This window comes from Sphingomonas sp. RIT328 (genome assembly GCF_000632225.1).
Classification (GTDB): domain Bacteria; phylum Pseudomonadota; class Alphaproteobacteria; order Sphingomonadales; family Sphingomonadaceae; genus Sphingomonas; species Sphingomonas kyungheensis.
Genome location: NZ_JFYV01000013.1, coordinates 1 through 91152, shown reverse-complemented (window position 1 = coordinate 91152; position 91152 = coordinate 1). Strand labels below are relative to the sequence as shown.

Sequence of the window (91152 nt, the reverse complement as noted above, 5' to 3'; positions counted from 1 at the left end):
CGCGACACCGTCTTGGTCGACACGCCGGCGTGGCGGGCGACGTCGACGATCGTGGTGCGATGCGGAGCCTGGACCATCCCCCGGTGTACGGATCACCATCGCATCGGTCCACTCTGGTTGCACCGTAAAGGCGATTGACAACGTTAGACAATTTGTATCGAAGTGTCTCTGCCGTCGGGAGAGCGGCATGAGGGGGGACTGGATGGATCGTCGCGGCGTGCCTGGCAGCGGACTGACCGGACGCCGAACGCGGCCCGGCATAAGCCCGTGATCCGCCACACCGCCATCGCATGAGCCGCGCCATGGCCTTTGCCATCGCCGGCGACGCCCGGCTGACCGCGACGGAGATCGGGACGGAGCGCGCGCCGCTGCTCACGGCCGCCGGGCTGCTCGCCGATCCGGCCGAGCTGGTCGACGTCGCCGCGGCGAGTCGCTTCACCCCGGCCTATGGTCCGGCCGGCGGCTATCCCGGGCTGCGCGTTGCGCTGCCCAACGCCTATATCCAGTCCGTCGTCAACGTATTGGTCGGCCCGATCGGCGAGGCGTTCGGGCTGGGGGCGGTGCGTCCGAGCCGCGCGCAGGGCGCATTCTCTCTGGTGACGCTGGCGCCGGACGCCCTTGCCCCGCCGCAGCGCGCGCCGCATGTCGATTCGGTCGACCCGGCGCAATTCGCCATCCTCCATTATCTGTGCGACGCCCGCGCCGGCGGCACCGCTTTCTACCGCCACAAAGCGACCGGGTTCGAACGGCTCGACGAGTCACGGCTCGCCGCCTATCGCGCCGCCCGCGCGCCTGAGGCCGCGCCGGACGGCTATGTCGACGATGGCGCGCCGTGGTTCGAACGGACGGCGCAGGTCGACGCGGCGTTCAACCGGATGATCGTCTATCGCAGCTGCATCCTCCATTCGGGGACGGTCCCCTCTCCCGCGCAACTGACCGCCGATCCCCGCCGCGGCCGGCTTACCGCCAACATCTTTTTGACTCTGACCCCCGCCTAGCCTGCACGGCAATCGATTTCATCGAATGTTGTTTTGTCGCACATAATAAAGCGACAGCAGGAACCGATGATCCGTATACTTTTATTGCCATTGACAACGTAGGACAGGACAGTAGGTCTTGGCGCCGAGGCAAGCGATGGCCACCGACGACAGGCGGCTGCTTGACCGTAAGGGGAGGAAGCATGAGGGGATTTTCGCCATTGAGGGCGCTCGTCTGCACGACATCGGTCGGCGCGATCGCATTGTGTCTCGCGACGCCTGCCGCGGCGCAGGTCGTCGGCGGCGGTGACGACAGCAACGCGCCTGCCACCAATGCGCAGCCGGGTTCCGAAGACGCGCCGCGCGCCGCGCAGGACGGCGCCACCACCGCCACCGCGGAAGGATCGAGCGAAGACATCGTCGTCACCGGCATCCGCGCCTCGCTCAACCGCGCGATCGACATCAAGCGCAACTCGAACGGCATCGTCGACGCGATCTCGGCCGAGGATATCGGCAAGTTCCCGGACACCAACCTCGCCGAATCGCTCCAGCGGGTCAGCGGCGTGTCGATCAACCGGGTCAACGGCGAGGGCGCCGAGGTGACCGCGCGCGGCTTCGGCGGCGGCTTCAACCTGGTGACGCTCAACGGCCGGCAGCTGCCCGCGACCAATCTGCAAGGCGTCGGCGGCGACCAGAGCGTCGATTTCGCGACCGCGACCGGCCGTTCGTTCGACTTCGGCAATCTCGCGTCGGAAGGCGTCAGCACGCTCGAGGTCTACAAGACCGGGCGCGCCGCGATCCCGACCGGCGGCATCGGCGCGACGATCAACGTCATCACCCGCAAGCCGCTCGATTCCCGCCAGTCGGGCCTGTCCGGCTCGATCGGTGCCAAGGCGTCCTACGACACCAGCATCGCCAAGGACGAAGACGGCCTGGCCAAGGTCACGCCGGAAGTGTCGGGCCTTTTGAACTGGAAAAATGATAGCGATACCTTCGGTGTCGCGCTGTTCGGCAGCTATCAGAAGCGCAATTCGGCCGCCGCCAGCTCGACGTCGAACGCCTGGAACATCCGCACGATCGACAATCCCGGCGACATCTTCGGCGCCAATACGGTGATCAACAACCGCCCGGCCGCGGGCAGCCTGATCGCCTTCCCGAACGACGCCCGCTACCATTTCTCCGAATCGACCCGCGAGCGGATCAACGCTTCGGGCGTCCTGCAATTCCGCCCGGTCGACAACCTGCTGCTGACCGCCGACGTCCTGTGGGCGCAGAACCGGCAGAACGAGGCGCGGCAGGATCAGACCAACTGGCTCAACCGGCCGTTCGGCACCGTCACCTTCGACAACAGCCCGGTGCCGACCGCGACGGTCATCTCGCAGGCGGTCCCCGATCCCAAGGACACCGGCTACGAGCAGCAGTTCCGCGCCACCAAGGACAAGCTCGAGGAATATGGCCTCAACGCCGCCTGGGACGTCACCGACAAGTTCAAGCTCGTCGCCGACATCCAGCATTCCAAGTCGCAGGCGCTGCCGGACGCGTCGAACGGCGCGAGCTCGACGCTGTTCTCGATGGGCGCGAACGTCGTCAACGGCCAGACGATCGACTGGTCGCGCGGCTTCCCCTCGGTCAGCGAGACGATCAACGACTGCAACGCACTGTCGAGCAGCGCCGGACCGGGCCGGGTGATCGGCAATTGCAACGGCCAGCTCGATGCCGGCGATCTCGGCACGCAGGTCGCCCGCACCAATTCGGCGCGGCAGATCCAGACGATCAACCAGGCGCAGATCGGCCTCGGCTGGGATCTCGGCGGCGGCAGCAAGGCCGAATTCGGCGGCAGCTACATCGATTCGAAGCTGCGCTCGACCCGCACCCAGACCACCCAGACGCTGGGCGACTGGAGCATCAGCAATCCCGGCGAGGTCGCGGCGCAGGCCGGCGGTCTGCTCAAGACCTTCTGCCTCGTCTGCAAGTTCGATCACTTCAAGCCCGGCGTCACCGGCCCCGGCCTCAACGCCTTCCGCGGCAATGCGGTGGCGCTGAACAACATCTTCTCGCCGCTCTATGCCGCGCGCGGCAATCCCGTCACCGCCGGCTCGGCGAACGACGACAGCATCGAGGAGAAGATCGCCTCCGCCTATGGCCAGCTGACCTGGAAGGGCCAGATCGCCGGCGCGGACGCGACGCTGGTCGTCGGCGCGCGCTACGAGGTCACCAAGGTGCGCGCCTTCTCGCTGGTCAACGGACCCTCCGCGATCGTCTGGACGTCGGACAACGACTTCAACGTGCCGGGATCGTCGGTCGCCTCGCCGCTGACCGGCCGTGGCAGCTACGACAATCTGCTGCCGGCGATCGATTTCCAGATCTCGCCGTTCGAGAACGTCATCACCCGCGTCTCGTTCAGCAAGACGATCGCGCGGCCGTCCTACGGCGACCAGTTCGTCAGCTCGACCGCCGGTGCCGGCAGCCGCGCGACGCTGTTCGGCGGCCAGCCGAACGGAACGACCGGCAATCCCAATCTGCGCCCGCTCGTCTCGGACAATTTCGACGTCTCGGCGGAATGGTATTTCAAGTCGTCGAGCTACCTGTCGGCGGGCTTCTTCGACAAACGGGTGCGCAACTTCGTCGGCACCGGCCTGTCCAACGGCAATCTGTTCGGGCTGCGCGACGCGACCACCGGGGCGGCGGGATCGCGGTCGGGCACGGCGGCCGCCGCGCTCACCCGCCTCGGCCTCGACAAGACCGACATCAACCTGTTCAGCTATACGGCGCGGCTGGTCCAGAACGGCGGCAACGTCGCGCAGACCGATGCCGACATCCGCGCCAACAGCTCGGGCACCTCGGTCAACGGCGGCTATTTCGACCAGCTGTCGCGATCGGTCGACATCACGCCGGATGCCAACGATCCGCTGGCGATCTTCTCGATCGCCTCGCCGATCAACAACCGCGACGCGGAAATCTACGGCGCCGAATTCGCCGGCCAGTATTTCTTCGGCCGGACCGGGATCGGCGTCGCGGCATCGTACACTTTGGTCCGCGGCAACGTCGGCATCGACGTGCTGGCGGCGCCGACCGCGGACCAGTTCGCGCTGCTCGGCCTGTCCGACACCGCCAACGCCTCGCTGATCTACGACAAGAACGGCCTGTCGGCCCGCCTCACCTACAATTGGCGCGACAAGTTCCTGTCCGAGATCGGCCGCGGCGGCACCACCGATCGCAACCCGGTCTTCTTCGCGCCGTACAGCAGCGTCGATGTCAACGTCAGTTGGGACATCAATCAACAGATCGCCGTCTCTCTGGAAGGTATCAACCTGACGAGCGAATCGGTACGCAGCTTCGGCCGCTCGGAGAACCAGACCTTCTTCGCGCAGGAGAACAAGCCGCGACTGTTGCTGGGCGCGCGCTATCGCTTCTAGACTTGGTCTTATCTACCCCTCCCCTTGGGGCCGCTCTTCCGGAGCGGCCCTTTTTTTTCGGAAAGACGCTTGCTGACCCGGACGCGGCAGGATAGGCCGGCGACCGGGACAGGATCACAGACAGACAAAGAGAGATGCTGACGGCGATGAACCGCGTGCTGCTCAACACCATCGATCATGCCGATCTGCGCGTCGCGATCCGCGCCGGGGCGGCGTTCGGCGACGACGTCAACCAAGCGCCGATCTTCCCGTCCGAATTCGAGGAAGCGCAGCGCGCCTTCCCGATCATCTTCCGCGAGGAGGACGGTGCGATCCAGCCTTATGCGCTGCTCGGCCTCGACCGCGACGAGAATCTGTTCCTCGCCGGGGATCGCTGGACGAGCGACTATGTCCCGGTCTTCCAGCGGCGCGGCCCCTTCTCGATCGCGGTCGGCACGACGCAGGCGGGCGACGACGACGGCCCGATGGTGCATCTCGACCTCGCCGATCCGCGCGTCGGCGCGGCGGACGGCCTGCCGCTGTTCAAGGAACATGGCGGCACCGCGCCGCTGCTCGACCATATGACCGAGGTGCTGCGGACGATCTATCAGGGCATGGAGACGGTCGCGGCGATCTGCGCCGCGTGGCGCGACGCGGGACTGCTCCGCCCGATCACCTTGCAGATCGCGCTCGACGACGGCCGGACCTATGAGGTGCCGGACATATTCACCGTCGATCGGCAGGCGCTCGCCGACCTTTCCGGCGAGCCGCTGGAGCGGCTGCACCGGCACGGCCTGCTCGCCGGCGCGATCCTCGCCGCGGCGTCGCTCGGCAACGTCCAGCGGCTGATCGCGCTCAAGGCGCAGCGGGCGGCGCGATGACCACCGCCGCGATCACCGACCGGCGCGTCGCCGAGGTCGCGGCATCGGCCGCGCCGTTCGATCCCGATGCGCTCGTCCGGCACGGCGAGCCGGTGATCGTGCGCGGGCTGGTGCGCGACTGGCCGATCGTCACCGCCGGGCGGCAAAGCGACGCGGCCGCGGCGGACTATCTGCTGTCCTTCTACAGCGGTCAGCCGGGCGTCGGCTACACCGCGCCGGCCGAGGCGGGCGGGCGCTATTTCTACGACGACAGCCTCACCCGCCTCGCCTTCGCCGCGGAGCGTGTCGATCTCGCCGCCTATCTGCGCCGCATGCTCGCCGGGGTGGAGGCGGAGGCGGGCGCGTCCTTCTACGTCGGCTCGACCGACCTCGGCCAGTTCTTCCCGGGCCTCGCCGCGGCCGGCAACGATCTCGCGCTCGACGCGGCGGTGTTCGGCCAGGCGCTGCGCAGCATCTGGATCGGCACGCGCACCATCGCGTCGGCGCATTACGACATGTCGAACAACATCGCCTGCGTCGCGGTCGGCCGGCGCCGGTTCACGCTCTTCCCCCCGGACCAGATCGCCAACCTCTACCCCGGCCCGCTCGAGCCGACGCCGGGCGGACAGGTCGTCTCGCTGGTCGACTTCCGCGCGCCCGATCTCGATCGCTTCCCGGCCTTCGCCGAGGCGCAGCGGCACGCCCGCGTCGCCGAGCTCGAGCCGGGGGACGCGATCGTCTACCCCGCGCTGTGGTGGCACCACGTCGAGGCGCTGTCCGACTTCAACGTCATGATCAATTATTGGTGGAATGCGTCGCCCGCCTTCATGGACTCGCCGATGACGACGATCCTGCACGCGCTGCTCAGCCTGCGCGACCGGCCGCCGGCCGAGAAAGCGTCCTGGGCGGCGATGTTCGACTATTACGTCTTTGGCGATGCCGGCCGCGCCGCGGCACACCTGCCCGCCCCGGCGCAGGGCGCGCTCGCCCCGCTCGACGCGCGCACGGCGCGGCTGCTGCGCGCGCAGCTGCTGCAGCGGATCAACCGATGACCGCGCCGGCGACCCCGCGCCGCATCGTCATCGCGGGCGGCGGCACCGCCGGCTGGCTGGCGGCGGCGATCCTCACCCGTCAACTCGGCCCGTTCGCCGAGATCACGCTGATCGAGTCGGACGAGATCGGCACCGTCGGCGTCGGTGAATCGACCATCCCGACCGTCCGCGCCTTCCATGCGCTGATCGGCGTCGACGAACGCGAGTTCATGGAGGCGACCGGCGCCAGTTTCAAACTGGGCATCTCGTTTGAGAACTGGGCGCGCCACGGCGATCGCTACATCCATTCCTTCGGCGACGTCGGCCAGTCGACATGGATGAGCGATTTCCACCATTTCTGGCTGGAGGCGCAGGCGCGCGGCATCGCCGAACCCTTCGGCGCCTATTGCTACGAACACGAGGCCGCGGCGGCCGACCGCTTCGCCGTCGGCGGCACCCCCGCGCTCAATTATGCCTATCACTTCGACGCGGGTCGCTATGCGCACTTCCTCCGCGGCAAGGCGGAGGCGAACGGCCTGCGCCGGATCGAAGGCCGGATCGACCGGGTCGTCCGCGACGCCGACAGCGGCGACATCGCCACGCTGATCCTCGCCGACGGCACCGCCGTTCCGGGCGATCTCTTCTTCGATTGCACCGGCTTCCGCGCGCTGCTGATCGGCGAGGCGCTCGGCGTCGGGTTCGAGGACTGGGGCGAATGGCTGCCGACCAACCGCGCGCTGGCGATGCAGACCGAGGCGACCGGGCCGGCACCGCCCTATACGCGCGCGATCGCGCACGATGCCGGCTGGCGCTGGAAGATCCCGTTGCAGCATCGCGTCGGCACCGGGCTGGTCTATTGCGCCGACTATCTCAGCGACGATGCCGCCCGCGCCCGTCTGCTGGCGGCCGCCGAGGGCAGGACGCTGATCGAGCCGCGGCTGATCCGCTTCCGCACCGGCCGGCGCAAGGCGGCATGGCAGCACAATTGCATCGCGCTCAGCCTGGCGAGCGGCTTCGTCGAGCCGCTCGAATCGACCAGCATCCACCTGATCATGATCGCATTGACCCGCTTCCTCCAGTTGCTGCCGGCCGGCCGGCCGAGCGCGGCGGCGATCGCGCGCTTCAATGGCCAGGCGGCGCAGGAGATCGAGGGCGTGCGCGACTTCATCATCCTCCATTATCATCTCACCGGCCGCGACGAGCCGTTCTGGCGCGACCGGCGGACGATGGCGATTCCCGACAGTCTTGCCGAGCGCATCGCCCTGTTCCGGGACAGCGCCAATGCCTATCAGGCCGATCACGACCTGTTCCGCGTCGCATCGTGGTTGCAGGTCATGCTAGGCCAGCGCCTCGCAGCCTCGAGCCATCACCCGCTGCTGCGATTGATGCCTTCGAACCAGTTGAACGCCGTGTTGCAGGGTATCCGGCAGCGTATCTCAGCATCGGTCGACGCCCTTCCCTCCCACGAAACGTATCTGCAGGACTATCTCCGCAGCAAGGGACCTCCTACTTTGAGGACGCACCGATAGTTCGGGCGGACATACTTGCGGATCGGGGAGAATGGCTGCCGTGAAGCAAGGGCGCGCGAAGGGCGCGTCATCAGGATTGGCGATTGCCTTGCGATGTCCAACACCTCCCTGCTCGGCAATCATGGGACGACGCTTTTAAAGAAGGATACCGCCGGCACCGTGCGTCGTGGAGGGCAACCATCCTCACGTCGGGCACGCTATCGTGCCGAAGCCGCGACGCCTGCCGTCATGAGGGTTTCGAATGCCTCGAGCGTGCACAGGCCACGGACGCCGCGCGCGTTGCAGGTCGCTATCGGTATCACGGCGCGATAAGGCCGTGTCGCGCCGTCGAACCTGGTGAGCAGGCGCATCTGATCGAGCGTCTGGGACCGGTAGACCGCACGCACATAGCGGTGCCCCGATCCGTCGACCAACCGCTCGAACACGATCGCGCCGCCCGGCGACGGATCGTCCGCGGCGAGCCCCGGGACCTGCCAGTGCAGGCCCAGCAGACCGGCCAGGCTCGCCACGTTGGTGTCGTGTCCCGAGATCATCGTGATCCCAGGCGCATCCGCCTGCCCATCGCGGAGCGCGTCGCGGATCAGCGGGGCGATCCCGGCCATGTTCGCGGCGGCAACATAGCGCGGGCGCGCGAGCAGCCGGAATTCGACCGCGTGGAGTTCGGACGCCCGGGCGATGTCGGCGGCCGTCGCCCGGCCCCAACCGACATCGCGCATCGGCATGCCCTCGGCATATTCCAGCAGCAGGATCTGCGCGACGGTCGAGGCGCGGTCGAGCGCGCCGGAGAGTTTCGGCCTGCTGCCAGGCTTGACCGGCGCGAGCGCGGACGGTTCACCGGCGACACCGCAGCCGGCGCGCGCCGGTCCGCACAGGATCGTGTCGAGCCGCGACAGTACCGGGCGCAGGCGGCGTTCCTCCCCGGCGATCCCGTCGGGTCCGGCATCCGCGAGGACAGCCCGGCGCGCCGTTTCGGCATCGAAGGCGACCGCGCGTTCGCCGATCGGCGAGAAGACCGGGTCCGCGACATCCTGCGGACGATGCGTGATGTCGACGTCACAGCCGGGGGCGACTGCGGCGGCCCAGGCGTCGGCGGTCGCGATCGTGCGCTGGTCGCTGTCGGCGACGATGTGCAGCGCCGCGCAGCCGGTGCGCGGCATCACGCCATCGGCGATGAAGCGCGCGCGATCCGCCTCACCCAGACGGCGCAGCGCTTCGGCCCCGTGCGGCGTGAGATAGCCCGGCCTGACCGGCCAGTCCGGCCAAGCCTCGGCCGCCGTTCCCACGGGCATCGGCGGCGCCTTGGTCGGCGAGCGCACGCCGTGGCGCATCAGCATGACGACGCGGTCGACGCGCAGGCCGGTCTGCGCCTCGACGGTCGAACCGGTCCAGGCCAGGAGGATCGCGGCGGCGATATGGAGGATCGATCGCATCGGGAATCCTAGAAGTGGAGCTGCGCGCCCCAGCGGAACGAAACACTATAGCGTTCCCGTTCGACCAGTTGCGCCTTCGTGCCGATATAGCGGCGCCATGGCGCATCGGTCAGGTTCGTCGCGCTCGTGAAGAACGTCAATTCCGGCGTCACCTGATAGCTGGCGTTGACGTCGAGCTGGCCATTGGCATCGGTATATTGATCGAGCGCCGCGGTGGATCCCAGCGTGTCGAGATAGGCCGACCGATAGGAAAAGGCCGCTCGCACCGCGAAGCCGTATTTCTCGTAGAAGATCTGGGCGGTGCCGACGTGCTTCGATTGCAGGAACAGCGGGATGTCGCCGGTCCGCGGCGCCGCGCCCAGGATCGTGCCATTGCCGTTGCCCCAGATGCGGGTGTAATTGGCGCTGACGCCGAACCCGTCGAGCGGCGACGGCAGGAACGTGAAGCGGGTCTGGAGATTGATCTCCACCCCGTAGACTTTCGCCTTGTCGATGTTGAGCGCGGTCGATACCGTCGCGTTGGTCAGCGCCTGGCCGGCAAACGTGCCGTTCTGCCCGAGCAGGGACTGGGCGTAGATCGGGTTGTCGAGCGTCTTGTAGAAGCCGCCGAGCGAGATCAGCCCCTGGCCCGGCAGATAATATTCCATAGCGCCGTCAAAGTTGAGCGCTTTGTAAGGCTTCAGATCCGGGTTGCCGCGCGCCACCGAATTGGGATTCGTGGTCTGGTCGACCGAGACGAACGGCGCGAGCTGGGCGTAATTGGGGCGACCGATCGACGTCGTTACCGCGCCGCGCAGGACGAGGTCGTCGGTCGCATCATAGCGGGCGTTGAGACCGGGGAAGACGTCCGTATACCGTTTCGACCCGAAGCTGTTGAACCCCGAATCGAGCGCCGATTTCGCGGTGATGAGCTTTGCCGCGCTGCGATCGCGGGTCTGCTCGACGCGTATGCCGGGAACGAGCGTCAGCTTCTCGATCTTGAGCGTCGCCATCGCATAGGCGGCGGCGATCCGCTCCCTGACGTCGTAATCATTGGCAAGGCTGTTATTGATCGAACCCGCCGTGTTGAGGGTGATCGTGCCCGGATGGGCGGCAAGATAGGCCTGGCCGCGATCGTAATCGATCCGCGGGCCGAAGGCATAGTCGCTGCCGTAGAAGCTCGTGTCACCGAGATAGGACACGTCGGCAAGCGTGAACGGTCGTCGCGCGGCCAGGCCATAGGTGACATAGTCGCGATCGTTGGTCTTGTGCCGGTCGAGATATTTCGCGCCGATCTTGATCGACGACCTGTCGCTGCCCCATGCCAGCGGGATCGAATAATCGATCCGCCCCTGCGCCAGCGTCTCGACCGCGAGCCGGTGGTCGTAATTGACGCTGTTGAGGGTGTATGCGGTCTGCGCCACCGCATTGGCCGGCACGAAGACATAGGGTGTGCCGGACACGTCGTAATTGACGGTGAGCGCGGTGCCGCCGGTGCGGAAATTATATTCCGAGCGCAGAGGATCGCGCTTCTGCGCGCGCGCATAGCCGCCGCTGATCGTCACATGCCCCGGCCCGAGATCGATATCACCGCCGCCCTGCACCGACCTGGTATTGTCCGCCTCTTCGCGTCGCCGCACGCGCACGCTGCCGCGGCCGCGGAACGTACCGGTCGTCGCGGTCTGGTTGGTGAAGGCGGATTCATTGTCGATGATGAACTGGTCGCGCGTCTCATTGTCGTCGAACGCCGAATAGGTACCGCGCAGGAAGACTTTGGTCGTATCGCTCGGCCGCCAGTCGAGATTGAGCACCGCCCCCTTGCGCGTCCGCGTCAAATTATAGTCGCGCAGGCCATATTGATCGGGCACGACGAAGCCATTCGCCGCCACCGGCACACGGTAATTGGTCGAACCCTGGAAATTCTCGGACTCGATCGGCCGTTTCGAATAATTGACCGAAAGGACCGCACCGAACTGACGGTCCGGGCCGAACAGTCCGCCGACCTGGATATCGCCCTCATAGGGATGCCCGTCGTTCAGCTTCGACCAGCCATAGGCGGCACGGGCATCGGCGAAATAGGCCTTGTTGCGATCGAACGCCGACAGCGTGCGGATGTCGACCGAGCCGCCGATCGCATTGGCATCCTGATCCGCGGTCAGCGACTTGGTGACGACCACCGCGCTGATGAGTGCCGAGGGAATGTCATCGAGCTTGACCTGTCGACCCTCGGGCTCGGGCGCCGGGAGCGTCATGCCGTTGAGCGTGACGTTGACCAGATCCGGGTTGATACCACGGATGATGACGTAGCGGCCTTCGCCCTGATCGTTGGCGACCGACAGGCCGGGAATGCGGCGCACGGCCTCGGCGACGTTCTGGTCGGGCAGCTTGCCGACATCGTTGGCGTAGATCGCGTCGACGAAATTGTCGGCCTTGCGCTTCTCCTCGATCGCCTTGCGTTCGCCAGCGCGGGTGCCCGTCACGACGATATCGGCGGGTTCCGCCAGATCCGCCCGCTCCGGCATCGAGCGCGCGGGCGCGGTCTGTGCGTCGACGGTCGTCACGCAGAGCGCGCTCACCGCGATCCCGGCCGCCAGCGCAGCCATCGAAATTCTGATCACGTCCTGCTTCCCCCCGGCCATGCCGGGGGGGCGCCTAGTGGCTGTAAACGACTCTTGGGCGACAAACCCGTGACGGTTTTATGTCAGGTGGTCGGCGTCCCAGGCTGGACCAACGGCCGATCCCATGGGGTCGGCGTTGCAGAGCGGCTCGGCAGCCTGCCTCCGATGTTCGACATCGGTCTTATGCCTTTGCCAAATCTATCCGTGGGATCAGGTGCGCGATCAGGGGCCGGTATCGGCTTCGCCCTGCGATCCGACCCGCTGGCGTTCCGTCAGCGTGAGAGTGGGGCGACGCATGATCGAAATACCTGCTGCCGATATCGGACCATATCGTCAGCGCGCGCGCGACGCTGCGGACATGTCGTCAATTGACGACTGACATCCGGAACAGTCGCAACCCTTACCCCGGAAAACGCTCTGCCCTATCGTCACAATTATGGCGAGGCGCTGCCGATCACCGTTGCAGCCGGCTATTTGCCTATACCGCTTGAGTACTCAAAGTACAAGTAGGAGGTACTTAATCCAAGTATAGCGCCTGTAGCCGATTTGATCTTGGAAAGGAGAAACCTCCATCATCGCCCGACCTAACCTTCCATTTTCATGGTAATTTGGAAAAACCGACCTCGATCATCTAAGGGTGTATATCGAGTAATGAAGCGCCAAGGACAGGATTATAGGTCCGGTAGGCGAAGCTGGTCATGGAAACGGATCGTTCTTCCATCCGGAACATCATACAGGCTTCGTCGCGCAATCGACAATCCGGGTGCCTGGTTGAGGAACAGCTATCAAGACGGCCCGCGCCGTTCCGATTGGGATGCAGACCGTCCGAAAACTCGCCTGTGATTATGGTCTGGACGTTCACCGGCCGAGAGGTGTCTGAAGGGGGCGGGCTTTTCAGCTTTTGCGCTCCGATGGGGTGAAATGGGCTACTGTGAGGCCATATCCGGCGTCGTGAGGGCGGAGCTGGCGGCGCGGATCAGGCCTGCACCGCCCGAATCATCCCCGGCACGCCGATGAGGGTGATGGCCCGCCTGATATTGTAGGCGAGTGCCGTCAGGCTGAACTCGGCACGGACCTTCTCCAGACCGCGCATCAGGAACGCCCCCTGGTTCATCGATTGTTTTATCGTGCCGAACGGGTGTTCGACGGTGGAACGCCGGACGACGAGGAGGTCTGGTCGCTTTGCGAGGCGCTCGGCCATGCGCTCGATGATCTCTTCCTTCCCCCAGCGGTTGACGCGTCGCCAGCGCCCCTTGGTACACAGCGCCTTCATCTGGCACCCGGCGCAGGCGGCAGGATTGGAATACTGGATCGTGACATGCCCGCGCGTCACCGAGCTGTAGCGGGTGTCGAGCACCTGCCCACCGGGGCAGTGATAGGCATCTGCTGCCGGATCGTAGCGAAACCGCTCCTTGGGGAAGAGGCCGTTGCTGACGTTGACGCCCCGGTGCGGGCGCGGAATGTACGGCGTGATGCCGGCGGCTTCGCAGGCCTCGATGTCCTCGCCCTTGTGGTAGCCCATGTCCGCCACGGCATCGATACGCTCGACGTCGAGCACTTCCATCGCCGCGCGGGCGGTGGGTGCCAGCAGGCCCATGTCGTTGCAGGCGTTGGTGACATGCTGCTCGACGATCAGGCTGTGTTTGGCATCGACTGCCACCTGCGCGTTGTAGCCGATGGTGACCTTGCCGTGAGCGACCATCGCGCGCGCATCGGGATCGGTGAGCGAAATCTGCCCTTCGGCGCTCTCTTCAATTTGGCCGAGCAGCGCGACGCTTGCCTGACGCTGCTCACGTAGTCTGGCGATCTTCGTCCCCAGCGCGTCGGTACGGCCGGTGCCGGCACCATCTTCACCGCGGTCGATCTGGTCGAGCTCGGCCAGGTATCGCTCCAGTCGCGCGTCGGCCGACGCGAGATACGTCGCCAGCCGCTCCCGGCTGAAGTTGCGCGCCCGGCTGTTCACCGCCTTCAGCCGCGTGCCGTCCACCGCCAGCAGCTCGCGCCCGAACAGGTCGAGCTTGCGGCACAGCACCACGAACTCGCGGAACACCGCCTTGAACGCGGCCCGATTTTCGCGGCGGAAATCGGCGATGGTCCGAAAGTCCGGCCGCACCCCGCGCAGCAGCCAGATCAGCTCGAGATTGCGTATCGCTTCCGCTGCCAGACGCCGGCTCGACCGCACCCGGTTGAGGTAGCCGTATAGGTACAGCTTGAGCATGTCGGCTGGATCGTAACCCGGCCGTCCCGTCGCCTTTGGTTGCGCCCGCAGAAAACCGGCACCGCCCAGATCGAGATCGTCGACGAAGGCGTCGATAAACCGCACCGGATTGTCCGCTCCCACATAGTCCTCGACCGACGCCGGCAGGAGCAGCGCCTGGTCCCGAGCATGACCTTCGATATATGCCATAGGCACGGTATATCCGCTGTCCTCAGGCAAAGGAATCAGGCGGATTGCTCTTTCGTTCGAGCCGTATCAAACCTGCGCCCGAGAGGTGAGCAGTGAAGTTCGGTCCTGCATATAAAACCGCTTTCTGGATCAACATCGGCTGCACCATCATGGTCGGTTTGCTGTTGGCTTACGAGCTTTTCGTTACTGGAACCTCGTCTCCCGGAGCCCCAGCGATACGAAAAGTCATTTTCGGGGTGTTGATCGCCCAGTTGGCAAGCGCAGTTGCCATGTCGATGGCGCGGCGATCGGCGAGCAAAACCACTAATCCCTGATGGGGTTTTTAGCCCCCCCCATATCACCAGCATCGTAGTCATGTTTTCGGACGGTCTGGATCGAGTTTCGGGAACGATCAAAGCCAACTGACAGCGCTGGTCAGCTTATCACCCAAAGCGATTTGACTGGATGCGCCAGGCAGTTTCTACCGCTCGACGAAAATGGAAGGGCCATTGGTCGCGTCGAGCTCACGAAGGTCGCGCCCGCGCGTTTCACGCCCGAACACGGCCACAAGCACGAGTGAAAGCGCGGTCGGCACCATGACCAGCAGCGACGAGCGTCCCATCGACAAAGTTATGCCGCCGATCGTCAGACCCTGCGCCAGCAGTCCGCCCCCCTTCGTGCAAGCGGCAACCCAGCCCGTCGCACGGGCACGCACCCGGAGCGGAAAGCTTTCCGCGACATACGGCAGGACGATCGCAATGATACCATTCGTCCCGACGATCAGCAGCGCTACCGGCAGGACCGGACTGCCGATCCCAGCGAGTTCCAAGCGCAGGACCAGTAGCAGTCCGGCCAGCGTGATGGCCGTCATCGCCAGAAGCGCCCCCTTCGTACTCCACCGACTGTACAGCAGCGCGGCGACAAAGACCGTCGGGAATGCGATCAGCGCGCTCTCGGCGAGCAATCGGCTGGACACGCCGACCGAATAGCCCTTTGCGACCAAGTCGGCCGGCAGCCAGAGCAGCACGCCGAAGTTGATAAGGCCCCATGACAGGGCGCACAGGCTGAGCGCTGCCAATTGACCGTACAGCCCGATCCCGGTCAGCGCATGCGACACGCCCTTTTGCGCATGTTGTGCCGGACCCGCCCGCTGCGCCTTCGCGCCGAAACGCCGCATCACCGCTTCCGCCTCGCTCGTCCGGCCACGCGCCAGCAGGAACTTGGCGGATTCGGGGATGAAAGCGCCAAGAACCACCAAGGTCAGCCCGGTCGGCAGGTTCGCCAGCCACAGGATCCGCCAGCCGAAGATCGGTTGCAGCACCGCCGACATGCCGCTAGCCGCGAAATAGCCGCCGACCGCCCCCAGTCCGCCGACGAGGACGAGGCTCCAACCCCGATGCCGGCTCGGCATCATCTCGGCGAGCAGGGCATAGGTCACCGGCAGCATCCCACCGGCCGCAGCGCCCATCATGAAGCACATCGCGATATTCCAGGCCAGACTCGGCATCGCGCCGCAAATCGACGTGCCGACGAACATCACCGCCGATAACAGGATCGACGCCTTGCGGCCGTAAAGGTCGGCGATCCAGCCCCAGAGCACCGATCCGACAACCGTGCCGGCCAGCGCGAAGAACGGGACCAGCGAGACGGTCTTTTTCGGCACGCCATATTCGCTGACCATGCCCGGGACAGTGAAGCCGAGCGAGGCGGGCTTCATCACGTCGATAATAAGTGCGATGACCAGCACCGCCATCAGCCCCCAATGCGCCAGTCCCAACGCCGCATCCTCCGGCGGTGCGACGATGATGTCTGCCGCCGCGGTACGCTGGGCCGCTACGTTGCGAGGTAGCAGGCCATAGGCGGCCGTCAGCGTCCCCAGCACGATCAGCGCCATGCCGAACAGCATCATGCTGTCCATCGGCATGCCGGCGAGGCGATAGTGCATCGACCGCGCCATCGCGAACATGGGCAGGTGCGCGCACACGCCAAAGGTCACGGCGATGCAGCCCAGCACGAAGGCCCACACCGCCTGCCGGTCTGACAGCGTACTTCTCATCGCCTGCATAGTGCCCCATAACCCCCTCAAATTGACCGCCATCAGATGACGTGTCGTCATCGGCCTGCCGCGTCATGCGGCGTCTTTTCATACCTTGGCAAAACCGGACAGAGGCGTGCTGATGGTCCGGATAGCGCGTTCACTGCGCTTTTCGACCGGTAAACCGCATCCGGTCGCGCTCGTCGCTGTGCCGGCCAGTTCGCGCAAGCAGCAGATCACGGCGGGCAATCAGACCAACGAGCATGCCGCCGTCATCCACCACCGGCACCCGGCCGATGTCCTCGGCCAGCATCAGTTCGGCGACGCGATCGACCGGCAGGGTCGGCGGAACGGTGGAGAGGGAGCCATCCGATATCATATCCCCAAGGGGCGCCCCCGCGTCGGGCGGCGAGTCCATCCAACGTAACGCATCGGCGCGCGATACGAGACCGACCGGCCGTCCATCGCCATCTACGACCGGATAGGAGCGATGCGGGGCATCTCCGAAAAACACGGCAGCGTCCGCCACCGACATGGTGGCGAGCAGCGTATCGGGATCACGTGTCATGATCTCTCCAACCCGGACGAGGCTCAGCGGATCGACGGTATATTCTTGGCTAAGGTGACGGCCACGTCGGGCGATCTTCTCAGTCAGGATCGACCGGCGGAGCACCAGCACCGCGATCGCATAGCCCGCCACGCTCGCCGCTGCCGCTACCGGCAGCGCGTCGAGGCGCCCCGTCAGCTCGACCGCGAAGACGGCTGCGGTCAGCGGCGCGCGCATCGAGGCGCTCATCATCGCCGCCATGCCCGCCATCGCGTACAGACCGACACCGCCCGGCAGCCAGTGCCCTGCCAGCGCGCCGACCGCCGCGCCTAGCATCAATAAAGGCGCGAGGATGCCGCCGGACGTGCCCGAACCCAGCGCGACCACCCAGACTATCGCCTTGACGACCAGCAGCAGCACGATCGCGCGCGCCACCATCGATCCGTCGAGCAGCGCTTGGATGTTGTCATATCCTGCGCCGAGGACGCGCGGATCGATCAGCCCGCCGATCCCGACGATGAGTGCACCCAGTGCCGGCCACCACATCCAATGGACCGGCAGGCGATGGAAACCGTCCTCGATCCGGTACAGCGCCGATGACAGCGACGAGGCTAGAACGCCGACCACGACGCCCAGAGCTGCCGCACCGACCAGCGTCGTCGCATCGATCATCATCGGCGCGACGAGCGGGAACATCGGCCCGCTGCCGATCATCAACGGGCGCCACGCGATCGCGGCCAGCGCGGCGACCGTCACCGGCACGAAACTACGCGGCTTCCATTCGAAGAGCAGCACTTCGATCGCGAGCAGCATGGCCGCGACCGGTGTGCCGAAAATGGCGGTCATCCCCGCCGCGGCGCCCGCCACCAGCAGGGTCTTGCGCTCAGCGGCGCTCAGATGAAAGCATTGCGCCAGCAGCGAGCCGATAGCGCCACCGGTCATGATGATCGGCCCCTCTGCGCCGAACGGACCGCCCGATCCGATCGAGACGGCCGCCGACACCGGCTTGAGCACCGCAACCTTGGGCGACAGCCGGCTCTGCCCGAACAGGATCGCCTCGATGGCCTCGGGAATGCCGTGGCCGCGGATCTTCTCCGATCCGAACCGCGCCATCAGTCCGATCACCATGCTGCCTGCCACCGGCACGAGCAGCGTGCGCACGCCGTGCGCGGCAGGCACGATCGACACCGGCGCGAACGAGGCGTGGTCGTACCAGGCAAGGTTGGTCGCCAGCGCGATCAGCTTCAACAGCAGCCAAGCGGCGGCAGCGCCACCGCTGCCGACGACGAGTGCCAGACCGGCGAGCATCAGCATGCGGCGGTCGGCGGTGTGATCGGCGAGACGGAGCGGGGGAGATGGATGAAAGCTCATTACCGGCAACTATATCGCGCTACGATATTTCTCAATCGGTTGTTTTCGTGCCATGATCGAGGCCATGGACGATCCGATCAGCGACAAGGACTATCGCGCTCTCGCCGGGTTTCGACGGCAATTGCGCACGTTCCTATCCTTCAGCGAAGATGCGGCCGTAGCGGCCGGCATCACCGCGCAGCAGCATCAGGCTCTCTTGGCGCTGCGCGCATCACCCGATCTGGCACTGCCGGTAGGTGAGCTTGCAGATCAACTCCGACTACGTCCGCACAGCGCCTCCGGTCTCATCGATCGATTGGAAAAACTCGACTTGGTACGGAGAACGGCGGGCACGACCGATCGCCGGAGCGTGACCGTGGTTTTGACCCCGGCCGGGGCGAACAAGATCGCCGCGCTTGCGCTTACTCATCGTGGCGAACTTCGTCGCCTGCGTCCGTTGCTGCTGAATATACTCTCAGACTTGTGATCGTATGGCGCGGTCGGAAGAGGAGCAACGGAAACCGTCGGGACATTCTCAGATGGATCGAATTTTTGGAAAGGGCGGCCTCTTCGCTACGGAGCCATGCCGCCCCCTGCACCAACCTACTTCAGCGGCAGGAACAGGTCCGCGGTTGCTTCATGTTCCGGCACCTCCGGGAAGAAGGTGACGCGCTCGCAGTAGAGCGGGAAGTCCCGCGCTTCCTCTCCGCTGGCCGGTAGCCAATCGCGGTAGAGATACAGGGCGGCAAGCTCCAGATTGTCGGTGTTGCCAACGACGCGCAGCACCGCACAGCGTCCGCCTGGAATGGTGCCGGCCTCGATCCGCTCGCCGTTCGCCTCGATGGGGCGGTCGGTGCCGACACACAGGTCCATGCGGTATTCGGCCGGAGGCGTCGTGCGCGGATCGGAGTGGAAGACGTTGAAGGTCGGGCTGACCTTCGGCGACAGCCCAGTCGCTTTGCGCCAAGCGATCAACCGCTGGATGGTCGCGCCGATCGTCGCCGGGTCGCCGCGATGCTCCATGATTGCCACCGGCGTCGGGGCCACGTCACGGATCGTCACGTCGTCAGGGGTATAGGTATTCTGCATGAGCTTGCTCCTCGCGTTGTCGAGAGGCCCGAAGGCCGCAAGCCACGGCTCCCAATCGGGAGATTTCCTGAACGACGTCGGCGATTGCCCGACCCGCTGCCGAAAGGCGCGGGCGAAGGCATCCGGGGCGTCGTAGCCGGCATTCATCGCTATGTCGGTGACGCTCTGCGCGTCCCTGTAGGCCAGCCGGTAAGATGCCCGCTTCATGCGGGCGAGCTGGACGTAGCGATGCACGGACAGCCCGAAGGTCGCCGTGAACTCCCGGTGGAAGTGATATTTCGAGAAGGCCGCGACGCTGCTCACCGCATTCAGGTCCAGATCGCTGTCCAGATGCCGGTCAATGTAATCCAGCACCCGCTGCATCCGGGCATGATAGTTGTGAGCCGCCGCCTTCATCGTCCTGTCCTCCGTGGCGGCGCCAGCTAGACGTACCCAGATCGGAGGCGCTCGACCGATCTTGCGGTTCTGTGATTAATCCGTGCGTTCTCGCATAGGAAGGGCAAGAGATTGGCGAGCGTCGACTGGTGAGCTTCCTTTCGCCTCAGGTACGGCGCTTTCTCAAAATCCGTCCCCAAAACCATTTTCCCGAAATTGCCCTACCGACATGGAGTTTCGGGAAAGGCGGGATGGCCACGATAGGTCTTCGCCGAGAGGTCCAGCTGACGATCCCCCCCTGCCCGCCCCTCCCGCAGACTGCTTCCTTGGCTGACCTGATCCCGGTGCCTTTTGGGTATACCCTCCGCGTTCCTAATTGGGCCGGTCCGATTTGCGCCGAAAAGGAACGTCTAAAATTTGGCCCGATTAGCCCCCTAGTCCGCTTGGAGTCCTAGCCACGGAAGACCATACGGCACCCTATCAAACGGCACCGAGGAGGCCTCAATGAGGGTTCGAGAGCCGCATTTCGTCTCCGCCTTATGAGCGGCCGGCGAGGTCGGGTTGACGCATTGCGCTTCGCAGCTGGCGACCGTCCGACAAACGATCGGGGCTGTTGAAAAATGCGCTGCTGGCACCCGGTACGTTTGGGGGCGGAATGACACCCCAAGGCATAGCGATCCCGTCCCACAAGGATCGAGAAACGGGAATGCGAGGGGCTTCCCAAATCCCGTCACGCTTGCAGAAATGAGAAGGGATTAGCAGGCACTACGGCTCGCCACATCACGCGCCGCAGGGGCCCCACTGGAATCTTGCTGGTTCCTGAGGCGAAGGCCGTGGAGCTGAGATGAGGCGGTCGTTGCAAGAGGCATCAGAACACATTCCTCACGGAACACGAACACTGTACCGTAAGCGCATGCCTTCCTACGCACACTTCATCATCAAGCCGGATCGCAGAGCGGCGACGTCGCTTTCTCACCAAGTGTGCGACAATATTCGAACAGCGATCGACGACGGGAGGATTGAAATCGGTGCAAGGCTGCCATCGGTCCGCGATCTGGCAAGCCAGTTGGGAGTTGCTCGAGGGACTGTGCAGGCAGCTTATGATGCGTTGATGTCCGAACTGCTGCTGAGCGCAGCTGGTTCGGCCGGTACTCGGGTGATCGCTAAACCCCCCGTCCACGGTTCCAAGCCGACCGAACCGATCGTTCGACCACTTTCGACGATGCTGCGTGGCTTTTCGCTGACGGCATTGCCCTTCCAGACCGGCGTGCCAGCGCAAGATGCATTCCCGACGAAGCTGTGGACCAGCTTGCTTGGACGCGCGGTTCGCGACGACGCAATGACGCCGACGACCTATCCTGACCCCCGCGGGCACCCCGAACTTCGTGCACAGATCGCCGCCTATCTGGCGATCGCGCGGGGCATCCGCTGCACCCCCGATCAGGTCATCGTTACTGTCTGCTATCGCGCCGGGCTGGCGCTCGCGCTGCAGGTACTAGCCGCATCGGGCCAGCGCGCTTGGATGGAGGAGCCGGGCTATCCCATTACCCGCATGGGATTGGAGATGGCGCGCGTCTCCCCGGTCGCGGTGCCCGTCGATAGTGAGGGTATCGAGGTCGCCGTAGGAATGGCTTTGGCGCCTGATGCCAGTATCGCGATCGTCACGCCGGGGCAGCATTCCCCCCTGGGCGCGACCATGAGCTATACTCGACGTCAAATGCTGCTGGATTGGGCCGATGCCGCCAACGGGTGGATCATTGAGGACGATTATCTAGGAGAACTCCAGCTCGGCGCGCGCGCCGCGCCCGCGCTGGCAAGTGGCGACACCGCCGGTCGCGTGATCCATGTGGGTAGCTTCAGCAAGACGCTGAAACCGGGTGTCGGGATCGGATTTGTCGTCGCACCAATGGCGCTCGCCAACCGTTTCGGGGAAGCGGCAGCGACCTTGGGGCCGAACTTCTTCGCGCCTTCGCAGCTCGCGATCGCGCAGCTGCTCGCCGAAGGTCATTATCTACGTCACCTGCGCAACATGAAGCGGCTCTATGCAGAACGGCTTTCCGCGCTGCATCGTGCGCTGGCGACGGACTATTCCATCGAGACCGTCGCCGGGCCGATAGCGCTTCTACGATTGCCGGAAGGGATTGATGACATGGCGCTGGCGCGGCGCGCGCCTGAACTCGGGATCGCGCCGTCTCCGCTGTCGCCTTGGTTCCAGGATGCCGCACATCGCACGCCGGGGCTTCTGCTAAGCGCAACGAACCTCCGCCCGAACCGAATCGCCGATGCGGTCGCGGCGCTGCGAACGCTGCTGGCCGATCGAACCTCATGATTTTGGCCTAGTCGCTTTCACGGTTCTTGGCTCTACGAGCCTGGGCCAAGGCCCTGTACCTCCCGTCCTATAGCAAGCCCATGCCGATCCGGCGGGCCGCTTTGCAAAAGGTATCGGGATATGAAGATCGTCGTGATCGGGGGCTCGGGCCTCATCGGTTCGAAGCTCGTTTCGCGTTTGCAGACAGCGGGACACGAGGCGGTGGCCGCTTCGCCGAACAGCGGCGTGAACACGCTAACGGGCGAGGGCCTCGACGAAGTGTTAGCCGGGGCGGACGTCCTGGTCGACGTCGCGAACTCGCCATCGTTCGAGGATGCCGCGGTGCTCGCATTCTTCGAAACCTCGAGCCGCAACGTCCTTGCCGCGGCAGCGAGCGCAGGCGTCCGGCACCATGTCGCATTGTCGGTCGTCGGGACCGAGCGCCTTGCCGACAGCGGCTATATGCGCGCGAAGGTCGCGCAAGAGACGCTGATCCGCGCGTCGGGCATGCCCTATACTATTCTGCATTCGACGCAGTTCTTCGAATTTCTTGGCGGCATCGCGCATTCGGCTGCGGCGGGCGAAGCGATCCACCTGTCTACCGCCTTGTTCCAGCCGATTGCGGCTAACGACGTCGCGGACGCGCTCGCCGCGATCGTCGTCGCCCCGCCCGCGAACGGGACGATCGAGGTGGCTGGCCCGACGGCGTTCCGGATGGATGCGCTGGTGCGTCGCTATCTCGAGGCGACCGGTGACGCGCGCGGCGTGGTGGGGGAGGCCGACGCACTTTATTTCGGCGCGAAGATCGACGACAGCTCGCTCATGCCTTCCGCCGGAGCGCATATCGGCGCGACCGACTACGACACATGGTTCGCCGCGCGATGAGCCGCGTCGTTCTGGGCATCGCGATCCTGCTCGGCATGGGAGCGGTCGCAAACGGCCTCTTCATGCTCGCCTCGCCCGCGAACTGGTATTTCGCGGTGCCCGGAGTGACCACGACCGGTCCGTTCAACCAGCATTTCGTGCGCGACATCGGGTTGATCTTCCTCGGCGTCGGCGCGGCATTCCTGCTGGGTGCGGCGCGTCCGGTCCATCGTTCGGTCGCTTGGGGGGGCGCCGCGATCTGGCTCTCGGGGCATGCGATCTTCCACATCTGGGAAGTTGCGGTCGGAATCTGCGGTCCTTCGGCGCTGCTTCGTGATTTTCCCGCCGTGACGCTGCCCGCCGTGTTGGCGATCGCGATTGCAGTCTACGCCCTGTCTCACGAGGAGTCGCTTCGATGAAGCTCTATTACAGCCCACTCGCCTGCAGCCTGGCTGACCACATCGCGCTTCGAGAGGCGGGAATGGTATTCGAAGCCGAACGTGTTGACTTGCGCACGTTCCGCACGGCAAGCGGCGAAGACTTCGCGCGGATCAATCCGAAGAAATACGTGCCGGCGCTCATTCTCGACGACGGCACGATGATCACAGAGAATCTCGCGGTTCTCGACTGGATCGCCGGCGAGACCCCTGCGCTGCAGATCGAAGGTGCGCTGGGACGGACGCGGGTGATCGAGGTGCTGACCTATATCACAACCGAGATCCACCGGGCGTACAAGCCGATGTGGCACGCCGGCAGCGCCTCCGACAAAGCGAGGGCAGGCGACACAGTGCTCCGCCTGATGCAACCTCTCTCCGATGGCTTGAAGAGCGACTATCTGTTCGGATCGACGCCTAGCATCGCCGACTTCTACCTATTCGTTATGCTGCTCTGGGCTGATCGGTTTGCGCTAGATCTGCCATTGCCGCTACTTGGCTTGCGTGAGCGCATGAAGGCGCGCCCCGCCGTCCGGGCCGCGATGGCCGCGGAGGGAATAGGTTGATGTAAAGGTCATCTACCCGACGAACGAAACTTTCTTGAAGCTGCGTTTTTCCAAAAACGAACCAGTTGCGGGTAGGCGGCCCTGCCGATCGCGCCGCTACGGCGTTCGAAGCGTCCGCTTTCCTAAAATCCGTTCCCGATTGCTCGTTCCCAAAACTAGCCCTTGGGGATGGAGAAACGGGAATGGCGCGCTGAACGAGTGGCTGCTTTCGGGAACCCGGATTGGCCGCCGGGTCGTCCGGTTTTGGGCGGTAGCGGAATGTCCGCTCATGGGGGAAGCGGACGGTCGCACCGCGATCACGCGCGGGGGCGGCAGGTCAGGGTCCCTTCCTCATGCCCAACCACCGCGTCGTGCGAGAAAGTGTCCTGCTTCGTCGATCCGCCCGAACCATCCCTGTTGAAATGGCTGACTCGCTTCATGACAAATCCGCCCATCATTGTCACAGTCGTTTCCACATCCATGCCGTCAGGCCCTGCGACCAGATGCGATCCGTGAACTGGATCATCTATGGTCACCATCCTGCGGCTCGCACTTTCCAAGGTGAGCGAAGGTCGATCGAAGTCGAGTAGGTATTCGACCTCCGATGATCGGCGCGTTGGCGGTGTCGGTCGAAGGCTGTCATGGGGGCCGTAATAGCCAATCTCCACGACGTCGATCCGGCAGGTGATGGCGATGGGTCCGGGAGGAACCGGATCGCCCGGCCTCATCGTCAGAAACATGAGTAACGATATCATCAAGCCCTCCAAGCCCCGTACGGAGATAGAGCCACGATATGCCGGGAAGGCGTTAACGTACGCTATTGGGCGGAAGCGGAAGGTCTGCTTCTGAAGTACGTTCTGCCTCCCCTGCCCTACCCCGACCTGGCTTGAACCGAGCCACTGATCGATTTCGTACTGGTATGTTTAGGGTATACCCTCAGCGTTCCCACTCTGCCCGGTCCGGTTTCCGTCGAAAAGGAACGTCAGGAATTTGACTCAAATTTTCCGTTTGGTCCGTCTGGAGTCCTAATCAAAGGAGACCAAACGGCACCGCAAAGGCTTCAACGAGGGTTAAAGCTCTGCTTGTTGCCTTTGCCGTAGGTGCCCCGGCGAGGCGGTCTCTGCGCATAGCGCCTTATTGGGCGTGTCGACCAAGGCTGTGAGTGTCCTACCATCATCCGCCTTTCGAGTGATCTTGCCTGTTTATCGCAGCGCTCGCTCCACGTCGTAGCATTGTTACCAACGCGCGCAGCGCCTCGGGCTGCTGGCGCCGGCTCGAATAATAGATGTGGAACGGCTCGCCGTCAGACGACCAATCGGGAAGCACTTCGCGCAGGCTGCCGTTGTCGAGCAGCGGTTGGACGCGTTCGGCCAGGCAGTAGACTATCCCTCCCCCGCTTTGCGCGATGGAAAGTGCCACGTCGGTTTCGCTGACGACGATCGACCAATCGAGATCGAGCGCGCGGACATCCTTGCCGCGCTCAAGCTCCCAGCGGTAGATCGCGCCCGTTCCCATGCGGAAGCCGATGCAGCGATGCTGACGCAACGCCTCGGGATCGCTCGGCATCCCCCGTTCAGCGAGATAGGATGACGACGCGGCCATGATCCAGCGCAGCGGCGGCCCGATCGGCACAGCAATCATGTCTTCGGGCACGCGCCCGCCGAAGCGGATGCCTGCGTCGAAACCACCGCCTACGATGTCGACCATCGTGTCCTGGACGACGACCTCTACCTGCACGTCGGGATAGTCGCGGGTGTAGGTGGCGAGCACCGGCCCCACTACGAGCCGAGCGGCGTCGCTCAGAACGTTGATGCGCAGCCGACCGGCCGGACTCTCACGGAAGCGGTTCAGCCCTTCCAGACCTTCGCTGATTTCGCCGAACCCTGCCTCCAGGCGTGCCAGCAGCTCCTCGCCCGCCTGCGTGAGCGTGACGCTGCGCGCGTTGCGATTAATAAGTCGGACGCCAAGCCGCGCTTCGAGGCCGCGCATAGAGTGGCTCAGCGCTGATGGTGAGACATCCATATCGAGCGCGGCCTTGCGGAAGCCCCCATGCCGGGCGAGCGCCACGAAGACGTTCAGGTCGCCGAGGGTGGAACGGTTGAGCTGCATAGCCGCAGCGTTCACCGAACCACGCCCTTTTGGCAACATTGCAGAAATTCCGGCGCAGTTAATACGGGAGCCGATCTAATCGGCTGTCGTTCCGAAGAACTCTACGAGGAGCGCGGCGAGCTTCTCGGGCTGTTCGAGTGCCAGACTGTGCCCGCACCGCTCGAATACCTCGTGGTGGGAGACGGTCTGCCCGGCCTTCGCCAAGCTCTGGCGAACCAGATCGCCGAAGAACTGCGATGCGCCGGTCGCTAGAACAGGGACCGACAATGCCGATGCGGACAGCTCGCGGTTGACCTTGGCGTTCTCCAGGGTCGCCTTGTAGGTGGCGAGCGTGCCGCGTAGGCCGTGCGGGGTCGACAGCAGCGCGATCCACTCCTCAAGCAGGTCAGCCGGCTGCCTGGTGGGATCGTAGCATTGCGCGTTGAGCCAGTAGGTCCAGAACTCGCGCTCCTTTCCCGCGATCAGCATCTCGGGCACGTCCGCCTTGAAGAAGAAGGGCACGTGCCACTCCCAGACACCCTGATGCGTCGCCGCGTCGTTGACGTTCTCTTCGGTCAGGAATGACCGTTCCTCGAGCCCAAACCCCGATAGCATCATCTCGGCAAACGAGAGCGCGCGCACTCTCTCTGGATGTCGGGCTGCCAGGACGTAGCCATATTCGGCACCTCGGTCCTCGCCGTGGACGAATACCGTATCGACGCCGAGTGCGTCGAGGACTCCGATCAGGTCATCGGTCATCAGCGGCGAGGTATAGCCCTTCTCTGCGTAGGGGTGGCCGCTGATCCCGGCACCGCGGAGGTCAGGCGCGATAACGCGGAAGTGCGGTGTCAGGAGCGGCAGCATCTCGCGCCAGTAGGTGTGCGTCTTCGGCGTGCCGTGGATCAGCAGCAACGCTGGACCCTCGCCCGCCTCGACGACATGCAGGTCGACATCGTTGGCACGGATATGGTGCTGACGGGCAGGTTGACCCTCATGGTCGAGAAGCTGGATCACGAGCGGGGTTCCTTTAGCAGAAGGGCGGAGGGAATAAGGCCAGGTTCGGGCCATGCGGCGCGTATCACACGACTGGTGGTCGACAAGGTGACGTAGGCGGTGCCTGGATGACGGGGATCAAAGCAGAGGTTGGTCGGGAATTCCTCGGGTGTAGCGATCGTCGCGACCAGCTCGCCTTCCGGTGACACAACCGAGAACACGCCATGGTGCTGGGTGGCGATCACGACGTTGCCTGCGGCCGTCACCTTGAGGCTGTCGAGGAGTTGCGCGTCTGGTGCCTGCCAGACAAGGCGTCCACCATGCGGCTGACCAGGTGTGTGACCAAGGCGACCCGGTGCCTCGACCGTCCAGGCCCAGAGGCGCCCGGCACCATATTCAGTCGCGTAGAGCGTTCCGCCATTGGGCGAGAGCCCGATACCGTTGGCGCCGTTTACGATCGGGTACGCGACGGCGCGCGCGTTTGAACCGTCACCGGCAGACCAGTAGACGCCGCCGAAGCTGCGCGATCGCTCCCCTTCGCGGCCGAGATCGGTGAACCAGAAGCTGCCGTCAGTGGAAAAGACGAGGTCGTCGATCGCCTCCAACGCGTGCCCGTCCACCTGATCGAGAATGCGGGTGACCCTGCCGGTAGCCCGGTCGATCCGCTCGACCCGACTATCATAGCCACTCGTCTCGAACCCGTCGGAGATGGTGCGATCGCCATCACGCGACCACTTCATCGCGCCGCCATTGTTGGCGACGTAGATGCTGCCGTCCGGCGCCAGCGCGAGCCCATTTGGCGCCCCGCCCGTCTCCGCGAACACCGACACCTCACCGCCAGTGACACGGCGCACGACACCGCCCTGGAGGTCGCCGAATAGGAGCGTGCCGTCGGCGAGGGCGAGCGGCGCTTCGGGGAAGCCGACGTCACTCGCGACGGGCTCGAAAGTAAGCTGGATGGGGGGCATGGCAGTAGTCCGAAAGTGATCGTCGGGGATCTAAGCGACGAGCAATACCACCAGTTGCGTGAGCTAATCTGCACACCCCGTTGAGCGCAGCTTCGGTATCCCTTTGGCTTCATGGGAAGTTGAGGCTGCAGAACACGCTGTTCGCCCCCAAGCAATTCCGGAGAATAATCATGCCAAATGGCAAGCGTATTGCCGTCACCGGCGCCCTCGGTAAGATCGGTACCGTCCTCATCCCGTATCTGCGCGACAAGGGCTACGAAGTTTTTCTGATCGACGACAAGGAGCCGTCCGATCCCAAGGAGTCGGCGATGATCGCCGACCTCACCGACTTCGGGCAGGCGCTCGACGCACTGTCGTCGATCGGCGAAGATACTTACGCCCGCGCCGAACCGAAGGCGTTCGACGCGATCGTCCATCTGGCCAGCATGCCGCACCCGCGCATGAAGCCCGACAGCGAAGAGCTGCGCATCAACATGATGGCGACCTACAACGTGTTCGAGTCCGCGCGCCGGCTCGGCATCAAGAACGTCATCTGGGCCGCCAGCGAGGTCGGCACCGGCGTCCCCTACGATAAGACCAACGCGCCCTATGTGCCGGTCGACGAAGATTACCCGATGCGCGGCTACAACGTCTATTCGCTGACCAAGGTGCTTGGCGAGGAGGTGGCGCGCCAGTTCTGCCTCAACGATCCGGAGATGCGGATCACCTGCCTGCGTCTCTCCAACGTCATGAACCCCGAGGAGTATCAGGGCTTTGAGGAGTGGCAGGACGACGCCACCAAGCGCCTCTGGAACTTCTGGACGTACATCGACAACCGCGACGTCGCCCAGGCGGTCGCGCTGGCGATCGAGTATGATGTGCGCGGCAAGGACGAATTCTTCATTACCAACGACGAGACGGTGATGCGGACCCCGACCGCTGAGCTGCTCGACAAGCACTTCCCCAACATCGAGCGCCGCAAGGAGTTCAGCGGCAACGAGGTCGTCATCTCGAACGAGAAGGCCAAGCGCGTGCTGGGCTACCAGCCTCAGCATCACTGGACCGACAAGAAGTAAGTCGATGGCGCGGAAACCCCTCATCATCGAGGCTCGGATCAACGAGTATACACCGCGTGAGCAGAACGGGCATATCCCGTTTTCGCCAGCGGAGATCGCCGAAGCTGCCGCACGCGCCCACGAGGCGGGTGCCAGCATCGTCCATTTCCACGCGCGTCACGATGACGGCTCGCCCGATCACCGGGCCGAGACCTACGCAGAGGCAATCCGCGCCATTCGTTCACGGTGCGACGTCCTGGTTTATCCGACGCTCGGGCAGATCACCGCGGGCGGCAACGACCAGGACCGGATCGCGCATATCGAAGCGCTGGCAGGCGATCCCGCCACGTGCCCCGATATCGCGCCGATCGACACCGGCAGCACCAATATCGACCGGTTCCGTGACGGCGACTTCCGCACCGGCGACCGAACCTATGTCAACCACACCGAGACGCTGCGTCTCTTCGCTGACCGGCTCCGCAAGCTCGGCGTCAAACCGCAGTTCGTCAGCTGGGCCGTGCCCTTCACTCGCATGTTCGAGGCGCTCCGCGAGCTGGGGCTGGTCGACGCGCCGGCCTGGCTGCTCTTCGAGCTGACCGACAGCGGTATCCTCGGCGGCCATCCCGGCACCATCGCCGGACTCGACGCGCACCTCCGCTTCCTGCCCGACGGGCAGCTAGAATGGTCGGTCTCGAACAAGATCGGCAACGTCACCAGCCAGGCGGTGCTCGCGATTGAGCGTGGTGGGCACGTCTCGGCGGGTTTGGGCGATTATGGTTGGCCCGAACTCGGCCGCCCTGACAACGGCGCGGTCGTTGCCTTTATCGCGCATCTTACCCGCGCAATGGGCCGCGAGGTCGCGACCACCGCTCAGACCAGAGAGCTGTTAGGACTATGACACAGGACAAGGTCATCGCAGCCCCACACGGCCTCGCGCTTGCACAGCTCGCGCTTGGGCTGGGCGGCCTCTTCATCGGCACTGGCGAGTTCGCCGCAATGGGGCTGCTGCCCAGCATGGCGCAGTCTGCCGGCGTCTCGATACCGCAGGCGGGCAATCTCATCAGCGCCTATGCGATCGGTGTAGTAGTCGGCGCGCCTGCGCTCGCCATCGCCTCTGCGCGCATGGAGAAGCGCAACCTTCTCCTCCTGCTCGCCTCTATCGTGCTGGTAGGCAACCTCGCCTCCGCGCTTGCGCCCGGCTTCCTCAGTATCGCCGCCGCGCGCTTTGTTGCGGGGCTTCCGCACGGCGCCTACTACGGCACCGCTTCGATCGTCGCGGCCGCAATGGTGCCGTCTTCGCAGCGAGCACAGGCCATTGGCCGCGTCATGCTCGGGCTGGCTGCGGCCAATCTCGTCGGCGTGCCGCTTACCACCTGGCTTGGACAGAGCTTCGGTTGGCGATCGGCCTTCGGCGTCGTCGCCATCGGAGGCGGCTTGCTGATCGTCATGCTGCGGACGCTCATTCCGACGATTGCGGCCGACAAGGACGCCAGTCCGTTACGCGAGTTGTCGGCGTTCCGCAGCCTCCAAATCTGGCTGACGCTCGGCGTCGCCACGATCGGCTTCGGCGGCATGTTCGCGGTCTACAGCTACATCACGCCGACGCTTGTTGAGGAGACCGGCGTCGCTCAGGCAACCGTACCGTGGTTCCTCGCCCTGTGGGGGCTCGGTATGGTCGTCGGCAACATCGCGGGTGGATGGCTTGCCGATCGCGCGCTGATCCCGTCGATCTTCGCGATCATCGTCTGGAACGTCGTGTTCCTCGCGCTCTTCTTCCTAGCCGCACACGGTCCGATCATGGCCGGTGCATCGCTGTTCATGATCGGCATCGGCTTCGCATTGGTCCCCGCGCTTCAGGCCAGGCTGATGGACGTCGCCCGCCAGGCGCAGTCGCTCGCTGCCGCGATGAACCACTCCGCCTTTAATTTGTCCAACGCGATCGGCGCGTGGACGGGCGGGCTCGCCATTGCCGCCGGCTTTGGCTGGGCCTCGACCGGGCTCGTCGGCGCGGCCCTCGCCGCGGGCGGCCTCGCAATCATGGTGGTCTCGGCGCAGCTGATCCGGCGCCCCGCCTCTACCCAGGAGCTGAAAGCATGAAACCGCATGTCATCTGCCACATGATGAGTCCCCTCGACGGCCAGCTAGTCGTTGACCAGTGGAGTCCATCGACCGGGGGTTCGTCGGACGACCTGGTCGCCGAGTACGACCGGGTCCACGACGAGTTGGAGTGCGACGCATGGATCGCCGGCCGCGCGGTTGGCGAGGAGTTTGCCGACGGCGAGCCGCACCCGCCAAGCGATCCGGGCGAGGTTCAGCGACCCGTGCACGTCGCGCGGGCTGGTGCCGACGACTATGCGATCCTGATCGACGAGGGCGGCAAGCTCCACTGGAGCGGTCCGGAGACCTACGGTGCGCCGATTATCATGGTGCTTGGCCGCGACGTGGGGGACGCGCACCTCGCCGAACTGGCGGCCGACGGTATCTCCTACATCGTCGCCGACGGCGAGACGATCGATCTCGCCGAGGTGCTGGACACCTTGGGGAAGCACTTCGGGATCAAGCGTCTGTTGCTGGAGGGAGGCGGCCGCACCAACGGCACGTTCTTCAAGGCCGGGCTCGTCGACGAGGTCAGTGTGCTGATCTTTCCCGCGATTGGCGGGCGCAGCAACAGCCCGACGCTGTTCGAGGCGGGCGACGACGGCCTTGCCGACCACGTCCGTCTGTCGATGAGCGCTAACGAGATGCGCCGGAATGGCGTCGTCCATCTTCGCTACGCCGTCTCTTACGCCTGACCTTCGAAATAACCGGAGTTCTATTATGCCCCCTCATTTCGACTTCGTCGGCTTCTGCGGCTTCGACGTGTTCGGCACTGTCGTCGACTGGCGGTCGGGTGTCGCCCGTGCTGCCGAGCCGTTCCTCAAGACGCACCGTCTAGACATCGACCCGCTCGCCTTCGCGGACGAATGGCGCGCGCTCTACCAGCCAGCCATGCAGAAAGTCCGCTCGGGCGAGCGGCCGTGGGTCAAGCTCGAGGTGCTCAACCGCGAGAACCTGGAGACGGTGCTCGCGCGCCACGATGTCGACTTTGGCCGCATAGCCGATGCCGAGCTGGTCGACCTCAACAGGGCGTGGGAGCGGCTCGATCCCTGGCCGGACTCGGTCGAGGGTCTGACCCGCCTCAAGCGCCGCTTCGCGATCGGTCCGCTGTCCAACGGCCATATCGCTGGAATGCTGAACCTCGCTCGCTTCGGCGGACTGCCGTGGGACGTCATCACCGGTGCCGAGGTGGCGAAGAGCTACAAGCCGATACCGCAGACCTATCTCCGCTCGGCGGATGCGGTGGGCCTGCGTCCCGATCAGGTCGCGATGGTCGCCGCGCATAACGAGGATCTTGCCGCTGCCCGCGCCGCAGGGCTGCGCACGGTCTTCGTCCGCCGCCCCCACGAGCATGGCTCCGGCCAAACCACCGATCTCGACGCCGCCCAGGATTGGGATGTCGTCGCAGACAGCATGATCGAAGCCGCTGACGCGCTCGGCTGCAACTGATTTCGAAAGGACGACACCATGACCACTGATACGCAACGGCCGCTCGCCCTCGTCACCGGCGCCTCCAGCGGCATCGGCTATGAGCTCGCCCGCCTTTTTGCCGCCGACGGCCACGACGTCGTCATTACCGCGACCGGCACCAACGGCGACCTCGGACGCACCGCCGACGCGGTGCGCAGCACCGGTGTAGAGGCGATCGTCGTCGAGGCCGATCTGACTGACTATGACGGTGTCGAGAAGCTTGCTGCCGCTGTCGCCGACACCGGCCGGCCGCTCGCCGCAGCGGCGCTCAACGCCGGCGTCGATGTCGGCGGTTACTTTGTCAACGGCACCGACCTTGCCGCCGAGATCAAGATGATCCAGCTCAACTGCGTCTCGCAGGTCCACCTCACCAAGCGGCTCCTGCCGGCGATGATCGAGCGTGGCGCAGGCCGGCTCCTTTATACCGCCTCGATCTCAGGCACGATGCCGACCCCTTACGAGGCGGTCTATGGCGGCACAAAGGCGTTCCTCATCTCCTTCGTCGAGTCCGTGAAGGAGGAGAACAAGGATAAGGGCGTCAGCTTCACCCTACTACTGCCGGGCGAGGTCGACACGCCGTTCTGGCATCGCGCCGGCATGGACACGACCGAGCTGGGCTTGGCCGAGAAAGCCGCGCCGACCAAGGTCGCCAGCGAAGGCTATGAGGCGATGAAGGCGGGCAAGGACCGCGTCGTGTCGGGCAAGCCCGGCAGCAAGTTCATCGGGCGCGTCGTCAACAATCTCCTTCCCGATACCGTCAAGGCCGCCCTCCACGCGGGCGGCGCCGAGCCGGGCTCCGGGCTGAAGGACTGAAGGAACGCACCATCATGAGCGACGACATCCTCTCCTCCGGCCGCGTCGCGGTCGTCACTGGCGCCGCGGTCGGCATCGGCGCCGCTGCTGCCCGACACTTCTTAGCGCGGGGTATGCGCCTGTGCCTGTTCGACCGCGACGGTGACGCACTCGCCGCGCTCGTCCGTGATCTCGATCGCGGCGAGGACGTGCGTACCGTTGTTGGCGACGTCACTGACCACGACGCACTTCAGAAGCTGTGTGACACCGCATACGAATCGTTCGGCGAAGTGGCACTGCTGTTCAACAACGCCGGCATCCATCACGGTGCCGGGCCGTGGGAGGATCTACCGGCCTGGCGCCATCAGCTTGAAGTGAACTTCTTCTCGATCGTCGCCGCGCAGACGATCTTCGTACCGCGGATGCTGACGCAGAAGGGGCGATCGGCAATCGTTAATCTCGGCTCGAAGGAGGGTATAACCACCCCGCCCGGCAACGCTGCCTATTCGGTTGCCAAGGCGGGCGTGAAAGTACTGACCGAGCAGCTCGCTCACGAACTACGCGAAGCGGTTGGCGACAAGCTCACGGCGCATTTGTTGGTGCCGGGCTACACCTGGACGCCGATGAACGCCGCGCAAAAGGAGGATGGCGCCGCCAAGCCTGACGCCGCCTGGACCGCAGATCAACTCCTCGATTTCTTCGACAAGCGGTTCCGTCGCGGCGACTTCTACATCATCGCGCCCGACAACGACGTCACACCCGAACTGGACATCCGCCGCATTCGATGGGCGACGGGCGACATGACCGAGAACCGGCCCGCCCTCTCGCGCTGGCACCCGGACTGGAAAGCGCAGTTTGAGGCGTTCGCCGCCTCAGGCTGACCATCCGCGACATACCGTTGAAGCGACACCGATCCGGGCGGACCCGCCCGGGCGATCGAAGTCGTGCGGTCAGCGCCCTTCCCCCTCTCGGCCGGGCCTTCCGCCTTTGCCGGGCATCACAGACGCATCACGAAGGAAAATCATCATGAACTATCTTGATCGGACGGTGGCGATCGTCACCGGTGCGGCATCGGGCATCGGCGCGGCCTCCGCCAAGCGCCTTGCCGCTGCCGGTGCGCGGCTCGTCCTCGGCGACGTCGACGCGACCGGGCTCGAGCAGCTTGTCGCAGAGATCGAGGCGAGCGGTGGGCAGGCCATTCACAAGGTGACGGATGTTACCCGTTACGAGGATCTCGAGGCACTGGTGGCGACCGCCGAAGAGGCGTTCGGCCCGGTCGACATCCTCGTCAACAACGCCGGCCTTATGCTGTTCTCCTACTGGCAGGAGCGCGCAATCGCCGATTGGAACAAGATGATCGACGTCAACCTGCGCGGCTATCTTCACGGCATCGCCGCAGTGCTGCCGGGCATGATGGAGCGCAAGGCCGGACGGATCATCAATATGGACTCGGTTGCCGGGCACCGCGCCGGCGAGGCAGGCGGCGTCTATGCCGCCACCAAGTTCTTCATCCAGGGCATGACCGAAAGCCTACGCAAGGAAGTCGGTGTATCACACGGCATCCAGGTCGGCATGGTTAGCCCCGGCGTGATCGATACGGGCTGGCCGGATAAGCTGCGCGACGGTCAGGCCAAGGGCGTGGCGCTCGACCTTAGCAAACAGGCGATCAAGCCCGAAGCCGTCGCCGAAGCGGTGGCCTTCGCGCTCAACCAGCCTTCCGGCGTCGCGATTAATGAAATCATCGTCGCGCCGGTCGCTCAACCTTGGTGAACCACAGTCCGCACGGCCGCCATAGTCCGGCGTCCGTGGAGATACGGTCTACCATCCATGCTCGCTCAAGCGGCCGCATCAGCGCTCACCGCTGACCCTAGCTTTCCCACCAAAGGAAACCGTCGTGAAGGTCTCGACAATCATCCCGATCGCCGCCCTGGCCTTCGCCTCAACATCCGCCGGCGCGCAGATCATCGGCTCGAACGGTGAGACGGTGAAGGGGAAGCGCGCGCCCGACACCGCAGTGCGCATCGGCCAGCCGCTTCCGCGCAACGAGCCGATCGCGCCCGGCCAGCGGTCCGCCTTCGCAGGGCAGACGAGAGCACCGGCGACCGCCACCCGCACGCCGATCGAGGTGAAGGTGGTGACGCGCAACCTCGCCTATCCCTGGGGCCTGGCCTTTATCGGCGATGACCGCGCGATCATTACCGAGAAGCCCGGCACGATGCGCATCGTGGATCTCGCCTCCGGCTCCATCGTCAGCGGTGTTCTAGGGGTGCCACGCGTTGTCTACGGCAGCGATGCGGGACTGCTGGATATCGTCACGGACCCGAAGTTCGCGATCAATCAGCGCGTCTATTTCACCTACGTGGAACCGCGTGGCGAGGGCGAGAGCGGCATCGTTGTAGCCAGGGCGCGCCTCACGTTCGAGGAGGCACAGAGTGGCCCCGATTACACGCTGAAAGACGTCACTAAGATCCTGCGCGTCGCGCCGGGCATAAACGGCAAGAAGCATTTTGGCTCTCGTCTGGCCTTCGATCGCGAGGGCTTTCTGTACGTGTCGCTCGCCGAGCGGTTCTACTCGCCCTACCGGGACGAAGCCCAGTCGCTCTATAGCTGGCTTGGCAAGATCCTCCGCGTCGACACTGACGGCAAGCCTGCTCCCGGCAACCCCTACGCGACCAACCAGAACGCCGAGAATAGCACTCGCCCGGAGATCTGGAGCTACGGCCAGCGCAACCCTCAGGGTCTCGCCTTTCATCCCGAGACTGGCGACCTGTGGGATGGTGAGCATGGTCCTCAAGGTGGCGACGAGATCAACCTGATCCGTCGCGGCGCCAACTATGGTTGGCCGCTCGTTGCCTACGGCACCAACTACGACGGCACGCCGATCTATGGCGGACGATCGCAGCTCGAGGGGACCGAGCAACCCCGCTACTATTGGGACCCGGCCATCGGCCCGGGCGGCATGGACTTCTATAGCGGTAGCCTGATCCCTGAGTGGAAGAACAACCTGTTCGTTGCAGCGCTCGCTGGCCAGCATCTCGCTCGTCTCGTCATCCAAGGCGACAAGATTGTCGGCGAGGAGCGGCTGCTGCAGGACCAGCACCAGCGTATCCGCGACGTGAAGACGGGGCCGGACGGTGCCCTCTGGGTCATCACCGACGAGGCTGAGGGCCGGTTGATCCGGCTCGCACCCAGAGCGAGCACAACCAACTGACAATCAGTCGCGGCTTCGCCGATAAACGTGAGGATCATGTTATGACGAACCAACGCCCACTGGCGATCGTGACCGGCGGATCGTCGGGGATCGGCCTCGAACTGGCCCGCCAATTTGCGGAGCATGTATACGACGTCGCCATCACCGGATCGAGCAGCAAGGTCGACGACGCCGCACGTTCGCTCCGCGAACTCGGCGTCGAAGCCTATCCTCATCAAGCGGATGCGGCGACTTATGACGGCGTGGAGGGCTTCTGGACCTTCGTGCAGAGCCTGAACCGCCCGGTGGAAGCGGCTGCGCTGAACGTCGGCATTGGCATCGGAGGCGCGTTCCTCGACAACCCGCTGGAGGACGAGTTTCGCCTGATCGCTATCAACATCACCGGGACAGTGCATCTCGCCAAGCGTGTCGTACAGCACATGGTCCCCAACGGCTCCGGTCGCATCCTCATCACGTCATCGGTGTCGGCGACTCAACCGACGCCGTTCGAGACGACCTACGGGCCGTCCAAGGCGTTCGGCTAAATGTTCGCGGAGTCTCTGCGTGAGGAATTGCGCGGCACCGGCGTTACCGTCACTGCGCTCCTGCCCGGCGCGACCGACAGTCAGTTTCACGAAAACGCCGGTCTGGGCGGTAGCGTGATTGGCTTGAGCAAGAAGAACGACAAGCGTGTTGTCGCCCTTCAAGGCTTCGAGGCATTGATGGCCGATGAGGACCACGTCGTCGGCGGTGACGAGCATACCAAGCAGGTCGCTATCGATAATCGGACCACGCCTGAGCCGGTGAAGGCCGCGCGGCATGTCGTCAACATGAGGCCGCCGCAGTCAGAGTAACTGGCTAGACCGTCTGTGGTCGACTAACCTTTGAAAGGCTCTTCTCCGACGCTGGTAGGCGTTTGCAATTGGGAAGGTCCAATGAGACAGGCGTGCTTTCCTAGCGAACTTCGCGTCTCTCGTCTAACCGGCTTCCATAACCTGTTCGCAAATGGGGTTTCTCCAAATCCATTCTTGAGAGACGGGGTTTCGGGAAGGCCATGTTGGTTACTGCCCGCCCAGTCGTCGCACCGCCCTTCCCCTCAGGGCCTCACGTCGCGCGCAGCGTAGCCGCCCCCGCCGTTGAGGCGGTTGTAGGTCGAGCAGCGCTACAGATGACTGATTTCCACGCTTGGCGTGGCGTGAGGTTCAGATAGAAGGACGATCTATGGATAGGGCTGGCCATCAATTTTTCGCGGCGGTCGAGCTTGAAAACGCGACCCGGCTTTACGCGTCGGTATGATGTACCGTTATGAGGATCTCGGCGACGATCAATTCGAGGCGTTGATCGTTTTTTTATGTCGTCACCTGCTCGGCATGAGCGTCATGGGTTTTGCGAAAGGCCCGGATGGGGGCCGTGACGCGAAGTTCGTCGGCACTGCGCAGCTAATGCCAAGCACCGCGGCTCCCTGGATAGGCACGGTAATTGTCCAGGCAAAGCATACCAACGGCTACAACAAGAGCTTCTCCGAAACGGAATTCTATAGCTTAAAATCCGAGAAGACGGTGATCGGCGAGGAGGTGCTGCGCGTCAAAAAGCTGCGTGATGCCAAGCAGCTCGACCATTACATGCTGTTCTCGAACCGGCGGCTCGCCGGCAATGCCGAGCAGACGATCTCCACCTATCTCGCAAAGGCTACTGGCCTGCCCGAAGGCTCGATCTATCTCTGTGGCATAGAGCAGCTCGAATCCTGGCTTAAGCAGTTCCCGGAAGTCGCCAAGCTCGCTAAACTCGATCCAGTCGACTCTCCGCTCATAGTCTCGCCCGACGAACTGGCCGAGGTCGTCGAGGCATTCGCAGCCCATAGCGCGCTCGTCACCGAGGCGGTTGACGCGCCACCCGAGGCGCGAACGCCCTATGAGGTAAAGAACGTTCTCAACCAGATGACACCGGAATATGCAAAGCTGCAGCGCCGGCTTTATCTGAAGGACACCGCCCAGATCCGCGCTTTCCTTGCCGCGCCGGAAAACCTGCACATCCTCAAACGGTACGAGATCGCAGTCGAGGAATTCGAGCTCAAGATCGTCGCGAAGCGAAAAGACCATCAGAACTTCGACGCGGTAATGAACTATCTCGTCGATCTGTTGTTCGACCGCGACCCGGTGCTCCGCCAGCATAAGCGGCTGACACGCGCGGTCGTATTCTACATGTACTGGAATTGCGACATTGGGCTGGGAGCAGACGATGTTGAGGCCTAGCAAACATGCCCATCCCGATCGGACGGTCGTCAACGTCGCCATGCTTTTGCTCAAGCGGCTGAAGGACAAGCGGCTAGCGGACTATAGCTCGCTGCTCGCCTATGCCCGCAAGGCCGTCTCGGGGGGCGACGTGCTGTTCCTGCCCTCGCTCAACTTCCTGTTCCTGCTTGGGCTGGTCATCTACCATCCGAAAACAGACTCGTTCGAATATGTTGGCCTGAATGAAGCCGTCTAAGCTCTACACCAATCAACCGGATCGCTTCGCCGCGGTCGAGTTTACGCCCGAGCTCAACGTGGTGCTCGCCGAAATCCGCCTGCCGGAGAACCAAGACCGCGATACGCACAATTTGGGCAAGACGACGCTCGGTCGGCTGCTCGATTTCGGCTTCCTCGCTGGCAGGGACCCCAGATTCTTCCTGTACCGGCATGAGGACCGGTTCGCGGATTTCGTTTTTTTCCTCGAGATCGAATTGCACGACGGCACCTATGTGACCGTGCGTCGCGGTGTCGCCGACCAAAGCCGCATCGCCTTCAAGAAACACGCCGCTCGCCACCAGGATTTCTCCGATCTTGCTGAGCGCGAGTGGGACCATGTGAGTGTGCCATTCGAGCGGGCAAGGGAGCTCCTCGACAGCTATCTGGACTGGCGGGCGCTCAAGCCATGGCGCTTCCGCAAAGGCCTCGGCTATTTCCTTCGATCGCAGGAGGATTTCGGGGACGTCTTCCAACTGCGACGTTTCGCGAACTCGCATGCGGACTGGAAGCCGTTCCTGGCCCACATCCTCGGGTTCGATGCGGCGCTAATCGGCGAGCACTACGCCAAAGAGGCAGCACTCACAGACCTGGAAGCGAAGTCCGTCACCATCCGGCAGGAGCTCGGGGGCGGCGATATCGAGGATGCGGGCAAGATCGACGGAATTCTTCTGTTGAAGACGCAGGAGGTCGAGAAAAAACAGGCGCTGCTCGATGGCTTCGATTTTCGTAGCGAAGACAAGTCGGAAACCAAGATGCTCGTCGACAAGGTGGACGAGCGTATCGCCGTGCTGAACGCGCGCCGCTATTCGCTGATGGCCAACCGCAAGAAGATCGTGGCTTCGCTGCAGGACGACCAGATTCTCTTCAACCCCGACGAGGCCGCCGAGCTGTTTGAGGAGGCAGGCGTGCTCTTCGGCGGGCAGATCAAGCGCGACTTCCAGCAGTTGATCGATTTTAATAAGGCGATCACTGAGGAGCGCCAAGGTTATCTGGTCGAGGAGCGCGCCGACATCGACGCCGAGCTGAAGGCCGTGAACGCCGAACTCAACACTGCGGGCAAACGCCGGGCCGAGATGCTTGCCTTCTTGAGCGAGACGGACACCTTCGCCAAATACCGCCGCTTCACAAGCGAGCTGGTTACCTTGCGGGCGGACATCCAGTCGCTCCAGCGTCAGCGGGATTTCGTCCATCGCCTGCAGCAGCTGCGCACCGATATCCGCTCGCTGCAGGAGGATAAGATCCACCTGCAGAGCGCGATCGAGGCCGATGTCGAGACAAAAAGCGCGAGTCCTGAAAGCCTATTCTCGGCGATCCGACTCTACTTCAACGAGATCGTCGAGGAGGTCATCGACAGCAAGGCCTTGCTCAACGTCTCCGTGAACCGGTTAGGGCATCTCGAGTTCAAGGCCGAACTACTCGACGAGGCTGGAAATGCTACAAGCGCCGATCGCGGCCACAGCTACCGAAAGCTGCTCTGCGTCGCGTTCGATCTGGCACTAATCCGAGCCCACTTGGGCGAAGCCTTCCCACGCTTCGCCTATCATGACGGCGTGCTCGAATCCCTCGACGACCGCAAGAAAGAGCTGCTGATCTCCGTACTGCGGCGCTACACCGAGATGGGGATCCAATCGATCGCCACGCTGATCGATTCCGATCTTCCGAAGCGTCTGGCCGACCAGCCATTCTTTGAGACGGAGGAAATTGTGCTGCTTCTCCATGACGAAGGCGAAAACGGCCGGCTGTTCAAAATGGCGTCCTGGTAACCGGCGATCGCCGTTCACCTATTGACGTGAGCTCAAATTGGTAGCCGTGCGCCAAACTTGTTCGCGATCAGTATTTCCAGCCTGAAGACCAGCATCAGCTGGATGAACAGCCGGGAACTGCGCGCCAGATAGGCCGCGTAGCTGATGTTCTCGCCGTCGCCCTGCCCTCCCTTGCCGGCGCGATAGGTAATCAGCCCCGATGCTCGGTCGAATGTCATGCCACCGTGGTGCGACGCATTGCGCAGCTGATTGTCAAACTCGGCTGCGACTGCCGAAAGCGCCGGATTGCTGGCGAAGGCGCGCGTGCGGCCCGCTTTGTCGGTCGCACGGTACTTTTCGAATGTAATCGACGCCAGTTGGTCAAACGGGCGGTCCTCGATCATATTATTGATCGCGGTCAGGATCTCTACGTTGTCGCCAAAGGCTTCAAACGCGTTGCCGTAAAACATCCGCGTCAGGTCGAAGTTTGACGACGCGGCGACGTGGCCGTCGTCAACGGCAATGTCGGAGGCTACGAGCTGATGGACCTGTGAGAATTCAGTGAATGCTCCGAGATAGGCCTTACATATTTCGAAGTAGCGGCGGCTATGTGTCGCGCTAAGTTCGGTATCGTAAAAGGCGACAAAGCGCTCAAAGTCGGCCTTATAAACCGCCACGCCTAGCTGCTCGAATATTCCTTCCCAGAGCTGTTCAAAATAAGGACGCGTCAGGTCACCAATAAATTGAAAGATCCAGTCTTGGATAGATGTCGGTGTGTCCTCATAGCCGGCGGTACTGAGGAAGGAGTCGATCCGCTTTTGCGCCAGATCGGCCTTTCCGTTGCGGGTAAGTGACCAAGCCGCACGCAACTGTGGCCATTCCTCGGTGACACGAGCGCGCCGCGGCGATTCATCAAGAGATGGAAGCTCCCCGGGCAATCCTATCCTCGTGCGTGCCTCGAGCATGGCGTCCACAAGCTTGCTACTAAGCTCGATGCTGGGAAAGGCATCAGCTCGGCCGATGTCCTCCTTTGTGAACACGAAGCTCGGATGAAGATTGATGACCGGAGCACTATCATCACGCGCTGCCCGAGTGGCATTTGGACCAAACGTCATGCCAACATTGTCTTCGAGCGTGATACCCATTTCTTGACCGCAATTCCGGCATTGGAAGTGGTGCGCCTGGATTGGCTCACCACCCATTCCGATGCGCAGCACGTGGACCGTTCCGCACTCATCGCATGAAGCATATTCTCGAACGATCATTCTTCGTTCGATAAATGATGCGGCCTGCAAGGTCACTAGCTCGATGGCATTGCCCTTGGGCAGATGAATGGGTGGCCGCAGTTCGGCTAGGCGATTGTGAATGCGGCGTCCAAACCTAGGCCGAAGTGAAACGCCCGCCTTTGAGGTGCGGGCGCCGCTCCCCTTCCCCTATCTCCTACCTAGCGCAAACGGCGCCACTGATCGGCTTTGCACTGGTACGTTTTGGGTATACCTTAGAAGGACCGACACGCGGCTGGTGCTTTATAGGCCGCCAGGTGACGTAAAAAGGACTGGGCAAACAAGCACCACGTATCAAAGACCGCAGCATGTTCATCCGGGCCTACCTGCGCGCTTCCACCTCTGAACAGGACGCATCTCGCGCACGTGAAGCTCTCGATGCATTCGCTGCGGAGCGAGGCTTACAGAACGCCGTGCGCTACGTTGAAAATGAGAGTGGGGCTATGGCACGCGCCGGCCGATCAGGTGCAGCGACAACACGTCATATCCGGTCAGCAAGACATAGCTCGCGGCGCTCAGGGCCAGCGCGGATGCAAGCGCCAACGGGGGCATCGCGTGCAGTGCCGTCCAAACCTCGTCTCAGCCGATGCCCGCGAGGATCTCACGCAGAGCCAAGCCGGCGATGGCCAGCACCGCGACCGTCAGGCCTATCATGACTAGGGTACGGAGCACTTTAGTCTGTCTCGGCGTCCCTCGCGGCTCAGGCTGCTGTGACGCTCGCGGAAGGAGTTCCGCACACGGCGATTGACGTCCGCACACAAAGTTTCGAACAAATACCGCGGCTACATTACACGAACCTTACTGTTCCCTCCAAAATACGCATGTCAGCAACATTCTTTTTTGCATGGAACTGCAATCTGATTGCCCCGTTTATTTTTCTGTTCGACAGCTTTTTAGACGCAAAAATGGAGAAAGATCATGGGCGAATTTACTGACAAGCTGGACGCGGGAGGCAACAAGATCGCAGGCAAGGCTAAAGAGCTTTACGGCGATGCCACCGATAACGAGCAGCTGGAAGCCGAGGGCAAGGCACAGCAGCTCAAGGGCACCGGCCAGGATGTGAAGGGCAGCGTCAAGGGCACCCTTGGCGACAAGGTCTAACTGATTGAATCTTCGAGGCAGGGCTGTCCCGCGCCAGCGGGGCAGCCCTTCTTCTTATTCTCGTCTGACGCTTCATACGAATGGGCGCCGCACAGAGCCGTCTTCCGCTGCCAACACAGTTGCAGGGAATCCGAAGAAATATGTCAAAGTTGTTGGCTAACCGCACCTCTGGGACGATAGGGTCGGTATGTCCGCTCACGCCTCCAGGCACACGCTCTTTGCCGCTCTAGCCGCCAACGCCGGGATCGCCATCGCCAAGTTCTGCGGGGCTGCCTACACCGGCTCGTCCGCGATGGCTTCGGAGGGCATTCATAGCCTCGTGGACACGGGCAATCAGGTCTTGCTGCTCTTCGGTATGAAGGACGCGAGCCGACCCGCCGACGCATCTCACCCGTTCGGCTATGGTCTCCGCCTGTACTTCTGGGGTTTCGTTGTTGCGATGGCGGTCTTTGCCTTGGGGGCGGGTGTCGCGATCTACGAGGGCGCCGAGAAGGTCGCCCACCCCGAGCCCATCGAAAGCGCATGGGTCAACGTCGTCATCCTCTTAATAGCCATCCTGCTGGAAGGCTCCTCCTTGGCAGTGGCCTTACGCCAGGTGCGCAGTGAGGCGAAGCGCCGCGCTCTTGGTATGATGGAGACGATCCGTCAGCATCGTGATCCTACGGTCTTCGCTGTGGTCTACGAGGAAACAGCTGCCCTCGCCGGCCTGTTTGCCGCCCTGATTGGTATTGGCCTCGCGGTGCTGCTCGACATGCCGGCGCTCGATGGCTGGACCTCGATTGCAATCGGCGTAATCCTGGCCTTCACGGCCCTGAGCCTCGCTCGGCGCTGCTATGTGCTCATGACTGGGCAGGCCGCCGATCCGGCCATTGAGGATCGGCTGCGCGAGATCCTCGGGCGCGTAAGGCCGATCGAGCAGGTCAACGAGGTGCGGACCATGCACTTTGGTCCGTCGGAGGTGCTGGTACTCGTCTCGGCCGACTTTGTAGACGATACGCTGGCTGGCACCGTTGAACGCATAGTATCGGATGTTGAAGATGGCATCCGCGAGGAATTCCCGGAAGTGCGCCGCGTATACATCGAGGCGCAGTCCACCCATCGTCACCGCGAAGCGCTTGAGGACATAGGCGAGGAGCCGGACGCACTTGAACGCGACGATTACGAAGAAGATTTCGAGGATACTGACCATACCTCGCGGCCAATTACGCAGAGCACTAGGATCAATTAATGGATGCCACTTGGCTGACGTGGATTGAAGCGGCCTTCCTTGGGTTGCTTCAGGGTCTCACGGAGTTTCTTCCTGTCTCATCGAGCGCCCACCTACGGATCGCAGGTGCCCTTTTGCCATCGGGGGTCGATCCAGGCGCTGCTTTCACCGCCGTGACGCAGATCGGCACGGAGGCAGCCGTTCTGATCTACTTCCGCGCCGACATCTGGCGTATCGCTACGGCATGGCTGGGATCTCTGATCCGCCGCCCCGCCGCCCTATCGCCAGATGCACGCATGGGCTGGCTTGTCATTCTAGGCACGTTGCCTATCGCGGTCCTGGGCTTGTCATTCAAGCACGCGATCGAGGGCAGTCTGCGGGATCTGCATCTCACCGCAACGATGCTGATCGTTTTCGGCTTGCTTTTGGGCTTGGCGGACCGTCTCGGCACGAAGCGACTGACGCTTGAGCAGCTCAGCTGGCGTAACGGCCTGATCCTCGGCTTTGCACAGGCTATGGCGCTTGTGCCTGGCGTATCAAGGTCGGGTGGTACGATCAGTGCGGGCCTTATGCTCGGCTTCACCCGCGAGGCAGCGGCGCGATATTCGTTCCTGCTTGCGATCCCGGCGGTGCTGGCATCGGGTGTTTTCGAGCTTGCGGATAGCTGGGGTCAGTTCGGTGCATTCGGGCCAGGGCCAACTCTGCTTGCGACGGTGATCGCCTTTGTCTCGGGCTATGGCGTGATCGTCGCCTTCCTGCGCATCATCGCAACGCGAAGCTACATGCCGTTTGTCGTTTACCGCCTCGTTGCAGGCCTCGCGGTCTTCGCTCTGCTCGCCATGAATGTCATTCCGGCAAGGTAAATGAAGAGGCCGTCGATATCCCCGCTCACCGCGAAGCTTACTCCCTCCGCCACGAGACGAGCCACGGCGCAGCACATTGCCTGCGCGCTTCTGCTGCTGGTGACCGGATGCACCAAGCTGCCAGCGGCAAAGCTCGCTTCTGGTGCCGCCCCGATCCCGGCAGAGTCGAACGTCGTGCACTCCGCCGACGGCGCCGAGGCGAGCACCACTCTGGAGGTTCTCACCTTCAATATCGAAGGATTGGGGTGGCCTGCTCGTCGCGGGCGAGCTTCTTCGCTGAAGCAGATCGGCGCCACCCTTGCTGACCTGAATGCCCGCGGGAAAGCCCCGGACGTCATCCTCGTGCAGGAAATGTTCAGCGCGGCCGCGGTCAAAGCTATGACGCAGGCTGGTTACCCGTACCGAGCTTGGGGTCCGACACGGACACAGCGGAGCCGCCTGACTGCGACAGATCGGATGCGTGGTCCAAAGCTTTGGAGGAAAGGTGAGACTGGCTTCCATCTTGTTGGGTCGGGTCTGGCTGTGCTCAGCCGCTATCCGATCATAGCCAGCGAGTCAGAACCGTTCGGCAAAAACCGATGTGCCGGTTTCGATTGCCTCAGCAATAAGGGCATTCAGCATGTGCGGATTGCCGTACCGGGCGTTTCTCAACCGATCGATATCTTTAACACACATCTAAATTCTCAAAAGGCTTCAAGGGTGCCGCCCGAGAGGCATGGTGCGGCACATGCGCTTCAGGTGAACGAGTTGGCGCGCTTCGTTGCCGCAAAATCGGCGCCTAGGGCGCCCGGGATCTTTGGCGGAGATTTCAACATGCGCGGCGCTTCGGATCGACTGGCCCACTTCGAAGCGAGCCTCAGCGGGTTCACGATGGTGCACCGTTACTGCGCCGCGCCAAATGCCGCCTGTGAGGTTGCGGCCTCTTGGGACGGCGACGAACCCTGGTTGGACACAGAGGATCTGCAGCTCTTCAGCAGCGGTGCTGCCGTTACCGTGCGACCTACCAAGGTCGAGGCCATGTTCGACGCGCCGGCATCGGGTGATCGCCTGTCTGACCACGACGGATTGAAGGTGGCCTATCGGCTTGCCTGGCAATCGACGCGGGGAACGGTCGAGAGTAATAAGATAGTGGAGTCATGTGCCTTGCATCTACAACGATGGCAGCAATAGACGAGGCTTGCGATTCAAGGACGTGTTGCCCTAGTAAAGAGCGACTGGGAGTTCGGCATTTAAATGCGGATAGCTCGATCGTTGAATGCTTATTATCCATAACAGAGCGGTGGACGCCGCAGCGAGAGATCCCGAGCTTCGATTGAAGCGGTAGAAGCCCCGCAGTCCCAATCAAGCGACGGCGCTTCCCCGTTGACACCTCATTGCAGGTCATTGGCCGCTTTTACACCCACATCGGTTCTGTAACCGCTCATAAAGGCGAACCCCCGAGGCACAAGTTGCTTGGAGAAACAGCCTCATGCCCTTCAATTCGCGCAAGTCCGATCGTCACGTCATTGCGGCCGACATCCGGGTCACCGACGAACGAGGCAATCGGACGGACCTCGTTGCCGTCGATATGTCTCGCACCGGGCTAGGAACCGATGGCTTGATCCAGCTGAAAGCGGGTCAATCCGTTACAATCGAGTTGCCGGATGGGACCGTCAAGCATGGTAGTACTGTATGGAGAGAGGATTTTTCAGGAGGGCTGCTGTTCGATCAAGAGATGACTGAACAGGAACTACACCGTACGATGCGCTCGCTCGCGTCCAGGCAGCAGTTCTGATCCGTAGCAGAACCTAGCGGGCATAACTCGTTGCCTCCTGTCAAACTTTGTACGGTTCGTACTTAACCTGCATCAACGGCTAGAAATAGGCAGACGCTTACTATGTACGTCTGAGGGTGATGACATGAGCGATCGCGAATTAGCCTGGAAACGTGAGGCAGCCGTGCTGCAAAGCGGACTCCTTAGCGTTGGTCACGGCTCTGAAATTGCGAGCATAGTCAGCTTTGTTGCGGCTAGGTACGAAGCGCCCATTGCAGCTCTATCCATCCTATTCGGTGGAAAGCAGATCGTCTTTTCGGCCGTTGGCATAGATGTGAAGGAAACGCGCAGGGACGATTCGTTTTGCAACATAGCCATACAAGACCCGGCGCGAGCAACCGTGGCTCTGAACGCCTTGGCAGACGATCGCTTTAACAACCTCGCACCAGTCCAAGGCGACCCATTTATTCGCTTCTATGCTGGTGCGCCGATTATTGATCACAGAGGAAATGCCTTAGGCGCATTGTGTATCGCTGATATCAAGGCACGCGATAATTTCGATCCTGCCGACTTGATCGAACGCGGCCGCGAAATCGCCAACCTGATTAGAGAATGGTGACAGTAAAATGCCGTGCCGGGCGACTAAACAAGACGGTGCAGCGCGAGTGAACGGGATCTGTCGTAGACGTGCATTTCTAAAACCTTTGATTGGCGTCTACTGCCTCAAGAGGCGGGACATACAAGACGCTCTAAGTCCAAGACTTCTGCGGCAATGCCGCGGAAGTCCTGTATCATACCTCTGGCGGCTGCACGCTTAGATAGAAATTACGCCTTCGTCGCCGCCATCCCAGTAGCGGATTGTCGTAGCATCGATACGAATCATCACAACACCGGGGGTGTCAATGCCTTCGGGAAAGTAGCGATCAAGATCCTTCGTCCAGTGATCGGCAAACGCGGCCTTGTCCTCAATCAGCGCCGCAACGCCTTCAACGGTGACAAACAACGGAGGACCACCGAGCATTCCAGCGGCACCGGTATAGCTGAGAGTGACGTGCGGGTCGGCGCGCAGATCTGCGATCTTGCGCGAGTTTTGATAGGCAAAGAAGTAGCTGTCGCCTTCGTATTCAACATCACCATTGTTGCTCATCGGACGCGCCGTCATCGTGCCATCTGACGAGCGAGTGGCCATCATCGTGTAATCCAACTTGGCCATTATTTTTGATAGATCGTGTAAGCTAAGCTTCGACATCACGTTGCTCCTTTCGCGCGGGTGCGAGTATCCCGAATGCTCGTAACGAATGTAATGACGGGTTGATCGCACAAGCCCATGTCGAACGGCTCAGATCCTGTTATGATGCCCCGATGCTAAAAACTCGATCGAAACGGCTTGCGGCCAACAGCGCAACCGCGGTGCAGAGCCTTGCCGAGATTGAAGAGGCAATCGCCACGCTCGGCAATGAAGACCTGCTCGACCTTGCGGACATCTTTCGCGAAAAACCCACCACATCGCTCGCAAGGCTGGCTGCAGCCGAGATGACCAGACGGGGTATCAGCCTTTAATTTCTCCTGACCCGAGCGCTATTAAGGCGAGTATCCACACAAAGGCTCCTGACGCGGGAGTCCGAGAAGAGTGAGTGAGAATGTCCCAGTCTGCTAATGCCGTTGAGCTTGCCACGGAACTCACCATTGCCTGGCTGCGCAACTCCAATACCCGCACCTCAGCAGATGACGTTCCGGCCTTCCTGCAGTCGATGCACGCTGCCCTCGCCAAGCTTGAGACGCCGGCGGTTGAAGAGGAAGCCGGCTCTACGGATTTCACGCCGGCCGTTTCGGTGCGTAAATCACTCGCTTCGCGGGACCACATCATCTCGCTGATCGACGGCAAGCCTTATCGGACGCTGCGCCGCCACCTCAACTCCAACGGCTTAACGCCCGACGAGTACCGCCAGCGCTATGGCCTCAAGCCCGACTATCCGATGGTTGCGCCCTCCTATAGCGAGAACCGCAGTGCCATGGCCAAGACGATCGGACTTGGTCGCAAGAGCAAGCAGGCAGCCCCTGCCTCTAACGCCGCTGAAGAAGGCGAAGCGGAAGTATGATGGCGTAAGGGCAGACACAAAGCGTCTGCCCATCTAGGTAAGTGAGATCAAACTCCTGACTAATGCCCAAGTTGTCTTTGTCCTCCTTGCGTATGGCGCCTTGGGCGAGTTGGTGCCTTACGGCTCCTCGTCGGCCGCCGTCTCGCTGATCAATCGCGTCGCAGCTTTCGCTCGGTGCAAAGCGGTAACCCGTTTCACCTGAGCGATGCTGCATCCGGCTAGCTCGGCTGTTCGCGCGATGCTCATGCCGGCATCGCGCAGGCTGATGATACGCCGGTGATGGGCAAGGTCGGGCTTGCGGCCGGTATAGCGCCCTGCCCGCTTTGCGATTTCGATACCTTCGCGCTGCCGCTCGCGCCTGGCCTCGTAATCATCCCGCGCGGTCTGCAGTGCGACACGCAACAGCATGTCCTGCACCGCCTCGAGCACGATCCTCGCAACTCCGGCACTGTCGGCGACGAGATCGGATAGGTCGACGATGCCGGGCACGGCAAGTCGCGCCCCCTTCCCCCGGATCGTTGCCACCAGCAGCTCTGCCTCGGGCAACGGCAATCGGCTGATCCGGTCGATCTTCTCCGCTATGACGACTTCGCCTGGCTGCAGGTCTTCAACCATGCGCAGCAGCTCGGGCCGATCCGACCGGGCACCCGATGCCTTCTCCCGGTAGACCGCCGCGACATAGAAGCCTGCCGCCCTAGCGCCGGCAACGATCGACTCCTGCCGCGCGAGATCCTGCTCGTCGGTGCTCACCCGTAGATACACCCGCGCCGCCTGAATGATCGTGTTCGGCTGTCCCAGCATCGTTCCTCGGCTCGTATCGGTATACCTCAGTTCGCCATTGTCATCACTGGTGGCCGCTATGACGCCCAGGCGAAGCTATGTGACTAGGCTTATCAAGCCGATGCCAGATAGCCTTGTATAGGCCTGTTCAGGCGAAATACGTTAAGCCTCCCTCTTCCCGGCCGCGGCCGTTGGCGCAATGTTTCATCATCCGGTACAACTCTTGTGTCAGTACAGCTAGCATGTCGCTATGCGCTGACATCTTTTCCGAAGGGCGTGGATCGATGGCCTTGCAGACGATAGATAGCAGCGTAGCCAGTAACCGACGTATGGTACTGCCAGCATCTGTGCGAAAGGCCATGGGTTGCAGGGTGACCCCAAGATCATTCCGACCGTAGAAGATGATCAAGTTCGTCTGTCACCAATCAGGCATGGCGTATCGCGCGCGCAGGCGTTGTACCGCGAACATGCCAAGCATGCCCGTACGACAGAGGACTTCCCTGACGCACGGAAAGGAGAAGCAGCAGCCGGCCTCGACGGGGTGTCATCTGGCTCCAAGGCTCGAGACGCGTACTATCGGCTGTCCTCGACGCATCCGCTGTGCTGGCATTGGTGCGCGAGGAAAGCGGTGCCGATAAGGTCACACCGCATATAGGTCGAGCAGCGATCTCAGCAGTCAACCTTCAGGATGTCGTCAAGGAGCTTCTGCTCAGCGGCCTTGATGAGGCGACTACGCGCGAATTCCTCGGTGAACTCCGACTGGACGTTCGTGCCCATGATGTCGAAGCAACCTATGCCGCTGCCGCTCTGCATGCCCAGACACGCCAATATGGCCGCGGGCTGGGCGATCGACCGTGTCTTGCGCTTGCCGTTCAGCTTGGCGTCCCCGCCCTTACGGCCGATCGGGAGTGGCAAAATGGGAAGATCAGGAATTTGAAGGTCGAGCACATCCGCTAGGTGCTCAGCCCCGGCATCTGGTGCATCGGACCGACGATGAACCGGTTTGGCTCTGACGTCCAGATCTTGGCCATGTATTCCTAGGGCGTGAGGCCGCTGAGGGTCTCGAGCACGGCATTACTGGTCTGTTGGGAGCCAATACTTCTCCAGCAAATGTGTTCTTGCGCATACATAGGTCGTATTGCGCTGCTTGCGCAGCAGGCAAGCCAAACTACCCAAAATTGAAGTAGCCTGCCAGCTTTGTTCGGGGCGATATTATCAATATCGCTTCGCCGTGGTTCAGTATCTTGTAGAAGGCGCCAGGGCGCTTCAGCGTTCCTGGCAAGTCTCCTAACGGACTCGCGCCATTCTTACATCCGCCGAAGGCCGCTTCATAAGGGGCTCTGCTGCTGGCGGCCGGGAGGGGCGTCGTCATCCAGCCGTCTGGCGGCATCAGATCGGTACCGGACGTTGTCCTCTTAACTCTGACCAGGCGAACGGTCGACGCCCTGGAAAGCTGGACAACCAAGGCATCACAGCTCTCCCGCAGTCCAAAGCCGCCACCCGCAAAAAGCGTGCGCTCGATTTCCATTCCGGCAGGAATCTGGTCGCGCGGCCATGTTGGCCCGGTACAACCGGTCATCACCAAACCGGCCAACAAGATTACGCTCTGGGTCTTCATGGTGCCCTACCACGTGTGTCTCAAACGCGGGCAGGAATGCGCTCGTCACGTGCAGATTTCGTGTGTTTCATGCGCGCTTATCGAGCTTCCTCCATGTCCGCGCAAGGCGGCGCGGCAAGCCCCGCCCTGCCCGATGGCCCGGCAGCCGTCTTACAAGGATGGTGAATAAGGAACGACAAATGGGGCGACCTAAGCCGCGTCGGCTGGATCCAAACATCCCGCGCGCGTGAGCAGATCGATCGCATCGTCGATACGACGTGCGGCGGTCGCATTGAGCTGCGCGCGATCGTCGCCGATCAGCGCGCGCATCTGGTGGGGGACGAACACCATGTCGATGAACCGGCCCGCGACATCCGATGCTTGCGCGATCCGGTCGGGCGCGGCGTCGGCGCCGGCAATCGCCTGGGCGACGCAGGTGACGCCGCCATTGCGGCCGATCCGGTCCACCAGCCGGGCGAGATCGGGCATCCGGTGGGCGGTGGTGACAACGACACGCATCAGCGCGACCGCCTCGGGCGTCAACGTATGCTCCAGCAGGCTATGTCCCACCGCGCGCAGCCGGTCTTGGACGCACAGATGCCACGGCACCACGCCTGACGGCACCAGCGTGTGATCCACCATTCGCCGCACCACGGCCGTGAACAGCTCCTCCTTATTGGCATAGCGGGCGTAGAGACTCGCCTTCCCCGCGCCCGCCTGCGTCACGACTTGATCGCAGCTCGTCGCGTCATATCCGATCCGCAGGAACAGGTCCGTCGCGGCGTCAAGAATCCGGCGATCGACGTCGCCGGCCTGGTCGGCGGACGGTCGACCGCCGCGTCGCCGTTTCGCTAAATCGGGCTTTGGGTCGGTAAGCGTTTGCATCACGCAACCATATAAGCCATGCGCCGGTTGAATGAAACTGAACGGTATAGTTCAGTTTATTGGCAAGGGGTTTGGCGATGGCGGGGATGACGCTCGAGGACGTGAACGGCCACGGTGACGGCGGGGTCGCGCCACGGACGATCGCGCTTGCCGGTGCGACCGGCGATCTCGGTGGGCGCGTGCTATCTGCCCTGATACGGCGTGGCGTGGACGTGCGGGCCCTGGTCCGCAGCGGAACGCCGGCCGCGGCGCAGGATGCCGTACGTGGGCGGGGCGGAACGCCGGTCCCTGTCGATTTTGCCGATCAGGCTGCGCTCTCGGATGCGCTGGCGGGGGCGGAATGCGTCGTCTCGGTCCTGAACGGGCTGGAGCCGGTCATTCTCGGTCTTCAGGGCCGTCTTCTCGACGCGGCGGTTGCGGCGGGTGTACCGCGCTTCATCCCGTCCGACTTCTCGCTCGATTTCACGAAGACCCGCCCCGGCGACAATCGCAACATGGACCTGCGACGCCGCTTCATGGCGCGTGTCGATGCAGCGCCGATCCGCGCGACCTCGATCCTCAACGGCGCCTTCGCCGACCTGCTGACCGGTGAGGCGCCGATCGTGCTGCCGCGTTTCGCCCGCATCCTGTACTGGGGCGACGCGGACCAGCCGCTCGACTTCACAACAAAAGACGATGTCGCTGATTATACCGCCGACGTGGCGCTCGATGCCGATGCGCCCCGCCTCCTGCGGATCGCCGGCGACGTCGTGTCTCCGCGCGACCTCGCGATCCTGATGACGCGTCTCGAGGGCCGAAGGTGGAAGCCGTTCCGTGCAGGTGGGCTCGGGCGTCTCTCGATGCTGATCCGCGTCGCGCGCACGCTGTCGCCGACCAGCGATGCGCCGTTCCCGGCCTGGCAAGGCATGCAATATGTTCGCGACATGTCGAGCGGCCGCGGCAAGCTCTCGCCGCTCGACAAGGATCGCTACGGCAAGACCGACTGGACGCGCGTCGAAGCCGTCCTCGCCCCGACACGCTGATCGCCCCTTCCGGAGTCCTATCATGAGCGATGCCGTCCAGCCGTTTCCCATCCACATCCGCCAAGCCGACCTCGACGATCTGGCCGATCGTCTCGCCCGCACCCGCTGGCCCGATGCCGGCACAGTGCAGGACGGGTCGCAGGGTCCGCAATCGGACCGCATCCGCGCGCTCGCCCAGCGATGGCAGGACGGTTACGACTGGCGTGCCACGGAGACGCTGCTCAACGGCTGGGGCAGCAGCCGCACGGTGATCGACGGGCTCGGCATCCACTTCCTCCATGTCCGCTCTCCCGAACCGGACGCGACACCGCTGCTCCTGACCCACGGCTGGCCGGGATCGGTGCTCGAATTCCGCGACGTGATCGGCCCGCTCAGCGACCCGCGCGCGCATGGCGCCGACGCGTCGGACGCCTTCCACCTCATTATCCCTGCGCTGCCCGGCTTCGGCTTTTCCGATAAGCCGACCGAGCCGGGTTGGGGCGTCGGCCGCACCGCTTCGGCTTGGGGCGTGCTGATGCAGCGGCTCGGCTATGGTGATCGCTGGATGGCGCAAGGCGGAGACTGGGGTGCTGCAGTCACCACGGCGCTGGCGCATATGCGTATGCCGGGCCTCGCCGGTATCCACCTCAACATGGTGATGGCCCAGCCGACACACGAGGAACGGGCGAATGCGACGCCGGCCGAGCAGCGGATGCTGGACGATGCGGCGCGCTACGACCGCGACTATTCGGGGTACATGAAGCTGCAGTGCACACGGCCGCAGTCGCTTGCCTTCGCGCTCGCCGACTCGCCGATCGGACTGGCGAGCTGGATCTACGCGCTGTTCCAGGACGTATCCGACAGCGATGGGCAGCCCGAACGGGTCATTCCGCTCGACCATCTGATTGACGACATCATGCTGTATTGGCTGCCGAACGCAGGGCCAAGTTCGGTTCGCTTCTATTGGGAAGCCGCGCAGGAGATGGCGAAAGGGATGCCGGGCGCGCCCGTGCCGCTGCCGGCCGGGGTCAGCATGTTCCCCGGTGAGCAGGTGCGGCTGTCCCGCCGTTGGACCGAGGCGCGCTTTGCCGATCTTCGCTATTTCGGAGAGGCCGCGAGCGGTGGGCATTTTGCGGCGATGGAGAACGCCGAAACGTTCGTGGAGCACGTCCGCGCGACGTTCCGAGCCATATAGCACCCGACGGGTTGGAAGCCGTTTGACAGTGTGCGGCCGCCAGGACCCAGAACCAGACGGTGAGGGTGCCTTCGTGCCCACCCGAGTTCGGACGTTCGTACAGCGGACAGCGGCATGATGTACCCCGAGCCAGCGCCGTGCTGCTGCGATATGACGTAATGCCGTCCTCTGGACGATCAGGACGAATACCAGCGTCGCTCCGAGCACCGGAATGCCAACGATACGCGCTGCGATCGCGTCGACCAGCCCGACCTGGAAGCAAGGTCGCGGCATAAGCGAATTGGCAAGGGGCGCGATCGAGGGTATCATGCCCGTCGAGGGCCATCGAAAGAGGGTCCTCGTTGATCGCGCCGGTGCCCCGCGAGGGGTTTAAATGGGAATGCGGTGCGGAGGTGATCCTCCCAATCCGCGGCTGTCCCTGCAACTGTAAGCGGTGAGCGAAAGCGTCATGCTCCCCATGCGGGGGGCGGCCACTGGAACGCGTCGGTCCTTCTGACCGGCGATCTGGGAAGGCGATGCCGGAGCTACGACCCGCGAGCCAGGAGACCTGCCGGCGATAAGGTCGCTCTTGCCTTGGCCCAGGGGATGGTCGCGGCACGGTTCTCCGTCTGAGCGACGAATCTGTGCGGCCGGGGCCGCATCGGTGCGTGGCTGGGCGGCTTCACGGCGCTCGTCCGTCGTCGCGCGCCGTCCGCAATCGGCCCCGCCCGTTCGTTGCTGTCGCGCCGCGGGGAAGAGCATGTCCGATCTGTCCAAGGTTCCCGTCACCATCGTCACCGGCTTTCTCGGAGCCGGCAAGACGACCCTCATCAGCCATCTGATCCGTCACGCGGGGGGGCGTCGTCTCGCCGTGGTGGTCAACGAATTCGGCGTGCTGGGTGTCGACGGCGACATCCTGAAGGGCTGCGCGATACCGGACTGTCCGGCCGAGAACATCGTCGAGCTGGCCAACGGCTGCATATGCTGCACCGTCGCGGACGACTTCATTCCGACCGTCGAGACGCTCCTTGCGATGGAGCCGCGGCCCGATCACATCCTGATCGAAACGTCCGGACTTGCCCTGCCCAAGCCGCTGCTCAAGGCGTTCGACTGGCCGGCGATCCGGTCCCGCATCACGGTCGACGGGGTGATCACGCTGGCGGACGCGGAGGCGGTCGCGGCCGGACGGTTCGCGCCGGATCTCGCCGCAGTCGACGCGCAGCGGGCGGCCGATCCGAGCATCGATCACGAGACGCCGCTGTCCGAGGTGTTCGAGGATCAGCTCGCCTGCGCCGACCTGGTGCTGCTCACCAAATGCGACCTCGCCGGCCCATCCGGCGTCGCCGCGGCGCGTGCGATCATCGCCGCCGAGACCCCGCGCCCGCTGCCGATCGTGGAACTCGTGGACGGCATCGTCGCCCCCCACGTCGTGCTCGGGCTCGGCGCGGCCGCGGAGGACGACCTCGCCGCCCGCCCCTCGCATCATGACGGTGAGGACGAGCATGAGCACGACGACTTCGATAGCTTGGTCCTTGCATGGGGCGAGATCGCTGACCCGAACGACCTCGCGGGTCGGATCGAGGCGCTTGCCGCCGGTGGCGACGTGCTGCGCGTGAAGGGCTATGCCGCGGTCGCGGGCAAGCCGATGCGGCTGCTCGTGCAGGCGGTGGGAGCGCGGGTGCGCGTTCAATACGACCGGCCGTGGCGCGGGGACGAGGTGCGCGCGACGCAGCTCGTGGTGATCGCCGAACGCGACCGGCTCGATCCGTCGACGATCAGGGCGGCGCTGGCGGCCTGATCCGCCATGCACGTCGTCTTCCGCGAAACGCACGGGCTCGAAGAGGGCGCGGCACCGCGCGATCTGGGGCAGGACGCCGCGGATCTCGTCGTGCTGTCCTTCTCCGACAGCGACCTCGGCGCCTTCGCCGCGGGGTGGCGCGCGGGCGGCGTCGGCATGCCGAGCCTGCGGCTCGCCAATCTTGCCGAGCTGGCCCACCCGCTCTCGGTCGACACGTACGTCGAGCGGACGCTGGGTGCGGCAAGGGGCATATTGATCCGGTTGATCGGCGGCATCGCCTATTGGCCCTATGGCGTCCAGCAGGTCGAGGCGCTCGCCCGCCGGCGGCGGATCGCCCTGGCGATCGTTCCCGCCGACGGCCGCGAGGATCCGCGCCTCGACGCGGCGTCGACGCTGCCCGCATCCACGCTGCGCCGCCTCGCCGAGCTCTGCGACGTCGGCGGTGCATCCGCGGCGCGCGCGGCCATCGCGCAGCTCGCCCTCGCCGCGGGGCTTTACGTGACACCCGGCCCGACGGCGCGCGCCATCGCCCCGGTCGGCGGCTGGCAGCGCGCTGCCGGCGTGATCTGCCCGGCCGCCTTTGCCCTGGCGTCGATCCGGCCGCGGATCGTTCTGGTCTTCTACCGTTCCTATGTGATGGCGGCCGACCTCGATCCGGTCGCGGCGCTGCACATGGCGTTCGAGAGGCGCGGCTACGACGTCATCGCGCTGTTCGCGCCCTCGCTCAAGGAGCCGTCGGCCGCCGGCTGGATGACCCGCTGGCTTTCCGCGCTCGCCCCCGTTGCGATCGTCAACGCGACCGCGTTTTCGGCACGGAATGCCGACGGTGCGACCCCGCTCGACGTCGCGGGCGTTCCCGTGTTCCAGGTGGCGCTGGCGACGTCGGATCGCGCGGCATGGGCCGAGGCCGCGCGGGGCCTGTCCCCCGCCGACCTCGCGATGCACGTGGTGCTGCCCGAAGTGGACGGCCGCCTGTTCGCCGGCGTGGCGAGCTTCAAGGACGCCGGCGGGCGTGACCCCGACCTGCAGTTCGCGCGGCGCGAACATCGCGCCGACCCTGGCCGGATCGCGGGTATCGCAGACCGGGTTCACGGCTGGACCGCGTTGGCTGCGAAGCCCGTGGCGGAACGGCGGCTGGCAATCGTGCTGTCGACCTATCCCGGAAAGACCTACCAGATGGCGCACGCGGTGGGCCTCGACGCGATCGCCTCGGCCCGGGCGATGCTCGAAGATCTGGCGGACGCGGGTTACGCGACCGGCCTCCCGGCTGCGACCGATCTCCCCGCCGCGCTGGCCCGGCGCACCGTCGCATGGCCGCTCTCCGACTATCATGCCGCGCTGGCGAGGCTTCCCGCCGCCCTGCGGGCCGAGGTGACGGCGGCATGGGGTGCGCCGGAGGACGATCCCGCCGTCGCGGACGGCGCCTTCCGCTTTGCCGCCGTCGTCGCCGGCGAGGCCATCGTGGCGCTCCAGCCGGAGCGGGGCGGCGTGGAAACGCGCTCGGACGAGTATCACGACCTGTCCCGCTGCCCACGTCATGGCTATGTCGCGTTCTATCTCTGGCTGCGCGCGCGCGGCACCGACGCGCTGGTCCACGTCGGCGCGCACGGCACGCTCGAATGGCTCCCGGGCAAGGCGGTCGCGCTGTCAGACGCATGCTGGCCCGAGGCGCTCGCCGGCGCGATGCCGATCGTCTATCCCTTCATCGTCAACGATCCCGGCGAGGCTGCGCAGGCCAAGCGGCGGATCGGCGCAGTCGCGATCGGCCATGTCCCGCCGCCTCTCGTCGACGCGGGCAGTGGCATCGGGCTTGGCCGGCTTGAGGCGCTGCTCGACGAGTTCTCCAATGCCGCCGGTCTCGATCCGACGCGTCGCGACCGCCTGCAGCGCGACATCGGGGACGAGGCGGTCGCGCTCGGGCTCGGCGACGCACTCGCGCTCGATCGGGCGCAATCGAGCAAGGAGGCGATCGCGCGGATCGACGCCTTCGTCTGCGACGTCAAGGACAGCCGATATGGCGACGGCCTGCACGTCTTCGGCCGCGGCGAGCAGGGTCCGGCGGAGCGCGACGGCCTGCTCGCCGCGCTCGCCGGACGACGGGTCCCGCCCGGACCATCGGGCTCGCCATGGCGCGGGCGGAGCGACGTGCTGCCGACCGGGCGCAACCTCTACACGACCGATCCGCGCGCGGTGCCGTCCCGATCGGCGCACGCGCAGGGGGTGCGGCTCGCCGACGAGCTCGTTCGCCGCCACCTTCAGGATCATGGCGACTATCCGCGTGCGCTCGTCGTCGACCTCTGGGGCTCCGCGACGATGCGCACCGCCGGCGAGGAGTTCGCGATGGCGCTCCACCTCCTCGGGGCGGAGCCGGTCTGGGATAACGGGTCCGACCGCGTGATCGGAGTCGAGATCCTGCCGCTGATGCGGCTTGACCGGCCGCGGATCGATGTGACGCTGCGCGTGTCGGGGCTGTTCCGGGACGCCTTTCCGACGCTCTGCGCGATGTTCGGCCAGACGGTGCGAGCGCTGGCGGCGCGGGACGAGCCGGCGGACCGCAATCCCTTCGTCGCATCCCTGCCCGGCGCACGCGTCTACGGGCCACGGGCCGGCGACTATGGCGTCGGGATCGGCGACGATGCCGAGGTCTACACGCCCGAAGCCCGCCGGGCCGCAGGCGCCGCATGGCTGGCGGCCTCCGCTCACGCGTTGGACGATGGCGACGGGCGCGCCGACCCGACGGGGATCGCGGCGCGCGTCGCGGCCGCCGACGCCTTCGTCCACGTCCAGGACCTGCCCGAGACCGACCTGCTGCTCGCCGCGGATTATGCCGCGCACGAGGCCGCCTTTGCCGCTGCGCAGGCGATCGCCGGCGGCACCGCCGCCCTGTATCATCTCGATGCGACTGACCCCGCGCGCCCGCGTGCCCGCCCGTTGGCCGAGGAGGTCGCGCGCGTCGTCCGCGCACGCGCCGCGCACCCCGGCTGGATCGACGGCATGATGCGCCATGGCTTTCGAGGCGCGGCGGAACTCGCGGCGACGCTCGACCATCTCGGCGCATTTGCGCACCTCGCAGGCGTCGTGACGCCCGAGGCCATCGACCTCTACCATGACGCGACGCTGGGCCGCGACGACGTCCGCGCCTTCATGGCCGCCGCCAACCCGTCTGCGCTGGCGGCGATGGAGGCGCGGTTCCGAGCGCTTCACGCGGCAGGGCTGTGGGCGACGCGCCGCAACTCGATCCTTGCTCAGCTGGGGGATCCGGCATGAGCATGGTGCGGGGCTGGTGCCCGACGGCTCATCGCCCGATGGCGGCGGGCGATGGCCTGCTGGTCCGCGTGCGGCCGCGCCTGGCACGCATGACGCGCGCCCAGGCGATCGGTCTGTCCGAGGCCGCGGCGGAGCATGGCAACGGTGCCATCGACGTCACCAACCGTGCGAACCTCCAGATCCGCGGCGTCCGCGACGATCGCTGGGCGGCGTTGATCGCCGACCTGTGCGCGCTCGATCTGGTCGACGCCGATCCGGCCTCGGAGACCCGGCGCGCCGTCATCGTGGCGCCCGACTGGCATGACGGCGACGATACGCACCGCATCGCCGTCGAGCTCGCGCAGCGTCTGGCGGAACTGCCGGAGCTGCCCGGCAAGTTCGGCGTCGCGATCGACGCGGGTGCCGCGCCGGTGCTCGGCGACGCTCCCGCCGACATCCGGATCGAACGCGCCGCGGCTGGCGGTCTGATCCTTCGTGCGGACGGGCGCGCGTGGGGCGTTCCGCTGGCGGTCGGTGCCGAGATCGACGCGGTGGTGGCGCTGGCGCGCTGGTTCGTCGGGACCGGCGGGAGCGCCGCAGGCCGGATGGCGCGCCACGCGGTCACCCTGCCCGCCTGGGCAGATGGCGTGATCCCGGCGGCGCCGTCGCGTCCCGCCCCGGCGACGGGACCGCACGCGCAGGGCACGGTCGTCGGGCTCGCGTTCGGCAGGATCGAAGCGCCGGACCTCGCCAAGCTGGCCATGGCCGCGCGCGGCGTGCGGGTGACGCCATGGCGGCGGCTGATCGTGGAGGGGAATGTCGATACCGGGCAGCCCGCATCGGCGCTCCTTCGGGCCGACGCCTGTGTCGGCGCTCCCGCCTGTCCGCAGGCGAGCGTCGCGACCCGTCCCCTGGCGGTCCGTCTCGCACCCCATGTCGATGGCCGGCTCCACGTCTCGGGCTGCGCCAAGGGCTGCGCGCGGGCCCAGGCCGCCGACGTCGTATTGACCGGGCGCGACGGCCGCTTCGATCTCGCCTTCGCCGCCGGAGCGGGCGCCCCGCCCGCGGTGTCCGGGCTCGACCCCGTCCAGATCCTCGCCCGCTTCGGAGCCGATTGATGCCCCACGTCTACGAGACCGACGGCGGTGCGATCTACCGCCAGTCGTTCGCCACGATCCGCGCCGAGGCCGACCTCGCGCGCTTCGCGCCGGAGGAGGAACCGGTGGCCGTCCGGATGATCCACGCGTCCGGCCTCGTCGCGCTGGCGGCGCACATCCGTTTCTCGCCGCATTTCGCACGGGTCGCCCGCGACGCGCTCGCGGCGGGCGCGCCGATCCTGTGCGACGCGCGGATGGTGACGGAGGGGATCACCCGCGCTCGCCTGCCTGCCGACAATCCGGTCGTCTGCACGCTGCACGCGCCGGAGACGCCCGAGCTCGCCCGCGGGATGGGCAACACGCGTTCGGCCGCCGCCCTCGAACTGTGGCGGCCGTATCTGGCGGGCGCGGTGGTGGCGATCGGCAACGCCCCGACCGCGCTGTTTCACCTGCTCGATATGCTCGAGGATCCTGCCTGCCCCCGCCCCGCCGCGATCATCGGCTGCCCGGTCGGCTTCGTCGGCGCGGTGGAGTCCAAGGCTGCGCTGTGGGAGGAGCAGCCGGTGCCCTGCGTCGTGGTCGAGGGACGGATGGGCGGCAGCGCCATCACGGTCGCCGCGATCAACGCTCTCGCGAGCCGCGCCGAATGACCTCGCCCGCCGCCAAGGGCACTATCCACGGCATCGGCCTCGGCCCCGGCGCTCAGGATCTGATGAGCGTGCGCGCCGACCGGCTCGTCCGTGGGGCGCAGCACGTCGCATTCTTCCGCAAGGCCGGCAGGCCGGGTCAGGCGCGGCGCATCGTCGAGGGGATGCTGAGGCGCGACGTGATCGAGTTCGCGATGGAATATCCCGTCACGACGGAGATTCCCGTCGCGGACCCCCGCTACAACGATCGCTTGAGTGGGTTCTACGCCGAGTGCACCGACCATCTCGCCGCCCTGTCGGCGACCGGCGAGGACGTCGTCGTCCTGTGCGAGGGCGACCCCTTCTTCTACGGCTCGTTCATGCACCTGCACAGTCGGCTGACGGGGATCGCACCGGTCGCGGTCGTTCCCGGCATCACCGGCATGTCAGGCGCATGGACCGCCAGCGGTGCGCCGATCACCTGGGGCGAGGACGTGCTGACCGTCTTGACCGCAACGATGCCGGAGGACGAGCTCGTCCGTCGGATCGGCGACACCGACGCGCTCGTGGTGATGAAGATCGGTCGCCACCTCCCGAAGCTGCGCCGGGCGGTGGCCGCGGCCGGGCGGGGCCGCGAGGCGTGGCTGATCGAATATGCCGCCATGCCCGACCAGCGTGTCACGCGCCTGAGCGACGCCGACGCCGTCGCACCGTACTTCTCGATCCTGCTGATCCACGGTCAGGGTCGGCGGCCATGAGCGGCTCGATCGCGGTCGCGGGGCTCGGGCCGGGCGACGCCGCACTGGTGACGCCCGAAGTGGCAACCGCGCTCGCGGACGCCACCGACGTGATCGGCTACATCCCCTATGTGGCGCGCGTCGCCGCGCGCCCCGGGCTGACGCTCCACGCCAGCGACAACCGCGTCGAACTCGATCGCGCCCGCCATGCCCTGCAGCTCGCGATGGCGGGGCGGCACGTCGTCGTCGTGTCGTCGGGCGATCCGGGCGTCTTCGCGATGGCGGCGGCAGTGTTCGAGGCGGTCGAGCACGGTCCGCCGGCATGGCGCGACCTCGATATCCGCGTGCTTCCGGGCATCACGGCGATGCTCGCTGCCGCGGCCCGCGCCGGCGCGCCGCTCGGCCACGACTTCTGCGCGATCAACCTGTCGGACAATCTGAAACCGCAGGCCGTGATCGATCGCCGCGTGCGCCTCGCGGCGGAGGCCGACTTCGCCATCGCCTTCTACAATCCGCGATCGCGGAGCCGGCCCGACGGCTTCGGCCGCGCGCTGGGAATCCTTCGCGACGTCTGCGCCGACGAACGCCCCGTGCTGTTCGCGCGGGCGGTGTCGACCCCGGAGGAGACGCTACACGTCGTCCGCCTCCCCGACGCCCGCCCGGAGATGGCCGACATGCGGACGATGGTCATCGTCGGGTCGAGCGCGACGCGGACGATCGCGCGCAGCGGCGCGCCGTTCCTCTACACGCCGAGGTCGGCGGCATGATCGATCCAGCGCAGGACGTCGTGCACCGTGTGGACCTCGCGGCGGGCAGGCAGGATCGGGCGGTCGATCATCACCACGGGGATGCCGAGCTCGCGCGCCGCGACCAGCTTGGCCTGCGCGCCCGTGCCGCCCGCATTCTTGCAGACGACGATCTCGATCGCGTGGTCGCGCATCAGCGCGACGTCGCCGGCGACGTCGAACGGACCGCGATCGACCACGAGCCGATGGTCTGGCAGTTCAGGCGTGGCGGCAGGCGCATCGACGAAGCGCAGCAGATAGCGGTGCTGCGGCTGCGCGGCGAATGCCGGAACGTGCATCCGCCCGAGCGCGAGCATCACGGCACGACGCGGCCCCGCGAGCGCGGCGACCGCCGCCTGGACGTCGTCGACGGGCCGCCAGTCATCGCCGGGGATTGCGATCCAGGCCGGCCGAGTCAGCGCGACCAGCGGGACGCCTGCCATCGCCGCGGCGTCGAGCGCGTTGCCGCTCATCCGCGCCGCGAACGGATGCGTCGCATCGACGAGATGCGTGACGCGCGTCGCGCGAAGATGGTCGACGAGACCGGCCGCACCGCCGAAGCCGCCGACCCGGGTCCGCACCGGCTGGGCCTTCGGCTGCGCCACCCGACCTGCATAGCTCAGGGTGGCATCGTCGCCGCGCAGCGCCAGCGCCTCCGCCAGCGCGCTCGCCTCGGTCGTGCCGCCGAGGATCAGGATGTTCGGCATGACGGGTGAACTCGGCAAGGCATGGCTGACGATCGTCGGGATCGGCGAGGATGGACCAGCCGGCCTCTCTGCTGCAAGCCGGGAGGCGCTCGCGCGCGCCGAATGGGTGACCGGCGCGGCGCGGCACCTCGCGCTGCTGCCTGATCTCGCATGCGAGACCGCGGTGTGGCCGGTGCCGTTCGACGACGGCATCGCGCCGCTTCTTACGCAGCGCGGGCGGCGGGTCGTGATGCTGGCATCGGGCGATCCGTTCTGGTTTGGTGCCGGATCAACCGTGACGCGGCACCTCGGTCGGCATGAATGGACCGCACATCCGGCACCTTCGACCTTCGGCCTCGCCGCGGCGCGGTTGGGCTGGTCGATCGACGCCGTCGCATGCGTCGGCCTGCATGCGGCACCATTCGAACGGTTGCGTCCCAAGCTGGCGACCGGCGTCCGGGCGATCGTCCTGGTGCGCGACGGCGCGGCGGTCGGCGCGCTCGCGCGCTACCTGCTGGACCAAGGCTTCGGAGACAGCAGGCTCTGGATCCTCGAGGCGCTGGGCGGTCTGCACGAACGCGTCCGCGAGACCACCGCCGCCACGATGGCGTTTGCGGATATCGCGCATCCGGTGGCGGTCGGCATCGCCGTCGACGGGAGCGGTGCGGTTCTCGCCACCGCGTCCGGACGCCCGGACCGATGGTTCGCGCACGACGGGCAGATCACCAAGCGCCCCGTCCGCGCGCTTACCCTTTCCGCGCTGGCACCGAGGCCGTTCGAAACCCTGTGGGACATCGGCACCGGCTCGGGATCGATCGCGATCGAGTGGCTGCTCTCGCATCCGACCACGCAGGCGATCGCGTTCGAGGCCGATCCGACCCGTGCGGAGCGCGCACGCAGCAACGCGGCGACGCTGGGCGTCGACCGCCTCCGCATAGTCGAGGCGCATGCGCCCGAGGGGTTGGCCGATCACCCGGGACCCGACGCCGTCTTCATCGGCGGCGGTCTTTCGGAGGCGCTGCTCGACTGGCTCTGGACCAACCTCGCGCCTGGAACCCGGATCGTCGCCAACGCGGTCACGCTCGAATCCGAAGCGACGCTGGCGGCGTGGCACCGCGCGAAGGGCGGCGACCTGCTGCGGATCGAGCTGTCGGACGTCGCCCCGATCGGTTCGCGTCGCGGCTGGCGGGCGCATTATCCGATCGTCCAGTGGAGCGCGTCGCTATGATCGTCGCCGGGTTCGGATGGCGCAGCGGCGCCACGCCTATGTCGTGCGAAGCCGCGCTTGCGCTGGCGCGGCACGGCTGCCCTGGGATCACCGCGCTCGCTGCACCCGACGACAAGGTCGGTCTGCTCGCGCCGCTGGCCGAACGGCTCGGTCTTGCCTTGCTGCCCGTCACGGCTGCGGCATTGACGGGCGTCGCGACCGCGACCCGCTCTCGGGCGAGCTTCGAAGCGCGCGGCACCGGCAGCGTCGCCGAGGCCGCCGCGCTCGCCGCCATCGGCGAAGGCGCGCGGCTGATCGCGTCTCGTCACGTTTCTCCCGACCGCATGGCGACCTGCGCGATCGCTCAAGGACCTTCGACATGACCGTTCACTTTATCGGCGCCGGCCCAGGCGCACCCGATCTGCTGACGCTGCGCGGCCGCGACCTGATCGCCGCGTCGTCAGTGTGCCTCTACGCAGGGTCGCTCATCCCGCCGGCGCTGCTCGACCACTGTCCGCCCGGCGCGCGCATCGTGAACACCGCGCCCCTGTCGCTCGACCAGATCGTCGAGGCGATCGCGAACGCGCATGCCGACGGCCATGACGTCGCGCGGCTCCACTCGGGCGACCTGTCGATCTGGTCGGCGATGGGCGAGCAGCTTCGCCGCCTCCGTGCGCTCGGGATCCCGTTCACCGTCACGCCGGGCGTTCCCGCGTTCGCCGCCGCGGCCGCGACGCTCGAAGCGGAGCTGACGCTGCCCGGCCTGGCCCAGTCGGTCGTCCTCACCCGCACCTCGGGTCGCGCGAGCGCCATGCCGGACAGGGAGACCCTGCCCGCCTTCGCCGCGACCGGGGCGACGCTGGCGATCCATCTGTCGATCCACGTGCTGGACCGGGTCGTCGCCGAGCTGACCCCGGCCTACGGCGGGGACTGTCCGGTGGCGATCGTCTGGCGGGCGAGCTGGCCCGACGAGAGGATCGTCCGGGCGACGCTCGCGACGATCGTCGCGGCTGCGGCCGGCGGCCCGGAACGCACCGCACTCATCCTCGTCGGCCCGGTGCTTGCGCCCACGGATTTCGCGGAGAGCAGCCTCTATGCGGCCGGCTACGACCGCCGCTTCCGCCCACGAAGCGCCGGCTCCCGCTTCGCCGGGTCGGGCGAATGACGCCGGGCGTGATGATCGCCGCCCCCGCATCCGGGACCGGCAAGACCACCGTGATGCTCGGGCTGCTGCGCGCGTTCCGCGATGCGGGTCTCGCCGTGCAGCCGTTCAAGAGCGGCCCGGACTATATCGACCCAGCCTTCCATCGCGCGGCGAGCGGCCGGTCGTCGTTCAATCTCGACAGCTGGGCGATGGCGGAGCGCATGATCCACGGCCTGGCCGCAAAAGCGGACGACGCCGATCTGGCACTGGCGGAGGGCTCGATGGGCCTGTTCGACGGCGTCGCCACGCCCGGCGCGGCCGGCAGCGGCGCGAGCGCGGACGTCGCGCGGCGGATGGGCTGGCCTGTGGTGCTGGTCGTCGACGTCTCCGGCCAGGCCCAGTCCGGCGCCGCCACCGCGCTCGGATTCATCCGATACGATCCGGGGGTGCGGATCGCAGGCGTGATCCTCAATCGCGTCGCGAGCCCGCGGCACGAGCGCCTGGCCCGCGACGGTATGGCGGCCGCGGGCATATGCGTCTTCGGCGCCCTTCCCCGACGTGGCGACCTCAGGCTTCCCGAACGTCATCTCGGCCTCATCCAGGCATCCGAACATCCCGACCTCGACGCGCGGATCGCCGACCATGCGGGCTTCCTGCGCGAGCACGTCGATCTGGAGGCGATCCGCGACGCCGCGGCTGTCGCGACCACGCCCGCCGCGCCCGCCGGCCGCCTCGTCCCGCCGGCGCAGCGTATCGCGCTGGCGAGAGACGCGGCCTTCTCCTTCGCCTATCCGCACCTGCTGACGGCGTGGCGCGACGCCGGAGCGGAGATCCTGCCCTTCTCGCCGCTCGCCGACGAAGCCCCCGACGCCCGCGCCGATCTGGTGTGGCTGCCCGGCGGCTATCCCGAACTCCACGCCGGCCGCCTCGCCGCAGCCGAGCGCTTCCGCAGCGGTCTCGTCGAACACGCCGGCACCCGCCCCGTGCATGGCGAGTGCGGCGGCTACATGGTCCTCGGCGAGGGCCTGATCGACGCCGACGGCACGCGTCACCGGATGGCAGGGCTGCTCGGCCTCGTGACCAGCTACGCCCAACGCCGCATGCATCTGGGATATCGTCGCGCCACGCTGCTCGCGCCGGTCGCCGCCCTGGCGGCGGGAACGGTGCAGCGCGGTCACGAATTCCACTATTCGACAATCCTGGAACAGCCCGACGCCGCGCTGGCGCGGGTGGTCGATGCCGAGGGCGCTCCCGTGCCCGAGACCGGATCGTACCGCGGCAGCGTCTCGGGCACCTTCTTCCATCTGATCGCCACCGAGCGATGAGCGGGTTCGTCTCCTTCGTCGGTTCGGGGCCGGGCGACCCCGAACTGCTGACGCTCAAGGCGGTCGCCCGCTTGCAGACGGCGGACGTCGTATTGTTCGACGATCTGTCCTCGGGGCCGCTCCTCCGGCACGTGCGCCGGGGCGCGGAGCTGGTCGCGGTCGGCAAGCGCGCGGGCCGCGCGTCGCCTTCGCAGGAGCACGTCTCACAGCTTCTGGTCGCGCATGCGTCGACCGGCGTCCGCGTCGTCCGCCTCAAGTCGGGCGATCCCGCCGTCTTCGGTCGCTTGGAGGAGGAGATCGCGGCGGTGCGCGCGGCCGGCATCGCTTTCGAGATCGTCCCCGGCGTTACCGCGGCGAGCGCGGCCGCGGCAGCCGCGGCAATCCCGCTGACGCGCCGGCTGAGCGCGCGACGCGTCCAATTCGTCACCGGGCACGACGTCACCGGCGGTCTTCCGGAAGGCCTCAACCTGGCGGCGCTTGCCGATCCCGATGCGACCACGGTGGTGTTCATGCCCAAGCGGACGTTCGCCGCGCTGGTCGAGATGCTCGTCGGCCATGGGCTGTCGCCCGACACACCTGCCCTGCTCGCCGAGAACGTCAGCCATCCCGATCAGCGGCTGACGCGATCCACGATCGCCGACCTGGCACGCGATCTTCAGCCGCGAAGCGACGCACCCGCCGTGATCCTCTACGGTCCGCTGCTCGCGCCATGATCGACCTGCACCTCATCGGCATCGGCAGCGGCGACCCCGACCATCTGACGCGGGCGGCGGAGGCGGCCATGAACGCCGCTGACGTCATCCTGCTGCCGCGCAAGCGCGACGCGGCGTCGGACCTCATCGAGCTGCGCCGGTCGCTCTGCGCGGCGGTGCTCCGCGGCCACACCCGGGTCGTCGAGTTCGATCTGCCCGAACGTGGCGAAAGCGACGCCTACCTCGACGCCGTCGGCGACTGGCACGACGCGATCGCCGCCCGCTGGGCGACGGAGATCGCCAGCCACCTGCCGAACGGCGGCAGGCTGGCGCTTCTCATATGGGGCGATCCGTCGCTCTACGACAGCAGCCTGCGGATCGCCGACCGGCTGCGCGCCGGCGGCATGATGCTCCGGGTCCACGTCGTGCCGGGCATCACCAGCCTCCAGGCGCTGACCGCGGCGCATGCGATCCCGCTCAACACGCTCGCCGCGCCGGTGGTGATAACGACAGGCCGGCGCCTGCGCGCCGAAGGCTGGCCCCCGGCCGTCGACACGCTGGCGGTGATGCTCGACGGCACATGCGCCTTCACGTCGATCGACCCGCTCGGCGTCATGATCTGGTGGGGGGCCTATCTCGGCCTGCCGTCGCAGGCGCTCGTCGCCGGCCCCCTCGCGGACGTGTCGTCGACGATCGTCGCCCGACGGGCGAGGCTGCGGGCAGAGCAGGGTTGGATCATGGACACCTATCTGCTCCGCCGTTCGAAGGGCGCGGCATGACGGCGCCCTCCTTCGGCCCGGTCTTCGCGGATGATTTCGAGACGCTGCTGCGCTGGCGGCGCGACGTCCGGCACTTCGCAGCGCGCGCGGTCGCAGAGGACGACATGCACACCCTGTTCGACATCGCCGCGCTGGCGCCCTCGGTCGGCAACGCGCAGCCCTGGCGCTTCGTCCGGATCCGCTCGCAGTCCCTACGCGGGTGGATCGCCGACCATGTCGATGCCGCGTCAGCGGATGCGGCGCGCACGATCCCCACCGATACGCTGCAGACCCGCTATGGGAAGCTGAAGCTCCACGGCATCCGCGAGGCTCCCGAACTGCTCGCGGTCTTCTGCGACGAGGCCCCACAGGCGGGCCATGGCCTGGGCCGGGCGACGATGCCCGAGATGCTGCGCTACTCGACCGTGATGGCCATTCACACCATGTGGCTGGCGGCCCGCGCGCGGGGCATCGGAATGGGCTGGGTATCGATCCTCGATCCGGTCGCGGTGACCGGAATGCTCGACGTGCCTGCGGACTGGACGCTGATCGCCCTGCTCTGCCTCGGCTACCCCGCCGAATTGACCGACGTTCCCGAACTCGAACGGCGTGGCTGGCAGGCCCGCGAGCCCGTCTCGGATCGCATTCTCGAGCGATGACGCCTCAACCCTCAACCGGATCGGAACACGAGCCATGCTGACCCCCGTCGACGACGGTCCCGCCGTCGTTGTCTGCAATACCTGCCGGTTTTCCGCCGGCGACCGCGAGGATGCCGATGGCGTCCGCGGCGGTGCGCTCCTCGTCGCGGCGCTACGGGCGGCGAAGGCCGACGACCAGCGCTATGCCGGCGTGGGGATACAGCAGATGCCGTGCCTTTTCTCGTGCAGCGAGCATTGTTCGATCCACCTGCGCGCGCCGGGCAAGGTCGGCTATCTGCTCGGCCGCTTCACGCCGGATGCGGAGGCCGCTCGGGCGATCCTCGACTATGCCGTCCACTATGCCGTAAGTGAGCATGGCCGCGTCCCCTTCAAAAGCTGGCCGCAGGGCATCAAAGGCCATTTCATCGCGCGCACACCGCCGGCAGGCTACGTTGTCGAAGGCTGACGCCATGCACGCGCCCGCCCCGTCCGCCCTGCGTCGCCGCATCGGCCTTCTTTACGTGCTGCTGATCGGAGCGAACGTCGGCGCCTGGATCTGGGCACTGCTGCTCTTCCACGCGCAGCCGCTGATGCTCGGCACCGCGCTGCTCGCCTGGGGGCTGGGCCTGCGGCACGCGGTCGACGCCGATCACATCGCCGCGATCGACAACGTCACGCGCAAGCTCATGCAGGACGGACAACGGCCGCTGACGGTCGGCTTCTGGTTCGCGATCGGGCACAGCACGATCATCCTGCTGGCATCGGTCGCGATCGCCTTTACCGCGTCCGCCCTTGCCGGCTTTGAGGCGCTGAAGGCGACCGGCGGGATGGTGGCGACGATCGTCTCTGCTGTGTTCCTGTTCACCATCGCGGCGATGAACCTGATCATTCTGCGCTCGGTATGGCGCACCTTCCAGCACGTGCGCGCCGGCGGACCCTATGTTGATGAGGATCTGGACATCCTTCTGAATGGCCGCGGCCTGCTGTCGCGGCTCTTCCGCCCTCTGTTCCGCCTCGTCTCGACCAGCTGGCACATGGCGCCGCTCGGGTTCCTGTTCGGACTGGGTTTCGATACCGCGACCGAGGTCGCCATTCTCGGCCTGTCCGCGGCGCAGGTCGAGCACGGTTTCGCGATCGGCCCGGTATTGGTGCTTCCCGCCCTGTTCGCAGCCGGCATGGCGCTCGTCGACACGACAGATGGCATCGTCATGCTGGGTGCCTATGAATGGGCGTTCGTGAAGCCGATCCGGAAGCTCTACTATAACATCACCATCACCGCGGTATCGGCGTTCGTCGCAATCGTCATTGGTGGCATCGAGACGGTGGCGCTTCTTGCCGACAAGCTCGAACTCCGTGGCGGCCTGTGGTCGACTGCGCGCTATCTGGGGGGACGCTTTAATCTGCTCGGCTTCGTGATCATCGGCGTCTTCGTCTTGTGCTGGATAGCCAGCTGGATGGTGTTTCGCTGGAAGCGCTTCGATGACATCGATGTCTGCCATAATGCGAGGTGAGGCACCCTGCCCGCCAAGGCAGCAGTAGCCCAGCCAGCCTGTCCAGCGCGACAATGACCCAGTCGCGGACGTTCAGACGACCCTTCCCGCTCCCCAGCTTCGGCCATCCGTTCAGCTGGCTGGCACCGCAACCCGGCACGCCCCGTCAATCGTCCCTAAAGGGGTCCCTCCGCTCTACGCACGTGTGAGTGACGACCACTCAAGGCCGAAGCGCTGCAGATATTTGCGCAGCCGGTCTGCGTCATTCGAGGACGTGCGCCGCGCTCGGGACGCGGCGAACAGCGTCCGGCCAGCGTCCGATAGCGTCCTGCTCGACCGGCAGATCGCGACGACGTGAGACAGTTGGACCCGGTCGAAGGGGTCAAGCGTCGCCAGCGCCTCGGGCGGCAGCAACGGTGCGAGGCCATCGTCGGCGCCCGCATCGACCGACCATAGCCGCTTCAGGCGCATGACCTCGGCGTCGACACAGTCGCTGTCGATCCGTCCCTTCGGGCTGAACGTCGCCATCCGGGTCACGCTTGCGGCGAGGTCGCGGAAATTGCCGGACCACCCCGCCTGCGCCGACATCGCAAAGGCCAGATAGCGCTCGCGTGCTTCCTTGTTGAAGGTCACCCGCGTGCCCTCCCGCTCGGCGAACCGATCGAGCTCATAGTCGAGGTTCGGGGCGATATCCTCGCGCCGGTCAGCCAGTCCGGGCAGCGCAAAGGTCCAGAGGTTCAACGTCATCCGCGCGATGCGGGGTGCGATCGCTAAGCCGTTCGACGCGGAGCTGGAAGCGGTGAACTGTCACCACAACTACGTCACGCGGGAGAACCACTTCGGTCAGAATGTGCTCGTCACCCGCAAGGGCGCGGTGCGGGCGGCCAAGGGGTGATGGGCATCATTCCGGGTGCGATGGGCGCCAAGTCGTTCATCGTCCGCGGCCTCGGCAATCCGGAATCGTTCGACAGCTGCTCGCACGGCGCTGGCCGGGTGATGAGCCGGACCCAGGCCAGGCGCGAGGTCACGCTGGCGGAGCACGTCGCCGCGACCGAGGGGGTGGCCTGCCGCAAGGACGAGGGCGTGATCGACGAGAGCCCGCGCGCCTACAAGCCGATCGAGGCGGTGATGGCGGCGCAGTCCGACCTCGTCGAGATCGTCCACACGCTGAAGCAGGTGGTGTGCGTGAAGGGGTAATCCTCTTCATGCACATTCTCCGGATAGAGGAAGCCATGATCACCATCGACGGATCGGAAGGCGAAGGCGGCGGACAGGTCGTGCGCAACGCGCGCGCCCTTTCGCTCGTCACCGGTACGCCGTTTCGCATCGTCAACGTTCGCGGCGGGCGCGAGAAGCCGGGCCTGATGCGCCAGCACGTCACCGCGATCGAGGCCGCGTGCGCGATCGGTAGGGGTGGCGCATGCGAGGGCGTGGCGGTCGGCGCGCGCGAGATCACGTTCCGTCCGGGCACGGTCGACGCGGGCGAGTACCGGTTCGCGGTGGGCACCGCCGGCTCGACCGGACTCGTCCTGCAAACGGTGCTGATGCCGCTGCTGCTGGCGAACGGTCCCTCGCGGCTCGTGCTGGAGGGTGGAACCCACACAACATGCTGGCGCCACCATTCGACTTTATAGCCAAGTCGTTCCTGCCGATCCTCCGTCGCATGGGCGCGAGGATCGAGGCGCGCCTGGTGCGGCATGGCTTCTACCCGCGCGGTGGTGGACGGATCGAGGTCGACGTCTTGCCCGGTGCGCCTTCGCCGATCGAGTGCGTCGGGCGGGGTGGGCTGCTGAGCACATCGGCGACGGCTTACATCGCGGGGCTCCCGCTCGACATCGCCGAGCGCGAGATCGCCTGCGTGCGGAAGGCATTCGACTGGGCCGACCGCTCCTGTGCGATCCGCGAGCTGCCCGAAGAGCAGGGGCCGGGCAACATCCTGTTGCTGGAAGCCGAATATGAGCATGTGACCGAGATCGTCAGCGGCTTTGGTCAGCTCGGCGTACCGGCGGAACGATTGGCCAAGCGCGCCGTCGGACGGTTGAAGGGCTATCTCGAGTCCAGCGCCTTCGCCGGCCCCTATCTGGCGGATCAGCTGCTGCTGCCGTTCGCGCTGGCGGGAGGCGGGGCGTTCACGACCGTCAAGCCGAGTCAGCACAGCCTGACAGCCGCGAAGGTGATCGAGCGTTTCCTCGACCGGCGGTGTGTCTTCACGCAATTACCCTTGGGCGCGCACCGGATGAAGGTGCACTGAAGGAAGGGTGGGAGGAGACCTTTGGGCTCCCACGCACGCGGGAGCCTCAGGACCGCGCTAAAACGGTAACCGAGCGGTTTCGGGGGGACGGTGGACCCATCACCGGTCGCTCGGGTCCATCAAGCAGCCTCCCGTAACCGGACATACGTTCACCGCGGTCCGACGACTTGATCGTGTCGGCGAACCGCTCGTTTGGGCGTGCCCGCTACGGCACCGGCACGCCCAAGCGCTCACATGTCCGCTGCGGTCGGGCGCACGATCACCTCATTGATGTCGACACCCTCCGGCTGCTCTATGGCATAGCGAACGGCTCGCGCGATCGCATCCGGCGTCAGCGACTTCTTCCGCCATCCGGTCAGTGCCGCCGCGACCGCAGGATCAGTGATGTCATGACCCAGCTCGGTGGCGACGACGCCTGGCGAGATTAACGTCGAACGGACCTCGTCATGCTCTTGCCGCAGCCCCTCGGTAATCGCGCGCACGGCATGTTTGGTGGCGCAATACACCGCGGCAGTCGGCATCACCATGTGCGCGGCGACCGAGGCTACGTTGACGACATGACCACTCCGTTGAGCCACGAACCGCGGCAGGACCGCGGCGATGCCGTTGAGGACGCCGTGGATGTTGACGTCGACCATCCGCTTCCACTCATCCCGCTTCAGCGCAGCGAGCGGCGAAAGCGGCATCACACCCGCATTGTTGACCAGCACGTCGACACGTCCGAAGCGCGCTTCAGCGGCCACCACAAACGCGTCGAAATCGGCGCCGTCGGTGACATCAAGTTCGCGCCAGGCGACGGTTTCGCCCAGTTCCTCCGCCAGTGCCTTTAGCCGCTCTCCGCGACGCGCGCCGATGAACAGCCGGGCGCCGGTCGCAGCCAGTTCGCGCGCAGTTGCCTCGCCGATCCCGCTGGACGCGCCGGTGATGAGTACGACCTTATCGACATTCTCTGCCATGATGCAGTCCTTCCGTTGTGGTGACGGGACGCAGATGGGCCAACGCACGTGTCAGGCGGTAGCGCGATCGCCCCAATGGCTTGCACGATCCTCCAGAGTTAATGCCGGGTGCTTGCCCATGACGTGTGAGTAGGGGAGGATCGTCGGCATGGACCGGATCGCCGAACTCTCTGCCCTCATCGACCGACACGTCGTGGGCACAGGCATTTGCAGCACGGCGATGCCGCATGTGTCGCTGATCCGGGCCGATGCGCCGAGCACCCCCACGCCGGCCGTCTACGAGGCCTCCCTTTGCCTAATAGCCCAAGGGTCGAAACGGGTGTCGATCGGCGAGCACAGCGTCGTCTATGACGCGGCCCATTACCTCTTGGTCTCGGTCGAGTTGCCGTTGGTCGGTCATGTGCTCGATGCAAGTCCCGAGCAACCCTATCTCTGCTGCAAGATCGATCTCGATGCCGCGATGCTGGCCGATCTCATGGCGAGCGAAGGCGGCGGGGTGGCCCGTACGGATTTGCCGGTGCTCGGCGTCTACCCAGGCGATCCCGACCTGATCGACGCGGCATGCCGGCTGGTGGGGCTGCTCGACCGACCCGACACGATCCGCGCGCTGGCGCCGCTGATTGAGCGCGAAATCCTCTATCGTCTGCTCACCGGACCTCACGGTCCGATGCTTCGTCACATCGCAACCGCCGGCAGCCATCTCAATCAGGTCAGCCGGGCGATCGCCGCCATTCGTCGGCGTTTCGATGCGCCGATCCGCATCGACGATGTCGCAGCCGAGGCCGGGATGAGCTCCTCCTCCCTCCACGTACACTTCAAGGCGATCACCCGCATGACGCCGCTGGAGTATCAAAAGCAGCTGCGGTTGCAGGAGGCCAGACGCCTGATGCTAGCGGAGGGTGCCACGGCGAGCACGGCAGGCTTTGCCGTCGGCTATGAGAGCCCATCGCAATTCAGCCGCGAATACAGGCGGCTGTTCGGCGCGCCTCCGCGTGCGGACATCGAACGGCTCCACGCTGCGCCAGCAGCGGCCATGGCGCTATGACGATGGCTTGGGTCGCGACCGGTACCTGCGAAAATGCTGTGATTGGCTGATGCTGGCAGGACGACCCACGTGCGGCCATTCAGGTAGCTCTGCAGGCTTTCAACTACGGACCTTGGTTCATGCATTTTAACCTGTACTCCCGGCTGGTGAAGTATTGAGCCACTCAGGAAGCAGCCCGAGCGACTTCGCCCGCAAGCGGTTCGCTGCTGCCACCACGCTGGCAACAGCCCCACTCTAAGCAGCCTCCAACGGCATCCTCGCCGCGGGAGACTTCATCATGCTGACGCTGTTCCACGCCCCCCGGTCACGATCGAGCCGGATTGTCTGGCTGCTCGAGGAGCTGGGCGCGCCCTTCCACCTGCGGCACGTCACGATCCGCTACAGGGATGGAAGCGGTGGGGGGCCCGATCCCGCCAATCCTCACCCCGACAAGAAAGTGCCCGCCCTCCTCGACAGCGGTGCCCTGGTTACCGAGAGCGCGGCGGTGGCGACCTATCTTGCCGACCTGCTGCCTACGGCTGGGCTGGCCCCACGCATCGGCGATCGAGATCGGGGGGCGTATCTCACCTGGATAAGCTGGATCGAAGGAGAGCTCGGTCCCGCCATCTTCCAGCGCTTCAGCGCCGGAACCGACGCAGCCACGCCCGCCGCGTTCGAGGCAGCGCTCCACCGGCTGGATGGCGCGCTTACAGACGGCCCTTACCTGCTCGGGGAGCGCTTCAGCGCTGCCGACATCATGCTGGGCGGCACGTTGGGCTGGGCGCACGACGTCCTGCCGGCAGAAGGGCCAATCTCCGCCTATTTGGCCCGCCTCGCGGCACGGCCGGCATTCGTGCGAGCCATGACACGGGATGCTGCACCGGCGGATGACGCGGCGTGACCCGGAGAGACGGCTGGCTGGGTGTCACAGGCTTCCTCGTGACCGCCGTGCTGCTCTTGCTTTGTCATCGAGCGGCACTCGCGCCGCTGGTGGCTGGCCTGTAGACCGATCGTATGCGCCGCGCCGACCGACTGTTCGAGATCGTCCAACTCCTTCGCCGCGCGTCCGGGCCGCTCACCGCGGACGCGCTGGCGGCAGAGCTGGAGACGAGCCGGCGGTCGGTGTACCGGGACGTCGCCGCGCTGATCGGCCAGCGCGTGCCGATCCGCGGTGAAGCAGGGATCGGCTACGTGCTGGAGCGCGGCTTCGACATGCCGCCGCTGATGCTCACCTCGGACGAGGTGGAGGCGGTGGTTCTCGGCGCGCAATGGGTGTTGGTGCACGCCGACGAGGGGCTCGCCCGCGCAGCCGCCGACGTGCTCGCCAAGGTTGCCGCCATCGTTCCCGAACAGCTGCGTGGACAGATCGAGGACCCGGCCGTTATCACGCCGCCCAACTGGGGCGAGCGGCTCGACGCAGGTGTCGATGTGGCACGTCTGCGTGCCTGGAGCCTGCAAGGGCGCAAGCTGCACATCCGCTACGCTGATGAGGGGGGCCGCGAGACGGTACGTACCGTATGGCCGTTCCTGGTCGGCTACATGGATCGGGTTCGGATGCTCATCGCCTGGTGCGAGTTGCGCGGCGACTTCCGGATGTTCCGCACCGACCGGCTTGCCGCAATCGAGTTTCGGGACGAGCGCTACCCGGAACGCCGCGCCGTGCTCAGGCGGCGTTGGCTCACCATGATGAGCGGGCGACGCGATGCGGAGGTAACGCGAGGTCGTGAAGCCTCAGCACACCTATATTTAGACATCCAGGGCACTTTGCCCATCTCCTAACGTCGGACTTCCTTCCCATTCGACCGGGACGCCGACATCGAGGAGTCGACATCAAAGGCGGTGCCTTTGGTCGTATCCAAAGTGGGCGCACGAAGGTGATGCACTCCTAGTCGCGACGGCCGCTGTCGACGGCGATTTCGCCCCCCGACCGACCGCCATCGTCCTGCCGCTGCCGTCGCCACAGGCCGGGCGGGACGCCGTACCAACTTCGGAAAGCCCGCGAGAAAGAGGCGACATCGGCATAACCCAATCGCTCGGCGAGGTGCTTGAGATTGGTGCCTTTTCGAGACAGTAATTCGACAGCGAGCTTGCGGCGGGTAGCGAGGATCAAGGTAGAAACGCTTGCACCGCGCGCTTCGAGCTGGCGTTGCAATGACCGCTCGCTCATCCCGAGCGTCTGCGCGACGTGGGCGAGCGTCGGCAGCGCCTCGCGTAGCCGCAACGCGACCACGGCGCCCGCCTGCGCCACAATGTCCGTCTCTGCATCCCGAGCGGCGAGTGCAGAGCGGATGCTGGTGACGCTTGCATCGTGGATCTCCACGTCATGCGTGATCAGGGGCCGGTCAAGATCGACGCTGCGCAATACCATGTGATCGAGCGGCGCGTCATAGCGGATGGCGCAGCCATAGTAATCTGCGTGGAACGCTGCCTCGCTGCGCGGACGGGCGAGCGCCATGTGCACCGCTGCTATCGGATATCCGGTCGCGATACGGCCTAATCCGAGCAGCATGCCGAAATGGAAATCGACCGCAGCGCGCGGCACGTCGATGGTTGCGTAAGGAAACACACGCTGGGCATGGAACAAGCCGTCACGCTCCCAGTGGATCAGCCGTTCCGGTGAATGCAGGCGCTTGTAGGTGACGATATTCTGCAAGGCGTCACGATAGGTGGGCGCGTGGAGCGCTGCCAGAAATGCCGTATCGCCCCCCACCTCGCGCGCTGCGCGCAGGAGCTTGAAGCCGATCCGGCTATCTGCGGACACCCGTTCCAGGCCCGCCCACAGGGCGAGTGCCTGATCAGTAATCAACGGAGCCTGACGTGATTTGTCTACTTCTGACAGATCAGCCTCGGCAAAGACCGCGTCTACGGAATAACCGAGATGCGCGATGGCGCGCCAGATCGCCTGTGGAATTTGCCAAAGGTCCAATGCGGAAGTATTGTCATAACTCGAGCGCGCCGTGTCATCTTTCATGCCACTAAACTAGATCAGCGATTCGATTTCTGTCGACCACCACGATGGTCGATGGCGCGGGCCGTATCATTTTTGGCGTCGCAAGCCGATGCGGCATCCTTCTGATATTGGCAAATGCTTTTCCTGTTTTCTGACTTCAAGCTTTATGCTGCGGCTGGAGCGACTCATTGACACCCCTTCCGTTTCCGAAAGCCCCTCGATTTGCCTTCTTTCAAAGCAAGGCAGGCACATCAATCGTCGAGTTCGCCATTGTAGCACCGATGTTCATTCTGCTGCTGATCGGCGTGCTCGAAACGAGCTACGTCTATTTTCTACAGGAAAGTCTTGAGACGCGTGCGGAGGCGACCATGCGCGCAATCATCACCGGTACTTTGGTAAGCGAGTCTTCCAGCGATAGTGCGCGAAAGGCGGTCTGCGCTAGCCTGCCGTCTTACATGCGCTGCGATCGCATTGCCGTCGAAGTCGCTTATACGCCAGAAGTCAGCCAAATCAAAGCTGTAGCACTGCAAAGCGCCTTGCCCGGGCGGGCTGGTACAGGCCGGCCGGGCGATATGGTCGTACTCCGCTTATTGTATCGCTGGCCGATGCGCCTCAGCCCGTTCAGCCTCGTGCGCGGCATGAAGGAGAAGGATGGCTATGCGTTGGCGGCGCTGCGTTTAGCCCGGGTCGAGCGCTATTCATGATCGCCCGCAACGCCCTACATTCCCGGCGAGGGTCGTTCAAAGACCGTCGTGGCGTTGCCATGGTCGAATTCGCCTTGACGCTTCCCATGCTGATGCTGCTGTATCTCGGCAGCGTCCAGCTCACCAGCGCGATGTCCTGTTACCGTAAGCTAGGTGCCACGGGCCGTTTCGTGGCCGACCTGATTTCACAAGACACGGCGACGACACCCGGTGAGATCAATTATGTTCTGCAGGCCGCGCAGGTCATCATGGCACCATATGCCAGCAAGCAGCTGACAGTCCGCGTTACCTCGATCAAGACGGACCAGACGAACCTTGGCACCGTTCAGTGGAGCAGCGCCCTCAACGGCACCGGCCTCCGCCGCGGCACCATAGTTTCGGTTCCGGAGGGTCTTGCGCCGGGCGACCGATTCCTGATCTACGTCGAGACGTCTTATCAGTTTCGCCTTCTAGGACCGCTCAAGCTGTTCAACCCGGTCCTGCTGGCCGACAGATTCTACATGTCGCCGCGCCAGTCCCGCCAGGTCGCATGCGATACGTGCGGCTGACGGCAGTGCGACAGTCGCCCCCCTCCCCGCTACGATCGTTGCGACACGACTCCCGCGGCAGCGTCCTTGTTCTCTTTGCCCTGGCGCTGGTCACGCTGCTCGTGGGAGTGGGCTTGGGCATCGACTATGTGCGCGCGATGCGCGCGCAGACCAAGCTGGCAGCGATTGCCGATGCGGCGGCCCTGACCGCGGTCTCACAGGATGGCATGGCAATGCCGCCGGCAACCGCGGAAACCGCGATCCGCGCTGCCTTCGTTGCACAGGCACGATCCCTCGAACAAGGCGGCTTGCTCCTCGATTATCAAAACACCGAAGCGCTCGCGATCGGGGTCGTGGACACGCCGCTCGATAGCGGAGATGCCAGCGGTGGCGTCAGCCGTCGTGCCACAGTCGCGTTTCGCGCCCGGCATCGCAACGTCTTTGCCGGCATCCTCGGTCTTGCCCAATTGCCGCTTCACGGCGTCGCCGGCACAACGGCATCGACCGCACCGAATATCGACCTCTACGTCCTCGTCGACACTTCACCATCGATGCTGCTGCCGTCGTCGGACGCGTCCGTCCGGTTGATGGTCGCCGCCACCGGCGGCTGTGCCTTCGCTTGTCATGAGACAGGCAGCACTCGAAGCAATCTCAGCATCGCCCGGTCGCGAAACATCTCGCTTCGCTACGACGTCGTCCTCGATGCGGTGCGGCGCCTGACGACGCTTGCCCGCGATGCGGCGGCCAATACCGGCGTACGCTACCGGATCGGTCTCCACGACTTCGACTACAAGTACCGCCAGATCTGGCCCCGCTCACCTGCTGCGGACGGCAGCTGGGTCGACAGCAACCTCGACCAGGTGCGCACCCATGTCGCCGACGCGCAGCCTCTTGCGTATTGCCGCAATTCCGAGCGCGTCTGCGGCGTCCCCGACGCCGATACGGCGACCGATTTCACCGCTGCGTTAAACGGCATCAATGCATCGATCCCGACGCCCGGCAACGGCAGCAACCGCCCCGGGGATCGGCCGCGGGCGGTCGTGCTGCTTGTCACCGACGGAATGCGGGACGAATGGTCTGATGTGTCCGGTCGCCTGCTTGGGCCGGTGCCGATCGATCGATGCGATGAGATCAAGCGGCGCGGCGTCCGTCTGGCCATACTGAACGCGGTCTACCTACCAGCGTCTATCGTCGACGACGAATGGTCCCGCACCAACGTCTTGGCACCATTTCTGCAACCAAATGACGTTGTCAGCCCTGCGCTGCAGTCATGCGCATCGCCAGGCCTCTATCACGAAGTGACATTGGGCGACGATCTTCCGTCATCCGTCGCCCAGCTTTTCCAGAAGTCGATCAAACGCGCATTCATCGTGAAATGATGTGGATCCTCACCACCCCGTGTTACCTTTGGAGGCTTACATGCTACTTCATCGCTTCACTACCCGCCTGAGACGGCAAGGTACAATCAAGGCGGAAGCAGGCTGCGATACGTCGATGCAGATTGGCTTGCGATGTCGGCATTGCGGGCAGCATTTAGACCTGGCACCAATTAGTGTGATCTTACGCCTGATTGTGAGACGCCTTGATCGTGCTGGAAGCGATGTCGCTGCATTGCATCTGACCCACGCCATCGCCGTTTTGAGTGAAGAAGTACCGCGCGCGTCATAGCAGACGCTGCCCGATAAGACCCTGGATCGCCCTATCCAGCGCAGACAAACGCCAACTATAAGACTTTTTGGTCACCGAAGCGAGAAAGAGGGCATCCAAATCAGGGCGTAATACCAGCTTGAAGAGATTTATACGTTGAAGTGTCAATGCGAGTCGTGAGACGTGCCTCTTGACCCAGAAGCAGACATTGACAGCCCTCTGTGCCCTTCGCAAATTCATCCGTTCGTTCGGCTTGCTCTTCGATGTCCAGGCACACAGATTTCTGGCACGCACCGATGTTGCTGCGGCTCATTCCCGAGCTGTTAGATCAGCGTCGATCGTCGCCTAGGGGGGCCACCTCCGCCGCGTCGCAAGGCTAGTCTATCTCTGCCAGAGAGCCTATCCGGCCCGTGGCAGCCCAACCCGGGCGGTCAAGGGAGGTGATACATATAGACACCGCAACAATCGTAGCACTGGTACTCGGCGTCGCGACGCTCGTCGTCGCGCTCCTCAGCTTGATAGTGAAGATTATCGAGCTGTCGCGCCACTAGGCCGAGTTGGGGACGTCCCGGCGCTGGAACGCCGGGGCGTCCTTAAAAAATTTGAGCCCCGAACGCTGGAACGCTCGGGGCTCAGGGGATGACCTATAGACATAGAACATCGTAGCTCGACCGATATACGCTTCAACCTGTAGCGCCGCAAGGCTACTCCGCCGCAATCCCCGTGTCGTAAATGCGCGTGCAACGCCGCAAGCATGTAGACCCAGTTCCGGACATTCTCCTCGGCGCGCCCGACGCCCGAGAACTGCCGCTCGTTCATCAGCGGATGCAAAGCCGCTGAATCGTCACAGCCGTTCCAAACCCTGCAGCGTCGTCCGCAGCGCCTCGACGAGCGGCGTTGCCGGCACGTCGCCGAGGAAGCTGTGCAGCTTGCCGTCGATCAGCCGGAGCGGCCGGCGCCAGAGATAGATCATCTCGCGCATCTCGCGCGCGGTCTCACTGAACGGCGCCATCGCGTGCACCACCGGCCACGGGAACGGATAGATCGGCGCGTTCGGCTTGCCCGCCGCCTGGCGGATCGAGTCGGCAAACGCTCGGTTGTCGTCCACCCAAGTGCCGCCAAACTGGAAGCTGTCGAAAGCCGCCAGCGCGTCGCGCCGTTCCAAGAGGCGTACCATCGTCTCGGCGAGGTCGGGCAGATAGGCCCAAGCGTGGCCAATACCTGCGCGCGCGGGATCGAAAACGCGCTTCACCGGTCCGGGCGTCGGCACCATGCCCTGCGCCAACCAGCTATTGCCGCTGCGCGGACCGAAGAAGTCGCCCGCGCGGACAACCAGTGCCTTGGCGCCGTTCCGGCTCGCCTCGCGCAGGCGGCGCTCCATCTCGACGCGGATCGCGCCCTTGCGGGTCACCGGGTTTTCAGGGCTAGTCTCGTCGACAGCCTCGCCCGCGTCCGGCCCGTAATTGTAGACCGTGCCTGGCAGCAGCACGCGCGCGCCGGTCGCGGTTGCCGCTGCGATCGTGCTGTCGAGCATCGGCAGTACCAGCCCTGCCCAATTGCGATAGCCCGGCGGGTTCGCACCATGCACGATCACCGACATGCGGTCGGCAGCGGCGGTGACGGACGCCTTGTCCATGGCATCGCCCCGCACCCATTCCAGCGCCGGATTGCTCGCCCGGGCCCGCGCCGGATCGCGATGGAGCGCGCGGACCGCCCAGCCGCGGGCGAGCAACGCCCGTGCCACCTCGCCCCCGATGCCGCCGGTCGCGCCGATCACCAGCGCCGTATTTGTGTCCTTGTTCATCGTCACCTCCTCGTTGCGGAGGCAGAGATGGCCTCTATCCGGGCCAAACGAAATTGCGACAATAGGCAGAGCAGATATACAGGATCGTATGGACAGTGGACCCGGATGGGAGTTGTGGCGCACCTTTGGCGCCGTCATGCGTGCGGGCAGCCTGTCGGGTGCGGCGCGCGCGCTCGGTCTCACCCAGCCGACCGCCGGGCGACATATCGCGGAACTGGAGGCGGCGCTCGGCGCCGGCGCGCTGTTCACGCGCTCGGCGCGCGGGCTGCAGCCGACCGAGACCGCGCTGGCGCTCGCGTCGGAAGCCGAGGCGATGGCTGCCGCCGCGGCAGCGCTGGTGCGAACCGCCTCCGCTCCCGGCGACGCGATCTGCGGCATCGTCCGGATCAGTGTGAGTGAAGTGATCGGCGCGGAGGTGCTGCCGCCGATCCTCGCCGCCCTGCGCACGCAGCATCCCGGCCTGATGATCGAGCTGCTGCTCACCAACGCCTCGTCCGACCTGCTGCGGCGCGACGCCGATCTCGCGATCCGGATGACCGAGCCGAGGCAGCAGGCGCTGCTCGTCAAGTCGGTGGGCCGCATCCGCCTCGGCTTCTACGCGCACCGCGAGTATCTTGCCCGCGCCGCGTCGATCGACAGCGCCGCTGACCTGGCGCGGCATGCGACCATCGGCTTCGACCGGGACGCGGCGTCGATCCGGTCGCTCGAGGCGGCCTGGCCCGACCTGCCCGCCTTTGCGCTGCGCACCGACAACCAATTGGCCCAGATCGCGCTGATCCGCGCCGGCTGCGGGATCGGTGTGATGCAGGGCGCAATAGCTCACCGTGACCCGGCGCTGATCCCGATCCTGCCGGAAACCTTCCACGCCCATCTGCCCGTCTGGATCGCCATGCATGAGGACCTGCGCTCGACAAGGCGCATGCGGCTGGTCTTCGACGCCCTGGTCGACGGCATGACGGCTTACGTCAGAACGGGTTCGGAGCGTCAGCGGTGACCCAGAAACGGCCGCTCATGCAGTGTAGACGCAGTCCGAAAGCAGACGTTGATTAAGGCCTACCTGCCTGTCTTCATAACATTTATACGTCAGTTTTGACCTCGGCAGCATCCTAAAGCGGCCTGCACCTGAGCTTGATCGGCGACCCTCGAACGGTGGCTACCGCACGCGGCATGTGGATGCTATGTGACGGGCGTCGAAAATGGCGGGCTTGGTCTGGGTAGGCCCAAGCTCCTCCTTAGCGGAGGCTCTGTTCCGGCTTGCGCCGTGAACCCCCGACAGTCCCGGTGCCGCGAGGCATCATTGGGTCTGTCCGGGTCGCCGTCTCGGCGATGCGCCCTGGCGGACCGCCAACGGAGTGAGCCATGCCCGTATCCGGTCCCATCCTCGTCTTTCTCGCCAACGGAACGCAGGGAAGCGCCGTCATGCGGGCGGCCCGACAACGCGGGCACGTCGTGCGGCCGTTGATCCGCACGCGATCAAACGACAGCCCCGCCGATGCCGTGGACGCTGATCTCGACGATCCGGCAAGCCTCAATGCGGCAGCGAGAGGCTGCGCACATGCCGTACTACAGGTGCCGACGACCGCGGAGGCGGTCATGGTCCGTCGGACCGAATCGGCATTGGGTGCGCTATGCCATGCCGGCGTGCGCTCGATCGTTTTGAAGCTGGCGAGTGCGAGCCGCAGTGCCCCGTGCGAGGAGCCAAGCTTCGTCGCCAACGCCGCCATCGAGGCGCTAGTCCGGCGCGCCGGCATTCCCTTCGCCATCGTGCGGCCGACCATGTACCTCGACAATATGTTGAAGCCATCCGCCCGCGCCGACATCATCGAGCGTGGCGTCTTTTCGCCGCCTATCGCGCGTGACCAGCGGATCGCCTGGACCAGCGTCGATGACTGCGCGCTGGGGGCCGTTAGGCTGTTGGAACAGGATTGCTATGGCGGCGATCACCTCATCTGCGGACCGGAAAGCGTCACGGGCGACGAACTGGCGGCGCGCCTCTCGGTCGGATTTGGAAAGCCCATATTCTATCATGCCGAGCCGCTGGAGATTTTCGAGCGGGACTTAGGTGCAGCGATGGGGTCAGGCCCAGGCCAACGCATCGTTTCCAAGTTCCGCTACTTGCGCGAGCATCCCGAGGACGCCGATCGAATTCTTGGAGCGTTTCAGAAACCAGCCCTGCTGCCGGACTTCCATCCCAACACGATAGAAGCTTGGGCGCGCGAACGACGTCACCTTTTCTGGTGAGACGAGGCAGGGATCGAGTCTGCGAGTCCGACGGGACAAGCCACTCGGTTGACATGGCGAAACAGGTCATCTGGAACCGACATCTATAGCTCGATGTCGCTTGATCGGTGCACCGCGGCGAGAGGCATCGTGCTGACCTCGAACGAGCGCTCCCCCGCCTCGATGCGGGCGGCGATGCTACGGTGCAGGCCCATCAGCTCGGTAGGGATCTGATCGCCGTGGAGGATGGCGGCCTGGCGATCGGCCACCGCGAACCCGTCGATCACGGCGGCCAGTTCGGGCTCCCCGTAGAGCGCCAGGCTGGCGCCGGCTCGCCACAGGTCGGCCAGTTCCTTCGATCGTGCGGCCCTCGCTTCCGGCGAGCCATTGCGTGCGCGCGTGATCGCTGCCAGTTGGTAGCGCAGCACGCGCGTCTCGGGTGCGCGCGTCGGTGAGGGCTCGTATTGCCGCGCGAGGAGCTGCGCCAGCTCACGCGACGAAGCGTTCGGCACCTGCTGGCGCCACTCGACGAGGGTGCGCGTCGGCGTGACGTAATCCGGTGCCTACGTGATGATGAACCGCGCCAGCAGCGGATCGCCCGCCACGGCAGCGGGGGGAACGGCGTCGCCCTCCCCGCTGCCGCCGCATGGGCGTGCGCAGCGATCCCCGCCACCCGTCTGAGTTCGGCTCAATTGGTGATGCCGTCGTCGGCGACATGGCCCATAGCGAGCGGACAGCCCCCGCCCTCAGCCGCGACCGGTCGCCGCCTCAAAACGCCTCGTGCAGGCGCACGGCAAAGATTTCGGCAGGGCCGCGGTCGCGGTTGTAGCCGGGGTGGGCGACGTGCTGGTAATCGAGCGACAGGTCGAACCCGCGCGTCGCGGCGAGGCGATAATAGGTTTCGCCGATATATTCCGCGCCCGGATGCGGCAGCCGGCCGTCGCCGACCAGCACGCCGAGCCCGCCCGCGTCGAGATAGCGCTGGTGCGCGCGGCTGATGCCGTTGACGATCACCACCGCGCCCAGCGTATCGTCGCCGCGCCGCCAGCCCGCGCCGCGCAGCGCCAGGCCGGCCTGCGCGGTGCGATCGATGTCGGTGAAGTCATAGGGCTCGATCTGCCCGTCGGCGAGGCCGGCGCGCGCGAACATGCCCAGCGTGTCGGTCAGCGTCTGTTCGGCGTTGACGCTGATCCCGGCGCGCGTCCGCCGCGCGCGCACCGCGGCGGTATCGACCGGTTCGCCGCTCCGCGCCGCCAGCTCCAGCGCGTCGTCGAAACGGCCGAAACGCCCGCGGTTGCGGAACAGCGTCACGCGCAGCGCGCCGGGCCGCCCGCCGATCCGGTGGCGATGCTCCAGCTCGGCATCGAGCTGATATTGCCCGAAACCGGGCTCCAGCGTCTCGCCATTGGGCACTTTCGACAGGTTGAACGCGCCGAGCCGCAGCGTCCACGCGCCGCGATAGGCCTCCGCGGCGACGCCGGTGCTATAGCCCCAGGCGTCGGCGGCATAATCGAAGCTGCCCGCGTCGACCGCCGACCAGTTGAGGAAGTCGACGCGCGGATCGTGCGCATAGCTGTTGGTGTCGAACACGTCGCCGACGCCGAACTTGCCGATGGTGAGCACCAGCCGGTCCGCGGTGCGCCAGCCGGCGACCTGGTTGGCGACGCCGGCGACCCGCTCGCGCGCACCGCCGAGATCGATCGTCTGGCGCAGGAAGGTACGCTGGAGGCGGACATAGGGCGCGCGCTGGCCGACCTTATAGGCCTCGGCGCTCGGAAAACCGGCGACGCCGAGCGTGTTCGACAGGCCGAAACCCTGGTCGATTTCGGGATTGGTCCAGAGCTCCGCGCCGCGCCACAGCCGCACGCCGGCATAGAGCGTCACGTCGGCGGTCTCCTTCGCCTGCCGCGGGGTCAGGCTGTTGGCGCCCGTGTACGGCGAGGCGAAGCCGGGCGTCGCCTGGACGACGAGCGTCGCCTGGCCATGGACCGCGAAGCGCGCGTCGGACCCGGCGTCGGCGGGCGCGCGCGTCGGTATAGTCTGCGCCGCGGCCGGCGCGGCAAGGAGGAGGGCGAGCGTGGCGAGTGAAGAAAGCGGGAGAGGCCGAATCATGGCCGGCCCCCTAGCCGCTCTCTATGACAGGGGAAAGCTCTGACCGAAATGGACATGACGTTCCGACGCGGTGCCGGTGCCGTATCGGGCGGCGGCGGCGCCGCGCCGGCCGATCCTCAGCCCGGCACCCCCTGCGCCGCGGGCAGGTCGGCGATGTCCGACGATTCCGCCCAGATGTTGATGCCGCCATCCGCGGCCGCGCGATCAATCGCGGCGAGCTCGTCGTCGGAAAAGTCGAGCCGCTGCACCGCGTCGAGCGAATCGTCGAGCTGCGCCACCGTTCGCGCGCCGATCAGCGCCGAGGTGACGCGCGGATCGCGCAGCACCCAGGCGATCGCCATCTGCGCGAGCGTCTGGCCCCGCGCTTCGGCGATGGCGTTGAGCGCGCGGATCGTTCCCAGATTCTGCTCGCTGAGCAAGGTCTGCGCCAGCGATCCGCCGCGGCTGGCGCGCGCATCCTGCGGCACGCCGCTGAGATATTTGTCGGTCAGCATCCCCTGCGCGAGCGGCGAGAAGGCGATGCAGCCGGTGCCCAGCGTCTCGAGCGTGGCGAGCAATTCGCGCTCGATCCAGCGGTTGAGGATCGAATAGCTCGGCTGGTGGATGAACAGCGGCACCTTCTCCTCGGCGAGGATCGCCGCGGCGCGGGCGGTCAGGCCGGGCTCGTAGGAAGAGATGCCGACGTAGAGCGCCTTGCCCTGGCGGTGGAGCTGGACGAGCGCGCCCATCGTCTCCTCGAGCGGCGTCGCCGGATCGACGCGGTGCGAATAGAAGATGTCGACATAGTCGACGCCCATCCGCCTGAGGCTCTGGTCGCAGCTCGCAATCAGATATTTCTTCGACGACCCGACGTCGCCATAGGGGCCGGGCCACATGTCCCAGCCCGCCTTGGTCGACAGGATCATCTCGTCGCGATGCGCGCGGAAGTCCGCGGCGAGCACGCGGCCGAAATTCTCCTCCGCCGAGCCGTAGGGCGGGCCGTAATTGTTGGCGAGGTCGAAATGCGTCACGCCGCGATCGAAGGCGCGGCGCAGGATCGCGCGCCCGGTCTCGAACACGTCGGCGCCCCCGAAATTCTGCCACAGGCCGAGGCTGATCGCGGGCAGGCGCAGCCCGCTGCGGCCGGTGCGGCGATAGGGCATGCCGCTCTCGTAACGGTCGGGCGCGGCGGTATAGGGTGGATCGAACGGCATGATGGCTCCTTGTCGCAGCGCTCAACGCGCGACGCGCCGCGCGTTTCAGCCTCTGTCAGCTTTCTTGCGGAATTCGCTGGATAAATCGCGCTGGTAGCAGGGCAAGCGGTCGGCGGTGATGGCGTCGGATCGGCCGCATGGTCCGAACGTAGCCGCGATGCGGTGGCCCGCAACCGCCTGATTGCGATCATGAACTTTCTGTCATCAAACCGAAACCCTCACGTCATGTACCTTTCATGACCCGCCCCTAACCGCCGGGTCCGGCGCTCGCGTCAGCGACGCTGCCCTAACCCGAAGGACACTCCATGATCGCCACGTCGGTCGGCGGCGCGCTGCGCCTGGCCCTGCTCTGCTCCTGCGCCTGTGGGGCGCCCGCGCTCGCGCAGAGCCTGACCGGCCATGTCACCGACAGCACCGATACGCGCACGCTGGCGGGTGCCGAGGTGCGGATCGTCGAGCTCGGCCGCGTCGCCGAGGCGGGGCGCGACGGCAGCTTCCGCTTCACCGACGTGCCGCCCGGCACCTATACCGTCACCGTCCGCTACGTCGGCGCCGCGGCCGAGACGCGGACGGTCACCGTCCCGGCAAGCGGCACGGTCGAGGCGCGCTTCGCGCTCGCCGCCTCCGACGGCACGACGCGCGGCGACGACATCCTCGTCGTCGGGCTTGCCGCCAACCAGGCGAGCGCGCTGTCGCAGAAACGCTCCGCCGACGGCGTCGAGAGCGTGCTGTCGCGCGACGCGATCGGCCAGAACCCCGACCAGAATGTCGCCGAGGCGCTGCGCCGCGTCCCCGGCGTGTCGATCCAGGACGATCAGGGCGAGGGCCGCTTCGTCGTGCTGCGCGGCCTTGCCCCCGCGCTCAACGCGGTGTCGATCAACGGCGCGCGCATCCCCTCGCCCGAGGCGGACAATCGCGCGCTCGCGCTCGACACCGTGCCGTCCGAGCTCGTCCAGTCGATCGAGGTCAAGAAGACGCTGACCCCCGATATGGACGGCGACACGATCGGCGGCTCGATCGAGATCAGGACGACCAGCGCCTTCGATCGCAAGAAGGATCTGTTCAGCCTGTCGCTGGAAGGATCGCGCAACGACCTGCGCGACCGCTGGAGCCCCAAGGGCTCGGTCGACTTTTCCAAGCTCGTCACCCCCGATTTCGGCATCTCGGGCGGCTTTTCCTATTACCGCCGGCGCTTCGGCACCGACGGCGTCGAGGCGAGCGACTGGACGCGCAGCGCCGCGGGCATCGCCTATCCCGAGGAGGTCGATTACCGCGCCTATGACGTGGTGCGCACCCGCATCGCCGGCGCGCTGTCGCTCGACTGGCGGCCGAGCGACACGACGACGCTCTACGTCCGCGGCATCGCCAACAGCTTCCGCGACGACGAATTGCGCAGCCGGCTGCGCTTCACCCTGTCGCCCGAACCGGTCAGCGGCGATGCGGGCAGCGCCACCTTCGCCTCGGGCGCGGGCAGCGCCAACCGCATCCGCGTCCGCCGCGAGATGAAGGACCGCACCGAGATCCAGACCGTCTACAGCGTCACCGCAGGCGGCGAGACGCAGGCCGATCGGTGGACGCTGACCTATTCGGGCAGCTGGTCGAAATCGGAGGAGCGCGAGCCAAACCGGCAGGATACGATCTTCGACCGGCGCTTCCAGACCGGCGCGAGCCAGCTCGGGCTGACGCTGAGCGGCCTCGACACGCAGACCCCCGAATACAGCACGAGCAACGACGCCGCCTTCACCAACGGCAGCGATCCACTGAGCAAGATCGAGACCACCGACGGTCTCAGCACCGACCGCGAATATGCCGGCCGGATCGACATCGCGCGCGACATCCCGCTCGCCGCGGGCAGCCTCGAGATCAAGGTCGGCGGCAAGGGCCGGTTCCGCGACAAACGCTATACGCTCGACTTCACCAGCTATGACGCGCTGACCGGCGGCAGCTTCCCGACGCTCGCCGGCCTGTCGCGGTCGATCGGCGAGACGGGGCTGGTCGACATGAACCCGGCGGTCGATCCGCTGCTGGTGCGCGCCTGGTTCAACGCCAACCGCGACACTCTGGTACGCAACGCCGCGGACAGCGATCTCGACAGCCTGTCGGCGACCTATCGCGTCGCCGAGGACATTTACGCAGGCTATGGCCAGCTCCGCTTCGACAACGGCGTTCTGCGCGCGGTGACCGGGGTGCGCGTCGAACACACCCGCAACCGGATGCGCGGCAATGCGCTCGATACCGACAGCCTCGTCGCGACGCCGGTCCGCGTCGCGCGCGCCTATACCAACTGGCTGCCGAGCCTCAATCTGCGCTACAGCCCCTGGCGCAAGCTGGTGGTGCGCGGCGCGGTGACGCGCAGCCTGTCGCGGCCCAATATCTCCGAACTCGCGCCGCGCTTCTCCTACAATGCCAATGACGGCGAGGGCACGTTCGGCAATCCGCAGCTCCGCCCCTACCGATCGTGGAATTTCGATGCCGCGGCGGAATATTATTTCGCCTCGAACGCGCTCGCCGAGGTGACGGTGTTCCACAAGGCGATTTCCGACTTCATCTTCTCGTCGCGGATCGACGATTACAATTACAACGGCGTGGTGATCGACGAGGCGACGCTGCCGCTCAACGGTGACACCGCCAGGGTGACCGGGGTCGAACTCAACCTGCAGGCGTCGCTGAGCTTCCTGCCCGCGCCGTTCGACGGGCTGCTGGTCGGCGGCAATTACACCTATGTCGATACCCGTGCCTCGCTCGCCACCCAGCCGGGGACGGTGCGCGACCTGACCCTGCCCGGCTCGTCCAAGCATATCTGGAATGCGAGCATCGGCTATGAAAAGGGGCCGTTGCAGCTGCGCGCGAGCGGCACCTATCGCGGCCGCTATCTCGACGAGATCGCCGCGGACGGCGACGGCGATGTCTATGTCGATCACCGGCTATTGTTCGACATCGGGGCCAAGCTGCGCGTCCGGCGCGGCGTCCAGCTCACCGCCGATTTCATCAACATCGGCAACGAACCGTTCGACCGCGTGTACACCGGCACCGCGGCGGGGGGCGACCGGCTCGCGCAGCACGAACAATATGGCTGGACCGGCAAGTTCGGCGTCAAGGTGACGCTGTGATGCGACGGTGGCTCGCGCTGGCGCTGCTCGCCGCGGCATCCCCCTCCCC

General features: G+C 65.3%; 85 protein-coding genes, 1 pseudogene and 1 riboswitch. Of the genes and pseudogenes, 63 read left to right on the top strand and 23 right to left on the bottom strand.

The annotated features are described in order from the left end of the window. Positions 1-302 precede the first annotated feature (302 nt). The 5 genes from BW41_RS08260 (at position 303) to BW41_RS08240 (ending at position 7792) form a co-directional block, all read left to right on the top strand. Complete coding sequence (locus BW41_RS08260; protein ID WP_037533549.1) at positions 303-998, top strand: DUF6445 family protein; 696 nt, start codon at positions 303-305, stop codon at positions 996-998. A 182-nt stretch (positions 999-1180) separates the two neighbouring features. Then, entirely contained in the window at positions 1181-4393 is a 3213-nt protein-coding gene (locus BW41_RS08255) for a TonB-dependent receptor (protein ID WP_037533512.1), read from the top strand. Positions 4394-4527: 134 nt separating this feature from the next. Then, positions 4528-5253 carry a SapC family protein gene (locus tag BW41_RS08250; RefSeq protein WP_037533509.1) on the top strand — a complete coding sequence of 242 codons (726 nt, stop codon included), beginning with the start codon at positions 4528-4530 and terminating at the stop codon, positions 5251-5253. Continuing rightward, complete coding sequence (locus BW41_RS08245; RefSeq protein ID WP_051583347.1) at positions 5250-6284, top strand: cupin-like domain-containing protein; 1035 nt, start codon at positions 5250-5252, stop codon at positions 6282-6284. Before BW41_RS08250 ends, BW41_RS08245 begins: the two co-directional genes overlap by 4 nt. Continuing rightward, a complete protein-coding gene (locus BW41_RS08240) occupies positions 6281-7792 on the top strand; it encodes a tryptophan halogenase family protein (protein ID WP_037533507.1) in 1512 nt (503 codons plus the stop codon). The genes BW41_RS08245 and BW41_RS08240 overlap by 4 nt, the downstream gene beginning before the upstream one ends. 197 nt (positions 7793-7989) lie before the next feature. On the opposite strand, the gene BW41_RS08235 is transcribed toward BW41_RS08240, so the two are convergent. From BW41_RS08235 to BW41_RS08225, 3 genes are all read right to left on the bottom strand, one after another. Beyond that, positions 7990-9222: a histidine-type phosphatase gene (locus BW41_RS08235; RefSeq protein ID WP_037533504.1), complete on the bottom strand. Its 1233-nt coding sequence runs from the start codon at positions 9220-9222 to the stop codon at positions 7990-7992. 8 nt (positions 9223-9230) lie between these two features. Next, positions 9231-11804 (bottom strand): TonB-dependent receptor, encoded by a 2574-nt coding sequence (locus tag BW41_RS08230; RefSeq protein WP_051583346.1) that lies wholly within the window; start codon positions 11802-11804, stop codon positions 9231-9233. 991 nt (positions 11805-12795) lie between these two features. Next, positions 12796-14226, bottom strand: a complete 1431-nt coding sequence (locus BW41_RS08225) for an IS1182 family transposase (RefSeq protein WP_037533502.1) — start codon at positions 14224-14226, stop codon at positions 12796-12798. Between the two features lie 92 nt (positions 14227-14318). Between BW41_RS08225 and BW41_RS20930 the strand changes: the two genes are divergently transcribed. Next, entirely contained in the window at positions 14319-14540 is a 222-nt protein-coding gene (locus tag BW41_RS20930) for a hypothetical protein (protein ID WP_152542197.1), read from the top strand. Positions 14541-14686: 146 nt separating this feature from the next. Here the strand turns inward: BW41_RS20930 and BW41_RS08220 are convergent, their stop codons facing one another. Further along, positions 14687-16321 carry an MFS transporter gene (locus BW41_RS08220; RefSeq protein WP_235199694.1) on the bottom strand — a complete coding sequence of 545 codons (1635 nt, stop codon included), beginning with the start codon at positions 16319-16321 and terminating at the stop codon, positions 14687-14689. 79 nt (positions 16322-16400) lie between these two features. After that, positions 16401-18101, bottom strand: a complete 1701-nt coding sequence (locus BW41_RS08215) for a chloride channel protein (RefSeq protein ID WP_235199693.1) — start codon at positions 18099-18101, stop codon at positions 16401-16403. A gap of 121 nt (positions 18102-18222) precedes the next feature. Here BW41_RS08215 and BW41_RS08210 point away from each other — a divergent pair, with 121 nt between their 5' ends. After that, complete coding sequence (locus BW41_RS08210) at positions 18223-18624, top strand: MarR family winged helix-turn-helix transcriptional regulator (RefSeq protein WP_152542196.1); 402 nt, start codon at positions 18223-18225, stop codon at positions 18622-18624. 116 nt (positions 18625-18740) lie between these two features. On the opposite strand, the gene BW41_RS08205 is transcribed toward BW41_RS08210, so the two are convergent. Then, complete coding sequence (locus tag BW41_RS08205; protein ID WP_037533494.1) at positions 18741-19622, bottom strand: AraC family transcriptional regulator; 882 nt, start codon at positions 19620-19622, stop codon at positions 18741-18743. Positions 19623-20514: 892 nt separating this feature from the next. Here BW41_RS08205 and pdxR point away from each other — a divergent pair. The 4 genes from pdxR (at position 20515) to BW41_RS08185 (ending at position 23773) form a co-directional block, all read left to right on the top strand. Continuing rightward, complete coding sequence (gene pdxR, locus BW41_RS08200) at positions 20515-21930, top strand: MocR-like pyridoxine biosynthesis transcription factor PdxR (protein ID WP_037533492.1); 1416 nt, start codon at positions 20515-20517, stop codon at positions 21928-21930. Positions 21931-22050: 120 nt separating this feature from the next. Continuing rightward, complete coding sequence (locus tag BW41_RS08195; RefSeq protein ID WP_037533489.1) at positions 22051-22794, top strand: SDR family oxidoreductase; 744 nt, start codon at positions 22051-22053, stop codon at positions 22792-22794. Then, the gene (locus BW41_RS08190; protein ID WP_037533540.1) at positions 22791-23192 is read left to right on the top strand and encodes a hypothetical protein; all 402 of its coding nucleotides are present in this window, start codon (positions 22791-22793) and stop codon (positions 23190-23192) included. Before BW41_RS08195 ends, BW41_RS08190 begins: the two co-directional genes overlap by 4 nt. Further along, the gene (locus BW41_RS08185) at positions 23189-23773 is read left to right on the top strand and encodes a glutathione S-transferase C-terminal domain-containing protein (protein ID WP_037533487.1); all 585 of its coding nucleotides are present in this window, start codon (positions 23189-23191) and stop codon (positions 23771-23773) included. The genes BW41_RS08190 and BW41_RS08185 overlap by 4 nt, the downstream gene beginning before the upstream one ends. A gap of 296 nt (positions 23774-24069) precedes the next feature. On the opposite strand, the gene BW41_RS08180 is transcribed toward BW41_RS08185, so the two are convergent. The 4 genes from BW41_RS08180 to BW41_RS08165 all read right to left on the bottom strand — a co-directional run bounded on the left by BW41_RS08180 (position 24070) and on the right by BW41_RS08165 (position 27801). Beyond that, complete coding sequence (locus tag BW41_RS08180; RefSeq protein WP_152542194.1) at positions 24070-24492, bottom strand: hypothetical protein; 423 nt, start codon at positions 24490-24492, stop codon at positions 24070-24072. 433 nt (positions 24493-24925) lie between these two features. Then, positions 24926-25861 (bottom strand): LysR family transcriptional regulator, encoded by a 936-nt coding sequence (locus BW41_RS08175; RefSeq protein ID WP_051583344.1) that lies wholly within the window; start codon positions 25859-25861, stop codon positions 24926-24928. A 75-nt stretch (positions 25862-25936) separates the two neighbouring features. Then, entirely contained in the window at positions 25937-26854 is a 918-nt protein-coding gene (locus BW41_RS08170; protein WP_037533480.1) for an alpha/beta fold hydrolase, read from the bottom strand. Continuing rightward, complete coding sequence (locus tag BW41_RS08165) at positions 26851-27801, bottom strand: SMP-30/gluconolactonase/LRE family protein (protein ID WP_037533477.1); 951 nt, start codon at positions 27799-27801, stop codon at positions 26851-26853. The genes BW41_RS08170 and BW41_RS08165 overlap by 4 nt, the downstream gene beginning before the upstream one ends. Positions 27802-27971: 170 nt before the next feature. Here BW41_RS08165 and BW41_RS08160 point away from each other — a divergent pair, with 170 nt between their 5' ends. From BW41_RS08160 to BW41_RS08100, 14 genes are all read left to right on the top strand, one after another. Next, positions 27972-28856 (top strand): NAD-dependent epimerase/dehydratase family protein, encoded by an 885-nt coding sequence (locus tag BW41_RS08160; RefSeq protein WP_037533474.1) that lies wholly within the window; start codon positions 27972-27974, stop codon positions 28854-28856. 4 nt (positions 28857-28860) lie between these two features. After that, complete coding sequence (locus BW41_RS08155) at positions 28861-29733, top strand: 3-keto-5-aminohexanoate cleavage protein (protein ID WP_037533472.1); 873 nt, start codon at positions 28861-28863, stop codon at positions 29731-29733. After that, positions 29730-30932: an MFS transporter gene (locus BW41_RS08150; RefSeq protein ID WP_051583343.1), complete on the top strand. Its 1203-nt coding sequence runs from the start codon at positions 29730-29732 to the stop codon at positions 30930-30932. The genes BW41_RS08155 and BW41_RS08150 overlap by 4 nt, the downstream gene beginning before the upstream one ends. Next, entirely contained in the window at positions 30929-31627 is a 699-nt protein-coding gene (locus BW41_RS08145) for a dihydrofolate reductase family protein (protein ID WP_037533470.1), read from the top strand. Before BW41_RS08150 ends, BW41_RS08145 begins: the two co-directional genes overlap by 4 nt. Positions 31628-31652: 25 nt before the next feature. Then, complete coding sequence (locus tag BW41_RS08140) at positions 31653-32381, top strand: haloacid dehalogenase type II (RefSeq protein ID WP_037533467.1); 729 nt, start codon at positions 31653-31655, stop codon at positions 32379-32381. Positions 32382-32399: 18 nt separating this feature from the next. Further along, positions 32400-33215 carry an SDR family NAD(P)-dependent oxidoreductase gene (locus BW41_RS08135; RefSeq protein ID WP_037533464.1) on the top strand — a complete coding sequence of 272 codons (816 nt, stop codon included), beginning with the start codon at positions 32400-32402 and terminating at the stop codon, positions 33213-33215. 14 nt (positions 33216-33229) lie between these two features. Then, entirely contained in the window at positions 33230-34075 is an 846-nt protein-coding gene (locus BW41_RS08130; RefSeq protein WP_037533462.1) for an SDR family NAD(P)-dependent oxidoreductase, read from the top strand. A 166-nt stretch (positions 34076-34241) separates the two neighbouring features. Then, positions 34242-34964 carry an SDR family oxidoreductase gene (locus BW41_RS08125; RefSeq protein WP_200870383.1) on the top strand — a complete coding sequence of 241 codons (723 nt, stop codon included), beginning with the start codon at positions 34242-34244 and terminating at the stop codon, positions 34962-34964. Positions 34965-35088: 124 nt separating this feature from the next. Further along, on the top strand, positions 35089-36405 hold the full coding sequence (locus BW41_RS08120) for a PQQ-dependent sugar dehydrogenase (RefSeq protein ID WP_037533457.1): 1317 nt from the start codon (positions 35089-35091) through the stop codon (positions 36403-36405). A gap of 41 nt (positions 36406-36446) precedes the next feature. Then, positions 36447-36929 (top strand): SDR family NAD(P)-dependent oxidoreductase, encoded by a 483-nt coding sequence (locus BW41_RS21535; protein WP_200870382.1) that lies wholly within the window; start codon positions 36447-36449, stop codon positions 36927-36929. Beyond that, a complete protein-coding gene (locus BW41_RS21530) occupies positions 36930-37238 on the top strand; it encodes a hypothetical protein (RefSeq protein ID WP_200870381.1) in 309 nt (102 codons plus the stop codon). A 438-nt stretch (positions 37239-37676) separates the two neighbouring features. After that, on the top strand, positions 37677-38636 hold the full coding sequence (locus BW41_RS08110; protein WP_037533455.1) for an ABC-three component system protein: 960 nt from the start codon (positions 37677-37679) through the stop codon (positions 38634-38636). Further along, positions 38623-38871 (top strand): ABC-three component system middle component 8, encoded by a 249-nt coding sequence (locus BW41_RS08105; RefSeq protein ID WP_037533454.1) that lies wholly within the window; start codon positions 38623-38625, stop codon positions 38869-38871. The genes BW41_RS08110 and BW41_RS08105 overlap by 14 nt, the downstream gene beginning before the upstream one ends. After that, positions 38858-40654, top strand: coding sequence for a DUF2326 domain-containing protein (locus BW41_RS08100; protein WP_037533451.1), 1797 nt, complete (start codon positions 38858-38860; stop codon positions 40652-40654). The genes BW41_RS08105 and BW41_RS08100 overlap by 14 nt, the downstream gene beginning before the upstream one ends. 32 nt (positions 40655-40686) lie before the next feature. Here BW41_RS08100 and BW41_RS08095 read toward each other — a convergent pair whose 3' ends face one another. Next, positions 40687-41934 (bottom strand): hypothetical protein, encoded by a 1248-nt coding sequence (locus BW41_RS08095; protein ID WP_152542193.1) that lies wholly within the window; start codon positions 41932-41934, stop codon positions 40687-40689. A gap of 900 nt (positions 41935-42834) precedes the next feature. Between BW41_RS08095 and BW41_RS08085 the strand changes: the two genes are divergently transcribed. The 6 genes from BW41_RS08085 (at position 42835) to BW41_RS20925 (ending at position 47459) form a co-directional block, all read left to right on the top strand. Beyond that, positions 42835-43017 carry a CsbD family protein gene (locus BW41_RS08085; RefSeq protein WP_037533445.1) on the top strand — a complete coding sequence of 61 codons (183 nt, stop codon included), beginning with the start codon at positions 42835-42837 and terminating at the stop codon, positions 43015-43017. Between the two features lie 187 nt (positions 43018-43204). Beyond that, positions 43205-44245 carry a cation diffusion facilitator family transporter gene (locus tag BW41_RS08080; protein WP_081792981.1) on the top strand — a complete coding sequence of 347 codons (1041 nt, stop codon included), beginning with the start codon at positions 43205-43207 and terminating at the stop codon, positions 44243-44245. Then, a complete protein-coding gene (locus BW41_RS08075) occupies positions 44245-45087 on the top strand; it encodes an undecaprenyl-diphosphate phosphatase (protein WP_037533442.1) in 843 nt (280 codons plus the stop codon). The genes BW41_RS08080 and BW41_RS08075 overlap by 1 nt, the downstream gene beginning before the upstream one ends. Further along, positions 45088-46257: an endonuclease/exonuclease/phosphatase family protein gene (locus tag BW41_RS08070; RefSeq protein ID WP_152542191.1), complete on the top strand. Its 1170-nt coding sequence runs from the start codon at positions 45088-45090 to the stop codon at positions 46255-46257. A 298-nt stretch (positions 46258-46555) separates the two neighbouring features. Continuing rightward, a complete protein-coding gene (locus tag BW41_RS08065) occupies positions 46556-46861 on the top strand; it encodes a hypothetical protein (RefSeq protein ID WP_037533439.1) in 306 nt (101 codons plus the stop codon). A 124-nt stretch (positions 46862-46985) separates the two neighbouring features. Then, positions 46986-47459, top strand: coding sequence for a GAF domain-containing protein (locus BW41_RS20925; protein WP_152542188.1), 474 nt, complete (start codon positions 46986-46988; stop codon positions 47457-47459). A 195-nt stretch (positions 47460-47654) separates the two neighbouring features. On the opposite strand, the gene BW41_RS08060 is transcribed toward BW41_RS20925, so the two are convergent. After that, entirely contained in the window at positions 47655-48089 is a 435-nt protein-coding gene (locus BW41_RS08060; protein WP_037533435.1) for a pyridoxamine 5'-phosphate oxidase family protein, read from the bottom strand. Between the two features lie 62 nt (positions 48090-48151). Between BW41_RS08060 and BW41_RS20920 the strand changes: the two genes are divergently transcribed. Together BW41_RS20920 and BW41_RS08050 are read left to right on the top strand one after the other, a co-directional pair. Continuing rightward, entirely contained in the window at positions 48152-48400 is a 249-nt protein-coding gene (locus BW41_RS20920) for a hypothetical protein (protein WP_152542187.1), read from the top strand. An 80-nt stretch (positions 48401-48480) separates the two neighbouring features. Beyond that, positions 48481-48939 (top strand): MucR family transcriptional regulator, encoded by a 459-nt coding sequence (locus tag BW41_RS08050; RefSeq protein WP_037533429.1) that lies wholly within the window; start codon positions 48481-48483, stop codon positions 48937-48939. Positions 48940-49056: 117 nt separating this feature from the next. On the opposite strand, the gene BW41_RS08045 is transcribed toward BW41_RS08050, so the two are convergent. Then, positions 49057-49740: a recombinase family protein gene (locus BW41_RS08045; protein WP_200870380.1), complete on the bottom strand. Its 684-nt coding sequence runs from the start codon at positions 49738-49740 to the stop codon at positions 49057-49059. A 579-nt stretch (positions 49741-50319) separates the two neighbouring features. Between BW41_RS08045 and BW41_RS20480 the strand changes: the two genes are divergently transcribed. Beyond that, positions 50320-50676 (top strand): PIN domain-containing protein, encoded by a 357-nt coding sequence (locus BW41_RS20480; protein WP_327195592.1) that lies wholly within the window; start codon positions 50320-50322, stop codon positions 50674-50676. A 211-nt stretch (positions 50677-50887) separates the two neighbouring features. Here BW41_RS20480 and BW41_RS20910 read toward each other — a convergent pair whose 3' ends face one another. Together BW41_RS20910 and BW41_RS08035 are read right to left on the bottom strand one after the other, a co-directional pair. Further along, positions 50888-51337, bottom strand: a complete 450-nt coding sequence (locus BW41_RS20910) for a hypothetical protein (protein ID WP_152542186.1) — start codon at positions 51335-51337, stop codon at positions 50888-50890. 189 nt (positions 51338-51526) lie between these two features. Beyond that, entirely contained in the window at positions 51527-52201 is a 675-nt protein-coding gene (locus tag BW41_RS08035; protein WP_037533424.1) for a TetR/AcrR family transcriptional regulator, read from the bottom strand. 77 nt (positions 52202-52278) lie between these two features. Between BW41_RS08035 and BW41_RS08030 the strand changes: the two genes are divergently transcribed. The 8 genes from BW41_RS08030 (at position 52279) to cobJ (ending at position 62647) form a co-directional block, all read left to right on the top strand. After that, positions 52279-53223, top strand: coding sequence for an aromatic alcohol reductase (locus BW41_RS08030; protein WP_081792979.1), 945 nt, complete (start codon positions 52279-52281; stop codon positions 53221-53223). Between the two features lie 22 nt (positions 53224-53245). Beyond that, positions 53246-54397 carry an epoxide hydrolase family protein gene (locus BW41_RS08025; RefSeq protein WP_037533421.1) on the top strand — a complete coding sequence of 384 codons (1152 nt, stop codon included), beginning with the start codon at positions 53246-53248 and terminating at the stop codon, positions 54395-54397. Between the two features lie 334 nt (positions 54398-54731). Further along, positions 54732-54966, top strand: a riboswitch (cobalamin riboswitch). Between the two features lie 170 nt (positions 54967-55136). Next, a complete protein-coding gene (cobW, locus tag BW41_RS08020; protein WP_037533418.1) occupies positions 55137-56174 on the top strand; it encodes a cobalamin biosynthesis protein CobW in 1038 nt (345 codons plus the stop codon). Between the two features lie 6 nt (positions 56175-56180). Next, a complete protein-coding gene (gene cobN / locus BW41_RS08015) occupies positions 56181-59441 on the top strand; it encodes a cobaltochelatase subunit CobN (protein WP_037533415.1) in 3261 nt (1086 codons plus the stop codon). After that, a complete protein-coding gene (locus BW41_RS08010; RefSeq protein ID WP_235199692.1) occupies positions 59390-60538 on the top strand; it encodes a cobalamin biosynthesis protein CobG in 1149 nt (382 codons plus the stop codon). Before cobN ends, BW41_RS08010 begins: the two co-directional genes overlap by 52 nt. After that, positions 60538-61167, top strand: a complete 630-nt coding sequence (locus tag BW41_RS08005) for a precorrin-8X methylmutase (RefSeq protein ID WP_037533409.1) — start codon at positions 60538-60540, stop codon at positions 61165-61167. Before BW41_RS08010 ends, BW41_RS08005 begins: the two co-directional genes overlap by 1 nt. Beyond that, complete coding sequence (cobI, locus tag BW41_RS08000; protein WP_037533406.1) at positions 61164-61901, top strand: precorrin-2 C(20)-methyltransferase; 738 nt, start codon at positions 61164-61166, stop codon at positions 61899-61901. Before BW41_RS08005 ends, cobI begins: the two co-directional genes overlap by 4 nt. Beyond that, entirely contained in the window at positions 61898-62647 is a 750-nt protein-coding gene (gene cobJ / locus BW41_RS07995; RefSeq protein WP_037533403.1) for a precorrin-3B C(17)-methyltransferase, read from the top strand. The genes cobI and cobJ overlap by 4 nt, the downstream gene beginning before the upstream one ends. Here cobJ and BW41_RS07990 read toward each other — a convergent pair. Continuing rightward, a complete protein-coding gene (locus BW41_RS07990) occupies positions 62623-63372 on the bottom strand; it encodes a cobalt-precorrin-6A reductase (RefSeq protein WP_037533401.1) in 750 nt (249 codons plus the stop codon). The genes cobJ and BW41_RS07990 overlap by 25 nt on opposite strands. Between BW41_RS07990 and BW41_RS07985 the strand changes: the two genes are divergently transcribed. The 9 genes from BW41_RS07985 to BW41_RS07945 are packed head-to-tail and all read left to right on the top strand — an operon-like array spanning position 63371 to position 70626. Beyond that, a complete protein-coding gene (locus BW41_RS07985) occupies positions 63371-64579 on the top strand; it encodes a bifunctional cobalt-precorrin-7 (C(5))-methyltransferase/cobalt-precorrin-6B (C(15))-methyltransferase (protein ID WP_037533398.1) in 1209 nt (402 codons plus the stop codon). The two genes, BW41_RS07990 and BW41_RS07985, sit on opposite strands and share 2 nt — an antisense overlap. Further along, on the top strand, positions 64576-64941 hold the full coding sequence (locus BW41_RS07980; RefSeq protein ID WP_037533395.1) for a cobalamin biosynthesis protein: 366 nt from the start codon (positions 64576-64578) through the stop codon (positions 64939-64941). Before BW41_RS07985 ends, BW41_RS07980 begins: the two co-directional genes overlap by 4 nt. Beyond that, positions 64938-65723 (top strand): precorrin-4 C(11)-methyltransferase, encoded by a 786-nt coding sequence (gene cobM / locus BW41_RS07975; RefSeq protein WP_037533392.1) that lies wholly within the window; start codon positions 64938-64940, stop codon positions 65721-65723. Before BW41_RS07980 ends, cobM begins: the two co-directional genes overlap by 4 nt. Further along, positions 65720-67027 carry a cobyrinate a,c-diamide synthase gene (locus tag BW41_RS07970; protein ID WP_037533390.1) on the top strand — a complete coding sequence of 436 codons (1308 nt, stop codon included), beginning with the start codon at positions 65720-65722 and terminating at the stop codon, positions 67025-67027. Before cobM ends, BW41_RS07970 begins: the two co-directional genes overlap by 4 nt. Beyond that, positions 67024-67740, top strand: coding sequence for a uroporphyrinogen-III C-methyltransferase (gene cobA, locus BW41_RS07965; protein WP_037533387.1), 717 nt, complete (start codon positions 67024-67026; stop codon positions 67738-67740). The genes BW41_RS07970 and cobA overlap by 4 nt, the downstream gene beginning before the upstream one ends. Then, the gene (gene cobF, locus BW41_RS07960) at positions 67737-68498 is read left to right on the top strand and encodes a precorrin-6A synthase (deacetylating) (protein WP_037533384.1); all 762 of its coding nucleotides are present in this window, start codon (positions 67737-67739) and stop codon (positions 68496-68498) included. The genes cobA and cobF overlap by 4 nt, the downstream gene beginning before the upstream one ends. Beyond that, complete coding sequence (gene bluB, locus BW41_RS07955) at positions 68495-69136, top strand: 5,6-dimethylbenzimidazole synthase (RefSeq protein ID WP_037533381.1); 642 nt, start codon at positions 68495-68497, stop codon at positions 69134-69136. The genes cobF and bluB overlap by 4 nt, the downstream gene beginning before the upstream one ends. Before the next feature lie 34 nt (positions 69137-69170). Further along, positions 69171-69581, top strand: coding sequence for a DUF1636 domain-containing protein (locus tag BW41_RS07950; RefSeq protein ID WP_037533378.1), 411 nt, complete (start codon positions 69171-69173; stop codon positions 69579-69581). 4 nt (positions 69582-69585) lie between these two features. Beyond that, complete coding sequence (locus BW41_RS07945; RefSeq protein ID WP_037533375.1) at positions 69586-70626, top strand: HoxN/HupN/NixA family nickel/cobalt transporter; 1041 nt, start codon at positions 69586-69588, stop codon at positions 70624-70626. Positions 70627-70800: 174 nt separating this feature from the next. On the opposite strand, the gene BW41_RS07940 is transcribed toward BW41_RS07945, so the two are convergent. Next, positions 70801-71352 carry a hypothetical protein gene (locus BW41_RS07940; RefSeq protein WP_235199691.1) on the bottom strand — a complete coding sequence of 184 codons (552 nt, stop codon included), beginning with the start codon at positions 71350-71352 and terminating at the stop codon, positions 70801-70803. Between the two features lie 7 nt (positions 71353-71359). Here BW41_RS07940 and BW41_RS07935 point away from each other — a divergent pair. The 3 genes and pseudogenes from BW41_RS07935 (at position 71360) to BW41_RS21765 (ending at position 72856) form a co-directional block, all read left to right on the top strand. Further along, positions 71360-71802 (top strand): annotated as a pseudogene (locus BW41_RS07935) (RtcB family protein). Between the two features lie 35 nt (positions 71803-71837). After that, positions 71838-72239: an RNA 3'-terminal phosphate cyclase gene (locus tag BW41_RS21770; protein WP_235199690.1), complete on the top strand. Its 402-nt coding sequence runs from the start codon at positions 71838-71840 to the stop codon at positions 72237-72239. Beyond that, on the top strand, positions 72212-72856 hold the full coding sequence (locus tag BW41_RS21765; RefSeq protein WP_235199689.1) for an RNA 3'-terminal phosphate cyclase: 645 nt from the start codon (positions 72212-72214) through the stop codon (positions 72854-72856). Before BW41_RS21770 ends, BW41_RS21765 begins: the two co-directional genes overlap by 28 nt. A gap of 230 nt (positions 72857-73086) precedes the next feature. Here the strand turns inward: BW41_RS21765 and BW41_RS07925 are convergent, their stop codons facing one another. Beyond that, positions 73087-73812, bottom strand: coding sequence for an SDR family oxidoreductase (locus BW41_RS07925; RefSeq protein WP_037533372.1), 726 nt, complete (start codon positions 73810-73812; stop codon positions 73087-73089). 148 nt (positions 73813-73960) lie between these two features. On the opposite strand from BW41_RS07925, the gene BW41_RS07920 reads away from it, so the two are divergent. From BW41_RS07920 to BW41_RS07910, 3 genes are all read left to right on the top strand, one after another. Further along, positions 73961-74857 carry an AraC family transcriptional regulator gene (locus tag BW41_RS07920; RefSeq protein WP_037533368.1) on the top strand — a complete coding sequence of 299 codons (897 nt, stop codon included), beginning with the start codon at positions 73961-73963 and terminating at the stop codon, positions 74855-74857. A gap of 277 nt (positions 74858-75134) precedes the next feature. Beyond that, positions 75135-75737: a glutathione S-transferase family protein gene (locus BW41_RS07915; RefSeq protein WP_037533365.1), complete on the top strand. Its 603-nt coding sequence runs from the start codon at positions 75135-75137 to the stop codon at positions 75735-75737. 113 nt (positions 75738-75850) lie between these two features. Next, on the top strand, positions 75851-76615 hold the full coding sequence (locus BW41_RS07910; RefSeq protein ID WP_051583340.1) for a helix-turn-helix transcriptional regulator: 765 nt from the start codon (positions 75851-75853) through the stop codon (positions 76613-76615). Positions 76616-76721: 106 nt separating this feature from the next. On the opposite strand, the gene BW41_RS07905 is transcribed toward BW41_RS07910, so the two are convergent. Then, positions 76722-77807, bottom strand: a complete 1086-nt coding sequence (locus BW41_RS07905) for a helix-turn-helix domain-containing protein (RefSeq protein ID WP_037533364.1) — start codon at positions 77805-77807, stop codon at positions 76722-76724. Positions 77808-77974: 167 nt separating this feature from the next. On the opposite strand from BW41_RS07905, the gene BW41_RS07900 reads away from it, so the two are divergent. Genes BW41_RS07900 through BW41_RS07890 form a run of 3 tightly spaced genes read left to right on the top strand, consistent with a single transcriptional unit; the run spans position 77975 to position 80396 of the window. Then, positions 77975-78490 (top strand): TadE/TadG family type IV pilus assembly protein, encoded by a 516-nt coding sequence (locus tag BW41_RS07900; protein ID WP_152542184.1) that lies wholly within the window; start codon positions 77975-77977, stop codon positions 78488-78490. Continuing rightward, positions 78487-79038, top strand: coding sequence for a TadE/TadG family type IV pilus assembly protein (locus BW41_RS07895; protein ID WP_081792978.1), 552 nt, complete (start codon positions 78487-78489; stop codon positions 79036-79038). Before BW41_RS07900 ends, BW41_RS07895 begins: the two co-directional genes overlap by 4 nt. Next, a complete protein-coding gene (locus BW41_RS07890; protein ID WP_081792977.1) occupies positions 79020-80396 on the top strand; it encodes a TadE/TadG family type IV pilus assembly protein in 1377 nt (458 codons plus the stop codon). The genes BW41_RS07895 and BW41_RS07890 overlap by 19 nt, the downstream gene beginning before the upstream one ends. A 1112-nt stretch (positions 80397-81508) precedes the next feature. On the opposite strand, the gene BW41_RS07885 is transcribed toward BW41_RS07890, so the two are convergent. Beyond that, positions 81509-82441 carry an NAD(P)H-binding protein gene (locus tag BW41_RS07885; protein WP_235199688.1) on the bottom strand — a complete coding sequence of 311 codons (933 nt, stop codon included), beginning with the start codon at positions 82439-82441 and terminating at the stop codon, positions 81509-81511. Here BW41_RS07885 and BW41_RS07880 point away from each other — a divergent pair. Together BW41_RS07880 and BW41_RS07875 are read left to right on the top strand one after the other, a co-directional pair. After that, complete coding sequence (locus tag BW41_RS07880; protein ID WP_235199687.1) at positions 82419-83462, top strand: LysR family transcriptional regulator; 1044 nt, start codon at positions 82419-82421, stop codon at positions 83460-83462. The two genes, BW41_RS07885 and BW41_RS07880, sit on opposite strands and share 23 nt — an antisense overlap. Positions 83463-83827: 365 nt before the next feature. After that, positions 83828-84709 carry an SDR family oxidoreductase gene (locus BW41_RS07875; RefSeq protein ID WP_037533350.1) on the top strand — a complete coding sequence of 294 codons (882 nt, stop codon included), beginning with the start codon at positions 83828-83830 and terminating at the stop codon, positions 84707-84709. Positions 84710-84792: 83 nt separating this feature from the next. Here BW41_RS07875 and BW41_RS07870 read toward each other — a convergent pair whose 3' ends face one another. From BW41_RS07870 to mgrA, 3 genes are all read right to left on the bottom strand, one after another. Beyond that, complete coding sequence (locus BW41_RS07870) at positions 84793-85200, bottom strand: hypothetical protein (protein WP_037533348.1); 408 nt, start codon at positions 85198-85200, stop codon at positions 84793-84795. A 256-nt stretch (positions 85201-85456) separates the two neighbouring features. After that, on the bottom strand, positions 85457-86800 hold the full coding sequence (locus BW41_RS07865; protein ID WP_037533345.1) for a carbohydrate porin: 1344 nt from the start codon (positions 86798-86800) through the stop codon (positions 85457-85459). Positions 86801-86916: 116 nt separating this feature from the next. Next, positions 86917-87993 carry an L-glyceraldehyde 3-phosphate reductase gene (gene mgrA / locus BW41_RS07860; RefSeq protein WP_037533343.1) on the bottom strand — a complete coding sequence of 359 codons (1077 nt, stop codon included), beginning with the start codon at positions 87991-87993 and terminating at the stop codon, positions 86917-86919. Positions 87994-88298: 305 nt separating this feature from the next. Between mgrA and BW41_RS07855 the strand changes: the two genes are divergently transcribed. Beyond that, positions 88299-91103, top strand: coding sequence for a TonB-dependent receptor (locus BW41_RS07855; RefSeq protein ID WP_037533340.1), 2805 nt, complete (start codon positions 88299-88301; stop codon positions 91101-91103). The last annotated feature ends 49 nt before the right edge of the window (positions 91104-91152 follow it).

Excerpts from the sequence above, each read along its gene's own strand:
- BW41_RS08260 (WP_037533549.1), top strand. The coding sequence starts at position 303 with ATGGCCTTTGCCATCGCCGGCGACGCCCGGCTGACCGCGACGGAGATC.
- BW41_RS08255 (WP_037533512.1), top strand. The coding sequence starts at position 1,181 with ATGAGGGGATTTTCGCCATTGAGGGCGCTCGTCTGCACGACATCGGTC.
- BW41_RS08250 (WP_037533509.1), top strand. The coding sequence starts at position 4,528 with ATGCTGACGGCGATGAACCGCGTGCTGCTCAACACCATCGATCATGCC.
- BW41_RS08245 (WP_051583347.1), top strand. The coding sequence starts at position 5,250 with ATGACCACCGCCGCGATCACCGACCGGCGCGTCGCCGAGGTCGCGGCA.
- BW41_RS08240 (WP_037533507.1), top strand. The coding sequence starts at position 6,281 with ATGACCGCGCCGGCGACCCCGCGCCGCATCGTCATCGCGGGCGGCGGC.
- BW41_RS08235 (WP_037533504.1), bottom strand. The coding sequence starts at position 9,222 with ATGCGATCGATCCTCCATATCGCCGCCGCGATCCTCCTGGCCTGGACC.
- BW41_RS08230 (WP_051583346.1), bottom strand. The coding sequence starts at position 11,804 with ATGGCTGCGCTGGCGGCCGGGATCGCGGTGAGCGCGCTCTGCGTGACG.
- BW41_RS08225 (WP_037533502.1), bottom strand. The coding sequence starts at position 14,226 with ATGGCATATATCGAAGGTCATGCTCGGGACCAGGCGCTGCTCCTGCCG.
- BW41_RS08220 (WP_235199694.1), bottom strand. The coding sequence starts at position 16,321 with ATGACGACACGTCATCTGATGGCGGTCAATTTGAGGGGGTTATGGGGC.
- BW41_RS08215 (WP_235199693.1), bottom strand. The coding sequence starts at position 18,101 with ATGCTGATGCTCGCCGGTCTGGCACTCGTCGTCGGCAGCGGTGGCGCT.
- BW41_RS08210 (WP_152542196.1), top strand. The coding sequence starts at position 18,223 with ATGGACGATCCGATCAGCGACAAGGACTATCGCGCTCTCGCCGGGTTT.
- BW41_RS08205 (WP_037533494.1), bottom strand. The coding sequence starts at position 19,622 with ATGAAGGCGGCGGCTCACAACTATCATGCCCGGATGCAGCGGGTGCTG.
- pdxR (WP_037533492.1), top strand. The coding sequence starts at position 20,515 with ATGCCTTCCTACGCACACTTCATCATCAAGCCGGATCGCAGAGCGGCG.
- BW41_RS08195 (WP_037533489.1), top strand. The coding sequence starts at position 22,051 with ATGAAGATCGTCGTGATCGGGGGCTCGGGCCTCATCGGTTCGAAGCTC.
- BW41_RS08190 (WP_037533540.1), top strand. The coding sequence starts at position 22,791 with ATGAGCCGCGTCGTTCTGGGCATCGCGATCCTGCTCGGCATGGGAGCG.
- BW41_RS08185 (WP_037533487.1), top strand. The coding sequence starts at position 23,189 with ATGAAGCTCTATTACAGCCCACTCGCCTGCAGCCTGGCTGACCACATC.
- BW41_RS08180 (WP_152542194.1), bottom strand. The coding sequence starts at position 24,492 with ATGTTTCTGACGATGAGGCCGGGCGATCCGGTTCCTCCCGGACCCATC.
- BW41_RS08175 (WP_051583344.1), bottom strand. The coding sequence starts at position 25,861 with ATGCAGCTCAACCGTTCCACCCTCGGCGACCTGAACGTCTTCGTGGCG.
- BW41_RS08165 (WP_037533477.1), bottom strand. The coding sequence starts at position 27,801 with ATGCCCCCCATCCAGCTTACTTTCGAGCCCGTCGCGAGTGACGTCGGC.
- BW41_RS08160 (WP_037533474.1), top strand. The coding sequence starts at position 27,972 with ATGCCAAATGGCAAGCGTATTGCCGTCACCGGCGCCCTCGGTAAGATC.
- BW41_RS08155 (WP_037533472.1), top strand. The coding sequence starts at position 28,861 with ATGGCGCGGAAACCCCTCATCATCGAGGCTCGGATCAACGAGTATACA.
- BW41_RS08150 (WP_051583343.1), top strand. The coding sequence starts at position 29,730 with ATGACACAGGACAAGGTCATCGCAGCCCCACACGGCCTCGCGCTTGCA.
- BW41_RS08145 (WP_037533470.1), top strand. The coding sequence starts at position 30,929 with ATGAAACCGCATGTCATCTGCCACATGATGAGTCCCCTCGACGGCCAG.
- BW41_RS08140 (WP_037533467.1), top strand. The coding sequence starts at position 31,653 with ATGCCCCCTCATTTCGACTTCGTCGGCTTCTGCGGCTTCGACGTGTTC.
- BW41_RS08135 (WP_037533464.1), top strand. The coding sequence starts at position 32,400 with ATGACCACTGATACGCAACGGCCGCTCGCCCTCGTCACCGGCGCCTCC.
- BW41_RS08130 (WP_037533462.1), top strand. The coding sequence starts at position 33,230 with ATGAGCGACGACATCCTCTCCTCCGGCCGCGTCGCGGTCGTCACTGGC.
- BW41_RS21535 (WP_200870382.1), top strand. The coding sequence starts at position 36,447 with ATGACGAACCAACGCCCACTGGCGATCGTGACCGGCGGATCGTCGGGG.
- BW41_RS21530 (WP_200870381.1), top strand. The coding sequence starts at position 36,930 with ATGTTCGCGGAGTCTCTGCGTGAGGAATTGCGCGGCACCGGCGTTACC.
- BW41_RS08110 (WP_037533455.1), top strand. The coding sequence starts at position 37,677 with ATGATGTACCGTTATGAGGATCTCGGCGACGATCAATTCGAGGCGTTG.
- BW41_RS08105 (WP_037533454.1), top strand. The coding sequence starts at position 38,623 with ATGTTGAGGCCTAGCAAACATGCCCATCCCGATCGGACGGTCGTCAAC.
- BW41_RS08100 (WP_037533451.1), top strand. The coding sequence starts at position 38,858 with ATGAAGCCGTCTAAGCTCTACACCAATCAACCGGATCGCTTCGCCGCG.
- BW41_RS08085 (WP_037533445.1), top strand. The coding sequence starts at position 42,835 with ATGGGCGAATTTACTGACAAGCTGGACGCGGGAGGCAACAAGATCGCA.
- BW41_RS08080 (WP_081792981.1), top strand. The coding sequence starts at position 43,205 with ATGTCCGCTCACGCCTCCAGGCACACGCTCTTTGCCGCTCTAGCCGCC.
- BW41_RS08075 (WP_037533442.1), top strand. The coding sequence starts at position 44,245 with ATGGATGCCACTTGGCTGACGTGGATTGAAGCGGCCTTCCTTGGGTTG.
- BW41_RS08070 (WP_152542191.1), top strand. The coding sequence starts at position 45,088 with ATGAAGAGGCCGTCGATATCCCCGCTCACCGCGAAGCTTACTCCCTCC.
- BW41_RS08065 (WP_037533439.1), top strand. The coding sequence starts at position 46,556 with ATGCCCTTCAATTCGCGCAAGTCCGATCGTCACGTCATTGCGGCCGAC.
- BW41_RS20925 (WP_152542188.1), top strand. The coding sequence starts at position 46,986 with ATGAGCGATCGCGAATTAGCCTGGAAACGTGAGGCAGCCGTGCTGCAA.
- BW41_RS08060 (WP_037533435.1), bottom strand. The coding sequence starts at position 48,089 with ATGTCGAAGCTTAGCTTACACGATCTATCAAAAATAATGGCCAAGTTG.
- BW41_RS08050 (WP_037533429.1), top strand. The coding sequence starts at position 48,481 with ATGTCCCAGTCTGCTAATGCCGTTGAGCTTGCCACGGAACTCACCATT.
- BW41_RS08045 (WP_200870380.1), bottom strand. The coding sequence starts at position 49,740 with ATGCTGGGACAGCCGAACACGATCATTCAGGCGGCGCGGGTGTATCTA.
- BW41_RS20910 (WP_152542186.1), bottom strand. The coding sequence starts at position 51,337 with ATGAAGACCCAGAGCGTAATCTTGTTGGCCGGTTTGGTGATGACCGGT.
- BW41_RS08035 (WP_037533424.1), bottom strand. The coding sequence starts at position 52,201 with ATGCAAACGCTTACCGACCCAAAGCCCGATTTAGCGAAACGGCGACGC.
- BW41_RS08030 (WP_081792979.1), top strand. The coding sequence starts at position 52,279 with ATGGCGGGGATGACGCTCGAGGACGTGAACGGCCACGGTGACGGCGGG.
- BW41_RS08025 (WP_037533421.1), top strand. The coding sequence starts at position 53,246 with ATGAGCGATGCCGTCCAGCCGTTTCCCATCCACATCCGCCAAGCCGAC.
- cobW (WP_037533418.1), top strand. The coding sequence starts at position 55,137 with ATGTCCGATCTGTCCAAGGTTCCCGTCACCATCGTCACCGGCTTTCTC.
- cobN (WP_037533415.1), top strand. The coding sequence starts at position 56,181 with ATGCACGTCGTCTTCCGCGAAACGCACGGGCTCGAAGAGGGCGCGGCA.
- BW41_RS08005 (WP_037533409.1), top strand. The coding sequence starts at position 60,538 with ATGCCCCACGTCTACGAGACCGACGGCGGTGCGATCTACCGCCAGTCG.
- cobI (WP_037533406.1), top strand. The coding sequence starts at position 61,164 with ATGACCTCGCCCGCCGCCAAGGGCACTATCCACGGCATCGGCCTCGGC.
- cobJ (WP_037533403.1), top strand. The coding sequence starts at position 61,898 with ATGAGCGGCTCGATCGCGGTCGCGGGGCTCGGGCCGGGCGACGCCGCA.
- BW41_RS07985 (WP_037533398.1), top strand. The coding sequence starts at position 63,371 with ATGACGGGTGAACTCGGCAAGGCATGGCTGACGATCGTCGGGATCGGC.
- BW41_RS07990 (WP_037533401.1), bottom strand. The coding sequence starts at position 63,372 with ATGCCGAACATCCTGATCCTCGGCGGCACGACCGAGGCGAGCGCGCTG.
- BW41_RS07980 (WP_037533395.1), top strand. The coding sequence starts at position 64,576 with ATGATCGTCGCCGGGTTCGGATGGCGCAGCGGCGCCACGCCTATGTCG.
- cobM (WP_037533392.1), top strand. The coding sequence starts at position 64,938 with ATGACCGTTCACTTTATCGGCGCCGGCCCAGGCGCACCCGATCTGCTG.
- BW41_RS07970 (WP_037533390.1), top strand. The coding sequence starts at position 65,720 with ATGACGCCGGGCGTGATGATCGCCGCCCCCGCATCCGGGACCGGCAAG.
- cobA (WP_037533387.1), top strand. The coding sequence starts at position 67,024 with ATGAGCGGGTTCGTCTCCTTCGTCGGTTCGGGGCCGGGCGACCCCGAA.
- cobF (WP_037533384.1), top strand. The coding sequence starts at position 67,737 with ATGATCGACCTGCACCTCATCGGCATCGGCAGCGGCGACCCCGACCAT.
- bluB (WP_037533381.1), top strand. The coding sequence starts at position 68,495 with ATGACGGCGCCCTCCTTCGGCCCGGTCTTCGCGGATGATTTCGAGACG.
- BW41_RS07950 (WP_037533378.1), top strand. The coding sequence starts at position 69,171 with ATGCTGACCCCCGTCGACGACGGTCCCGCCGTCGTTGTCTGCAATACC.
- BW41_RS07945 (WP_037533375.1), top strand. The coding sequence starts at position 69,586 with ATGCACGCGCCCGCCCCGTCCGCCCTGCGTCGCCGCATCGGCCTTCTT.
- BW41_RS07940 (WP_235199691.1), bottom strand. The coding sequence starts at position 71,352 with ATGACGTTGAACCTCTGGACCTTTGCGCTGCCCGGACTGGCTGACCGG.
- BW41_RS21770 (WP_235199690.1), top strand. The coding sequence starts at position 71,838 with ATGATCACCATCGACGGATCGGAAGGCGAAGGCGGCGGACAGGTCGTG.
- BW41_RS21765 (WP_235199689.1), top strand. The coding sequence starts at position 72,212 with ATGCTGGCGCCACCATTCGACTTTATAGCCAAGTCGTTCCTGCCGATC.
- BW41_RS07925 (WP_037533372.1), bottom strand. The coding sequence starts at position 73,812 with ATGGCAGAGAATGTCGATAAGGTCGTACTCATCACCGGCGCGTCCAGC.
- BW41_RS07920 (WP_037533368.1), top strand. The coding sequence starts at position 73,961 with ATGGACCGGATCGCCGAACTCTCTGCCCTCATCGACCGACACGTCGTG.
- BW41_RS07915 (WP_037533365.1), top strand. The coding sequence starts at position 75,135 with ATGCTGACGCTGTTCCACGCCCCCCGGTCACGATCGAGCCGGATTGTC.
- BW41_RS07910 (WP_051583340.1), top strand. The coding sequence starts at position 75,851 with ATGCGCCGCGCCGACCGACTGTTCGAGATCGTCCAACTCCTTCGCCGC.
- BW41_RS07905 (WP_037533364.1), bottom strand. The coding sequence starts at position 77,807 with ATGAAAGATGACACGGCGCGCTCGAGTTATGACAATACTTCCGCATTG.
- BW41_RS07895 (WP_081792978.1), top strand. The coding sequence starts at position 78,487 with ATGATCGCCCGCAACGCCCTACATTCCCGGCGAGGGTCGTTCAAAGAC.
- BW41_RS07890 (WP_081792977.1), top strand. The coding sequence starts at position 79,020 with ATGCGATACGTGCGGCTGACGGCAGTGCGACAGTCGCCCCCCTCCCCG.
- BW41_RS07880 (WP_235199687.1), top strand. The coding sequence starts at position 82,419 with ATGCCGCCGGTCGCGCCGATCACCAGCGCCGTATTTGTGTCCTTGTTC.
- BW41_RS07875 (WP_037533350.1), top strand. The coding sequence starts at position 83,828 with ATGCCCGTATCCGGTCCCATCCTCGTCTTTCTCGCCAACGGAACGCAG.
- BW41_RS07865 (WP_037533345.1), bottom strand. The coding sequence starts at position 86,800 with ATGATTCGGCCTCTCCCGCTTTCTTCACTCGCCACGCTCGCCCTCCTC.
- mgrA (WP_037533343.1), bottom strand. The coding sequence starts at position 87,993 with ATGCCGTTCGATCCACCCTATACCGCCGCGCCCGACCGTTACGAGAGC.
- BW41_RS07855 (WP_037533340.1), top strand. The coding sequence starts at position 88,299 with ATGATCGCCACGTCGGTCGGCGGCGCGCTGCGCCTGGCCCTGCTCTGC.